The following is a 113,553-nucleotide window of genomic DNA, read 5'->3' as shown; positions in this document are numbered from 1 at the left end:
AGAGGGAGGGCATGATGATCGGCGCGACCGCACTCCGGGCGGCCTTCGCCCGGCGCCTGTCGGCGATGTACGGCACGGAGGTCCCCGCGTACAACGCCCTCGTCGACGTCGCCCAGGACGTGAACCGCGAGGTGCTGGCACGCATGGGGGCGGACGCCGAGCGGCTGGGCACCATCGACCGCGTCACCGCCGAGCGGCACGGCGCGATCCGCGTCGGCACCCCGGCCGAGATGCAGCAGGTCGCCCGGATCTTCGGCGCGATGGGCATGTACCCCGTCGGCTACTACGACCTGCGCGAGGCGGCCAGCAGCTCGGTGCCCGTCGTCTCCACGGCGTTCCGCCCCGTGGACGCGGCCGAGCTGGCCGCCAATCCCTTCCGCGTCTTCACGTCCATGCTCGTGATCGGCGACCGGCGGTTCTTCAGCGAGGACCTGGAGCGCAGGCTCGGCGAGTTCCTCGGGGCCCGCCGGCTGTTCCCGCCCCGGCTGCTCGACCTGGCCGACCGCGCCGAGGCCGAGGGCGGGCTGGACGAGGCGGACGCCGAGGAGTTCCTCACCCTCGCCACGCGGGCGTTCGAGCTGTCCAGGGAGCCGGTCTCGCGCAGCTGGTACGCCGAGCTGGAGCGCGTGTCCGCGGTGGCCGCCGACATCGGCGGCGTGGCGAGCACGCACGTCAACCACCTGACCCCACGCGTGCTCGACATCGACGCCCTCTACGCCCGCATGGGCGAGCGCGGCATCACGATGATCGACGCCATCCAGGGCCCGCCCCGCTGGGACGGCCCCGACCTGCTGCTGCGCCAGACCTCCTTCCGGGCGCTGGCCGAGCCGCGGCTGTTCAGGGAGGACGACGGCAGCGTCGTGCGCGACCACCTCCGCGTACGGTTCGGCGAGGTGGAGGCCCGGGGCATCGCGGTCACGCCGGCCGGCCGCGCGCTCTACGACGACCTGGCCGCCGAACTGGACGACGCGCTCGCCGGGCAGAGGGTGACCGCCGGCGAACGCAACGCCGTCGCAGCCAAGCTGTGGGAGGGCCGGGTGCCGCGTACCGAGGCCGAGCTGATCGCCCGCGACCTGGCCTACTTCACCTTCCACGCCGGCGACCCGCGCCCCGGCGCCGCGCCCCCGGCCGGCCTCGCCACCCTCCTGGCGGACGGGTGGGTCACGGCCCGCCCCATCGTGTACGAGGACTTCCTGCCGCGCTCGGCCGCCGGGATCTTCCAGTCCAACCTGACCTCCGACGGCGCCAAGGACGTGACCAGGGCCGGCGCGGACTTCGGCGCCGAGGCGCTGGCCGGGGTGCTCGGGCGGCCGCTGCACGACCCGTACGCGCTGTACGCGTCGATCCGGGCGGCGTCGCTGGCACGCGTGCGCGAGGAGCTCGGCCTGGGCCGGGAGATCGCCCTGCCGGCCTAGGGCTCGTCGACGATGGACGCCCACAACGCGTCCACGTCGACCGGCTCGCCCTGCGCCCGGGCCGCCTGCCTGGCCAGGATGAGGCCGGTGTTGGTCAGATGGGCGCGCATCGCCCGCACCGCGGCCCCGGCGTCGCCCGCCGCGACCGCCGCCACGATCGGCTCGTGCTCCTCGTGCACCTGCCGCAGCGTGCGGGACCGGTCGTCGGTGGACGTGCCGAGGATGCGCATGGTGTCGCGCAGCCCGCCGACGATCGCGCGGGCCCGGCCGTTGCCCGCCGCGGCCAGGATGTGGTCGTGCAGGGCCTGGTCCAGGTGGAAGAAGAGGATCTCGTCGCCCGCGGTGACGGCCGCCGCCATCTCCGCCATCGTCGCCCGCAGGGTCGCGCCGAGCGCGGCGGGATCGCGGCCGGCGGCCCGCCGGACCGCGGGCAGCTCGAGGGCCAGCCGCACCCCGAAGATCTCGACGATCTCGCGGGGGTGCGGCAGTACGACACGGAAGCCCCGGTTGCGTTCGACCTGCACCAGCCCGGCCTCCGCGAGCCGCAGCATGGCCTCGCGCACCGGGCTCCTCGACACGTTGAGCTGCTCGGCCACCTGGTAGACGGAATAGAGCCGGCCGGGGACCATCGCGCCCGTGTGGACCGCCCGGCGCACCTCGGAGATCACCTGCTCGGCCAGCGACCGGCCGCCCTGGGGCAGCGGCTGCAGCTTCAGCTCTGCGTGTGCGCGGGTCGGGGGCATGGTGGCATGTTACCCGTACGGGACCGGCCGCGATCATGCGAGCCGGATGAGCGATTCTTCACCAATTCTTTTCCGGTACCGGGAATCAATCTCCGGTGTGGCGCTGTGGCGTGATTCGCCGCAACTGTAAACATCGTGCTGATCTCGTTTGGGCTTCATATTCCGGAAGGAACCCGTACGTGTTCACGCCCGTTTCCCGGACAGAATCCACGGTCGCTCCCACCCGGCGGACGGCGCGTCGCGCGCTGCGGGCGGCCCTGGCCGGCTCCCTTTCGCTGGCGCTGGTCGCGACCATGACGCCCGCGGCACGGGCGGGCGACCACGACGGCGACCACCACGAGGACAAGGTGTGCCACCCCCGCCTGTTCTTCATGAAGCACCGCCTGTCGCCGCGGAACTTCTTCGTGCCCCGCACGCGCTTCATCGACGGCCCCGGCGGTTCGATGACGGTGTCGGTCACCAGGGAGCACGAGGTGCTCGCGTTCCTCCAGACCGAGAGCGAGAAGCGAAAGGAGTTCCGAGACGAGAAGGGATCCGAGGCCACCACCGAGAGGGGAGCCGAGACCACCGTTGAGAAGGGCGACGAGACCACCGTCGAGAAGGGCGAGGAGACCACCGTCGAGGCGGGCGCCGAGGCCACCACCGAGAAGTCCATCGAGAAGTCCACCGACAGGGCGGTCGAGATCCCCCGCGACCCGGAGGCCGAGACCGGGACCGAGACCACCACCGAGAGGGCGACCGGGACTCTCACGAAGAGTGAGACCGACAGCGCCGCCGTGAGTAAGACGGAGACCGCCGACAAGAGCGAAACCGAGAGCACCACTGAGAGCGAGACCGCGAGCACCACCGAGAGCGAAACGAAGTTCACCGTCGAGGAAGTGATCAAGGCGCTCCGTAAAATGGGCGTCCCCCACCTCGAAGAAAGGCACATGGTCTTCGCCGGGCACGAATACACCCAGGAGATCAGCGACGGAATGTACGGCAACATGTGGTACCGCGTCTTCGGCTACCGCATCGGCTGGTCGGCGTGGTCGGTGCTCCGCACCTGCAGGCACGTCAAGGTCGCCTCCGGCATCGCGAACGTGCCCGCCCGGGTGGAGGGCTGGCGCTACTGGGAGACCAAGTACCCGATGTTCAAGGGCCGCAGGCTGTCGATCAAGTAGATCCGCCGTTGGGACGGCGACGCCGCCGGCGGCGACTGGGGTTCCCGTCGTCCGGACCCGGGGTCGGGATGCGGAGCAGCGGCCGGAGGATCCGTGCGACCATGGGGTAGCGCTGTTTGGTCATGATGTTCACCTTCTCAGACGCGCATAAATACGGACATACCCCCAAATTACTCCGCTATCTCCGGAGTCAATCCGGCTGCTCCCGGACGCTGAAACCACCGCGGCCGTCGAAGGTCACGGCATGGACCGCGTCGAACCCGTCCGCCCGGCGCGGGCGGCGCAGGCGGGCGAAGGTGGCCCGGACGCCGACCTCGGGCACCTGCGCCCGGCCGGACCGCAGGGCGTTGCGGTCGAGGGACGCGACGAGGTCGGGAGGAAACCAGTAGGCCACCACGAGGGCGCCGTGCTCCCTGGCCGCCACGATGAGCGGGCTCCACTCCTCCGGTGAGGGATTGGTGTTGTCCACCGCCACGTCCCTTCCCTCGGCCAGCGCCTCGGCGATCATCCTGAGCTGGCGTCGCTGCCGGTGGCGGGCATTGGGGAAGGCGTCCTTGCTCACGTGCGCGTGCGTGGCCGCCAGACGCCGGCGGTAAAAAGCGGTCTTGCCCGACGCCTGTAGTCCTACGAGGACGGCGACCTCGCGATCCGTCATTTACCCCTTTCCCGCTGAACGACGGTCAGCTGTGGACGGCGGAGGTCCGGCGTAACGCCCACTCGACCCCGGGGCAGCGATCCATCACGACGTCGAGACCGGCGTCCAGGGCACGCTGGGCGGCGGCCTCGTCGATCACCCCGAGGGGGAGCCAGACCGCCCCCGCGCCCGCCGCGATCGCCTCGTCCACCGCCTGTCCCGCGGACGCGGAACGCCGGTACACGGCGACCACGTCCGCCTTGACCGGCACGTCGGCCAGCGACGCGTACCCGGGCTCGCCCAGGACGGTCTCGGCGGCGGGATGGACGGGGATGATCTTCTTGCCGCGCATCCGGAGCAGGGAGGCCTGCTCGTAGGCGGTGCGACCCGGATTGTCCTTGAGACCCACGAAAGCCCACGTCTGCGTCTCGGCGAGCAGGCGCTGGATGACCTTCACATCCGCGAAACGGTTCCCCATGGTGGAGGAAACACGGGAGGCGCGCCGAAAACTTCCCGGCGCCGGTGTCCGGCGAGAATTCTCACCGGAGGTCCGTCCGGGGCGTCACGGGGTCAGCCCGTCGGCCGGTCCAGGAGGGCCGCGAGGCCGGCGCGGTCGTTGACGCCGGTCTTGTCGTAAATCGCGTACAGCGTGTTGGCGACGGTGCGGATGGAGACGACGAGCCGCTCGGCGATCTCGCGGTTGGTCAGCCCCTGGGCGGCCAGCACCGCGATCTCGCGCTGACGCGGGGTCAGGCCGGGGACGTCGAGGTCCACCAGCGCCGGTGTGCGGGCTCCCTGGCAGCGCTGCGAGAGCCGCCAGGCCCGGGTCTCGGCCGCCCGCGCCCCGCGCGTCAGCCCGGACTCGCGGTAGCGGGCGGCCGCCTGCGCCGCCGCCTCGGCCGCGTACAACAGCAGGCCGAGCCGCTCGAAGCCGGCCGACACCGCGTCGAGCTCCGCGCCGTCGCGGGCGGCCGCGTGCCGCGCGAACAGCGCCACCAGCGGGCCCTCCACGTCGAGCGCGGCGAGCCTGGGGGAGACGAGCCCGGGACGGCCGAGCCGGACGACGTCGTGCAACGCGAACGGCACGTCGCAGGGCAGCGCGCTCTCGGCGGTCTCCAGGCAGAGCTCGACCGCGCCCGCCACGTCGCCCCGGCCGGCGAGGGTCCACGCGCGGGCCGAGCGGAGCGGCACGACGACGGACGGCCCGACCGGCACACCGGTCGCCTCCGCCCGCGCCAGCGCCTCCTCGGCCGCGGCGACGTCGCCGAGCAGCGCGTACGCGTGGGCGAGCTCGCCCAGGCACGACCCTGCGAAAACGCTGCGGGCGGGCAGCCGCGCGACAGTGTCGCGGGCCCGGGCGAGGGCGTCGCCGAGCCGGCCGCGCATCCGCAGCACGCGGGCCCTCAACGTGCCGAACTGCAGGATCGCCCGGGTCCACGTGCCGAACTCGCCGTCCAGCCCGTATCCCTCGCCGGCGAGCCGCTCGGCGGTGTCCAGGTCGCCGAGCAGCAGCGCGGCGTTGGTCCCGTGCTCGGTCATGGCGGCGGCGAGGCTGCGCATGGCGACCGGCTCCTTCGCCAGCCCGGCGCGGATGTCCTCCGCCCGGGACAGGCATTCCGCGGCCTGTCCCCGTGCCACCATGACGGCCGCCTCGGCCCCGGTCATCATGCGTTCGCCGTGCGTGCTGAGCGGCCCTGAGCGCCGCGCCCGCGCCAGCAGCTCCTCGGCGGCGGCGATGTCGCCGGCGAGGACGGCGAGGACGGCCCGCATGATGGAGGTGCCCTGCCTGGCATGGACATCGCGCACGAGCCGTGTCGTCTCGTCCAGGACGGCGTGCGCCCGCGCGACGTCACCGAGCCCCACGGCCAGGTTCAGCGCCCGCTGCACGCCGAGGTCGGTCCGGGCCATATCGTCCATCTCTGCTTCCCAGATGGTGGCGAACACCTCCTCGGCCTCGGCGTTCCTGTCGCTGTAGTAGAGCACCGTGGCCAGCGCGGCGAGCGCGGACGTCCCGCCGCCCGCGGCAACGGCGGCGCGTCCCAGGCGTACGGCGAGGTCCAGGTCGCGGACGACCCTGGCCCGCTCGCAGCCGGCCAGAAGTAACTCCGGATCGCCGGTCATGCCGCCGTCCAGCCGCCACACGGCGACCCTCAGCACGTCCTCGCGCCGGCGCAGCCCCGCTTCGGAGACCGCCTCGGCCAGCCGGCGCATCATCGTCCGGGCGCGCAGCACCCCGCAGCCGTCCCTGATGACCTCCCCATGAAGGGGGTGGGCGAGCCGCACCTGCAACCGCCGACCGTCCGGCTGCACCGTGACCAGCTGCCGGTCCTCCAGCCGCTGGACGGTGTCGAGGGAGCCGAGCGCGGCCAGCAGGTCCACGCCCAGCGGCTCGCCGTACGCCAGGAGCTCCAGCGCCTTCCGCTCCTGGGCGGTCAGGTCGCCGATGCGGCCGGCGATCGTCTCGCGCAGCGTGGGGGTGATCGTCAGCGGCCCGTGCCAGCGCCATAAGCCGTCGTCCTCCGTGAGCACCCCGGACAACACGAGCTCGCGCAGGTAGAGGGCGTTGCCCTGGCTGACCCGCCACAGGCGGGCCACGGTGGCCGACTCCACCTGGCCGCCCAGGGCCGCCTCCAGCACGGCTGCGGTCTCCTCCGGCGAGAACGGCTCCAGCTCCAGCCGCGGCACCAGGTCGTCCTTCCACAGCGCGAGCACCGCGTCCGGCACGGGCGTCCCGCTGCGGAGCGTCGCGATCACCCGCGTGCCGCCCCGCGTCACGAGGTGGTGGACGAGCGCGGCCGAGGCCGAGTCGAGCAGGTGGGCGTCGTCCACCACCAGCACCGGTGCGCGGAGTGCGGCGGCCGCCCAGCCCAGCGGGTTGCCGGCGGGCGGCGTGGAGGGGAGCAACGGGGCGAAGGCGCCGAGGGGGATCTCCGCGGCGGCCGCGGTGGCCCGCGCCCAGGCGACCCCGTCGACACCGTGGACGGCCTGCGCCACGAGGCGGCTCTTGCCCGTCCCCGGCGGACCGGCGACGACCACGCCCCTGGAGGCGGACCGGATCTCCGCGAGTTGCGCTGCACGGCCGGTGAACGGCCAGGAACCCGGTGTCACGACGAAAGCGTATTTGAGTAGGCCATGCTCATGCGAGCGAGTTATTTCGCCCGCCATGCTTTGCGCATGAGCATGGCGTTGACCATCGACCTGACGGACCTCGTCCGCGAGAGCCTCGGCGACCCGCTGGCCGAGATCGCCGACCAGCATGCCGAACTCCTCGACCACGGTCCCGGGATGTTGTCGACGGCCTCGCTCCACCGCGTGCACGGCACCACGACCAGCGGTGCGACCTGGTCGTTCTTCGTCAAGTCGATCCACGCGATCAGACACTGGGCCGGGTACGCGACCGTTCCCGAGCACCTGCGGCCCGCCATCGAGGCGCACTTCCCCTGGCGGGCCGACGCCGACGTCTACCTCGCCCGCCCCGAGCTGCCCGCCGGGCTGCGGCTGCCGCGGATGTACCGGCTGGACGACCTGGGGGACGACCGGCTGGTCATGTGGCTGGAGTACGTGCACGTCGCAGCCGCCGCGTGGGACCTGGACCGCTACCGTCGCGCCGCCCGCCTGCTCGGCGACCTGGCCGTCGCACGGCCCGTGGCGGGACGGTCGTCCGGGCCGCGCGAGCCGCTCAACCGCGGCCTCCACTACTACCGCTCGGGACCGCTGGCCAACGTGTTCCTGCCCGCCATGCGGGACCCGGCGACGTGGCGGAACCCGCTGGTCGCCGAGAACGCCGACCCTTTGCTCCGGGCCGACCTGCTGGCCCTCGCCGAGCGGATCGACCCGCTGCTGGAGGCCCTGGACCGCCTGCCGCACACCCTCGTCCACGGCGACGCCGGCCCGGGGAACCTGCTGATCCCGGCCGACGGCTCGGCGGAGTTCGTGGCCATCGACTGGAGCTGGCCGTATCCGGCCGCCGTGGGCTTCGACCTCGGCCAGCTGCTCGTCGGCCGGGCGCACACCGGCGAGCTCCACCCCGAGGACCTGCCCGCCGTGCACGAGGCCATCGAGGTCGCGTACGCCGCCCCGGCGAGCTCCCTGGCGGACCCCGGCGAGATCTCCTTCGGCTACGTCGCCTCGCTCGTGCTGCGCAGCGCGTGGACCGCGATCCCTTTCGAGATGCTGGGCCAGGAGCCCACCCCCGAGCTGCACGAGCTGTTCCGCAAGCGGGCCGGGCTCGCCCGCTTCATCGTCGACCTGGGACGGTCCCTGCCCTGATCAGACCCCTTCCACCGCGTACGTGACCAGCGTGGTGAGCACGTTCTTGACCGACTCGCGCTCGCGCACGTCGCACAGCACGATCGGGATGGTCTCGCTCAGCCCGAGCGCCCGCCGCACCTTCGCCGGATCGTACCGGCGGGCGCCGTCGAAGCAGTTCACGCCCACCACGAACGGGATGCCGCGCTGCTCGAAGTAGTCCACCGCCGGGAAGCAGTCCTGCAGGCGGCGGGTGTCGGCGAGCACGACGGCGCCCAGCGCGCCGAGGGCGAGCTCGTCCCACATGAACCAGAACCGGTCCTGCCCGGGGGTGCCGAACAGGTACAGCCACAGCCCCTGGCGGATGGTGATCCGGCCGAAATCCAGCGCCACCGTGGTCGTGACCTTGGCCTCCACGCCCGAGGTGTCGTCCACCCCGATGCCCCGCTCGCTCAGCAGCTCCTCGGTGTGCAGCGGCCGGATCTCGCTGATCGTGCCGACCATGGTCGTCTTCCCGACGCCGAAGCCGCCCGCGATGAGGATCTTGATGGCCAAGGCCGAGGCGACCGCGGTCGTCCCCGGCTCAGAGGCTGCGTAGTCCATGCAGCACTTCCCTGTAGATGCGTTCGTCGATCGTCTGCGCCACGGGGCGCGGGCGCTCGATGGTGACAAGGCCCTCGCGCCGCAGGTCGCCCAGGATCACCCGGGTGATGTTGATCGGCAGCTTGAGGTGCGCCGCGACGTCCGCCACCGGCGTGGGGCGGCGGCACAGCCACAGCACGGCGCGATGCTCCGGGATCAGATCCGCAGGTTCGTAGGAGCCGCCGACCGTCGTGACGATGGCCACCAGGTCGAACATCTCGCCCTGCGGGCGCGCCCGTCCCCCGGTCAGCCCGAACAGCCGGATCAGCGGCCCGGGATCGTCCCCGGTCACGGTCTCGCGCCGTTCCAGGCGGGTGCCGGCGCAGCTCCTCTCGGCTGCGCGGATAGATGCTCACCGACCCGCTTGACCATGAGCGCCATCTCGTACGTGACCATGCCCAGCTCGGCGTCGGCCGAGGCGAGCACGGCCAGCCGGGCGCCCTGGCCGGCCGCGGTCACGAAGAGGAACCCGCCCTCCATCTCGATGATCGTCTGCCGGACGCCGCCCAGCCCGAAGTGCCGTCCCGCGCCCATGGCGAGGCTGTGGCTGCCTGCGGAGATGGCGGACAGGTGCTCGGCGTCCTCCCGGGTCAGCTCGCGGGAGCCGCCCATGGCCAGCCCGTCGGCCGACAGCACGATGGCGTGCCGGATGCCGGGGACCCGCTGGGTGAGGTCGTCCAGCAGCCAGCTCAGTTCACTTCTGGGGTCGGGCATCGGGGTTGTCGTCCTTTCCGTTCCACGCGTCTTGTCCCTGCTCGGCCTGGCGGCGACCCTGCTGCCAGCCCTGTTGCATGGACGACATGAGCTGTGCGAGCTCCTCCGGCGAGCGCACCGACACCTGGCGCGGTTGCGCGCGCCGGGCGGCACGTAGCTGGGGAGCCATGCTGGCCTGCGGTATCCGCATCGGCAGTCCGTCGAGGTCCTCGTCGGCCTCCTGGGGCGGTACCGTGACGCTCCACGCGGAGGCCGGGCCGCCGGACGGCGTGGCCGAGGCGGGGACAGGCCCGTTCCCCGGCCGGGCCGCGGGCCCGCTTCGCGGCGGGTGCACCGGTCCGGGCAGCGGCTCGGTCGCCGGCCCCGGCCCGTTCGCCGAGCCCTGCCGCGGCACGGGGCGGGCCTCGAACCAGGCCACCCGCTCAGGCTCAGCAGCACGACCGGGCGCATCCGCCCCGCCGCCCGCGTCGGCGAGGCCGTCCGGGCCGGCAGGGGCGGTCGGGGCCGCAGAGGCGTTCGGGCTGGAGCCGTTCGGGCTGGGCTCGGCCAGGCCGCTGGGGCGGGCCAGGCCCGTCGGGTTGGCCAGGCCGCTGGGGCGGGCCAGGCCGGTGCGATCGGTGAGCTCCCGGCCGTCCAGGGTCTCCGGCCTGGCGGTGGGGAAGGGCTCCGAGACGACGCCCACCCCGCGGGCCCGGCCCTCGGCGCTGGTCGTGCCGATCGCGCGTATGGGCCGGCCCGATCGGGCGGCGGCGGGCTGCTCCGCCGGCCGCGTCCCCGCCGCGACGGCCGGGACGTCGGTGCTGGAGAGCAGCGAGGAGGGCAGCAGCACGATCGCGGTGGTCCCGTCGTACGGCGACCGACGCAGATTGATCTTGACGCCGTGCCGGGCCGCCAGCCGGGAGACCACGAACAGTCCGAGCCGGTCACTGTCGGCCAGGTCGAACTCCGGCGGGTCGGCCAGCCGCGCGTTGAGCTCGTCGAGGGTGGCCTGGTTCAGCCCCAGCCCGCGGTCCTCGACCTCCAGCGCGAAGCCGTTGGCCGCCGTCATGCTGCGGATGTGCACGTTCGTGTCGGGCGGGGAGAAGACGGTGGCGTTCTCCACCAGCTCGGCGACCAGGTGGATCACGTCGGTGACGGCGGCGCCGATCAGCATCGGCGCGTTCGGCATCGGTGCGACGGTGACGCGGGTGTAGTCCTCGACCTCCAGCACCGCCGCGCGCACGACGTCGAACAGCGGCACCGGGTCGCGCCAGCGCCGCGCGGGCGCGGAGTCGGACAGGATGATCAGGTTCTCCGCGTGCCGCCGCATGCGGGTGGTCAGGTGGTCGAGCTTGAACAGGTCCTCCAGGACCTCCGGCTCCTCGACCCGCCGCTCCATCGTGTCGAGCAGCGAGAGCTGGCGGTGGAGCAGTGCCTGGTTGCGCCAGGCCAGGTTGAGGAAGACCTGGCTGACGCCCTTGCGCAGCGTCGCCTGCCCCACGGCGGCCTCGACGGCCGTGCGGCGTACCGCGGAGAAGGCGTCCACCACGCGGTCGACCTCCGCGGTGTCGGCCGGGGCGAGGCCGGGGGCCTCGCTGGCCGGGTCCACGTCGTCGCCGCGGCGCAGCCGCTCGACCAGCCGGGGCAGCCGCTCCTCGGCCAGCTCCACCGCCGACGCCTGGAGCCGCCGGAGCTCGGTGATCAGCGAGCGGCCGAACCGGTACGACAGCGCCAGGGACACGAGCACCGCGGCCAGTCCCAGGAGCAGGAGCAGCGCGCTTCGCCAGTAGGCCGCGGTCTTCTGCGACGCCGCCTCCTCCGCGGCGCGGTCGAGCTCCTGCCGCGTGTCGAGGTAGATCATGCCGAGCATGGCGTCGGCGTCGCTCTTCCACTGGGCGGGGTCGACGGGCGGCGGGCCACCGGTGGTGTCCCAGTTGAACAGCTCGTCCTCGGCCTCCAGCAGCCGCTTGTACGGGGCGCCGTTGACCAGCTTGTCGACGCTCGCCCGCAGCTCGGGGCCCACGTCGCGCTCGGCGTTGGCGAAGACGATCCTGCGGCTGCTGAACGCGGCGACGAACGCGGCCCGGTCGGTGGGGGTCATTCTGCGTTGCGCGATCGTGCTGCTGATCACGGCATGCTCCCGGCCCAGGTACTCCGCCGTGGCGCTGTAGGCCGCCATGCCGCGCACCGAGCGGAAGGCCGAGACGCCGCTCAGCGCGTCGCGGTCGTTGAACTGCTTGTTCGCGGCGTCGATGAGGTTGTCGTACGCCTGGATGACCTTCAGCGGCGGGGACAACATCCCCGCGTCGGCGGACTCGCGCAGCGACCGCAGCCCGTCGAGCGCCTGCAGCAGCGCCCGCACCTGGGCCGGCGTCTCCTCGCCCTCCGCCGCGACGTCGACGGAGCCGATGACCTTGCGCAGCTGCTCGGCCTTGCCGTCGGTGACCCGCCGCTGGTGGGCGAGCGGCACGGACGACCCGGTGCTGCGCGGGGCCTCAGCGGAGAGCTGCCGCTCCCTCTGTAACTCGACGATCAGCTGCAGCACGGGTGAGCCGATGGCCTCCCAGCGGTCCTGTGCCTGAGAGACCGTGACGATCTCCTCGACACTGGAATACGCGACGAACCCCCACAAGGCGACCATGGAGACCAGCGGAAGCAGGAGGATCCTGAGCAGCTTGGTACGGATCGGCGGGGGGGAGCTCATCCATCTTGTCCAATTCGGGGCGTCGGTGAACATGGGTGCCACGGAGTCGTCAACCGTGCCGCCCCCGGATGCCCGCCACGACTGTGGCCCGTCCACTATGCCGATGGGGCACATGTACTTCAAGGTACGGATGCGAAGAATCATCGCTATTGGGGCATTGACAGATTGTCAGCACACGGTTCGTGACCGTAACCGGTGATCCATCACTCTTTGTAATCATTTCCGTACATTCTTGGTCGGACTCTCGGGTGTTTCGGGCGCTCCTGACGGGGGCTGGTCAGGTCGAACGGGCGCCGCTGAGCGAAAAGACCCGATCTAAGAGCTGGCCAGGCGGCGGCCTCCGCGTTACGATCCGGAAACACATCCGATGAATGTGGCCCGCAGGAGCCCCCATGCCGAACGCCACACCGATGCGCCTGTTCACCGCCCTCCTCCTGACCTTCTGCCTCCTCCCCGCGCTCCCCGCCCGGGCCGCCGCGCAGAGCTGGACGATCTCCGGCTTACCCGGCGGCCCTGCGGCGGAGCTCGCGCTCGACCCCGAGACGGGCGCCCTCACCCTCGCCGTGACCCGCCGCGGCGCCCGGGTCCTCGAACCCAGCCCCGTCGGCATCGTCACCGAAGGCGCGGACCTGTCCCAGGGACTGCGCCTGCTCCACCGCCGCGACCGCGTCGTGGCCGAGCACTACACGACCACCGCCGGCAAGCGGCTCAAGCGGTCGGCGCTCGTGCGCGAGGCCGTCCTGTCCTTCGCCGGCGCCGCCGGCGCCCGCCTCGACCTGGTCGTGAGGGTCGCCCGCGACGGCGTCGCCTACCGCTACCGGCTGCCCGGCGACCACGGCGCCGTCCTCCGGGAGACCTCCGCGTTCACGCTCGCGCAGGACGCCACCGCCTGGCTGGCCCGGCACCGCCGCGACTACGAGAACCCGTTCGTCCAGTACCCGGCCACGACCGCGCCCGCGGCCGACTACATGGTGCCCGCGCTGTTCGAGACCCCCGGCGGTCACCTCCTGATCACCGAGTCCGCCCTGGACGGCCGCTACTCCGGGCCGCGGCTGGAGCACGAGGCGGGCACCCCCACCTACCGCCTGCGCCTGTGGGACGAGCGGGTCCAGGTCGCCGGCCCGCTGGAGACGCCGTGGCGCGTGCTGATCGCCGGCGACCTGGCCACGGTCACCGAGTCCACGCTGGTGGACGACCTCGCCCCCGCCTCCCGGGTCCGCGACACCTCGTGGATCCGGCCGGACCAGGTGCTGTGGACCTGGCTCGCGGGCGGCAGAGAAGCCGGGCAGAGCCTGGAGATCCAGAAGGGGTACGTCGACTACGCCGCCGAGCGCGCCTGGCCGTACGTGGCGGTGGACGCCGGCTGGTACTTCCTGCCGGACCAGTGGGACGTCACGGATCCCGACTGGCCGGCCACGAGCTGGATCCCGCGGCTCGTCGAGTACGGGCGGGCGAAGGACGTGGGGATCCTCGTCTGGATCCACTTCCGCGACCTGGACACGCCTGAGGAACGCGCCCTGTGGCTGCCCACCCTCAGCCGCTGGGGCGTGCGCGGCGTCAAGATCGACTTCATGGACGCCGAGTCGCAGGAGCGGCTGCGCTGGTACGACGAGATACTTCCGGCGACCGCCGCGAACAAGCTCATGGTCAACTTCCACGGCTCGACCATCCCCAAGGGCGTCCACCGCACCTGGCCGCACGTGATGACCATGGAGGGCGTGCACGGCGGCGAGAAGCGCACGCTCACCACCGCCCACCTGACCACCCTCCCGTTCACCAGGAACGTCGTCGGCTCGATGGACTACACGCCGATGGCCTTGCACCGCCCGTCCCGGCCCACGTCCGACGCCCACGAGCTGGGCCTGGCGGTGACGTACGAGTCCGGCCTGCAGAATCTGGCCGGCACCGTCGAGTCCTATCGGGCCAGGCCGGAGGCTGAACGGTTCCTGGAGCAGGTCCCCACCGCCTGGGACGAGACCCGGCTGCTGTCCGGCCGCCCCGCCGACCACGTGGTGCTGGCCCGGCGCGACGGCGACCGCTGGTTCATCGGGGCCGGGATCGCGGGTGCGGCCCGCACCCTGGACGTCCCGCTCAGCATGCTGCGCGGCCGGTGGCTGGTCGAGGTCGTCCGCGACGGCCAGTCCGGCCTGGTACGCGAGAGCCATGTGATCGACGGGCCCCGCGGCCGGCTGGCGGTGCCCGTGCCCGACGAGGGCGGCTACGCCGCGATCGCCTGCCGATGGCGCCCCGGGATCACGACCTGCGATCGATAGACCTCCGACCAACGCCCCTCAACACCTCCGATGTATAGGTGCACCCTCATGAAGAAACGGTTGCTGGCAGGGCCGATCGCGCTGCTCCTCGGCACGGCGCTGACCGTGGCCCCGGCCGCACAGGCCCAGACCGGGCCGGCGGAGCCGTACACGCTCTGGTACGACGAACCGGCCCCCGACACGAACGAAGGCTGGGAGACCCGGTCGCTGCCGATCGGCAACGGCGCCATGGGCGCCGCGGTGTTCGGCGGCGTGCGGGACGAGCGGCTGCAGTTCAACGACAAGACCCTGTGGACCGGCGGACCCGGCGTCTCCGACTACACCTTCGGCAACTGGGACGCCCCACGCCCCGGCGCGCTGGAGGCCATCAGGGAGCGGATCTGGAAGGAGGGCGGCATCTCGCCCAACGACGTCCTGGCCGCGCTGGGGCACAAGTCGGACACACCGCGGCACCGCAGGTTCGGCGCCTACCAGAGCTTCGGCGACCTGCGCCTGGCCTTCCCCGGCCTGCAGGAGCAGGCCGCGGACTACCGCAGGCAGCTGGACGTCGCGCGCGGCGTGGCGGGCGTGTCGTTCACGGCGGGCGGCGTGCGCCACACGCGCGAGTACTTCGCCTCCGCGCCCGCGGGCGTGATCGTGGCCAGGCTCGCCGCCGACCGGCCCGGCGCGGTGTCCTTCACCGCGCGGATCGCCGTGCCCGCCAACCGCTCGGCCACGGCGACCGCCGAAGGAGGCCGGATCACCGTCAAGGGGGCGCTGACGAGCAACGGGATGGCGTACGAGGCCCAGCTCCAGGTGCTCGCCCAAGGCGGGACCAGAGCCGACAACGCCGACGGCACCGTCACCGTGACCGGCGCGGACTCGGTGGTCCTCATCCTCGGCACGGGCACCGACTACGCCGCCGACTACCCCACCTACAAGGGTGAGGACCCGCACGCCAAACTCACGGCGCGGGTCGACGCCGCCGCGCGCAAGGGATACGCCAGGTTGCTGGCCGCCCACCGCGCCGACCACGCCGCGCTCTTCGACCGGGTGAAGCTGGACCTCGGCGGCGCCCTGCCCGCGATCCCCACCGACGACCTGCTCGCCCGGTACGGCGCTGACCCGGCCGCCGACCGGGCGCTGGAGCAGCTCTTCTACCAGTACGGGCGCTATCTGCTCATCGCCTCCTCCCGCCCCGGCTCGCTGCCGGCCAACCTCCAGGGCGTGTGGAACGTCCACGAGGCCCCGCCGTGGCAGTCGGACTACCACCTCAACATCAACCTGCAGATGAACTACTGGCCCGCCGAGACGACCAACCTGGCGGAGCTCGCCCGCCCGCTGCACGACTACGTCGACGGCCTTCGCGAGCCGGGCAGGGTCACGGCACGGCAGATGTTCGGGGCCGACGGCTGGGTGGCCCACCACGCCTCGAACATCTTCGGCCACACCGGCGCCTGGGACCACCCGGCCTACTTCTTCCCCGAGTCGGGGGCCTGGCTGTCCCTGCAGCTCTACGACCACTACCGCTTCACGCAGGACAAGCGCTTCCTCAAGCGGACCGCGTACCCGATCATGAAGGAGGCCGCGGAGTTCTGGCTCGACTTCCTGCAGACCGACCCGAGGGACGGCAAGCTCGTCGCCATCCCCAGCCGCTCGCCCGAGATCGGCCCGTCCACGGCGGGGGCGGCGATGTCGCAGCAGATCCTCTGGCACCTGTTCACCGACCTGCGGGAGGCCGCGGAGCTGACGGGCGACCGGCGGCAGGCGGCCGCGGCCGCCGAGGTGCTGGCCAAGCTCGACCCGGGCCTGCGGATCGGCCGCTGGGGGCAGCTCCAGGAGTGGAAGGAGGACATCGACGACCCGGCGGAGACGCACCGGCACGTCTCCCACCTGTTCTCGGTGCATCCGGGGCGGCAGGTCTCGCCGCGTACGACGCCGGAGCTCGCCGCCGCGGCCAAGGTCTCGCTCGACGCCCGCACCGACGCGGGCACCGGCTGGAGCAAGGCCTGGAAGATCAACTTCTGGGCGCGGCTGCTCGACGGCGACCGCGCGCACAAGCTGCTGCGCGACCAGCTCCAGACCAGCACGCTGGCCAACCTCTGGGACACCCACCCGCCGTTCCAGATCGACGGCAACTTCGGCGCGACCTCCGGCATGACCGAGATGCTGCTGCAGAGCCACCTCGGGGCGATCGACCTGCTCCCGGCCCTGCCCGCCGCCTGGCCGTCCGGCCGGGTGGACGGGCTGCGGGCCCGCGGCGCCTGCACGGTGGGCCTGTCCTGGGCGTCGGGGCGGCTGTCCGAGGCCCGGCTGACCTCCGAGCGCGGCGGCGAGGTGCGGCTGAGCAACGACGCGTTCCGCGGCGGGGTCCGGGTCACGACGGATCACGGCCGCACGGTGGCGCACAGCACGGACGGCGCCACCGTGACGTTCCGGACCCGCCCGGGCGGGGACTACCGGATCGTCGTCACCGGCGGGCGATGATCCAGGTGAGCGGGGCGTCGAGCCTGGACGGGGGCGACCCGCCAGGCTCGACGCAGGGTGATGCTCAGAACCGGAGCTTCCGCAGGTAGCGGTAGCCGACCTCCGCCGTCTGCCGGGGGGTCACGTCCGGGGTGTCGTTCTCCACGATGTACTCCCTCACCCGGTGCCGATCGAAGATCCGCCGGAAGTCGATCGTCCCGGTGCCGAGATCGGCCATGTCACCGTCGAGATGCCGGTCCTTGACGTGGAACTGCAGCACCCGCTGCGGCGCCTCGCGGATGACGTCGAGCGCGAAGCCCACCGGGTCGGCGGCGCCGCGCCCGACGCCGCCCGTGACCGCCCAGTAGATGTCGATCTCCAGGTGGACCAGGCGCGGGTCGAGCTCGGCGGTGAGCACGTCCCAGGGCGTCTTCCCGCCGCCGAGGTCGATCGTGAACTCGTGGGCGTGGTTGTGGTAGCCGTACCGCAGCCCCGCCTTGCGGGCGGCGGCCGCCTCGACGTTCATGCGCTCCGCCCACGCCTTCCACTGGTCCTCGCTGGTGGAGTTCAGGTAGGGCACCACCATGTAGGTCTGGCCGAGGGTGAGCGCGTTGGCGATCTTCGTTTCGAGCGCGGCGTCGTCGGGGCTGATGCCGTCGTGGCTGGAGGTGGCGCGGATGCCGAGCCCGTCGAGGAACGCGCGCAGCTGCTTCGCCGTACGGCCGAAGTAGCCGAGCGCGACCTCGATCTTCGGGTAGCCGATCTCGGCCAGGTAGGCGAGGGTGGCGTCGTAGTTCTTGGCGAGGTCGTCGCGTACCGTCCAGAGCTGGATGCTGATCTGGCCGGGCGGGACGCGGTCCCGGCCGGAAGGGTGGTGCGGCGTGGCCGCGGCGGCGGGTGACGCGGCGGCGAAGGCGGCCGCGCCGAGTCCGAGGCCGGCGGCGAGCAGGGACCGCCTGCTGGGACCGTAGCCGTAGCACATGGGGGGATCCTCCTAACGGGTGGGCTCGAGTACGACCTCGTCGGTTCCGGTCAGCGGGGGCAGGTCCGCGCCGCCGGGGTCGGTGTAGCCGGCGACGAAGACGCCGGTGAGCTCGTCGGTCTCCGGGTCGTGCCCGCTCGGCTCGGTGGTCTGGATCGAGCCGGTGCAGCCGCGGGCCGTGGTCTGCGGATGGCCGTGGTCGTCGTGGCCGAGGATGTAGTCCACGGTCACGTTGGCGCAGTCCACCGGCTGGTCGTCGGTGATCCGCACCTCGAACTCGACCACGTCGCCGAAGGAGAAGCTCTGCCCTTCGGCGGGCCGGACCAGCTCCACGACGGGCGCCGCGTTGCCGACCACGATCCGCACCGACGTCGCCGCGGACATGCCGTGCTCGTCGGTGACCCGCAGCGTCGCGTTGTAGAGGCCGTTCGCCGTGTACGTGTACGACGCCTCGGGGCTGCGGGAGTCCACCCTGCCGTCGGCGTTGAAGTCCCACGCGTAGCGGAGCCGGTCGCCGTCGGCGTCGGTCGTGCCGGCACTGGTGAAGGCGACGGTGAGCGGCGCGTGGCCGGAGGTCGCCGACGCCGCGGCGACCGGGACGGGGGTGTGGTTGCCGGTGTAGCCGATGTAGTCGATGCGGGAGAGCTGGGCGTCCGGGTTCTCCTGGAAGAAGCCGTCGCCGTACTCCAGCACGTAGAGCGCGCCCTCGGGGCCGAACTCCAGGTCCATCGGGTTGTCGAAGACGAACGAGGGCAGCACGTCCTCGATCCGCCGCCCGTCACGGTGGAACGCCTTGACGTAGTCGCGGGTCCACTCGTAGAAGAGCGGGACGCCGTCGTAGTACTTCGGCCAGGCCACCGGGCCCCGGCCGCGCGTGTCGGCCGGGTCGAAGTCGTACGCCGGGCCGCCCATCGGGCCGATGCCCCCGGTGCCCAGCTGCGGGAACTCCGGCGACTGCCCGTAGGAGTACCACACCTCCGGCTGGACCACCGGCGGCAGCCTGCGCAGACCGGTGTTGCGCGGCGACTCGTTGACGGGCGCGGCGCAGTCGAACGCCGCGCCCGACGCGCCGGTCGCGAAGTCGTAGTCCACGTACGGCAGCCGCGCGGTCGCGCAGTAGGGCCAGCCGTAGTTGCCGGGCTTGCGGATCTTCGCCCATTTGCCCGTCCCGGCCGGGCCGCGCCGGGGATCGGCCGCCCGCGCGTCCGGTGAGTAGTCGCCGACGTAGAGATCCCCGGTGGACCGGTTGATCTCGATGCGGAACGGATTGCGCAGGCCCATCGCGTAGATCTCGGGCCGGGTGCGCGGCGTGCCGGGCGGGAAGAGGTTGCCTCGGGGGATCGTGTAGGACCCGTCCTCGCGTACCTTGATGCGCAGGATCTTGCCGCGCAGGTCGTTGGTGTTGGCGGAGCTGCGCTGGGCGTCGAACGCCGGGTTCCGATCGGCCCGTTCGTCGATCGGGGCGAAGCCGTCGGACTGGAACGGGTTGGTGTCGTCGCCGGTCGACAGGTAGAGGTTGCCGTCGGCGTCGAAGACGATGTCACCGCCGACGTGGCAGCAGATGCCGCGGTCCACCGGCACGTCCAGGACGCGCTGCTCGGTGCGGAGGTCGATCGTCGCGCCGGTGAAACGGAACCTGGACAGGCGGATCAGCCCCTTGAAGGGCGCGAAGTCCGCGGGTGTGCCGGTGAACGGGGCGTCGCCCTCGTTGACGTCGGGCGTCGCGGGGTCGTCGACGGGGGTGTCGAGCGGCGGGGAGTAGTAGAGGTAGACCCAGTCGTCCTTCCTGGAGCCCTTGCCGAAGCCGGGGGCGAGGGCGATGCTCTGCAGCCCCTCCTCGTCGTGCTGGTAGACGTCGAGCCGGGCGGCCAGCGTGTTGAGGCCGGTCTTCGGGTCGTGTAACCAGACCTCGCCGCGCCGCGTGGTGTGCAGGACCCTGGAGTCCGGTAACACCGCCAGATCCATCGGCTCGCCCGGGCTGTCGTTGAGCGTCACCTTCTGGAACTGGTCGTCGGGTGGCGGTGCCGCGGCGCCGGTGCTTCCGGAGGCCTGGGCGGCGGCGGCCGGCATGAGGATCGCCGCGGCAGCCATGACCGCGATTGCGGTTCTCGCTCTCATTGCCTCTCCCTTCGGTCTACTCGGGGGATAAGAGAGGGCAAAGTAACGTGAATGTAACCCGACTTACGCCGATCGAGGAGGGGCTAATCGCGAGAAATCGAACATCTTTCGCGTTCGGTCGGACTAAGTGGGGGTCGCAGGGCCTGGCAGGAGGACGGAGATGAGGGTTACCGGGCGTCCTCCAAGGTGGTGAGGCGGAGCTCGGTGCCGCCGCGGCCCACCCGCAGGTCGACCCGGCCCGCGGGGGCGTCGGAGTCGATCTCCGGGTGGTCGTCGCTCGACACGGTGACGCGCAGGCTGTGCCCGGTGCTCAGCCGGTAGTGGGTCGGCCAGGTGCGGATCTCCAGGTCGTACGTCTTGCCCGGGCGTACGGGGACGGCGCGGTCGTGGCCGAAGCGATGGCTCGCCTTGAGCCAGCCCTGGGTGATGCGGGTGGCCGTGCCGTCGGGGGCGACGTCCTCGGCCACCACCGCGATGTTGCCGTCGGCGGCCGTGAACGCGGCGCGGACCTTCGCCGTGATGTCGCCGGCCAGGACGACGTCGCGCGGGTAGGGCCGGGTCTGGAAGGACAGCCGCTCGTCCGGGGTGGCGGGGGCCGGGTCGGTGTTGACGGTGAAGCGGCGGGTGGCGGGCACGCCGGGGTCGGGCGTGAGCGTGCCGTCGGCGCTCAGGCCGAGCCGCGTCTGCCGGGCGCCGGGAGGGGGCCAGGTGGGGAACCGCTTCCAGCCGGTGCCCGCGCCGGGGCCCGGGATCTCGTACGAGGTCACCTTGGCGGCGGGCAGGGGCGCGTCCCGGCGCCCGGCCAGCCAGCGGTCCCACCAGGCGAGATACGGGCCGTTGCCGAGGTCGGCGTACTGGCCGTTGCGCCACCCGTGCTGCCAGGGGCCGGCGACCAGCCAGACGTTGCGGGGCCGGGCCTGGAAGTTCTCCACCATGCCGGCCCGGTAGCGGTCGTACCAGCCGGCGATCTCCAGGACGGGGATGTCGAGGTCTTTCCAGCGGGCCTTGACGCTGCGCTCGCGCCAGAAGTCGTCGTAGAGCGGATGCTGTGCGTAGGTCACCAGGGTGTCGGGGGCGACCGTGCGCTGCCAGTCGCGGATCCTGGCCGAGTAGATGCCGCCGCGGTAGATCGTGTTCTCGTACCAGTCGCTGATCCCGTCGGTGGGGATGATCGCGGCCAGGTGGGGCGGCTTGTTCACCGCGACGAGCAGGGAGGAGTGGCCGCCGTAGCTGACACCCATCTGCCCGACCTTGCCGGTGGACCAGGGCTGCGCGGCCAGCCACTCGATGAGGTCGTAGTTGTCGCGTTGCTCCTGCGCGCCGAACGGGTCGAGCCGGCCGGGGGAGTCGCCCGAGCCGCGGGCGTTGCAGACGGCGACGTTGTAGCCGCGGGTGACGAAGTACGCGGCCGCCCGGCCCAGGAGCTCCAGCTGGTCGTAGGCGGTGTAGTCGTACACGATCACCGGGAAGCGGCCGTCGGCGGCGGGGCGGTGCAGGTCGCAGGCCAGGCGGGCGCCGTCGCGCAGCGGCACCGAGACCCGCTCGGTGCGGACCTCGTACGTGGCGGGCCGGTCGTAGGAGAAGAAGGGGTCGGTGTCGGCGCGGGCGGGGGTGTGGACGACGAGCGGAAGCATCAAGATGGCGGCGATCCAGCCGTACTTCATGGGTGGGACTCCTCAGAGTGAGATGGCGCCGGTCAGGAGCGCGGCCACCGTCATGACCGCCGTGGTGCCGAACGCCCAGCCGAAGACGAAGCGCTGGTGGCGGCCGAGATCGACGCCGCTCATGCCGACCAGGATGAAGGTCGCGGCGGTGAGCGGGCTGAGCGGGAAGCCCGTGGTCATCTGGCCGAGGATGGCCGCCCTGGCGATCTCGGCGGATTCCACGCCGAAGCCGCCGGCGGTCTGCGCCAGCACGGGCAGCACGCCGAAGTAGTAGGCGTCGGGGGTGAAGACCAGGCTCAGCGGCATGCTCGTGATCGCCACCAGCACCGGCAGATGGCCGCCGAACGAGTCGGGGATGACGCCGGCGAACGCCGCCGCCATCTCGTTGATCATCTTGGTGCCGGTGAGGATCCCGGTGAAGACGCCCGCCGCGAAGATCATCGTGGTGACCAGCACCACGCTCTTGCCGTGCTTCTCGAGCAGCTCCTGCTGTTTCTCCCAGGTGGGGCGGTTGACCAGCAGGGCGAGTGCGAAGCCCACCACGAACAGCACCGGCAGCGGCATCGCCTCCAGCACCAGCCCGGCCAGCAGCGCGAGGGTCAGCACGAGGTTGAAGGCGGTCAGGGCCGGGTGCGTGCGCTCGGGCGCGCGCGGCGTCCCCGGTCCGTCCCCGACGACCAGCGGTTCCGGGGGCAGGGAGACGGTGCCGAGGCGGCGGCGTTCCCGCAGCCCGATCAGGTACGCGGCCACCAGCACCCAGGCGATGCCCGCCGCCATCGCCGGCAGGACCGGCGTGAACACCTGCGAGCTGTCCAGCTTCAGCACCGCCATCGCCCGGGCGGTGGGACCGCCCCAGGGGATCATGTTCATGACGCCCGCGCCCAGGCAGACGACGCCGGTGAGCACCAGAGGGCTCATGCCGAGCCGCTTGTAGACGGGCAGCAGGGCGGAGACGGTGATGAGGAACGTGGAGGCGCCGTCGCCGTCCAGGGCCACGCACATCGTGAGGACGGCCGTGCCCACGGCGATCCGCAGCGGGTCGTCCTTGGCCACGCGCAGGATGCCGCGGATCAGCGGATCGAACAATCCCGTGTCGATCATCAGGCTGAAGTACAGGACCGCGAAAGCGATCATGATGCCGGTGGGCGCCACCTTGGTCAGGCCGTTGAGGATCATCGGGCCCATCTCGGCGGCGAAGCCGCCGGCCACCGCCGCGAGCACCGGGACCAGCACCAGCGCGGTGAGTACTGAGGCACGCCTGGTCATGGTGAGCACCAGGAACAGGCCGATGGTGAGGAAGCCAAGGAGCGCGATCATCCGGGCGGCCCTTCTCTCGGGAGGTTACGGAGAAGTTTCCGAGCGCCGACGTTTCACGTCCACCATCAAAAGTGGATTTATCCATGCGTTCTGCGCAACAGTAAGGAGTCATGGACGCCAATCTCCGGCAGCTGTCCGCCTACGTCGCCGTGGCGAAGGCGGCCAGCTTCACCACCGCCGCGGCGCGGCTGCGCGTCTCGCAGTCGACGCTGAGCCGCGCCGTGGCCGACCTCGAGCGCGTGCTCGGCGTTCGCCTGCTGGAGCGCGACACCCGCAACGTGCAGCTCACGGCGGCGGGCGTGGAGACGCTGCGCGTCGCCGAGCAGATCGTCGGCGCGCACGAGTCCGGGATGAAGGAGCTGAGGCGCTACCTGCTCGGCGAGTCCGGCGTGGTCGCCGTGGCCACCATGCCCTCGGTCGCGGCGGTGCTGCTGCCGCGCCTGATCTCCGCGTTCCGGCGGCAGCGCCCGCGCGTGACCGTCCGCATCATGGACGGGCTGGAACGGGCCGTGCTCGGCAAGGTGCTCTCCGGCGACGCCGACTTCGCCATCACCACGGTCGGCGCGCAGCAGGACCGGCTCGAACACCGCCCGCTGATCCGCGACCGCTTCCACGCCGTGCTGCCTGCGGGACACCCGCTCGCCGAGCGGGAGGAGGTCGCCTGGGAGGACCTGGCCCCCGAGCCCTTCCTGGCCGTCGGGCCGGAGTCCAGCGTGCGCCGGCTCACCGACGCGGCCTTCGCCCAGGCGGGGTGCGGCGCGACGCTCGCCGCCGAGGCGAGCAACGTGGCGACGGTCGGCGGGCTGGTCGCCGCGGGCCTCGGCGTGTCGGCGATGCCCGCCCTCGTGCTGCCCCTGCTGGGTCCCGGGCACATCGTGCACCGGCCGCTGGCCGAGCCCGTGGTCGAGCGGCGCCTGGACGTCGTGGTCCGGGCGCGGCGGACCCTGCCGTCCGCCGCGGCCGCGTTCCTCGTGCTGTTGGAGGAGTCTCGTACGCAGGGGCTGGAGGTGCCGGCGGGGGCGTCCTGGGTCACGCGTTAATGCGTAAATAGCATGAATATATCGACTTCTCGTGCTGGACCCGCATTTCTCCGCTTGGGCAGGATGACATGACCGGACAGGACGAAGGAGCTCATGCGTGGCCTCTGAACAGCGCGGGCAACTGCGCGGACTGAAGGTTGTCGAGTTCGCCCACGTGGTCGCCGGGCCGCTGGCCGGGTCTCTGCTCGCCGACCAGGGCGCGGACGTGGTCCATGTGGAGCCGCCCGGCGCCGGCGACGCCGCCCGCGCCATGGGGCCCTCGCGTGACGGCGTGCCGCTGTGGTTCAAGGTCGCGGGGCGCAACAAGCGCTCTGTCACCCTGGACCTGCACGACCCCGGCGGCCGGCACGTCGCGCACCGGCTCGTGGCCTGGGCCGACGTCGTGATCGTCACGTTGCGCGCCGGCCGTCTGCGCGAATGGGAGCTGGACTGGGAGGCCGTGCACCGGATCAACCCCAAGGCGGTCCTGCTGCAGATCTCCGGATTCGGCGCGACCTCGTCCCAGGCCGACGCGCCGGGCTTCGGCAAGGTCGGGGAGGCCAGGAGCGGAGTGGTGCACCTGACCGGGTTCCCCGACGGGCCGCCGGTGCACACCGGGTTCTCCCACGGCGACGCCGTGACCGGGCTGATGGGCGCCTACGCGGTGCTCGCCGCCCTGCACCGCCGGGCGCACGACCCCGGCTTCGACGGCGAATGGATCGACCTCGCCCTCTTCGAGCCGCTGTTCCGGCTGGTGGAGTGGCAGGTCATCACATACGACCAGCTCGGCGTCGTGCCCGGCAGATCCGGCAACCAGCTGGCCGTCGCGCCCGCCGCCGTGATCAACACCTACCTGTCACGTGACGGCGACTGGATCACCGTGACCTCCGCGACCCTCCGCTCCGTGCTGAACGTCGTCCGCCTCCTGGGCCTGCCCGAGGAGGAGTTCGCCACGACGCGGCAGCAGCTCGCCGGACGGGAACGGCTGGACCGGGAGCTGCGTGCCTGGGTGGCCGCCCGGGGGACCGGCGAGTGCCTGCGGGCCTTCGCCGAGGCCGAAGTGGTCGCCTCACGCGTCTTGACCGTCGCGGACATCGCCGCCGACCCCGTCTACGCCGAGCGCGGCGACATCGTCACCGTCGACGACCCCGACCTCGGCCCCGTCCGCATGCAGGCCGCGCTCCCGCACTTCCACCGGGAGCCCGGCCGCGTCTGGCGCACCGGACCCGCACTCGGGCAGGACAACGACCTCGTCTACCGCGAGTGGCTCGGGCTCGGCTCGGAGGAGATCGCGGACCTGGAGAAGCGCGGTGTCATCTGACCGGCCCCGGCTGCGCTCGCTGCTCTTCGTCCCCGGGACCAGGACCGACTGGCTGGCCAAGGCCGAGGCCGCCGGGGCCGACGCGGCCATCCTCGACCTGGAGGACGCCGTCCCGCCCGCCGAGAAGCCCGCCGCCCGCATCCGGGTGGCCGAGGCCGTCGCCGCCTTCACCGGCGACATGGCGCTCCTCGTCCGGATCAACCCCCTCGACGGCTGGGCGGCCGCCGAGGACCTGCGGGCCGTCACGCACGCCCGCCTCGCCGGGGTGGTCGTCCCCAAGATCGGCGGCCCGGCGGACGTGCGGCTCGCCGACCGGCTCCTGACCTGGTGCGAACGCGAACACGGCCTGCCCGAGGGCCGCATCGCGCTGGTGCCGCTGCTGGAGAGCGCCGCCGCGCTGCGGGAGGCGTACGACGTCGCCCGGGCCGCCGCCCGCGTCGCCTACGTAGGGGCGGTCACCGGTCCGGCCGGCGACGTGGAGCGGGCCATCGGCTACCGCTGGAGCCCTTCCGGCATCGAGACCCTGGCCCTGCGCTCCCGCGTCCTGCTGGACGTCCGCGCGGCCGGCACGCCGTGCCCCGTCGCCGGCCTGTGGACGGCCATCGCCGACCTCGACGGGCTGCGTGCCTTCGCCGAGCAGAACCGCGCGCTCGGCTACGAGGGCATGATGGCCGTCCACCCCTCCCACGTCCCCTTGATCAACGAGGTGTTCTCGCCCAGCCCGGAGGAACTCGCACGTTACGAGCGGCTGATCGCCGCGGTGGAGGAGGCGCAGGCGCGCGGCGCCGGGGCGATCGCCTTCGAAGGGGAGATGGTGGACGAGGCCATGGCGGCCAGGGCACGGGCCGCGCTCGGCCGGGCCGAAGGCGGAAAGGACGTCTTCTAGAGCAGCTCGATCGCTCTTTCCGGGCAGTTGGCCACCGCCAGGCGCGCCGCGCGTTCCTCGTCCTGCGGCACGCTGCCGTCGCCGGCGACCTGCCCGTAGCCCTCGTCGTCCTCGTCGAACAGGCCGGGGGCGAGGTCGTAGCAGCGGCCATGTCCCTGGCAGCGCTCGGGGTCGATGCGTACCTTCATGTCGGTGCTCCGTTCTGTGTGCCCCGTCGAAATCCCAGTCTGCCCCTGTTGCCCGGCTTGAGGCGGATGTCTTCCTCAGTCGTTCCGTGTGGTCTTCCGTGACGTGTGGGTAGGGGCCGGGTTCGCCCGCCTGCACGGGAACCGAGGAGGAGGAGAAGCGGGGGAACGGTATGAGTCATCACACACCAGAGCACGATCCCCACTCGCGGTTCGAGGACGAGGGGATCCCGGACCTGCAGGACGGCACGCCCGAACAGCAGTGGGCGGTGGACCCGCAGGAGGCGCCGCTGCCGGCCGACGAGCCGGTCGCCGTGGACGACTACGGCACCACGAACGAGGAGCAGATCCAGGGCGAGTCGCTGAGCGGCCGCCTCGACCGGGAGGTCCCCGAGGAGCAGCCGGTGTACGCGGTGGACGGATCCGCCACGGCTGCCCGGCCGCCCACTGACGAGAGCGACGCGCCGGCCGTCGAGAAGGTGACCGAGGAGAGCGGGCTGGGCATGGGCTCGGACCTGGACACGGGCTACGAACCGGACAGCGGCGTCGACCCGGCGTGGGAGGCACAGCCCGAGGAGCCTTCGGGCCAGGTCTGGGACGAGCCCCGCCGCGCGGGCCGCCTGGTCGCCCCCGACGAGGGAGCCCGCGAGGACGCCGAGCCCGACGAGGTCGCCACGGAGGCCGGGCCGGACGCCGGCGGCTATTCCGCCGAGGAGGCGGCCATGCGAGTGGAGCCCGAGTGAGGAGACGCATGCCGAACGAGCACCGCGAAGACCGCGACAAACGGCGCGAGCAGGACAAAGGCACCACGTTCGATCCCGATCTGCACAACATGGGCGGCGATGTGGGGCCCGCCTCGATCCGCGGCTCCAACGTCCCTCCGCGGGCCCGGCCGGGTGACGACGCCGAGCCGAAGAGCGGGTACGCCGAGCCCATGGGGTACGTGGCCGGCCGGGACGACGAGTGGCCGGTGACGGCGGGATCCGACGAGAAGGCCGTGGCGGCCCGTACCGACGAGATCGACGACCACGTCGCCACCTACGGCCCGAGCCCCCATCCCATGCCCCCGGAGACGCTGGAACAGCAGGGCGAGGGCGGGGACCCGGGCTTCCGCGTCCGGGGCCCGGTCGACGAGGCCGAGCACGGGATGGTGATCGACGAAGGCGGCGGCGAGCCGGAGGAACCGGCGGGCGCCCTGCGCGACGGGGAGCACATCAGCGCGGACGTCGAGTGGGTGCCTTCGGACGAGGAGGACGACCCGGACGGCGGCTCCGGCCGCACGGACGCCGATGACGGCGGCTACCTGCCAGGAGAGGGCACCGGCCGCCCGTACTGAGGCCCCGCCGTCAGCGGTTCTTCCGGAGGAAGGCGGTGAGGCGGTCCAGGGGCCAGGTGTTGATCACATCGTCGGCGGTGAGCCAGCCTCGCTGGGCCGTGCCGATGCCGTAACGCAGGTTGGCCAGGTGGCCGACCGCGTGGGAGTCGCTGTCCACGGCGAACTTCACGCCGTACGGCCGCGCCCGCCGGATGAGCTCGGCGGCCAGGTCGAGCCGGTCGGGGAAGGCGTTGATCTCCAGCGCGGTCCCGGAGCGCGCGCACGCCCGGAAGACCTCGTCCCAGTCCGCGTCGATGGGCGGGCGGCGGCCGATCAGCCGGGCGCTGGGATGGCCGATGATGCTGACGTGCGGGTTCTTCGCGGCTCGCACCAGCCGCCCGGTCATCCTGTCGCGCGGCAGGTCGAAGTGGGAGTGCACCGAGGCGACGCACACGTCGAAGCCCGCCAGCACGTCGGGCGGCCAGTCCACCTCGCCGTCGGGGTCGATGTTGAGCTCGATGCCGTGCAGCAGGCGCGGGCCGTACGCGCCGTCCAGCTCGCGCAGCCGCTCGCGTTGCGCGACGGCCTTCCCCAGGGTCATCTGCTGCATGTACAGGTTGGGCCCGTGGTCGGTGACGGCGTAGTACGCGTACCCGCGCGCGGCCGCGGCGGCGACCATGTCCTCGAGCGAGGCGTGGCCGTCGGTGAGGTCGGTGTGGGTGTGCAGGTCGCCGCGCACGTCGGCCTCGGTGACCAGGTCGGGGAGCGCCCCGGCCAGCGCGGCCTCGATCTCGCCGGTGTCCTCGCGCAGCGTCGGCGGGATCCACGGCAGGCCGAGCCGCTGGTAGACCTCCTCCTCGGTCCTGGAGACGATCTTCTCTTCGGTGACGGCGTCGAACAGGCCGTACTCCGACAGCTTGAGCTTGTGGTGCTGGGCGATCTCGCGGGTGCGGATGTTGTGCGCCTTGGACCCGGTGAAGTACTGCACGGCCGCGCCCCACGCGTCCGGCGGCACCACCCGGAGGTCCACCTGCAGCCCTTGGCCGGTTCGCAGCGAGGTCTTCTTGTCGCCGCGGACGATGACCTCCGTCACCTGGGAGAGCCCGACGAAGGCGTCCATCAGCACCCTCGGGCGGTCCGACGTGGCCAGGACGTCGATGTCGCCGATGGTGTCCTTCATGCGGCGCAGCGACCCGGCGTACCCGCATCGCCGGCAGCCCCGCACCGCCTCCAGCGCCGCCACGATGTCCTCGGCCAGCGGCATGGCCACGCCCAGGTGGACCCGCTGCCCGGAGTCGCGCAGCAGGGCGATGCCGTGCAGCAAATTCTCCTCGGTCTTGGGGCCGAAGCCCGGCAGGCCGCGCAGGGCGCCGGCGGCGATCGCCGACTCCAGGCTTGCCGGGGAGTCCACGCCCAGGCGCTCGTGCAGCACCATCGCCCGTTTGGGCCCCAGGGCGGGAATGTGGGTGAGCGCGCGGACCCCGGCGGGGATGCGGCCACGCAGCTCCTCCAGCTTCGCCATCGTGCCGGATCGTAGGTATTCGGCGACCTTGGCGGCGATCGACTCGCCCACGTTGGGGATCCGTCTCAGCGCGGCGGCGTCGTAGCCGGCGATGTCGTCCGGGTAGGCGCCGATCGACCGGGCGGCCTTCTGGTAGACGCGGATCTTGAAATCCTCGTGACCGGTGATGGCGAGGAGGTCGGCGTACTCCTCCAGCACGGCGGCCACGTCGTCGTTGGTGCGTGCCATCTCGCATCATCCCCTTAAAGCGCATCTATCCCGAAATCGCGGCAACTATCGGGGGATGGCCGATGCCGCCGGGCCTGCCCGGACCGGCGGGACTGAGTGCGAAGCCTTGGGGCAAGGGAAGTGCGATTGTGAATATTCGCACGCCAGAGGACAGATCAGCATGGCTAAGATCCGTGAATCCCGCCGGGGCGGACGCGGCCACGCCGTGCGGCGGCAAGAGGCGCTGATGGCCGAGATCGAGCAGGTGCAGGAGCCCGCACACCTCATACGGGTGGGCACCATGGTGCACCAGCTGCTCACCGAGGCACGTGGGATGCCGCTGGACGAGAGCGCGCGCGAGCGGCTCCTCCGGATCCACAGCCTGGCCATCGAGGAGATCGCCCGCTCCGTCGCCCCGGAGCTCCGCGACGAGCTGGCGCGGCTGCGTCCCGACATCCCCGGCGACCGGCCGCCGACGCAGGCGGAGATCCGCATCCTGCACGGGCAGCTCGTCGGCTGGCTGGAGGGGGTCTTCCAGGGCATCCAGGCCGGGCTCTCGCTGCAGCAGGCCGCGGCCCGCCAGGAACTCCTCGGGCTCCGCCGCGCCGGCCACCGCGAGAGCGGCCGCGCCCCTCACCACTGACCCGGGGCCGTCTCACCGCCGGCGGTGCCATTGTGCGGGCCGCCGACGCCCTCGCCGACCAGGGCGCCACCCACGGGGGTGTTGCCCGCCCCGCCGGTGCCTGTCGAGGCGACGGACCGGCCTGTGTGCCCGGGCACGGGCGACCTGCGGCCGAAGGACAGGACGCCCACCCCGAAGCCGACGGCAGCCGGGGCCCGGAGCGCCGGTGCCTTAGCGGACGGCGGCGGACCGGTCAGGAGCCGGTGTTCCTGACCTGGGAGATCCATCCGCCGGCCAGGACCATGGCGCGCTGACGGGCGGACAGGCGGTGCCGGAGCACGACGCCGTCGGCCGTGATCTCGCCGCCGGTCTCCACCGCCTTGCGCAGCCCGTCCAGGCGCAGCTCGTCGCCCTGGGCGAGCCGGTCGTAGCCGGACTCGTCGGCGAACTCCAGCGCCAGCACGCCGAAGTTGGCCAGGTTCTGCCAGTGGATGCGGGCGAACGACTTGGCGATCACGACGCGGAGTCCCAGATGACGGGGGACGATCGCGGCGTGCTCGCGGGAGGAGCCCTGCCCGTAGTTGCGCCCGCCCACGATGGCGTGCGGCCCCGCGGCGCGGGCCCGCTCCGGGTACGTGTCGTCGATCTGCCCGAAGGCGAAGTCCGCCAGCGCCGCGATGTTGCTCCGGTACGGCAGCGCCCGGGCGCCCGCGGGCATGATCTCGTCGGTGGAGACGTCGTCGCCGACCTTGAGCACGACCGGCAGGGTGAGCGAGTCGGGCAGCGGGTCCAGCTCGGGCAGCGAGCCGATGCTCTCCGCCTTGACCAGGGCGACCTCGCGGGCCTCCTCGATCGGCAGGGGCCGCTGCAGCGGGGCGGTGATCGTGCTGACCCGGCGCGGCTCCCGTACCTCCGGATGGTCCAGGCCGAGGTCGCGCGGGTCGGTGATGGCGCCGGTGAGCGCCGACGCGGCGGCGGTCTCCGGCGAGCAGAGCCACACGGCGTCGTCATGGGTGCCGGAGCGGCCGGGGAAGTTGCGGGGGAACGTACGCAGGCTGTTGCGGCCGACCGCGGGGGCCTGGCCCATGCCGATGCAGCCCAGGCAGCCGGTCTGGTGGATGCGGGCGCCGGCTTCGAGCAGCGCGGTGACGGCGCCGGACTTCGTGAGGTCGGCCAGGATCTGCCGCGACGTCGGGTTGATCTCCAGCGACACCTGCGGGTGCACCTGCCTGCCGCGCAGCATCTCCGCCACCACCGCGAAGTCGCGCAGCCCCGGATTCGCCGACGAGCCCACCACCACCTGGTGGACCGGCTCGCCCGCCGCCTGCCGCACCGGGACCACGTTCCCCGGCGAGCTCGGCCGCGCGATCAGCGGCTCCAGCGCCGACAGGTCGATCTCGTCCTCGACGTCGTATCCCGCGTCCGGGTCGGCGACCAGCTCGGTGTAGTCGTCCGCGCGGCCCTGGGATTCCAGGAACTCCAGCACCCGCCCATCGGAGGGGAAGACCGAGGTAGTGGCGCCCAGCTCGGCGCCCATGTTGGCGATCACGTGCCGGTCCATCGCGCTCAGCGTGCCGAGTGCCGGGCCGTGGTATTCGACCATCCTGTTCACGCCGCCCGACACCCCGTGGCGGCGCAGCAGCTCCAGGATGACGTCCTTGGCGCTCACCCAGTCCGGCAGCGCGCCGGTCAGGCGGACTCCCCAGACGTGGGGCATGGTCACGTACAGCGGCTGCCCGGCCATGGCCATCGCCACCTCCAGACCGCCCACGCCGATCGCCAGCATGCCGAGCGAGCCGGCCGCGCAGGTGTGGGAGTCGGCGCCGGCCAGCGTCCTGCCCGGCACGCCGAAGTGCTGCATGTGCGTGGGGTGGGAGACGCCGTTGCCGGGCGGCGAGTACCAGATCCCGTACCGACGGCAGGCCGAGCGCAGGAACAGGTGGTCGGCCATGTTGCGCTCGTCGGACTGCAGGAGGTTGTGGTCGACGTATTGCGCCGCCACCTCGGTGCGGACCCGCTCCAGGCCGAGCGCCTCCAGCTCCAGCATCACCATCGTGCCGGTGGCGTCCTGGATCAGCGCCTGGTCGACGCGCAGCCCGATCTCCCCGCCCGGCCGCATGTCCCCCTCGGCCAGGTGCGAGCTGATCAGCTTCTCGGCCAGGTTCACGGTGCTCGCCCCTCGACGCCTCGTGGCGAGCCACCCGGCTACCCGGGCGGGGCCGCGGCCAAACCCCGTGAGCTGCCAGTTAGCCGTCCACGGGTCGGGGTAGCCGCGCTCGTACGGGAGGAAGAGGGGGAAGATCGTGCGTACTCGTGATCTCGATTCGGCAGTGGCCGGAGAACCAGGACGCCCGTGGGCGAAGACCGCGGCCATGCTCGGCGCGAGCGCCGCCGCCGGCGCCACCATGGAGTATCTGTTCGATCCCGACCGCGGCCGAAGCCGCCGGGCCAAGATGCGCGACCAGGCCTCGCACGCCGTTCACGAGCTGTCGTACGGTCTCGGCCGCGTGAGCCGCGATCTGGGCAACCGCTCGCGCGGCCTCGCCGCGGGCACCCGCTTCCGGCTGACCGGCCGCTCGGCTGACGACCGGATCCTGCACGAGCGCGTACGAGCGGAGCTCGGCCGCTATCTGACCCATCCGCACGCCGTCCATGTGAGCGTCCAGGACCGCGTGGCGCGCCTGGAGGGCGACGTGCTCAGGGGCGAGGAGCGGAGGGCGGCGCGGGCGGTCCGCCGCATTCCCGGCGTGAAGGCCGTCGACGCGCAGTGGAGGGTGCACCGCGACCCGTCGCAGGTGCCGCAGCTCCAGGGCGGGGGCCGGATCCGGCCACCCGTGCCCGAGCTGCTCCAGCAGCACTGGGCGCCCTCGGCGAGGTTCCTCGCCGGCACGGCGGCCGCCGTGATGTGGGGGCTCTCCCGCCGGTTCCCCCGTCCGGTCGCCTGGAGCGTACGCTGCGCCGCGACCGCGCTGGGCGCCCGCGCCGCCACGAACCTCCCCCTGCGCCGGCTGACGGGCATCAACGCCGGCCGTCGGGCCGTCGACGTCAACCGCGCCGTCTCGATCGCCGCGCCTCCGGAGGAGATCTGGCCGCTGGTGAGCGACTACTCCGTCTTCGCGACGTTCATGCCCGATGTCCGGGAGGTCCGGCGATCCGCCGACGGCGTCCGTTCCCACTGGGAGATCAGCGGCCCCGCGGGCCGGCCCATCAGGTTCGACGCCGTCGAGACCAGCCGCGAGGAGGGCAAGCACATCACGTGGAAGTCCACCGAGGGCCAGTTGATCGCGCACACGGGCGCGGTGCGGCTGGCGCCCGAGGAGGGCGGTCGGACGCGGGTGCAGGTGGAGCTGACCTACAACCCGGTCATGGGGGCCGCCGGTCACGCCGTCGCGCGGCTGCTGGGCGCGGACCCGGCGACCAGGCTCAGGGACGACCTGATGCGGCTGAAGTCGTACGTCGAGGAACGCCGGCAGCCCGCGATGGGCCGGTAGCGGTGCGTTTCCGCGCTCAAGCGCGCCTCGGCGCGGCGCATCACCGTCGTGGCGCCGTTCTCCGGCTACGCCCGCCAGGAAAAAAAGCACCGCGGCCGCGAGCCCATCTCGGCCCGGCGGATGGCCGACCTGTTCGCCGCCGCCGGGGGCCGACCGGCTCATGGTCGTCGATCTCCACACGGCGCAGGTGCAGGGGTTCTCCGACGGCCCGGTGGACCATCTGCACGCGCTCCCGCTGCTGGCCGAGCACGTCACCCGGCACGTGGACACCGCGCGCCGAGGCGCTCGCCGACCGGGGCGCCACCCACGTCATCGCGGCCGCCACCCACGAGGTGTTCTCCGGCGACGCGGGCGAGCGGCTGGAGAAGGCCGGCCTGGCGCAGCTGGTCACCACCAACACGCCGCCCCTGCCCGAAGGCTTCCCGCCGACAGGCCGGCCGTACTGTCCATCGCGCCGCTGCCGGCGCGCGCCATCTGCGAGTTGTTCCTCGAAGGCTCCGTGACCGGCCTGTTCGAGGGTGAGAGCCAGAGGTCCTCTTGGGAAGAGGGGCGCGGCCGGCGGCTCCCTTGGCGCCGGCCTGCGATGGGGCGGCACATGGGGAAACCGGGCAAGGAGGCGCGGTTCCTGGCGTGGGAGTCGGCCTGCTCATGAGGAGGTGTGGTTTCCGGGCGCCGGGGGAGTGGTCGGTCATGGCGAAGACGCTGGTGGAGGCCGCCCGGCGGATGGGGGTGACCGACCCGCGCCTGCTGGCCGCCATCGCCGCCACACCGCGCGACCGGTTCGTGCCGCCGCGCTCGGTCGCGCGCGCCGAGCGGGACGAGCCGATCCCCATCGGCCACGGGCAGCCCACCTCGCAGCCGTCCCTGGTCGCCCAGATGATCGAGGCACTCCTCCTGACGGAAACGGACGTCGTCCTGGAGGTCGGCACCGGGTACGGCTACCAGACCGCCCTGCTGGCGCACCTGGCCGACCGCGTGTATTCGGTGGAGCGCTACGCCGACCTGGCCGAGCACGCACGGGCCAACCTGGCGGCCATGGGCGTGGCCAACGTCGAGGTCGTGGTCGGCGACGGCACCGCCGGCCTGCCCGAGCACGCCCCCTTCGACGCGGTCATCGTGTCCGCGGCGGCCGCCACGGTCCCCGCGCCGCTGGCCGAGCAGCTCGCGGAGGGCGGCCGGCTCGTCATCCCCATCGCGTCGGTCGTGGCCGACGTCGTCACGCTGTACGCCAAGCGGCGAGGACGCCTGGAACGGCGGCGGGCGCTGACGCCCGCCCAGTTCGTCCCCCTTGTGGGCAAGTACGCGTGAACGTTACGGGGTCAGCGGCGGCACCGCGTTCCGCGCCCGCTCCAGAGCCTGGTCGGGCCACCACTGGCCGGCGGCCGGAGTGACGATGCCGTACGCCGGATCCGCCGGTCCCGACGTGCCCCGGGTGCATTGACCGTTGGAGAACCCCGGGCTGTTGAGCCACAACAACGCGTCGGCCAGCGAGTTCCGGGTGTCGGTGGTCGGCCGCGCCCCCGCGCCCCTGCCGGGAGGATTACACCACTCGTCCGGCGCCGGGAACCGCCCGGCCGGCGGTTGCCACTCGCCCGTCCCGTTCCGGCTCGTGTCGACGACGAAGTGCGGCAGGCCTGGCGCGTCGTCCGGCACGGCGGCGAGGTTCCCGGCGGCGCACGAGGCCGTCCGCGCGGCTGCTCTGAGGTAGACGCACTTGGACAGCTGGGAGGCGTACGTGAGCGACTGCTCGGTGGTGCGGTAGCCGACGACGTTGACGTAGAAGCCGTCGGCGCGGACCGCCCCCGCGTTGACCAGCCGGTCGGCCATCTGCGTGAATCCCGGCCACCCCGCCAGCCCGCCGTCGAGATAGACGGCGGTGCTCCCGAGCCCCGTGAGGGCCTCCACGGCGTAGGACAGATCGCTGTAGCGCTGGGTGGCGGCCGCCTGCCCGCCCTGCGGGCACTCCGGGCTGCCCGGCATCCGGGCCAGGCCGCTGGGCTCCAGGGCGACGACCGCTGACCGGTTCCCGATGCCCTCGGCCACCGCGTCGATCCACGCCCGGTACGCCTCGGCGTTCGGGGCGCCGCCGTTCCAGCAGTCACGGGCCGGGATGTTGTTGGTGACGAACACCGGGACCGTCCGTTGCCGGGCCGCCCGGGTGACCGCCTCGCGTACCGTGCGGGAGACGTCGGCGGGCTCGCCGCCGGCCAGCCAGATGGCCGCCGGGACCTCCGACAGGGCCCGCATGAGGGCGGCGTCGGCCGTCCTGCCCTGCACCGACCAGGTCCGTGCCTGCTGTGCCGCCTCGGTGTCGGGCTGCACGTAGAAGCGCACGTCGTCGCCGGCGCGGAGCGGGTTCTGGCCGGGGAGCTCCCGCCACCGCGCGCCGGCCTTCTCCGTGAGGGCGGAGATCCCGGAGGGCCGCTCGGACAGGCCGGGGACCAGGGGGCCGCCGTCGGTGACGGCTTGGGAGACGAGGACCGTGGCCACCGCCACGAGGGCGAGCGCCGCGCCGCCCAGCACCCGGCGCCCGTACGCGGGGCGACGGCGTCTGCGCCGCCTGCCCGTCCCGGTGCTCGGCTCGGGGGCGATCGGCTGCGCCTGCCTGGGATCGGCGCCCGGGAAGCCGCGGCGGGACGCGCCTCGAGCGGGAGCCCCGGCGAGGGCCGGCGCCGTCGCGGGCCCGCGCCGCACAGGACCCCTGGCCGGGTCGGGGCTGATCGCGGGCACGTCTCCAGGAGCGCTCCAACGCAGGACACCGGGCGCGTCTCCTGCGGCCTCCCAGGGACGGGAGCGGGGTGCGTCTCCTGCGCCGTCCCAGGGGCGGGAGGCGGGTTCGTCTCCTGCGGCGTCCCAGAGAAGCGCGCCCGGCGGGTCTCCTGCCGCGCTCCAAGGGAGGGAGCCGGTCCCGTTCTCCTCGGCGGCCCAGGGGGTCAAGCCGGTCGTGTCCTGAGGAGCGCTTCGGTGCGCCTCGTGTGAGGCGCTCCGGGGAGGGGCGTAGGCCGCGTCGTGCCGGACGCTCCGGAGCGGGGCGTAGGTCGCCTCCCGATCGGCGTTCCCCGGAAGGGTCAAAGGGGTGTCGCCAGAAGCGCTCCCGGGCCGAGCGCCGGGCCCGGGCGGGACGACGAGCGGCGGCAGTCTTGTCGTGATGCCCCCGGACAGGGCGTCCACGAGCTCCGCGGCCGTCGGCCGCGCCGCCGGGTCCTTGCTCAGCGCCCGCCACACCAGCTCACCGAGCACGCCGTCCAGCGCGGGGACCACCGGATCGTCGTGGATCACCCGGTACAGCACGTCGTGCCCCTGTCCCGACCCGAACGGCGGCCGCCCGCTGGCGGCGAAGACCATGACGCCGCCCCACGCGAAGACGTCCGAGGCCGGCGACAGCGGCAGGCCCCGCACCTGCTCCGGAGACATGTACGCGGGCGTGCCCATCCGGGTGACCGACAGCGTGGTGGAGTCGGCCGCGAAGGCCAGCCCGAAGTCGATGACCTTCGGCCCCACGGGCGACAGCAGCACGTTCGACGGCTTGAGGTCCCGGTGGACGACCCCAGCCGCGTGGATCGCCCCCAGCGCGACCGCCGTGCTCATGGCGAGCCCGTCGAGCTCCGAGCCCGACATCGGCCCCCACTCCTTGACCGCGCGGTACAACGTCGGCCCCGGCACGTACTCGGTGATGACGTACGCCGTGTCCCCGTCGAGATCCGCGTCGAGAACCGGAGCCGTGGAGAACCGGGCGACCCGCCGCGCGGTCGCGACCTCCCGCCGGAACCGCCGCCGGAACTCCGGATCGCCGGCGAGGTGCCGGTGAATGACCTTGATCGCCACCAGTCTGCGCGAACGGTTCTGCGCCAGGTAAACGACGCCCATCCCGCCCGCGCCGAGCCGGCGGATGACGCGATGGCCGGCGATCTGCGGAGGATCGCCGCTCGTTCTCGTGTCCACCGCGTCGCCGTGCTTGGTGCCCTGTGCCATCGCCCGCCCATCTGGAAAGACGCCGGGGTCCTCCTGAGACCTGAACGCAAGTCGTCAGGAGGTACGGCTGCCGCCGCGCCGCGGTTCAGGCGCCGTCATGTGGTGGAGGACAGCGTGGGCCGCCATGGGACGTCCGGCCTCGTCGCGGCCGGAGCCGCCGCCTGGCCGCTGCCCGAGCCGCCGCTCGAGACCGCGTCGGCCCACTCGAGCAGGCGGCGCAGACGGGAGTCCTGCGCGTCGGCGAGGACGCGGGCGCACCGACGACGGCCAGAGCCGACGAAGCAGGGGTCGAAGGTCGCCGAATGCCCACCCGAGCGGCGGCTTGCCTCGATCGAGCAGCCAGTACGTATCCGCGGCGTCGGGGGACTACGCCGACGCGGGCATGATCGCACAGCGCTACCATCAGGTGCCCCCTTGGGTATCGGGTTGCAGGTCGAGCGTGAGCTGATCGTCCGGCTCGGGTTGGTGGGGCAGCCCGGCTACGCGGGTGAGCGTGGCCAGGCTGGTGCTGGTTCTGTCGGGGCGCTAATCCCTCCCAGCGATCCGACGGGATGCACTGCCTTCACTCAACCCGGCCATATGGGAGTCCGTAGAGTCCGATTCCACTAAAGTGCTTTAAAACGGCGTCGACAGCTGCTAAACGCCCAGGTCAATGAGAGTGCTCCCCGCGCACGCGGGGATGGTCGCGGCTGGCCCGCGCGTTTCAACCAGGGGAGCGCGTCAAAGCCGTTCGAAACCGCGGACGCGCTCCCAGTCCGTGACCGCCGTCTCGAAGGCCGCCAGCTCCGCCCGCGCCGCCTGCGCGTAGTGGCCGACCACCGCGTCGCCGAACGACTTGGCCGCGATCTCGCTGCTCTCCCAGCGGCGCAGCGCCTCGGTCAGCGTCGTGGGCAGCCGCGGCACCGAGGGGTCGGCCAGCGCGTTGGCGGTGTGCGGCGCGGGCAGGGGCAGCCGGTTCTCGATGCCGTACAGGCCCGCGGCCAGCACGGCGGCGACGGCCAGGTAGGGGTTGGCGTCCCCGCCGGGCACGCGGTGCTCGATGCGCAGCGACGCGCCCGAGCCCACCACGCGGATGGGGCAGGTGCGGTTGTCCCTGCCCCAGGTGATGCCGGTGGGGGCGAACGCGCCCGGCTGGAGCCGCTTGTAGGAGTTGACGTTCGGGGCCATGAGCAGCGCGAGGTCGGGCAGGCAGGCGAGCTGCCCGGCGACGAAGTGGCGCATCAGCTCCGACATCCCGTCGTCGCCGTCCCCGGCGAAGACGATCGAGCCGTCCGCGCCGCGCAACGACAGGTGGACGTGGCAGGAGTTGCCCTCGCCCTCGTCGAACTTGGGCATGAACGTGAGCGCGACGCCTTCCTGGGCGGCGATCTGCTTGGCGCCGTTCTTGAAGAACACGTGCTTGTCGCAGGTCGCCATGGCCTCGTCGTAGCGGAAGACGATCTCGTACTGGCCGGCGTGGCACTCGGCGCGGGCGGTCTCCATGGTGAGCCCGGCGCGGACCATCTCCCGGCGGATGCGGCGCACCACGGGCTCGATCTCGGCCAGGCCCTGGAGCGAGTAGTCCACGTTGTAGCGGGTGCCGGTACGCAGGCCGTGGTAGCGGCGCTCCCAGGCGTCCCGGTAGCTGTCGCCGAACACCAGGAACTCCAGCTCGGTCCCGGCGTACGCGGCCAGCCCGCGCTCGGCCAGCCGGTCGAGCTGTGTGCGCAGCACGCGGCGCGGGGCCACCTCGACCGGCTGCCCTCCCGGCCACACGGCGTCGGCGATGACGAGCGCGGTGCCCGGGTCCCAGGGGAGCGCGCGCAGCGTGGCGGGGTCGGGGCGCAGGACGAAGTCGCCGAAACCGGTGTTCCACGCGTCGATGGCGTAGCCGGGCCCGGTGTCCATCTCGACGTCGGTGGCCAGCAGGTACACGCAGGCGCCGAAGCCCTGCCGGGCCGCCTCGTCCAGGAAGTACGGCACGGCAAGGCGGCTGCCCTGCAGTCGGCCCTGCAGGTCGGGAAGGCTGACGATCACCTCCTCGACCCGGCCCGCCTCGGCCTCGGCACGCAGCCATTCATAGGTCATATCAGCTCCCGCTGTGTTCATTGGTCTCACTCTGTGAGGCCGACTCGGTCGCCACATGCCGCCGCCTTCTCAGGGCCCACGCCGTGCGGCGGCGCTCCCTCGCGAGCCAGCGGGTTGGGGACGGTGCCGTGGACGACGTCGAAGCCCTCGTCGCGCTCGGCGCGGTCGTGGAAGCCGCCGCCGAGCAGCTGCTCCCGGTTGAGCGCCACCCGGTCGAATTCTGGCGCGAACAGGCCGAACGCCTCGAACCTGTCCTTCAGCTCGGGGAAGCGGGCGTGGTAGCGCTCGATCTCGGCGCGGACCAGGCCCCAGAACTCCTCCTCCGGCACGCCGAGGTGCTCCTCGGCCAAGGGGGCGAAGAACCGGAAGTGGCCGGCGAAGACGGCGCTGAGCAGTGAGTGCGCCAGCTCGCCCGCCGGCCAGCGCAGCAGCACCGCGTCGGCGCGCGGCGACAGGCCCGCGTACTCGGGGCGGCGCTCGGGCAGCAGGTTGACGTCCTCGGCGAAGTCCTTGAGCGCGACGCCCACGGGGACGTCGGCGGCGTCGTACAGGATCACGGTGTTCTCGCCGTGCGGGCAGTACGCCACGCCGTACCGGTAGAGGTAGTGCAGCAGGCCGGGCAGCAGCGCCGCCAGGAACCGGGTCAGCCACGCCCGGGCGTCGAGCCCGGAGCGTGCCACGAGCTCGGCCGCCAGTGCGCGCCCGTCCGAGCCGACCTTCAGCAGGGCCGCCATGGTCCTGGCCCGCTCGCCCTCGCGGAGCAGCGCCGTCACCGGCTCGCGCCACACCGCGCCGAGCAGCTCGTGGTAGCGGTAGGGCGCGTCGCCCACCGCGTCGTACAGGGGGTGGCGCACGGCGACGGCGGCCACCTCGCCCAGCGGGTGGAAGCGCAGCTCGTCCCGCAGGTACGGGTCACCGTCGCGGAGCGCGTGCAGCCAGGCGGTCACGTCGGGCGCGGCCCGCGTCGGCTCGGTGGACAACCCCCGCCACACCAGTGTGTTGCGGATGGCGAGCGGCATCTTGACGTTCCTGCGGTGCGGATGGTCCAGATTGGCCAGGGTGCGGATGGACTGCAGCGGCCGGTAGCGGTCCGGGCCCTCGCCGAGAAGCACGATCCGGCCGTCGGCGAGGTAGGGGGCGAAGAGGGTCTCGACGGCCTCGTCCCAGTGGAAGGGGTGGACGGGCAGCCAGACGTACGCGGCAGGGTTCGCCAACGCGTCGTCCAGCAGGTCGGCGAACCGCTTGCGGGTCTCGTCGTCCAGCTCCTCGGCCAGCAGCGTCTCCGCGTCGAGCCCGGGGACGCCGGAGTAGTCGGCCAGCGAGGTGTGCACGGCCGCCCACAGCAGCCGGACGGCGCCGGCCGACTCGGGGGCGTAGGCCGCCGCGTCGGAGGCGGCGAACCCAAGCCGGCCCTTGTTGAGCAGCATGCAGGGATGGCCGTCCTGGTACGCCTCCAGCTCCAGGTGGTCCAGCTCCGCCAGCTCGGCGGCGGTCACGGCACGGGAGATCAGCTCAGCCTCCGCCCGCCGGGTCGCGATGAGCTCGCGCAGCACCTCGGCGGTGGTCGGGCCGTCCCAGCCGAGGAGCGCCCTGGCGTCGAGCAGCAGCCGTTCGGGCCCGGCCTCGCTGTCCTCGGGATGCCGCCGCAGCGTGCCGTCCACCAGCCGCCAGGTCCCGAACGTGCCGCGGGCCGCGCGGAACGTCCAGCGGACGCCCTCGCCCAGCTCCAGCCGGTAGGCGTCGGGGCCGGAGCCGGGGTCGGGCTCCGGGCGGAGCAGCTCCTCGTAGGCGAACTCCTCGACCGCCTTGGTGAGCAGGCGGCGGCCGGCCTGCCGCCAGGCGTCGCGGGTGGGGCGGGTCATCAGGAGGTCTCCTTCGAGTAGGCGAGGGCGGGTTCCGGCAGGGGGACGGGGACGCGCCGCAGCGACAGGCCGGTGGCGATCAGGTGCACGGCCGCCGCGACGGCGAGGGGCAGCGCGAGGTCGTACGAGACCGCGGCCGCGGCGGCCACCGGCGCGGCGAGCAGGCCCGCCGACCGGGCGGTCTCCACGACGGTGAACGCGGGCCCCGCCGTGCCGGTGGCCCGGAACACCCACAGCTCCACCGCGACCTGCCCGAGGCCGAGGCCGACGCCGAACAGCAACCGCCCCCCGGCCAGCCCGGCCAACGACGGCGACAGCGCCTGCCAGGCGAGCCCGGCGGCGGCCACGGCCAGGGCCAGCGGCAGCAGCCGGTCCCCGAGCAGGTCGTGGCAGCGGCGCACGAAGGGCAGCACGGCCAGCGCGGCCACGCTGGGCAGGAAGAACAGCACCGCGGACCCGGCGGAGCCGCTCCCCAGGTCGTCGGCGAACTCGGTGAAGAAGGGCCGCGCCACGTTGACCGCGAAGTCGAACGCCACCCCGATCAGCGCCGCCTGGGCCAGCGCCGCCAGCCCCACGCCCCGCCTGCGCACCCCGGCGTCCGGGGCCGCTTCCGTCACGCCGGCGGGAGCGCGTTTGCCCAGCACACGGTAGGTGAGCACGGCGAGGAGCACGTCGAGCACGGCGAACGCGGAGATGCCGACCCGCGGCTCGGGCAGCGCGAGCACCCCGGCCCCGACCATCGTCGCCACCACGACGGACACGTGGAAGACCACCACGATCGAGCAGATCCCGGCCAGCCTGGCGCGCTCCCCGCCCGCCGGGCCGGCATCGTGCTCGGCGATGAACGCCGGGTACGCCAGCAGCAACGCGCTGTTGGTGGTCACCACGGCTGCCGACAGCGCCGTGTAGGCGGCGTAGCTGGGGGCGAGCCCGAGCAGCAGGTCGAGCACGGCCGAGCCGCACAGCCCGGCCAGGACCAGCCGGTGCAGCGGCCACCGCCGGGCCGCCAGCCCCCACAGCGGCAGCGCGGCCAGCCCGACGATGCGGCAGATCCACAGATAGAGCCCGGTCGCGCCGGGCTCGTCGACGGCGTACAGCCGGTCGAACAGCTGGGGCAGGAAAGGGGTGAGCGCGGTCTCGGCGACCAGATGCAGCCCGATCACCGAGATGAGCACGAGCTTGGCGCGGCTCACCGCAGTGAGCCCACCGAACGAGGCTCCTCCACGCCGGCGGCCTCGGGGACGCGCGGCGCGCCGAAGGTCGTCCAGGCCACCCGGTCCGGGACGGGCAGCACGGTGCGGCCGGCGACCGCGTTGAGTATGGTCGCGGCCCGCCACGCGCCGAGCGTCAGGTCGGGCTCGCCGACGCCGTGGGTGTGGAGGGAGGCGTTCTGCACGTAGATCCCCCCGGACACGCGCGGGTCGAGTGCCACCCGGTAGGAGCCGTCGACCTGGTAGCGGCCCTTGTCGTCCCAGTCGATCAGGTCGGACAGCGGCTCCAGGAACGCGGGGCGGCGGGCGGCGTACCCGGTCGCGGAGACCACGGCCGAGGTGCGGATCTGGAAGACCGCCTCCTGCGGGCTGTGGCGGCAGGTCAGCGTGTAGCCGTCGGCGTCGGCGGAGACCGCCGTGACCTCCACCCCCGGGTGCAGCGCGGCGGGCGGCTCGGCGCCGCCGATGGTGCGCTCGTACAGCTCGTCGTGGATGTCGGCCAGCGTCTCCGCGCTGACCCCCTTGTACAGCTGCCACTGCTCGCGGACCAGCCGTTCCCGCTCGGCCTCCGGGAGCCCGCGGAAGTAGCTGATGTAGTCGGGCGTGAAGTGCTCGAGGCCGATCTTCGAGTACTCCATGGGCGCGAAGGCCGGGGTGCGGGCCAGCCATCGGACGAACGGCCCGCCCTCCCGCAGCAGGTCGAGCACCACCTCCGCCCCCGACTGGCCGGCGCCGATCACCGTGACGTCCGGCGCGGCGGCGAGCCGGTCCCGGTGGACCCGGTAGTCGGCGCTGTGCAGCACGCGGCCGGCGTGCGCCTGCGTCATCAGCGGGCGCAGCGGCTCGGGGACGACCGGCTGCGTCCCGACGCCCAGCACCACCTGCCGGGCCAGGACCCGCGCGGTCTCCCCGGCGGAGGACCGGTACGTCACCGCGAACGCCGCGGCCGTCTCGTCCCACTCCAGGGCGGTCACCTCGGCGTCGAACCGGCACGACGGCAGCCGCTCGGCGACCCAGCGGCAGTAGTGGTCGTACTCGCGGCGCGGGATGTGGAACCGCTCGGAGAAGAAGAACGGGAACATCCGGTCGTGGCTGCGCAGATAGTTCAGGTACGACCAGGGGCTGGTCGGATCCGCCATGGTGACCAGGTCGGCGAGGAACGGCACCTGCAGCACCGTCCCCTCCAGCAGCAGGCCGGGGTGCCAGGAGAAGGCCCGCTTGCCGTCCAGGAAGAGCGTGCGCAGCCCCGGCACGCCGTCACTGAGCGCGGCCAGGGACAGGTTGAACGGGCCTATGCCCACTCCCACCAGGTCGTACGTGGTCACCGCTGCACCTCCGTGAGAGGGTTGGGAAGATCGATGTAGACGGACTGGGTGTGCACGTCGCCGACGAGCTCGTCGCGGCCGTCCACGCAGGTCAGGAAGTTGCCCTTGCAACGCAGCGACGGCGCGTCGAGCAGCAGGTCGAGCAGGCCCTTCGCGCCGGGCTCCGCCGCCCGGAGCCGCTCCAGCCCGGCCCGCAGCACGCGCAGCAGGTCGCCCTCGTCGGCGAGCCCCAGCGCCCCGAACGCGCCCACCAGGCCGAACAGGTTGTTGACCCCCAGGTAGTAGGCCACCCGCTCGTCCACGAAGTCGTCGTCGAAGACCAGCTCCAGGCCGTCGGCCAGGTCGGGCAGCAGGCGCTCCAGCTCGCCCGCCCTGGAGGCGGCCACGTAGTAGCCCTGGCTGTCCCGGTACCAGCCCGCCCGGGGCAGGCCGTCGGCGTCCAGCGCCACGAGGGTGTTCTGGTGGTGGGGCTCCAGCGCGACGCCGTACCGGGCCTGCAGCGTGATCAGCGGCACGGCCAGCACGTCGAGATAGCGGGCCAGCCAGCGGGCCGACGCCTCCGCCGGGGACACGCCGAGTGCCCGGGAGGCGTGCTCCACGGCGGCGGCCAGCAGCGCGCGGTGCCGGGGCGGTGTGCCGTCGCCCGGGCCCGTGCGCTCCGCCAGCAGCCCGGCCACGCACTGCCCGTCGCCGGGGCCGCCGCGGAACGGGTTGTCGCGGATCGCGGTTTCCAACCCGGTCTCCGGACCGTCGGCGCCCGCCGAGATCCAGGCGAAGTCGCGCAGGATCGCGAACTCCGGGTGCTCGGCGCGCAGCCAGTCGCCCGGTCCGGCGGCCAGCAGGCGGGCGGCCCGGACGCCGAGGCGCAGCTCGCCGCGCAGGTTGTTCCTGCGGGAGTTGGTGATCCGCATGCCGAGGGAGAGCTTGAGCATCACCTCCGCCTCTGGCCGGTGGACGGTGCGCAGCGAGGAGGTCGGATGCCAGGCGGGTCCCGCCTCGCCGAGCGGGCGCAGCAGCCCCGCCTCCACCAGCGCGGCGACCTCGGGACGGCGCAGCACCTCGCGGGCCTGCCACGGATGGACGGGGACGGGGACCGCGCCGGCGGGCGGTTCCACGCCGGCGGCGAGGCTCCGCAGCAGCTCGGCCGGGGACCGCCCGCCCGCGCTCTCTCCCACGACGATGGCGGGATCGGCGGCGAACCAGTGCAGCCGGAACGAGCCGCGCAACTCGGGCGAGTACGCGTCGAGCTCGCCGTCGGACGCCTCCTGCCGGCTCTTGGGCGCGGGATGGAACGGATGCCCCAGCAACAGCGCCTGCTCGGCCTCCAGGAACGGCGTCACCTCCGCCTCCCGGCCCTCGGCGCGCCGTCGCGCGAGATGGGTCCCGGTACGGCGAGCAGAGTCCAGCACCCGGGCGACGGCATCGGACCCGAGATACCCCGGCAACCGCCGCCCGGCGACGGCTTCACCGATCGCGGCCGCGGCCACGAGCGCGGCACCGGCGGGCTGGCCGGCCTCGGCAGGTCCGGCGGGTTCGGCCGCACCGGTCGGCTCAGTGGCGCCGGCGGGCTCCGTGATGATGCGTGGCTCGCCGAAGCGGTGCCAGCCGGTCGCCGACCGGTACCGCACCGGGACCCGCAGCCGGACGCCGCTCGCGGGGAAAGCGAGCACCAGGTCCTCACCGGCGGCCGGGACCGGGGCCGCCGTCTCGCGCACGTACGCGCGGAGGAGCGTCTCCGTCGCCGCGGCCTCACCCGCCCTGAAGGGATCGGGATGGTCGAGGGGGTCGTTCACGGCGCCTCCTCCTCGGCCTGGCCCGCGGCGGCGACCAGATGGACGAGCCGCTCCACCTCGGCCGCGGTCGTGTGCGGGTTGAGCAGGGTGAGCTTGAGCCGGACCCGGCCCGGCCCCTCACCGGGGAGCTCGGTGCGGCCGACGACGGCGCGTGCCTCGCGGAGCAGGCGGCGCCGCAGCCCGGCGTTCACCCGGTCCGCCCGCGCGGGGTCCGCGGGGACGTACCGGAAGAGGAACGCCGTCAGCACCGGATCGGCGTGCAGCTCCAGCCGGGGATGGGCGCGGACGGCCGCCGCCCCGGCGCGCGCCAGGGCGTGGCAGGCGTCCACGAGGCGGCCCAGGCCGTCCCTGCCGAGCACGCCGAGCGTGACGGCGATCTTGAAGGCGTCGGGGCGGCGCGTGGTGCGCAGGGAGAGTCCCAGCAGGCTGGTGTAGCCGGCCTCCTCGTCGTCGGCCGGGTTGAGGTAGGCCGCGCGGCGGGCCAGCGACGCGTACGACTCGGCCTGCCGTACCAGGAAGACGCCCGCGGCGGCGGGCTGCCAGCCCAGCTTGTGCCAGTCCAGGGACACCGAGTCGGCCCGGCCGAGGCCCGCCAGCAGCGGCGCCAGCCGGTCGGACAGCAGGGCGCCGCCGCCGTAGGCGGCGTCCACGTGGCACCAGGCGCCGTGCTCGGCGGCCAGGCTCGCGCAGGCCTCCAGCGGGTCGATCGCCCCGGTGTCGGTGGTGCCGGCCGTGGCGACCACGGCCATCGGCAGCTCGCCCCGCCGTACGCATTCGCGCAGCACGCCCGCCAGTGCTTCCGGTTTCATCCGCAGCTCGCGGTCCACGGGGACGGTCACGACCGCGTCCTCGCCCAGGCCGAGCAGGGCGGCGGCGCGGCGTACCGAGAAGTGGGCGGCGGCGGAGGCGAAGATCCGCGCCTGCGGCGGGCTCGCGGGCAGGCCGTGGTGTTCGATCCTGCGTCCGGTCGCGCGCCCCAGGACCCGGTCCCTGGCCAGCATCAGGCCCATGAGGTTGGACTCGGTGCCGCCGGAGGTGAGCACCCCCGCGGCCGTGGACGGGTATCCCGCCATCGCGGCCAGCTCGCCAAGGACGAGGGTCTCCAGGGCGGTGGTGGCGGGGGCCTGGTCCCAGGAGTCCTGGGACGGGTTGAGCGCGGAGATCGCCAGGTCGGCGGCCACGGCCACGGCGAGCGGCGGGCAGTGCAGGTGCGCGGCGCAGGCCGGGTCGGCCGGGTCGGCGCTGCCGGCGGCCACCAGCGCGGTCAGCCGGTGGAGGGCGTCTTCACCGCCCGGCTCGGCGAAGACCCGGGCCACCCGGGCGGCGAGCTCCTGGGGCGTGCCGGCGGGGATCGGCCCGCCGCGCCGTGCCGCGCCCTCGGCGAGGGCGTCCAGCACGGCACGCACCAGAGGCTCCAGAGCGGCCGCGCCGGAGACGCCCCCGGACAGGGCGGACGCAGACGCACTCATACCGGTCACCCCGTCGGTCGGGACGGCGGTGATGCCGGTCGTGCGGTGGGGTGGGGCGTCGTTCGCCGTCATGCCGGTCGTCCTGTGAGGCGGGGAGCCGTCACCTCGGCGATCGCGTCGGACAGGCGGTCCAGCACGGCCTCCGCCTGCTCGTCCGTGATGATCAACGGGGGCAGCAGCCGGACGGTCGAGTCGTGGCGGCCGCCCAGCTCCACGATGAGGCCGCGGTCCAGGCACGCGGCGCGGACCGCGGCCGCCGTCCGCGGGGCCGCCGGCCGAGCGCCGCAGGAGTCGCGCTCGCCCTCGGGATCGACGAGCTCGACCCCGATCATCAGACCGCGCCCGCGCACGTCGCCGATGGCGGGCAGCTCGCGGCGCAGCCCGTCGAGCCGGGCCGTGATCCGGGCGCCGACCGCGGCGGCCCGCTCGGCCAGCCCCTCGCGGGCGACGTACCGCAGGGTCGCGGTCCCGGCCGCCATGGCCAGCGTGTTGCCCCGGAACGTGCCGGTGTGCGCGCCGGGCCGCCAGCCGTCGTAGTCCTCGTGGTAGACCACCACCGCCAGGGGCAGGCTGCCGCCGACGGCCTTGGACAGCACCATCGCGTCGGGGATGACCCCGCTGTGCTCGATCGCCCAGAACGCGCCGGTCCGCCCCACGCCGGTCTGCACCTCGTCCACGATCAGCGGGATGCCGCGCTCGGCGGTGATCCGGCGCATCTGCCGCATCCAGGAGTCGGGCGCGGGCACCGCGCCGCCCTCGCCCTGCACCGCCTCCAGGATCATCGCGGCCGGCGGCACCACGCCGCCGGAGGGGTCGTCGAGCAGCCGCTCGGTGTACGCGGCCGACAGCTCCGCGCCCCACTCCCCGCCGATGCCGAACGGGCAGCGGTAGGAGTAGGGGTACGGCAGGCGGGTGACGTCCGCGGCGATCCCGGCCACCGGCTCCTTGACCGCGACGCTGCCGGTGGCGGCCAGGGCGCCCGCGGTCATGCCGTGGTAGGCGCCGGTGAAGGCGAGCAGCCCGCGCCGGCCGGTGGCGGTCTGCATGAGCTTCAGCGCCGCCTCCACCGCGTCGGTCCCGGCGGGCCCGCAGAAGTGCACGCGTGCGCGTTCGGCGAAGGCCGGCGGCAGGGTGGCGAACAGCGCCTCGGTGAACTCGTCCTTCTCCGGCGTGGCCAGGTCGAGCACGTGCAGCGGGGCCCCGCTGTCCACGGTGCGCCTGATGGCCTCGATCACCACCGGGTGGTTGTGGCCGAGCGCGAGGGTGCCCGCGCCGGAGAGGCAGTCGAGGTAGCGGCGGCCGTCGGCGCCCTCGATCGTCATGCCCTGCGCGCGTACCGGGACGACCGGGAACGAACGGGCATAGGTCCGCGCCGAGGACTCCCGGTCACGTTGCCGCCGCAGCACGGCGTCGATGCGGAGGGCGGGGTCGAGGTCGGTCGGATGCAGAGTCATCAAGGCTCCGGATGGCAGAGAAGGACGACGACGATACGGCCCGGCGGGCCGGTAGGGCTCAGAGCAGGTGACGTTCGGCGATCGGGTGACCGAGAAAGGAATGCATGGCGAACTCCCACCCGTAGGAGCCCGCGTTGGGGAAGACGACCAGGTCCCCGGCGCGTACGCGGGCGACCCGGACGTCTCGCAGCAGGGTGTCCTCCGGCGTGCACAGCTCGCCGACGACCGTCACCTCGGCGTCCTCGGCGGCGGGCCGGGGGCAGCCCTCGGGCCAGCGCTCGACCGGGAGCACCGCGATGTTGTGCACGATGTCCCAGGACGTGGGGAGCTGGAAGTGGTTGATGCCGCCGCGCAGGACGACGAACCGCTGCCCGTACGAGGTCTTGACGTCCGTCACCTCGGCGGCGTACCAGCCGCAGTCGGCGACCAGGAACCGGCCGGGCTCCAGCACCACCCGCACACCCGGCGGCGGCTCGGCCTGCGCGGCCAGCTCGCCGAAGCGGGCGACGTCGAAGGGCTTCTCGTCCTCGAACGCGACGCCGATGCCGCCGCCGATGTCGACGTGGCGCAGTTCGACGCCGCCCGCCGCGGCGGTCCGCACACTCCAGTCCAGGCACCAGCGCAGGTACGCGGCGTGGGCCTCGGCGTCCAGGTTGCCGGAGGCGGCGTGGACGTGGAAGCCGACCAGGTCCAGGCCGGGCAGCCGGGCGGCCGCGCGCAGCACCTCGGGCACGTCGGGCTCGGCAACGCCGAACTGGGAGGGCACGCCGCCCATGTGCAGGGACCCCGTGACGGGGATCGCGGCCGGGTTCACCCGCAGCGCCACCTTGGCCGTGACGCCCTGGGCGACCGCGATCCGGCTGATCCGGTGGAGCTCCAGAAGGCTCTCGGCGTTGATCGCCTCCACACCGGCGCCGACCAGGGCGGTCAGGAGCGGGACGGACTTGGCGGGTCCCGCGGCCACGACGCGTGGCGTGCCGGCGAGGCTCAGGGCGAGGTCCAGCTCGGACCTGGAGGCGACCTCGAACCCGTCCACGTGCGGGGCCAGGGCCGCGACGACGCCGGGGAAGGAGTTGGCCTTGACCGCGTAGTAGACGGCCGCCCACTCCGGCAGCGCCGCGCGGAGTTCGCGGGCCCGCTCGGCGGCCACCGCGCCGTCGTACAGGTAGGCGGAGACCGGCGTCTCGCCCTGTGCCATTTCGAGGAGGCGGTCACGGACGGGCATGGGCAGCATCTCCACCGGGTAGGCAGATCGCGGCGCGGCGGACGGCGGTAACTGAATGGACATGGCTTCTTTCGCTGACGTGACAGGGAAAAGGGGCATGCCCTCAGGACCTGCGTTTACTTAGGTAAGGCTAACCTAAAACGACTCTCCGTCTCACGCAAGACGTCCGCGGGTGTGATGTGGGGCACTGGCGAAGGCGCGAGCGCCGCGGTCGGTCACCGGTGGGAAACGCCACGCCCGCGGCGTACCGGCTGGTACACCGCGGGCGTGTTCTCGTACGACGGCTTACTGGACGATCTCGCGGAGCGCCTTCTTGTCGATCTTCCCGATCTTGGTGAGGGGCAGCTCGTCGAGCAGGACGAGGTGTTCGGGGAGCTTGTAGCGGGCGACCTCCATCGCCATGAGGGCCTGCCGGAGCTCCTCCAGCGTCAGCTGGTGCCCGGCCTCCGGCACGATCACGGCGCAGACGCGCTCCCCGAGGTCGGGGTCGGGCTTGGCGACGGCGGCGACGCGGGAGACGCCGGGGAGGCGGTAGATGAGGTTCTCCACCTCCTCCGCGGAGATCTTCTCCCCGCCGCGGTTGATGAGGTCCTTGTCGCGGCCCTCGACGACGAGGTTGCCGGACGGGTGGAGGCGCACGACGTCGCCGGTGCGGTACCAGCCGTCGGGGGTGAAGGAACGGGCGTTGTGGTCGTCGGCCCGGTAGTAGCCGCGCGGGGTGTACGGGCCGCGGGTCAGCAGGGCGCCCATCTCGCCCGGGGCCACGGGGTCGCCTGCCGAGTCGGTGATGAGGATCTCGTCGTCGGGGCACATGGGACGGCCCTGAGTGTGGATCTTGACGTCGTCGGGGTCGTCCAGGCGGGTGTAGTTGAGCAGTCCTTCCGCCATGCCGAACACCTGCTGGAGGGTGCAGCCGAGCACCGGCTCCACCCGGCGGGCCACCTCGGGGGCGAGGCGGGCGCCGCCGACCTGGAGCAGCCGCAGCGACGCGGGGGCCGGATGGCGGCCGGAGGCGACGGCGTCGATCCAGCGCTGGGCGACCGCCGGGACGGCGGCGGTGACCGTCACGCCTTCGGCCGCCATCAACGGGAGCGCCTTGCCGGGGTCCGGGGTGCGGGCCAGGACGATCCGGCCGCCGTTCATGAAGGTGCCCAGGATGCCCGGACAGGCCAGCGGGAAGTTGTGCGCGGCGGGGAGCGCCACCAGATAGACGGTGTCGCGGCCGAGGCCGCAGAGCTCTGCGCTGCGGCGGGCGTTGTACTCGTAGTCGTCGTGGGTGCGGGTGATGAGCTTGGGCAGTCCGGTCGTGCCGCCGGACAGGAGGAAGACGGCGATGTCCCCGCTGTCGGGCGCGAGCCGGTCGAGCCGGGCGCGGGCGGCGGCCGGGTCGTCGGCGGGCCGGGCGAGCGCACGCAGATCGGCGGAGTCCCCGGTGACGTCATCGCCCGCGACGAGGAGCAGGCGCACGGTCGGCGTGGCGTCGGCGATCTCCCGGCCGAGCGCCTGGTGGTCGAAGTCGCCGATGCGGTCGGGGACCGCGATGGCCGTCACGCCGGCGTGCGCGGCGAGATAGCGCAGCTCGTGGCCGCGGTGCGCGGGCAGCGCCATCACCGGGGCGATGCCCGCGCGCAGGCAGGCCAGGGTGAGCGCGACGAACTCCCAGCCGTTGGGCAGCTGGACGAGCATCGCGTCGCCGGGGGCGAGCCCCGCCGCCAGCAGCCGGTCGGCCAGCCCGTCGGCGCGTTCGGCCAGCTCGCGGTAGGTCAGGCGGGTGTCGCCGTCGACGACGGCCACCGCGTCGCCGTACGCCTCGGCCCACTCGTGCACGTACGCGCCGAGCGGCCGGCCACGCCAGTATCCGGCCTCGCGGTAGCGGTCGGCCGCCTCCTTGGGCCAGGGGACGAAGCCCTCACGCATCGTCGGATCCTCCTTGATTCCTCACGTCACGCGGCAACAGCACGGCGTCGAGCGCGACGACGTCGCCGTCGGGCAGGACCCGCAGGGGATTGATCTCGCACTCGGCCACGGCCGGGTCCGCGCCCAGGGCGGAGAGCGCGAGCAGGACGCGGGCGAGCCGCTCCCGGTCCACCGGCGCCGCGCCCCGGGCGCCGCGGAACAGGTCGCGGGTGGCGAGGTCGTCGAGCATGGCCGCGGCCTCGCCGGCCGGCAGAGGGGCCAGCCGCAGGGAGACGTCGCCGAGGACCTCGGCCGCCGTACCGCCCGCGCCCAGGGCCACGACCGGGCCGAAGACCGGGTCCCGGCGCACGCCGGCGATCAGCTCGGGGCCCGCCGGCGCCATCCGCTCGACCAGCAGCGCCGGGCAGGCGGGCATGCGGGCGAGCGCGGCGTCGAGCTCGTCGGGCGTGCGGATGCCGACCTGGACGCCGCCCACCTCGGTCTTGTGCAGGACGCCGGCGTCGAGGATCTTCACCACGACGGGCGCACCGAGCTCGTCGAGCGCGGCGTGCGCGGCGTCCCGGTCGGCGCAGACGCGGCGCTCGGGCGTGCGGACACCGAGTGCGGACAGGACGTTCTTCGCGGTGTGCTCGTCGACCGGCCCGGACAACGAGAGCGCCACGCCGGCGCCGACGTCCCCAGGGGCGGCGCTGTCCTCCAGGCGGCTGCGGCCCGCCGCGTCCTCCGCCAGGGCCCGCACCATGGTGGCACCCGCGGCCGGCGTGGTGGCGCAGGGGATCCCGGCCTCGCCGAGGTCCCGGCGGGTCCGGCGGACCTCGTCCGGCGGGCCGCCCACGACGGCGATCAGCGGTGTGGCGGGGCGGGCGCCGGTCAGGGCGGCCGGGAGGTCGACGGCGGCGGGCTCCAAGAGCGCGTACACGGCGGTGACGTCGACGTCCGGGTCCTCGGACACCCGCTCGATCACGTGGGCCAGCGCGGGGGAGGGACGGCCGGTGTCGACGGGGTTGCGCTGGTAGGTCAGGCCGGGCAGGAGCGCGCCGACCTCCTTGACCGTGCGCTCCGCCAGCGGCGGCACCCGCACACCGGCCGTGCGCAGGGCGTCGGCGATCAGCAGCCCGGGGCCGGCCTGGGCGGTCACCAGGGCGACGCCGGGACTGGGGCGGGCGGGCAGGCGGACCCGGCTCAGCGCGCAGACCGCGTCCACGAGCTCCCGCTCGTCCTCGACCAGGACCGCGCCCGCCTGCCGGAGTGCCGCGCGGGCGACGCGCCACGAGGTGGCCAGGGCGCCCGTGTGCGAACGGGCGAAGTCGCCGACGTCGCTGCGCCCCACGACCAGGGCCACCACCGGGACCCGGTCCACCAGGCGGCGTACGGCGTCGGTCAGGCGGCGTCCGTCGGCGGCGGTCTCGACGTGCAGCGCGACCGCGCCGAGCGCGTCGTCCCCGGCCAGGTGGTCCAGGACGTCCGCCTGGGTGACGTCCAGGCTGTTGCCGAGCCCGACGCCGAGGCGGAGCCCGGCTCCGGCGTCGGCGAGGGCGAACGCGAGGGCGTGGTTGACGCCGCCGCTGGCGGCCACCACGGCGACCCGGCCCGGCGGCAGGTCGGCGACGCCAGGGACGAAGCTCGCCGCCAGCGAGGCGTGCGGGGCGAGGAAACCGGAGGTGTTGGGGCCGAGAACCCGCAGGCCGGTGTCCCGCACGACCTCGCGCAGGGCCTCCTGGTGGGCCGCGCCTTCGGGCCCGGACTCGGCGAAGCCGCCCGCGCACACCAGCGCCGCGCGGGCTCCGGCGGCCGCGGCCTCGCGCACCGCGTCCGCGGTCACGGCGGCAGGGATGCAGGAGATCACCAGGTCGGGGGCGGTGCCGTGGGCGGCGACGGCCGCGGCCACGCTCGGGTGGAACTCTCCCGGCCGGCCTGCGTTGATCTTCATGACGGTGCCGGGGAACCCCGCCAGGGAGGCGGTCATGGCCGTGCCGAGCTTGCCTGGCGCGTTCGAGGCGCCGAGGACGGCCACGGACCGCGGCGCGAACAGCGGGTCGAGGCCGGTCACTCGGCCCGTCCCACCAGGTCGGCGCGGCCGGACAGCAGCAACGTGGCCGCCGGGTCGTCGTCGTACGGGCCGATGATCGCGGCGGGCAGGCCGTGGGCGAGCCGGGCCTCCTCGGCGACCAGCACCCGGGTCAGGGGCGTTCCCCCGCGTACGCCGACGAGCGGCGCGCCCGCCCGCGCGGCGTCACGGACCTGGCCGAGGGCCCGCGGCAGGTCCGGCTCGGCCGCCGGCGCGTCGATCCACGAGCCGTCCATCGGGATCTCGGCGCCGTCCTCCCCGACGAGCGCGGTGGCGGTGGCGGTGACCCGGCGGCTCGGCAGGCGGAAGGGCCCGGCCTGGAAAGGGGTGTCCAGCGGGGCCGCGCCGTGCCGCTCGCGCCACCATCCGTCGACCTTCCCGGTGTACTCCGGGTCGCGCAGGGCGAGCTTGGCGCGCGGGATGGAGCGGGTGAGGAAGTGGAAGGCGAACTGCACGGGGTCGTCGAAGGCGCGGACGTACCGGCCGAAGTGCTCCCACCAGGACAGGCTGGGCCGCGCGGAGTTCTGGATCTTCTCGACCTGGGGGCGGCGGCGCCGCTCGTAGAGGTCCAGGGCGGCGGGCACGTCCTGCGGTGACTCACCGAGGGCCGCGACGAGGGCGACGGCGTCCTCCATCGCCATCTTGGTGCCGGAGCCGACCGAGAAGTGCGCCGTGTGCGCGGCGTCGCCGAGCAGCACCCAGGTGCCGCGCCGCCATGAGCGCGCCCGGCGGGTGGCGAAGTTCGCCCAGCGGGAGTTGTTGCCGACCAGGGGGTGGCCGTCGATCTGGTCGTGGAAGAGCTTCTCCAGGTACGCCTTCGTCGTCTCGTCGCTGGCCCCGGGCGGCGTGGCGGGGTCGAACGCGTCGAGCCCGGCCGCGGCCCACGACTCGGCGTCGGTCTCCACGATGAACGTACTGAGGGAGTCGCTGATGGGGTACGCGTGTGCGGCGAAAACCCCATGCGGCCCGTCTTGGTGGACGAAGGTGAGCCCGTCGAACATGTACGTCGTCCCGAACCAGACGAACTTCGCACTTGCCACCTCCGCCGAGGGCCCGAAGTCGTCGGCGAACATCGTCCGGAACCGGCTGTTGGCGCCGTCGCAGACGACGACCAGGTCGAAGCCGTCCAGCTCGGCCGGGTCACCGATCTCGTGCTGGAAGCGCATGGTGACGCCCTCGGCCCTGGCCCGCTCCTGCAGCAGCGTGAGCAGGGTCCTGCGCACCACGGCGGCCATGCCCATGCCGCCGACGCGCTCCCGCGCGCCGTGCACCCGCACCTCGATCTCGTCCCAGTGCCGGCCGTGCTTCTCCAGCGCCTCGCTGAGCACCGGGTCGGCGGCGTCGATCGCGCCCAGGGTGGCGTCGGAGAAGACCACCCCGAAGCCGAACGTGTCGTCGGGGCGGTTGCGCTCGAAGACCACGACCTCCGACTCGGGCCGGTCCCGCTTGAACAACGTGGCGAAGAACAGGCCGCCCGGCCCGCCGCCGACGCAGGCGACTCTCATCGCACCTCCCTGCGGCAGGTGTTGCGGCACTCGCCGACGCCCTCGATCCGGGTGACGAGGACGGTGCCGTCCTCCAGGTAGCGGGCGGGCTTGCGGGCATGCCCGACGCCGCCCGGGGTGCCGGTGGCGATGACGTCGCCGGGCGCGAGCGTGACGATCTCGGACACGTACGAGACGAGCGCGGCCGGGTCGAAGACCAGGTCGCCGGTGTCGGCCTTCTGCACCGTGTCCCCGTCCACCTCGCACACCAGGTCCAGGCCGGGCCGGGTGACGGCAGGACCGACGGCGGGGTCGTCGGCGGTCACCAGCCACGGCCCGATCGGCGTGCTGGCCTCGAACGTCTTGCCCTGGTGCCACTGCGGGGTGCGGTACTGCCAGTCGCGGGCCGTCACGTCGTTGAGCACTGTGTATCCGGCGATGGCGTCGCGGGCCTGCGCCGGGGTCGCGTGGCGGGTCTCGGCGCCGATGACGACGGCCAGCTCGGCCTCCCAGTCCATCTGCGTGGCCGACGCCGGCAGGATCACCTCGTCGTACGCGCCGACCAGGGCCCGCGCGTACTTGGCGAACAGCGTCGGATATTCGGGCAGCTCGCGGCCCATCTCCAGGATGTGGGTGCGGTAGTTCAGCCCGACGCACACGACCTTCTCCGGCGCGACGACGACCGGGGCGTAGTCGAGGCCGGTCACGTCGTATCGTGCGCCGTCGGCGGCCGCGGCGCGGGCGGGCCAGTCGGCGTGGCGCAGGAAGGCCACGAGGTCGCTCTCGCCCAGGTCCACCGCCGCGTCCCGGTCGACGCGGACGGCCCGGGTGGCGCCGTTGACCCGGACGGTGGCGAGCCTCATCGCCGCCCCGTGCGGGTGGTGGTCAGCGCGGTCATGGTTCCTCCGGAGCTCACGCGGACGTGCGCACTGTCGATGTGCCGACGACGACGTTACGCGGTTGTTCCGGTGAGGAAAATCCTGTGAGGTTAGGATTCCTCCATGTGGAATCCATGTTTGATGGTCGCGCTCACTCGGCCCTCGCTGGTCACGCAAGCTACCGCTCTCGGGCCTGAGCGTTCGCCGCTCCTTCGTATCCGGTGAGCGCGGCTGGAAATGCCCTGCGAACCGTCCAGCTCCTGCACGAGCACGGTGAGCTGCGGGTGATGGACGTCGCCGACCAGCTCGGGGTCGCGCGCTCGACCGCCCACCGGGTCCTGGCGATGCTCGTCTTCCACGGCTTCGCCGAGCAGGACCGTCACAAGGTCTACCGGCCTGGCCCGGTCCTGCGGGAGATCCGGGGCGGTCAGGCGCCCCCGCCGGACCTGATCACGGTCGCCCATCCGCATCTGCGGCGCCTGGCCGAGGACGTGCGTGAGACCACCCACCTGATGGTGCTGGAGGGGAATGCGGCCCGGTTCCTGGACGGCGTGGAGGGCCCGCAGGCGCTGCGCGTCAGCTTCCGCACCGGAAGTCTGCTCCCGGCCCACGTGACGTCGGGCGGGAAGGCGCTGCTGGCCGAGCTGCCGGCGGAGCAGCTGCACGCGCTCTACCCGAAGGGGCTCCCGGACCTCGATCGGCTGGACAGGGAGCTGGCGGCCGTCAGGCGGCTCGGCTACGCCTGCAACCTGCAGGAGAGCGAGCGCGGCGTGAACGCCGTGGGCACGTGTGTCCGCGACCGGGCCGGGCGCGCCGTCGCGGCCATCGCCGTGGCCGCCCCGTCGCTGCGGTGCCCGCGGGCCCGGCTGGTGGAGCTGGCCGCCTCGCTGCGCGCCACGGCCGAGGAGATCGGCAGGTCGTTGTAACGGCACGTCAGGGGCGGTTCTTCGCGGGACGGGCGGCCCGCCGGCCGGTTTTCGCCCGGCCGCCCGAAGCGGGGGCGGACTGGTGCCCGAGCTCGGCGGAGATCGCCTGCGTGGTCTTCAGCAGCTCGGCGGACACATCGCGCAGCACGGCCTCGGTGGCCTGCCGCGCGGGCAGGGCGATGGCGACCGCCAGCGGGAGCGAGTCGCCGGAGGTGAAGACGGGAGCGGCCACGGAGGTGACCCCGGGGATCACGCCGCCGGAGGTGATCGCGACGCCGTCGTGGCGCACCTCGGCCGTGATGCGCTCGATCTCCTCGTCGGTGAAACGCCGGTCGGCCGTCGCGTCCTGGGCGCGGATGACCGGGTCGGTCAGCGTCCTGGGCAGATGGGTGAGGTAGACGCGGCCGACCGAGGAGGCCAGCATGGGGAGCGTCGCGCCCACCCGCACGGTGATCGGCAGCGCGTACGAGCCGTAGTCCCAGCGGACGATCACGGGCCCGTGGTCGCCCCACACCGCCAGGTTGACCGCGTGCCTGGTCCGGTCGCGCAGGCCCGGCAGGTATTCCGAGGCCACGCCGACCTCGTCCATCCGGCGCAGGGCCTCCGCGCCGAGCCGCCGCATGGCCGGGCCCAGGTCGTACAGGCCGGAGCTCGGCGACTGGGAGACCAGCCCGACCCGGCCCAGGCTCACGAGGTAGCGGTGGGCCTTGCTGGGCTGCATGCCGCTGAGCGCCGCGATCTGCGTCAGGCTCGCCGGCCCCGCGCTCTGCTCCAGGGCCAGCAGCACCGTCATCGCGATCTCGACCGACTGTATGCCCTGACGGGACGGAGACGTGGACCTGCCCCCGCTCTCCTCGTCACCGACATGCTCTAGGTCGCTCACCATGCCCTGCCCCACCTGAATCAGGTCCCCGTAACGCTGCAAAGCTACGCCGAAAACTATACGGAGTCGGCGTCCAGGACGAAGTCGAACTCCATGGTGCAGAAGGGGACGTCGAGCACCCGCCCGTCGGGGGCGGGGCCGGGATCGTGCCGGACGAAGGTCCGCACCAGCGACTCCTTCTCACCGAAGACCGCGTCGCAGCCGAGGTAGGGGTCTCCGGCCGCGAAGACATGCGTCGTGAGGGTGGCGTACCCCGGTGCGCTCACCCTGAAGTGCACGTGCGCCGGCCGCATCGAGTCGCGGGCGGCGGCGGCGAGCAGCTCGCCGACCGGGCCGTCGTGCGGGATCGGGTACGGCACCGGCAGCACCGAGGAGAACCAGTAGCGGCCGTCGGCCGCGGAACGCAGGCGGCCGCGCCCCTGGGCCCCATCGAGGTCGGCGTACTGCACGTCGTAGTTGCCCGCCTCGTCGGAGTGCCAGACGTCGATGGCGGCCCCGGGGATCGGCTCGCCCGCCGCCGAGAGGATCCGCCCCGAGTAGAAGCACCGCTGCCCGCCCGCGCCGCCGGAGATGTCGTCGCCGTTGGCGAACGCGGGCGCGTCCTCGACGAAGAACGGGCCGACCACGGTCGAGGCGGTCGCGGCCGCGCTCACGGGATGGTTGATCCCGACGACCAGCATCGACAGCCCCAGCACGTCGGAGAGCAGGATCAGCTCCTGGCGCTTGTCGTCGCTGATCTGTCCCGCCCGCGTGAGGAACGAGACCGCGGCGGCCCACTCCTCCTCGGTGAGCCGCACGTCGGAGGCGAAGGCGTGCAGGTGGCCCACCAGGCTTTGCATGACCTCGCGGAGCCTGGGGGACGGGGCCGCGTCGAAGCTCCGCAGCACCCGATCGGTGAGCGTGCGGTCGGCCGTGGGCATCGCGGCCGGGTCACTCGTGGTCATGGCGGTCGTCCTCACGTGGCTGTCGAGACGGGGAGACGTCCGTGCAGGGCGCCGGTCAGGATCCGGCGCACCTCGGGCTCTCCCACCGGTCGTGGGTTGTCGCGGAGGTCCTTGTCCAGGACGAGCTTGACGGCCAGGTCCAGATCGGACCTGGCCAGCCCGATCCCGGCCAGCGAGACCGGGGCGCCGATCCGGGCGATGAGCCGGGTCAGCCCGTCGGCGACGTTGACGTCACCGAGGGCCGGGGCCGCCCGGGTGCGCAGGGCGGGCACCGCCGGCTCGTTGAACGCGGCCACGTGGGGAAGCAGCACCGTGTGCGTCTCGGCGTGCGGCAGGCCGAAGGCGCCGCCCAGCACGTGGCAGATCTTGTGGTGCAGCCCGGAGCCGGCGGCGGCGAACGCCGAACCGGCCAGGTAGGCGCCGTACAGCAGCCCGGCACGCCCCGCCTCGTCCCCCGGGCCGGCCACGACGGCGGGCAGCGCGCCGGCGATCACCCGGACGCCCTCGGCCGCCACCAGGTCGGTGATCGGATTCGCGCCGGGCGCGTAGAACGCCTCGACGCAGTGCGCCATCGCGTTCATCGCGCTGACGGCGGTCAGCCTCGCCGGAAGCGCCATGGTCAACGCCGGGTCGTAGAGCACGGCCTTCGGCACGACCAGGGAGGACCGGCCCGTGGTCTTGCGTGCGCCCTCGGTCGTGCCCCAGACGGGCGTCACCTCTGAGCCGGCGTACGTGGTGGGCACGGCCACGACGGGCAGCGACGTACGCAGCGCGACCGCCTTGGCCGTGCCGGTCGTGGAGCCGCCCCCGACGCTCAGCACCGCGTCCGCGCCCGACCGCTCCGCCAGCTCGACCGCCCGGTCCACCGTCTCCACGGGCACGTGCTCCCGCACCCCGTCGAAGACGGCCACCACGTTCAGCCCCTCGGCCAGGGCGGCGGCGAGCGCGGCGGTGCGGGGCGTGGCCACGATCAGGAGCCGGCCCGCGCCGAGGCGTTCGACCTCCGCGGCCAGCGCGCGACCGGCGCATCCGGCGCCGAAGACCACGCGGGTGGCGGGCGTCTCGTACGTGAAGTCCCTCATCCCGTGCCCTCCGCGGCGACCGGGGCGGTGGCGCGGGCGGCGCGCACCACGGGCACGAGGGCGGCCGCCGTCGCGCCGATCAGGCCGGGGATCGCGAACAGGTAGAAGTTCCACTCCACGTCGACCTGCGAGGACAGGATCCAGCCGCCCATGGACGGGCCGAGGATGGCGCCGAGCCGCCCGACCGACAGCGCCCAGCCGATGCCGGCGCCGCGGACGTCCTCCGGGTAGCGGTTGACGATGAAGGCGTTGGTCATCACCTGCGATCCTATGAACCCCAGCCCGCTGACGAACATGAGCAGGAAGAGCAGCACGAGCGCGGGCCGCGTGCTCATCGCGATCAGGCTGACCGACCCCACGAGGAAGGCGGTCGACACGACCGGCTTGATCCCGATCCCGTCGGCGATCCGCCCTCCGGCGATCATGCCCAGCCCGGCGCCCACCCACATCGCGGCGGTCTGCAGGAGCGCGGAGCCGAGCGAGTAGCCGCTGTTCCGCATGATCGTGGGCAGCCACGTGCTGATGCCGAAGACCAGCAGCAGCCCGCAGAACGACGCCACCCAGAACAGCAGGGTCACCGTGCGCGTGCCGGGGGCGAGCAGCGGCCGTAGGCCGAACAGGTCGTTGCGGCGCGCGGCGGGCCGGGCGGCGCGGTCGGCGTGCACGGGGCTCTCCGGCAGGATCCGCGCGGCGACCGGGAGCAGCACCAGCGCGGGCGCCGCGCCGATGACGTAGATCCAGTGCCACGACGCGTTCGGCAGCACCACCGCGCCGAGCAGCGGGGCGAGCAGGGCGCCGAGGGCGTAACCGGACATCATGAGCCCGACGTTGCGGCTGCGCCGCCCCGGCTCGGACAGGTCGGCCACGTACGCGGTCAGGGTCGGCAGCACCACCCCGAGCCCGACCCCCACGAGCAGCCGCGCCGCCCCGAACACGGCGAAGCCGGGCGCCACGGCGCAGGCGAGCATGCCGGCGGAGAACGCTCCGGCCCCGGTCAGCAGCAGCCGGCGCGGGCCGAGGCGGCCGATCGCCGCGCCGGCGAGGCCGGCGCCGATCATCATGCCGACGGCGACGAGGGACCCGACCGTGCCCGCCGTCGCGGGGTCGGCGCCGAGGCTCCGGTCGGCGAGCATCGAGGGCACCGTGACGCCGTAACAGGCGAGGTCGTACCCCTCCAGGGCAGCGAAGATCGCGACCACGACGAGCATGGTCTTCTCGGAGAGCGGTCGTTGGGCGGTTGCGGAGTTCGGCATGGCTGCTCCAGGTGGGGGGGTGAACGGGGTCAGACGGCCGGTACGGTGGTGACGACGCCCAGGGCGTCGAGGAGCTCGCGGGCGAGGGTCCGGCACCCGGTCGCGTCGCGGGCGGTGCCGTAGACGTAGAAGTCGGGGCGGACGGCGACGGCGGAGCAGCCGTGTTCGGCGAACCACTCACGGTAGGTGCCGTCCACGTCGCACACGCCCTCGCCGTCGGCGGAAGATCTCCAGGTCAGGGCCACGACGCGGACGCCGGCCGCCTCCAGCGCGGCGACGTCGCCGTCGAGCTCCCGGCGCAGCGACTCGGTCACCAGCAGGTGGAAGCCGCGGCCGGCGATCTCGTCGAAGCGTCCGCGGCGGGCCCCGTCGTCGACCACGCCCTGCACCGACAGCTCGCCCCGCCCGGCCGCCGAGGCCCGTGACAGGAAGCCGGACGCCAGGCCGGGGAAGCGGATCTTCTCCTGCTGCCGCCCCTGGGCGCGCCGGGCGAGCAGCTCCCGGTTGCGCGCGGCGGCCCGCTCCGGGTCGCGGATGGTCTGCAGCCGGCCGAGCTCGATGCCCTTCTCGACGACGGCGCGCACGTGCGGCTCCCGCTCGGCCTGGTAGCTGTCGAGCAGCTCGTCGCCGGCCCGCCCGGTGAGGAGCAGGTCCAGCTTGAAGGCGAGGTTCTGGGCGTCCCGGATGCCCGAGCACATGCCCTGCCCGAGGAAGGGCGGCATCTGGTGCGCGGCGTCCCCGGCGAGCAGGATCCGCCCGGTCCGCCACCGGTGCGCGATGAGTGAGCGGAAGGTGTAGGTGGCCACCCTGATGAGGTCGGCGTCCTCCGGACCGAGGTAACGCGCGACCCGGGCCCAGACCAGCTCGGGACTGCGCTGGACGGCGAAGTCCGCCTCCGAGTCGAGCATGAAGCTGAAGCGGTGGTGCGCGGGGCCGAGCGAGATGATCGAGGTGGGCTGCCGGGGGTCGCCGACCTGCCGCGCCATCGGCAGCTCGACCGCCCGCTTCAGCCGGAAGTCGCAGACCATCCACGGCTCGGAGAAGCCGTAGTCGTCCTGCCCGATGCCGAGCGTCCGGCGGACGAAGCTGTTGCCGCCGTCGCAGGCCACGACATAGCGGGCCGTCAGGGGGCCGCCGCCGCCGTCCAGGGCGAGGGTCACGCCGGACTCGGTCTGCTCCAGCCCGGTCACCGGCGCCCCGTGCCTGACCTCCACGTGCGGGAAGCCGCGGCAGACGCGGTCGAGCGCGTCCTCCAGGTCGGGCTGGTACATCATGTACCACTCCGCCCAGCCGCTGCGGCCGACCTCGGCGTAGTCGACGTCGATGAGCAGCTCGCCGTCGGCGTCGCACCACTGGTAGCTGCGCTGCACGTGCACCTTGGGCAGCAGCCGCTCGGCGATGCCGAGCTTGTCGAACGTGCGCATGGTCTCGTCGTCGAAGATCGCGGCGCGGGGCAGGTTGTACAGCCCGGCGTACCGCTCCAGCACCACGACCCGGTGCCCGGCCTGCGCCAGCAGGGCGGCCGTGGCCATCCCCACCGGCCCGTACCCCACCACCGCAACGTCGGTGGCCTGGCCTTGTGAGCTTGACATGCGGTCAAGGTACTTTCCATCATTGATGAAGTCAATGCACAATGATGAAAACCGAACCGAGCGGCCAGGAGGCACGCGACATGCGCAAGATCGGCCTGGAGGAGCACTTCGTCACCGAGGAACTGGTCGCCTACGGGGCAGGGACCTCCACGGTCGCCCGCCCCGAAGCGTGGCGGGAGGCCTCGCGTCGGCTGCTTGACCTCACCTACGAACGCCTGCCGGAGATGGACGCCGCGGGCGTCGACGTCCAGGTGTTGTCGCTCAACTCGCCCGGCATCCAGGCCGAGGCCGACCCGGCCGTCGCCGTGTCACGGGCGGCGGCGGTGAACGACTTCCTCGCCGGCGTCATCGCCGAGCACCCCACGCGCTTCGCCGGATTCGCGGCCCTGCCGCTGCAGGACCCGCAGGCCGCCGCCAAGGAGCTGGAGCGTGCCGTCACGCAGCTCGGCCTGCGCGGCGCGCTGGTCAACGCCCACACCCAGGGCCGCTACCTGGACGACCCCGCCCTGCGCGTGGTGTGGGAGTACGCCGAAGGGCTCGACGTGCCCCTCTACCTGCACCCCGCCAACGGCTACGACGTGCCGCACGTGCTGTCGGGCCACCCCGAGCTCATCGGCCCCATGTGGAGCTGGGGCTCCGACACCGCCGCGCACGCGTTGCGGCTGATCTTCGGCGGCGTCTTCGACGACTTCCCGAACGCCAAGCTCCTCCTGGGGCACATGGGGGAGGGGCTGCCGTACGTGCTGTGGCGGCTCGACTCGCGCTGGCGCTTCCACAACCATCACGGCATCGAGCTGGCCCTCGGCGACCCGTCGGCGTACCTGCGCCGCAACCTCTACATCACCACCAGCGGCGTCTGCTCGGCGCCGCCCCTGCTGTGCGCCCTGCTGGCGCTCGGCGCCGACCACATCCTGTTCGGCACCGACTACCCCTTCGAGGACATCGCCGAGGCCGCGGCCTTCCTCGACAACGCCCCGATCAGCGAGGCGGACCGGGCCAAGATCGCCCACCAGAACGCCGAGCGCCTGCTCAAGCTCTGAGCCGATCCGGCCTCAGTGGTCCACGGTGACCACGATCTTGCCGAACCGGACGCCGGACTCCATGTGCCGATGCGCCTGGACGATCTCCTCCAACGGGAACAAGCGGTCCACCACGGGACGGAAGGCTCCGTCCCGCAGCCCCGAGGACACGAACGCGGCGGCGCGGCGCAGCCGCCGCGGATCGTCGGTGAGCTCCCTGGTCACCGTGTACGTCCGCATGTTGAGCGCGGGCATGCCGAGGTCGAAGCCGGGATAGGGCGTCGGGAGCCCGCTCAGCATGCCGTACAGGAACAGCGTCCCGCCGGGGGCCACGGCCCTGGCCAGGTCCGCCACGCCCGGTCCGGCGACGGCGTCGAAGACGTACTCGGCGCCTTTGCCCCCGGTGATCGCCAGCACCCGGCCGGCGACGTCTTCCTCGCCGGAGACGATCACCTCGGCGGCGCCCTCCTCGAGCAGCCGCTCCTTCTTGGCGCCGGTGCGCGTGACCGCGACCGGGGTCGCGCCCACCCGGTTGGCGAGGTGGATCGCGGCCAGGCCGACGCCGCTGGAGGCCGCGTTCAGCACCACCGTGTCGCCCGGCCGCATCCCGCCCACGTCCACCAGCGCGCCGTAGGCCGTGAGGTACGGCATCCAGACCGCCGCGCCGGAGACCGCGTCCACGCCGTCGGGGCGGGGCAGGAGCGCGGACACCGGCACGATCGCCCGCTCGGCGTACACGCCGTAGTCGTTCTGCGAGAAGGCCGGCAGGACGCTGACCGCCTGCCCCTCCTCGAACCCGGCCACCTCCGGCCCGACCGCCTCGATCACCCCGGCGCCCTCGGTGCCGAGCGTGGCGGGCAGGTGCTTGACCGGTTCGATGTACTGGTCGCTCCGGAACAACGCCTCCGCCCGGTTGATCCCGATCGCCTCCACCCGGATCCGCACCTCGCCGGGCCCCGGCTCGCCCGGCTCCACGTCCTCCACCCGCATCACCTCGGGCCCGCCGAACTCGTGGAAGCGCACAGTCCTCGCCATGTCACCGTCACCGTCTTTCGATCGCCGTCGAACACGGCCACTGTGACGCAGAAGTACGATGGCTGTCAAACTTTGATGAGGGTCGTACTATGAGGCGCATGGGACGTACGCCGCCGCACCCCGAGGTGTCGCAGTTCGACCTCCAGCAGGTGCTGGAGGCCCTCGTCGATCCGGTGCGCCGGAGCATCGTCACGCAGCTCGACGACGCCGCCGAGGACCTCGCCTGCGGCACGTTCGACATCCCGGTCAGCAAGTCGACCGCCACCCACCACTTCAAGGTGCTGCGCGAGGCCGGCCTGATCAGGCAGTACTACGTCGGGACCTCGCGGATGAACGCCCTGCGCCGCGCCGACATGGACAAGGCGTTCCCCGGCCTGCTCGACGCGCTGACCACCCCCCAGGCCAAGGGGGCACGGTGATCACCAGGTGACCGGCAGCGCGGTCAGCCCGCCGGTCAGCACGTTGGGGTTGAAGGTCAGCTCCTCCACCGCGCAGCCCGGCTTCAGGGTGGGGAAGCGGGCGGCGAGCTGGGAGAAGACCGCCTTCAGCTCGATGCGGGCCAGCGGCGCGCCGATGCAGTAGCGCGCGCCGTGCCCGAAGGTCAGGTGCGCCACGGCCGGGCGGCCGAGGTCGAACCGGTCGGGGTCGGCGAACACGGCCGCGTCGTGGTTGGCGGCGCCTGTGTCGAGCAGCACCAGGTCGCCGGCCCGCACGTGAACGCCGGCGATCTCCAGGTCGGTCCGGGCGTAGCGGGGGATGCCGCCGCCGCCCAGACTCGGCGCGCGCAGGATCTCCTCCACCGCCCCGTCGATCCGCGACGGGTCGTCCACCAGTGCCTGCCACTGCCCTGGGGTGTTGAGCAGCCACAGCGCGCCCATGCCGATGGCGGTGACCGTCGTCTCGTGCCCGGCGAACAGCAGGGTCATGCCCATCGCGGCCGCGTCGTCGTCGCTGACGCCGTCGGTGGCGGCCAGCCGGGAGATCACGCCGTCGTCCGGCCGGGCCCGTTTGCGGGCCACCAACTGCTGCCCGTAGGTGAACAGCTCGGCCAGGCCCTGCTCGGAGCGGGCCCGGTCGGTGATGTCCGCGGCGGCCTGCGTCCAGGCCCGGAACTGCGCGCGATCCTCGTACGGGACGCCCAGCAACTCGCAGATGACCGCGATGGGCAGCGGCAGCGCAAGCTCGGCGTGCAGGTCGGCGGGCGGCCCGGCGGCGGCGAGCCCGTCCAGCAGGTCCGCGGTGAGCGCCTCGACGCGGCCGCGGAGCGCGCGCATCCGCTTGGGAGAGAAGTGCGGTTGCAGCAGCGAGCGCATCCTGCGGTGGTCGGCCTGCTCGGTGTCGAAGTCGCCGAGCGGGCCGCCGAACAGCGCGGACTCGCCGGTACGGGAGGCGCGCTCGGGCTCGCGGTGGGCGCGGCCGAGCCGGGCGTCGTCCAGCAGGCGGCGCACCTGCTCATAGCCGGTCACCAGCCAGGCCGGGTCGCCGACGGCGGTGCGGATGGCGTGGATGGGGCCTCGGGCCTGCAGGGCGCGCAGCAGCGGCGCGGGCCGCATCGGACCGGCCTGCTCGAACGGCAGCTGAACGAGATCGGACACGGCTCCTCCAGATGTAGACGAAAATTTGTATACTCGCTTGTATAGAACGCTACTTGTATACTTCGAGTTCTACAAGTGGAGGAGCGCGAATGAGTAACCCCGGCCCCGATCGTGGCCCTGCGAGCGCCCGCCGACCGGAGGCCGCCCCGGGAGAGCAGGGGCCGGTGCGCCGGCTGCGTCGCGCCGAGCGGCGTGAGCAGATCCTGGACGCGGCCACCCGCGCCTTCGCCCGCGCCGGCTACACCGCCACCGGCCTGGACGAGGTCGCCGCCGAAGCCGGCCTGACCCGGGCCATGCTCTATCGGCACTTCGAGTCCAAAGCCGACCTCTACCGGGCGGTGCTGGATCGCGCCTGCACGCGGCTGGCGGAGGCCACCGGCACCGACGACTTCGACGAGGACTCCATCCCGGCGCTCCTGCGCGCGGCCGCCGCCGACCCCGACGGGTTCAAGCTGCTGTTCCGCTACGCCGCCCGCGAGCCGGAGTTCCGCGACCTGATCGACTCCATCACCACCGCGTCCCGCGAGATCGCCCACCGCAACCTGGCCACACGGATCGCGGCCGGTCCGTGGCTGGACTGGGCGGCGAACCTGATTCCCACGCTCACCATCGAGGCCGTCATCGCCTGGCTCGACGCCGGCCGGCCCGACCCCGGCCAGGCCGCAGACCGCATCTCGCAAGCCGTGCACGGCGTCATGGCCGCCGCCCGGCCCGCCCCTTCCTAGAGACCCGCCCCACGTGCCCGAAGTCGTGTGACGGCCCATGGGACGGCGACTCACGCACCGCCTTGCCCAGGGCATTCGCGCGGCATGCGCGGCGCTGGACAGCACCGCTGAGCTCCGCGACCGGCCGTCGCAGCAGGCGTTCGGGCGGCCCTCGCCTCGCGAAGACAATCGGCCCATGCCGCCTGCGACAGGTGGCATGGGCCGCGGAGCCGATCGCCGGCGGTCAATGGGGAGACCGCCGGCAGGCGATCAGGAGGTCGTCGGTGGGGACGACGGCGTGGGCGTGGAGGGCTGCGTGGGGGCGGAGGTCGGCGGCTGGCCGGGCTGGTGGTCGCGGTTCCAGCGCTCGCCCTTGCCGCGCCAGCCCCGCTCACCCCGCATGGCCGTGTCGTGGATCGCGACGGCGGTCGCCGTGCCGCCCTCGACCTTCGCCATGACCCTGACCTTCTGCCCGGTCTTCACCGCGTCGATGCCGTCGCCGCCGCGGTTGATCCGGGTGTCGCCGTTGACCACGTACTCCTTGGTGTAGCCGTCCTCGCTCTTGACCGTGATCGAGTCCTGGTCGACGGCCGTGACGTCACCGTACTGGGTGGCGACGGTCACGTAGGCGCCCTCGCCGTCGGGGACGACGAACTCGCCGTGGAGGGCGGGGCCGCCGAAGCCCATGCGGTGGCCCCAGCCGCGGCCGTATCCGGGGGTCTTGTCGGACGGCGTACCGGACGGGCTCGCGGACGGTGTCGCGCTGCCGGTGGCCGTGGGGGTGGGGGACGGCGTCGGCGAGAGCGCCGAGGCGGCGGCGACGCCGGCACCGGTGACCACGACGAGCGCGGTGGTGGCGACGAGCAGCATGGAACGCGGGATGCGGCGCCTGGGAGGTTCGTTCTCCAGCGTTTCGGCGGTGCTGAATCCATCCGGCCCAGGGGTCATGTTGTGGTCCTCCCCGATAGGTGTGCGACGGAACAACAGTGCCCTGCGCCACTTAAAACTGCCGTAAATGCCGTTCGTGTCCCGATGTGCACCCTCTGTACGGAATGTCAGGGGCGGATGGCGCCGAGCAGGCGGTTGCGCCAGTAGCCGTCCAGATCGCTGATCTTGATGACGTCTCCGGTCTGCGGGGCGTGGACCATCTTCCCGTTGCCGATGTACATCCCCATGTGGCCGAGACCCTTGCTGAAGATCAGGTCGCCGGGCCGCAGCGCGTTCAGGGGCACACGGCGGTCGGCGCCCCAGCTCCACTGGGTCCAGGTGGTGCGGGGCAGCTGCACTCCCGCGGCGCGCCAGGCCGCCTGGGTCAGGCCGGAGCAGTCGAAGGAGCCCGGGCCGGTGCCGCCGAACCGGTACGGCTTGCCGATCTGGGCGAAGGCGAACTTCAGGGCCGCGCGCGCGTTGCCGGAGGCCGGGCCGGTGTATTTGAGGCCGGTGCTCGTGGGGTTGCCGGTCTTGAATTCGCCCAGCCTTCGCAGGATCTTGGTCTGCTCCTCCACCATCTTGGCGACTTTCGCCTTCTCGTCCTTCACCTTGTCTCGCGCCGCGTCGGCCTGCCCCAGGACACGCTCGGCGTCGGCGCGCCGATCGCGCAGGTCCTTGGTCGCCGCCTCGAAGGCCCGCACCTTGGCGGCCCTGGCCTGAGCGATCTGGTCCAGGGAGGCCATGGTGCTCAAAGCCGTGTCGGGGGTGCCCTGGAAGCCGAATCGTTGCCAGCCGGTGAGCGGGCCGGTCTGGTAGTCGCCGACCGCGGCCGTGACGAGATCCCGGCGGAGGGTGGCGGCTTCGGCGTCCTTGCGGGCGACCTCGGCGTTGAGGGTGTCGTATTTCTTCTTGGCCGCCTTGTAGGTCTCCGTGGCCTGGTTGTAGCGCTCGACCAGCTGGTCGGCCTCCTCGTTGAGCTTGACCAGTTTGGCGCGGGCCTGGGCCGGCGAGGGGTCGGCGTGGGCGGCGCCGGCGGGGTGGGAGATCGCCACGGCTAAGGTCAGTGCCGCGGCCAGTGCTGTTTGTCCGAGCCTTGCCGGGACGGCCACTACGATGCCTCCTCGTAAATCTCCACACCTGGGGCGCAATCGTACAGCGGCGACAGGACTGCGTTTCCTGTTCGCCGCATTCGCCCCGAGGAATGCGAACGTACTATCCGACATAGCGGACGTGCCGCAGCACCCATGGAGAGGTACGCACGCCGGCTCCCGCGCGTTCAGCGGACGATGGGGAGTCCGGCGGAGGCCGCCTCGCCGAACTCGTCGTCGATCACCACGACGGTGCGTCCGGCCCGCGCGAGCAGCGAGGCCGCGGCGGTGGCGCGGTAGCCGCTGCCGCAGTGCACCCAGATCGCGCCCGGCGGGATCTGCTCCATGCGTCGTTCGAGGTCGGGGAGCGGCAGGTGCGTCGCCCCGTCGATGTGGCCGGCCGTCCACTCGCCGCCCAGGCGTACGTCGAGGATCACCTCGGGCGCCGGCAGGCCGGCAGGCGGGCTGGAGAGGTCCGCGAAGGTCGCGGTGGGCAGGCTGCGAAGCTGCGACGGATCGGCGGCGAGGTCCTCCTGAGGGCCCGCCGCGGCCGCGGCGATCCGGTCGATGCCGATGCGTACCAGCTCACGCTGGGCGGCGGCGATCTGCTCGGGCGTCTCGCCGATCACCGTGACGGGGGCGCCCCAGTCGATGAGCCAGCCCAGCCACGTGGCCATCGACCCGTCCAGGCCGAGGCCGACCGTCCCGGCCAGGTGGGAGGCCGCGTACGCGGTGCGGTGCCGCAGGTCGACCACCCACTCGCCGGCCTCGAGACGTTTCCGCAGGGCTCGCGCGCCGGCCTGCGCGGGAGGCCGCAGATCGACGGGGTCCGGGCCGGTCGCGTTGATGGCGCCGATGTGGGCGTAGTAGGCGGGGTAGGCGTCCAGCCCGGCCAGGGTCTCGGTGACGAACTCGTCCTCGGCCAGGCGCAGCGCCGGATTGATCCGGCGTTCCCTGTCGATGGTGGAGGCCTCCCCCGAGGCTTGGGTCGCCGAGCAGAAGCTGCCGAAACCGTGCGTGGGCCAGATCGCCGCGCCGCCGGGCAGCAGGTCGGCGAGTTTGCGGGCGGAGGCGTGCTGCGCCCTGGCGAGTGCTTGCGTGTGCCGATCGCCGAGCAGGTCGGTGCGGCCGGTCGTGCCGATCAGCAGCGACCCGCCGGTGAAGACGCCTTCGGGCCCGGCGTGGCCCTCCAGGACGTAGGAGAGGTGGTGGAACGTGTGCCCGGGAGTGGCCAGCGCCCGCAGCCGGAGGCCGGGGGAGACCTCGACCACGTCGCCGTCGGCGAGCGGCGTGTGGTCGAACGCCACCTCGTCGGCGGCGGCGATCCCGTAGCGGGCTCCGGTGAGCCTGGTCAGCTCCAGCCCGCCGGACACGTAGTCGTTGTGCAGGTGCGTCTCCACGACGTGCGTGATCCGGACCCCTGCGCCCCCTCGGGCCCCCAGCCGGCCGGCCAGGGCCAGGATCCGGTCGACGTCACGCTGTGGATCCACCACGACGGCCACCCGCCCGTCGGTGGCCAGGTAACCGCGGTCCCCCAGCGACGAGGTCTCGATGACATGCACGGCGATGCCGTTGTCGCTCAACACTGCCTCACTCACTTCCGCGACCGCTTTCCGGGTACTCGAAGGTTCCGCTGCCCTGTCCGCCGTACTATCAGACATCGTCGTACGGGAACCGCGATGACCAGGCGTATGACCCGGATGCCGGTTCCCGAGTCCTAGCCGCATGTCATCGGGAGGGGCGCACGGCCCGACCGGCCCCCATGCCGCCCGACCGGCCTGCCCGACTGCCCGACGCCGCCTTGAGCGGCGCATCCTACCGGCCTGATCTGACCGCCGGGCCGCACTGCCGTCGGCGCCTTGCCTGCGGTTGGCTCACGCGTGCCGCGGCGGGGTGCGGCAGGGGACCGTGCACGCCGTGCCGGGGATGCCCTCCCTCGATCTCGCCGTCCACCGCCTCCCTCCCGGGACAACGCGCCGGTGATCAACCTTCCGGGCGGGCGGGTTTGCGGGCGGCGAGCCGTTCCACGATGCCGATCTTGAATCGGTCATGGCGTTCGAGGTCGAGGCCGTGCTCGCGGACCAGCGTGATGGGCCGGCGCAGGAAGTGCTCCCCGCCCACGGGGACGGTCACGAGTTCGAGGAGCCGCTGCAGGGCACGGACCGGCCAGGACGTGGCGGGGACATGGTCGGCGAGCAGGAGCAGCCCGCCGGGCCGCAGCACGCGTACCATCTCGGCGACGGCCCGGCGGTGGTCCGGGATCGAGCACAGCGAGAAGGTGCAGACGACCGTGTCGAAGGAGGCGTCGGCGAAGCCGAGCGCCTGGGCGTCGCCTTCGCGCAGGTCGGCCCCCAGCCCCAGCCCGGACGCCCGCCGCCGGGCCTGGTCGAGCATGGCCGGGCTCCACTCGATCCCGGTCAGCCGGATCCCCGCCGGATACCAGGGCAGGTTGAGCCCGGTGCCGATGGCCACCTCGAGCACGTCGCCGGTGGCCTGGGAGCAGATCCAGGCGCGGGTGTCGCCGAACAGGCGCCGCTCGAAGAAGCCCATCTGCCGGTCGTAGGAGCCCGCGTGCTTGTCCCAGTAGCGGCGCAGGCGTTCGGGGCGGGCTGCTCTGGAGCTCACGACTCTGTCCTACCCGCTCAAGCGTCGCCGCGCTGCTCGCTCACGCGGGGGAGGACACGAGGAGCCGCTCGGCCACCATGGACTGGAAGTGCGGGCAACTGGTGAAGTCCTCGTGATCGCAGTTCAGCGCGCAGTCGATGAGGTCGAGGGAGGCCTGCGCCTCGGCGATGCGCCGGGCGAGCTCGGCCCGGCGGCGCAGCAGGAGCGCGCGTCGATCCGCCGCGTCCGAAGTGGCCATCATCTCGCGGATCTCGTCCAGGCTGAATCCCGCTTCCTTGCCGCGCAGGATAACGGCCACCCGGTAGAGATCGTCCGGCCCGTAGCGGCGGCGCTCCCCGCCGATGCGGGCCGGGCTGAGCAGGCCCATCGCCTCCCAGTGCCGCAGCACGTGCGTGGCCAGCCCGAACCGCTGCGCGACATCACCGATGCTCATGGTCGCGGTTGACTTCATGTCGACATTAAGTCGCATGCTGACTCCCATGTCCAGAACGAAGGAACACGTGGAAGCTCTCGTCCGCATGCTCGACGTCGTCGACGCGTTGCCGGAGGCGGTCGCGTCGCGCGCGTGGTCGTACGACCTGCTCGCCCTCCCGGACGGCGCGGCGGTGGTGGACGTCGGCTGCGGCGCCGGCCGCGCGGTCGCCGAGCTTGGGGAGCGCGGGAAGAAGGCGATCGGGGTGGACGTCAGCGAGGAGATGATCGCCATCGCCCGCCGACGCCGGCCGCGGTGCGACTTCCGGATCGGCGACGCCTACGACCTGCCGCTCGACGACGGGGAGGTCGCCGGTTACCGGGCCGAGAAGCTCTTCCATGAGCTCGCCGACGCGGCGAAGGCGCTGGAGGAGGCCAAGCGGGTGCTCGCTCCCGGCGGGCGGATCGTGCTCGTCGGGCAGGACTGGGACGCCTTCGTCATCGATTCCGACGACCCGGAGCTCACCCGGACCATCGTGCACGCCCGCGCCGACATGATCTCCAATCCGCGGGCGGCCCGCCGCTATCGCAACCTGCTGCTCGACACCGGGTTCGAGGACGTCGTGGTGAAGGGGCACCTGGCCGTCTTCACCGACGCGACGATGTCGCCGCTGCTCACCGGCCTCGCGGAGCGCGCCCGCGAGGCCGGAGCCATCACCGCCGAGCAGGAGGCGGCGTGGGTGAGCGAGCAGGAGGAGCGAGTCCGGGCGGGACGGATGTTCCTGGCGCTCCCGCTCTTCATGGCCGCCGCCCGCCGCCCCGGAGGTACACGACAGGTCCGTTCGAGGGGAAGTAGGTAAAGAATTCGTGCACGGAACCCCTGTGCCGCAGGGGTTTCCGTTGAATGACCGCGGACCTGACTTGCCCTTTCCTATACGCGTCGCTTACGTTAATGACATCCCAAGGCGCGCCCATGTGCCGAAGTCGGCCGGGCAGCGCCTTTACGTTTACCGAGACCGCGTCTACCAGTACGAACGTCCTTGTTCCTGGGTGACGCGGCCGCCGAGTCCGCGATATCGCGGAGCCGGGGACCCAATTTCGCAGGGGTGAATCGGAACGCTCACGCATGCCGTTCCGTAGGGCACTTCCACGCCCGAATCCGTCAGCTAACCCGGTAGGCGGCATGGAAGCAAGGAGTAAAACCCAGCATGACCAAGACCTTTATTTCGCGTGCTCTCAAGCAGGTCGACATCGCCCGGCTCGCGGTCGGAATGACCGTCGCCGCCGGCGCCGTCCTCGCCGGGGCCGCAACCCCCGCCGCCGCCGCGGACCCCCAGAACGACCGCGTGTCGGCTGCGCAGGCCGTCCCGCAGCGCCCCCGCCAGGTCACCGCCGACACGATGATCAAGATCGCCGAGTCCCAGGTGGGCGTGACCGAGAACGCGGCCGGCGGCGGTACGCCGTTCCACCAGTGGTACATGTCCTCGCAGCGCGCCAAGGAGACCGCGGCCCGCGACGGCGGTTCCATCCAGGCCTACGCGAACGCGCCGTGGTGCGCCATGTTCGTCTCCTGGGTCGGCGAGAAGGCCGGCGCCAGGCCGACCGTGGGCTGGGACGCCTACACCATCACGTGGGCCAAGTGGTTCGACGCCAACGGGCACTGGGGCACCCAGGCCAAGCCCGGCGCCGTCGTCTTCTTCTCGTGGGACGGCGGGAGCTTCGACAGCATCGACCACGTGGGCCTGGTCAAGAAGGACAACCAGGACGGCACCCTCACCACGGTCGAGGGCAACACCGGCAACGGCAAGGTGGAGCAGCGGATCCGGCCCAAGTCCCAGGTCGTGGGCTACGGGTACCCCGAATACAAGGCCTGACGCACAAGGACACAGCCTGTCTCGATCGCCGATTCGAGACAGGCTGTGTTGTTTTGCGTGGCTGCCCCGGTTCGCACGCGGTCCTTGAACGGCTTCCGGACATTTCGCTATCTTGCTCATATGAACACCTCTTCAGATGTCGGTGTGTTGGCGTTGGACGGTTGCACCGTCCGGGTGGTCGACGCCGACCGGGTCACCGCCGTACGCGAGCGGATGCCGTCCGCCGAGGATCTGACCGACACGGCCGACGTCTTCGGCCTGCTGTCCGACCCCAACCGGCTGCGGCTGCTGGTCGCCCTGCTGGACGGCGAGCTGTGCGTGTGCGACCTGGCGGCGGTGACCGGCCAGAGCGAGTCGGCCGTCTCCCACGCCCTGCGCCTGCTGCGCGCGCACCGCATCGTCGCCGCCCGCCGCTCCGGTCGCATGGCGTACTACCGGCTGGAGGACCCGCACGTGCGGATGCTGCTCGACCTGGCGCTGGCCCACACCGAGCACACCGAGGCCCTGCACCCCGAACGCGACGGGACCACCTGATGGGCGCCGGTCACGGGCATGGTCACGGGCACGGTCACGGGCACGCGGGCAGCCGTCACCGCTGGCGCCTGGCGGTCTCCTTCGCCCTGATCGGCGCCTTCTTCGTGGTCGAGCTGGTGTTCGGCCTGCTGTCCGGCTCGCTGTCGCTGTTGTCGGACGCCGGGCACATGGCCGCCGACGTGGTCACCCTCGGCGCGGCGCTGGTCGCCACGCGCATCGCCATCCGCCCCGACACCACCGGCCGCCGCAGTTACGGCTCCTACCGGGCCGAGGTGTTCGCCTCCCTGCTGGCCGTGGTGCTCATGCTCGCCGTCGCGCTGTACGTGGTGGCCGAGGCGATCGGCCGCCTCGGCGGCGCCGCCGAGGTCTCCTCCGGGCCGATGCTGATCGTGGGCGCCGTCGGACTGGCCGTCAATCTGGTCGCGCTGCTCCTGCTGCGCTCCGGCGCCGGCGAGAGCCTCAACGTCAAGGGCGCCTATCTCGAGGTCGTGGCCGACACCGCGGGGTCGGTGGGCGTCATCGTGGCCGGCTGGCTGGTGGCCGTCACCGGACAGACGTACTGGGACACGCTCATCGCCCTGGGCATCGGCGCGTTCGTGGCCGTGCGCGCGATCTCGCTCGGCCGCCAGGTCTTCGCCGTCCTGGGCCAGCACGTCCCCGAAGGCGTCGACGCCGCCGCCGTGGCGACCGACCTGGCCGCCATCGACGGCGTGCGCGACGTTCACGACCTGCACCTGTGGACCCTGACCTCCGGCATGAACGTGGCGACCGCCCACCTCGTGACCGGCGAGCAGAGCGACAACCACGCCGTCCTGGACCAGGCCCGCGACGTGCTCCGGCATCGCCACGGCGTCGCCCACGCGACCCTCCAGGTCGAGCCGGCCGACCACCGGGGATGCGACGAACTCGGCTGGTGAACCGCTCCCCGCCTGCCGCTCGTCGTAGGGGAATGACACTCCGGTTGCTCGCTCTCCTCGCGCTCGTCGCCTCCGTCCTGGTGAGCACCTCCACCGCGGCCCACGCCTGCAGTTGCTCGGATCTGACGCCCGCGAAGGCGATGGGGTACGCGGATGCGGTGTTCACGGGCACCGTCGCCGAGGTCCGTGCACGTGCCGCCGACGCCTTCGGCGCGAGCCGGCCGATCGTCTACACCTTCCGGGCGGACACCGTCTACAAGGGCGCGGCCGCCGCCGAGTTCACGGTCGCCACCAATCCCGACAGCGCCTCGTGCGAGTACGCGTTCGAGAAGGGCGCGCGCTATCTCGTGTTCGCGGACTCCGACCTTTCGGGCCTGGTCGAGAAGGTGCCGGGAGTGAGTCTGGCCTCCTCCTTGTGCGCCGGGAACGTGCCGGTCGATCCGGGCTCGGGGCCGCTCGAGCCCGGTGACGAGCGGACCGCCGGCCACGAGAGCCTGGCGGGCCCGGTCGACGCCGAGCTGGTCGAGGCGCTCGGCGCGCCCAGGAGCGTCCGTGAGCTCCCTGCCGGCACCGGCTCCGCCACGACCCGGCCGGGCGCCGCGGCACGTGAAACGGGCTCCGGCTGGAGCTGGCCCGTCGGGGGCGCGGTCGTCGTGCTCACGCTCGCCCTGACCACCGGGCTCGCGCTGATCGCCGGCCGGCGCCGGGCGGCCGCACGGCGCGGCTGATGGAGATGTCTACGGTTCGAGGCCGACGAGCACCCAGGACTCCCCTTGGGCCAGGCCGGCCAGCTCGCGGCCGCACTCCCGCAGCGCCTGCGGGCCCGAGGTGATGTGCGCCGTGCCCGTGTGGACGTCCCTGAACAGCCGCTGCATCAGCCCGTCGCGCAGCGCCGAGGTGCCCCCGGAGGCGTGGACGAACCCGGCCACCTCGGCGACCGTCCACGTGATGTGGTTGAGCGCCAGCCGCGCCATCGTCTCCTGGCGCACGTCGAGCTTGCGGCCCGCGTCCAGGGTGCGCTCCACGTCGTCCCAGGTCTCGTGCACCAGGGCCGTGGCGGCGCGGAGCTTGGCCTCGGCGCGGGCGAAGTCGGCGTGGAAGGCGTGGCTGTCGGCGATCTGGCCGGGCCGCCCGGCCCGTGCACCGACGTGGCGGATCAGCTCGTCGAGCACGCGGCGGCCGACGCCGAGCGCCCAGCCGGAGTGGCAGATCAGCGCCTGGTCGACCAGGCCGAGCCGGTAGAGCGCGCCGCCGCGCAACGGCTCGTCCATCGAGAAGACGTGCGTGTGCGACTCCGGCACGAAAGCGCCGTCGATGGCGTAGTCGATGCTGCCCGTCGCGCGCAGGCCCAGCACCTCCCAGTTGCCGAGCATCTTGACGTCCTCGATGGGGGTGATGAAGATCCGGACCTCGTCGGTGCCCTCGATGGCGCCCAGGCTGTGGGCGTACTGGGCGTGCAGCATGCCCGAGGCGAAGCTCCATTGCCCGCTGAGGCGGAAGCCCCCGTCCTCGCGTACGGCGACGCCCGGCCGGGTGCCCTGACCGGCGATGATCGGCATGCGCGGGCCTTTGAAGATGCGCTCCACCGCCTCGTCGCCCAGGTAGGCGCCGGCCGTGCCGTTCTCCAGCGAACTCGCCATCACCACCCAGCCCGTCGAGGGGTCGGCGTAGGAGAGCTCTTCGAGAACGTCGAGCAGCTCCCTCGGGGACAGCTCGGCGCCGCCGAGCGGCGCGGGCACCCATATGCCGAAAAGTCCTGCCTCGTGCAGGGCGTCCACGACGGGGGTGGTGAGTTTGCCCTGCGCCTCGGCCGCGGCCGCCTCGCTCTCGATCAGCGGGCGCAGCTCGCGGGCTCGCTCCAGCAGGGTGGTGGTGCCGGCCCGGTGCAGTCGGGGCGTATCGCTCATGTCCAGGTGCTCCTGTTCGTGATCGTCGGCGCCTCTCCACTCCGTCAGATCACGTATGGGCCGCCTTGTCCAGAGCCGGTGACCTTCAGATGGCGGTGACGACCGCCGTCACGAACGACCACGGCGGAAGGTCGAGCTCGACCCCGCCGCCCTGGCCGGCGATCGTCGTGACGGCCGGTGTCACGGGCGATCCGGCGAAGGGCGCACCGTCGTCGGGGCCCGCGCCGGCGAGCGTCGTCACCACCGCGGTGGCCGGGCGGCCGGGGGCCTCGGGGAGGGTCACGGACGCCACCCGGGCGACGTCGTGCGCGTTGACCACGCGCACGACGTACTCGGGAGCGCCGCCGGAGCCTGTCCGCGAGGCCGCGCCGGCGACCACCCGGTGCTCGGGCCGCAGGTCCTGCTCGAAGTCGTGCCGGAGCTCGCCGTCCACCCACACGCGCACGCGCGCGCCCTCCAGACGCACCGTCACCCGCACGGGTACGCCGGTCCGCACCCCGTGCCAGGGCAGCGGCCCGTGGTCCTCGTCAGTGATGCCGTCGTCGCCGCGCACGACACAGGTGGACTTGTTCCGCCAGGCGCCGATCTGCACGTCCAGGAAGCTTCCCGGCGCCTTCTCGCCCAGACGGACCACGAAGCCCTCGCCGCCGTCCCGCCGGATGGCGGTGAACTCCAGCGTCGCCGCCGCCGGGTCGATGCCGCCCAGCTCGACGGCCTCCCCCTCCGGGCCCGTGCCGGCGGCCGGCAGCGGGCGCCCGTCGAGGGTGATGCCGGTGTAGTCGATGGCCGCGCCGGGGGAGCGCAGCAGCGCCGAACCGGACTCGGGCAGCGCCACCGGCTCCGGCTCGACGCCGCCGAGCGTGACCGGGTGGAGCCGGGTGCCGCGTTCGCCGGAGAACATCCGCTGCACGTGGTAGGACGCCGAGGTCAGCACCTCGGTGGCGGTGAAGTAGATCAGGTCGGGGACCCACTGGGTGTGCCCGGTCCGGGCCAGCAGCGGCGCGTAGGAGGCCAGCCGGACCACGCCGGGGTGGCGTTCCAGGCCGATCATGTAGGCGGCCTCGGCCAGCGCCGACCGGACGGTGCTGGAACGGGCCGCGTACTCGCCCACGTAGACCTGCGGGCCGGGCGCGTAGCCGCCGTAGCGGTCGACGTTCTGGTGGAACCAGCGGGGGTTGCGGTAGCCGTGCTCGTCCACCATGGCGGTGCCGCGTGCGCGGGCGAACGCCCAGCCGGCCTCGAAGTCGGGACCGAACGGCTGCGGGCCGGCCGTGCCGATCACACAGATGCCGGGGTGGCGGGCGCGGACGGCGTCCTCGATGCGGGCGTAGCGGTCGCGGAAGTCGTCGGTGATCTCGTCCTCGTTGCCGACCCCCAGGTAGCGCAGCCCGAACGGCTCCGGATGCCCCAGCTCTGCCCGCCGCGCCCCCCAGCGGGTGGTGGCCGGGCCGTTGGCGAATTCGACGAGGTCGAGCACATCCTGGATGTAGTCGTCCATGTCGGCGTCGTCGATCGCCCGCGGCCCGCCGGGAGTGTTCTGGCAGCACACTCCGGCCGCCACCACCGGCAGCGGGGTGGCGCCGGTGGCCTGGCACAGCTCGAAGTACTCCAGGTAGCCGATCTGCCGCGACTGGTGGTATCCCCACAAGTTGGGGATCTGGGCGCGCTCGTGGCGGGGGCCGATGGTGGTCTTCCAGTGGTACATGTTGTCCAGGCCGTTGCCGTGCGCGACGCACCCGCCGGGGAAGCGGATGAAGCTGGGCCGCAGGTCCTTCAGGGCCTGGAGCAGGTCGGGGCGGAAGGTCAGCGGTCGCCCGTCCGGGCCGGCCGGCCGGAGTGAGACGTGGTCGAGATCGACGGTGAGCCCCGGCGGCACCTCGATGCGCAGCTCGCCGCGGCCGTCCGCGACCGCTGCGAGCCGCGCCTCGCAGCGCCGCCAGCCGCCCCGCGGCACGGCGACCTGCGCCCGGGCGAGGTCGCCTCCGCCGGTGCCGATGGCGGCCGTCAGGGTCGCCACCGATCCGTCTTCGGCGCGGGCGAAGAAGCTGAGCAGGAACTCCTGCCCGGCAGTGGCGCCGACGCCGTCCCAGCCCTCGTTGGCCAGAGCCGCCGGCCCGGCCACCCGTATGTAGTGGGCGTTGTTCGGGTGGATGGGGGCGTCGGTGCGGACCTCGACCCGGTCGGGGTCGTCGGCGCTCCACGCGGTCAGCGGGCCCCAGCCGGCCCGGTCGGCGGCGCTGAACTCGAAGTCGCCGTTGCGGACGCGTTCGGCGTTGAGGCCGCCGTCGAGCGCGTCGTTGAGGTCCTCGATGAACAGGCCCCACAGGTCCGGAGCCAGGTCGACACCCTGGTAGGCGCCGACGTCGATGGTGATGCGCTCGCGGGCGGTCATGCGCCGTCGTCCTCCACGGTGACACGGATGCGGGCGGGCAGGTGCGCCCGCGGCCTCACCGGCGCCGGCGCGCCGGCCAGGTGCGCCCGCGGCCCCAGCCCCGGTGAGAATACGGGAGCCGCCCCGCCCACGCGATGCCGGGTCAGCAGCTGGGGGGCTGCAACCGGGCGGGCGCGCGATGATCCTTGGCGTCGCCGTGCGTACGGGCCGACGGCGTCTCCTGGGAGCCGAGGAGGGCGCGCGTGAGCGCCTGGCTGTCGCCCGACATGGCCTGCAGGGCCGTGTCGAAGTGGTCGTCGGTGAGGGCGGGCGCGTCCGAGCGCAGCGCGACCAGGATGACGCGGCGCAGCAGCTCCTTGATGTAGGACGCGGTGACGCCCTCGGTGGCGGCGACCACCTTGGCGGTGTCGGCCGCGATGGGCCGGTTCCGGGCGTACAGCCGGATCAGCCGCTCCCGCGCCACCGCGTCGGGAGGCGGCACCTCCACCGCCAGGTCCACCCGGCCAGGGCGCTGGACCAGGGCGTGCTCCAGGGCCTCCACCCGGTTGGTCGTCAGGACGAACGTCACGTCCACGTCGCCGCTGATGCCGTCCATGGCGTCCAGCAGGGAGAACAGCAGCGGGCTGGTCTCGTGATGGCTGCGGTCCTCGGCGATCAGGTCGACGTCCTCCACGACCACGATGGACGGTTGCAGCTTGCGGGCCAGGGCCACCGCGTAGTCGATCTTCCCCATGGCGGGCCCCGTCATCAGCACCGCCGTGTGGTCGCGTAACCGCCCGATGAGGTATCGCGTGGTGTGGGTCTTGCCGGTGCCCGGCGGGCCGTACAGCAGCAGCCCCCGGCGCAGGTGCTGGCCGGCCTCCGTCAGCCGGTCGGCCTGCTCGGCGATGCCCACGATGTGATCCTCGATGGCCTCCAGCCGCCCCTCCGGCAGGACGACCTCCTCGGCGCCCAGCTCCGGGCGGGGCAGGAAGGTGAGCAGCTCGTTGTCCCTGTGCTCGCTGAAGCCGAAGCTGAGCACCTGGCCGCGGAACGGATCGTGCTCCCTCTTGAGCCGGTCCACCTCGTCGCGTACGGCGGTCGCCGCCTCGCGGCCGGCCGACAGCACGGTGAGCAGGCTGTAGGAGTCGTAGTCGTCCCTGTTGCTGAGCCCGACGACGACCGGCGTGCCGTCGGGCGCCGTCGTGGCGACCAGGCCGAGCTGCACGACCTCGATCGTGGCCTCGGGGCCGATCGGGGCCGTGCCGTAGTCGGGGCGGCCCAGCATGCGGCTGCCCTCGCGCATCGCCGACAGCAGCATGTTGATGATGCTCTCCCAGCGCCGCTCCCCGCCGACGATGCCGAACCACTGCGCCCCGGGGGAGTGCGCGCCCAGGTAGAGGTCGGCGGCGGTCTGCAGCGCGGCGTGCTCGTACAGCCGGTATTTCTCCTCCACCACGACGACGTCGCTGAGCGGGCAGCCGAGGTGGTCGGTCACCTTGGCGACCAGCGGGGAGGCGGCGTTGTCCTCGCCGATCCTCGTGGCGACGGCGGTGTACACCTGTCGCAGGCTTTCGGCGAGCGCCCGCGCACCCGCGAGATCGATGTCGGTCACGCCTACCATCATCGCCGCCGGACGGGCTCCGCGGGATGACTGCGCCGATTCCGGACACGAGACCCGTCGTAGCGACCCCTGTGCGTCCGGACAGCTGCGACGATCCGGACACGCTCCGCATTTTGTCTTTCCGCTTCCGCTGCGCTTGATCGGCGCTGGGCCGGCGCTTTCCCGCTGCTCGCCATCGTGAAAGCGAACATTTCCCCCGATTCACACCAGTGTGAAGGAGTTCATGGTGAAACTGTGGGTCAGCGCCATGGCCGCGGGAGCAGCGCTCCTCGTGGTGACCGCCGGCGGCCAGGCCGTCGCCAACGCCCAGCCCGGCCAGTCCGCCGCCGCCCAGCCGGCCCTGTCCGCCGTCGCCGCCAAGCCGTCGAAGGCGCAGATCGCGGCGCTCTTCGACACCTGGAACGCGGCCCTGGTCACCGGCGACCCCCGCAAGGTCGCCGCCCTCTACGCGCCGGACGCCGTCCTCCTGCCCACCGCCTCGCCCAAGATCCGCACCAACCGCGCGCAGATCGTGGACTACTTCGAGCACTTCCTGAAGAACAAGCCGTCGGGCAAGAAGATCCGTACCGTCGTCGACGTCCTGGACGCCGACTCGGCGATCGACACCGGCCTGTACCGCTTCACGCTCACCAAGGACGGCAAGAAGCAGGCGGTCGACGCCCGCTACACCTACGTCTACGAGAAGCGCGGCGGCAAGTGGCTGATCGTCAACCACCACTCCTCGGTGCTGCCGCCCGAAGGGTGATCCGTACGCAGAGTCCGCCGCCGGGAGCGTCGCGCAGGGCGACGCTCCCGCCGTCGTCGGTCAGCAGCTGTTTGACGATGGCCAGGCCCAGGCCGGAGCCCGACCGTCCGGTGAGCCCCCGGCCGCGCCAGAACCGGTCGAAGGCCCGGGCCTTCTCGGCAGGCGGCATGCCGGGGCCCTCGTCGAGCACGTCGAGCACGACTTCGTCGCCGCGCGACCCGACGCGTACGGTGATCGTGCCGCCGTCCGGAGAGACCTCCAGGGCGTTGGACAGAACGTTGTCCAGAACCTGGTCGAGATGGCCCGGGCTGGCCATGACCACGGGGCCGGGGCCGGGCGGCCACTCGGTCGTGAAGCGGATGCCCCGCTCCTCGCCCGCCACCAGCCAGACGCCGAGCCGCCCCTCGACGATCTCCGTCAGATGCAGCGGCTCGGCCGCGGTGACCTCGCCCTCCGCCCTGGCCAGCACCAGCAGGCCGTTGACCAGGCGGCTCATGCGGACGACCTCCGCGGTCGCCTGCTCCACGTCCTCCCGTACGAACTCGTCGTCGACCCCGTCGGCGATGTTGTCCAGGGACAGGCGGAGCGCGGTGAGCGGGGTGCGCAGCTGGTGGGAGGCGTCGGCGACGAAGATCCGCTGGGCGTCGATCAGGGTCTCCAGCCGCTCGGCGCCGGAGTTCAGGGTCCTGGCGAGCGTCTGCGTCTCGGGCGGGCCCGTGACGGGGGAGCGGGCGGTCAGATCTCCGTCGCTGAACCTGCTGGCCATCTCGTGCAGCTCGCGCAGCGGCCGGGTGAGCCGCCGGGCCGTGAGCGCCCCCAGCGCGGCCGCCACCGCCACCACGGCGACGGCCAGCACCGCGCGGAAGCCCCAGATCTCCCACAGGCGGGTCGTGAGCTCGCCGGGCGGGTAGACGATCCGCACGGCGCCGACGATCCGCTGGTCGGAGGCGCGCGCCGGTACCGTGACGAAGAGCGAGGAGTCCCAGCGTTCGGTCACCTTTCCCTCGAGGGCGCTGGTGAAGTCCCCGCTGCCGGCGTCCGCGGGCGCCGGCAGCGGAGGCACCGCCCCCCGGCTGGAGGAGATCACCTCGACCTTGCCGGGCGTCTCCGTCCCGTACGCCTCCGCCATGCGGGCCAGCGCCTGCCGGGAGGGCGCGTCGTCGTTGGCCAGCAGCAACGCCATCGTGGTGGCCTCGCGGCGCACGGCCAGCTGGATGTCCCCGCGCAGCTGCTGAGTGAGCGTGACGGCCACCGGGACCGTGAACGCCGCGAGCGCGACGGCGACCAGCAGCACGTAGCTGACGACCAGCTGGCGGATCATGACGGATCGGGCTCGAGGACGAGCCGGAAGCCGACGCCGCGCACCGTCTCGATGGAGAGGACGCCCGCGAACTTGCGGCGCAGCGCCGCGACGTGCACGTCAAGGGTCTTGGTGGGGCCGAACCAGTTGGCGTCCCACACCGCTTCCATGATCTGCTCCCGGGTCATCAGCGCGCCCGGCTCCTCGGTGAGGAAGGCCAGCAGCTCGTACTCCTTGGGGGTGAGCGGCACCTCCTCGTCGTCCACATGCACGCGCGCGGCTCTGCGGTCGACGGTCAGCCGCCCGTATCGGTCGGGTACGAGGGCGGCCTTCCCCTGCGGCGGCTTCACCCGTCGCATCACCGCCCTGATGCGCGCGATCACCTCACGCACCCCGAACGGCTTCGACACGTAGTCGTCGGCGCCGATCTCGAGCCCCACCACCCGGTCGGTCTCGTCGCTGCGGGCGCTGATCACGATGATCGGCACCTCGCTCCGGGCCCGCAGCTCGCGGCACACGTCCAGCCCGTCGGCGTCCGGCAGCCCGAGGTCCAGCAGCACCAGGTCGGCCGGGGCGGCCTTCAGCGCCGCCGCGCCCGTCGTGACCCACGCCACCTCGAACCCGTAGCGGGTCAGGCCGCGCCGCAACGATTCGGCGACGGGCTCGTCGTCTTCCACCAGCAGCACGCGCACGCGAGCACCCCAGCATTCCAGTCGCGATGCAGATTGAGAGGGGAGTCTACGGCCCGTCCGAGCAGGCACGGACCGCCGGCCGCGCGGTCTGCCTCCGGCGTTCCGCGGCGCCGTCGAGGAGGACGCCCGCGGCCCGCGTCACGGCAGATCGGCCCACGTGACCAGGCCGTGCCGGTGGGCGTAGACCGCCGCCTGCACGCGGGTGCGCAGCCCGAGCTTGGCCAGGATCCGCTCGATGTGGACCTTCACCGTGCCGGGCGCGATGACCAGCGCCTCGGCGATCTCGGCGTTGCTGCTGCCGGCGGCCAGGTGCCGCAGCACGTCGGTCTCGCGCGGCGTCAGCGTGGCCAGCTCGCTGGTGGGCGGGCGGGGCGACGTGGCCGCGAACCGGTGCAGGAGCCGCGGGGTCACCTGCGGGTCGACCAGGCCCTGCCCCTCGTGGGCGACCCGCACCGCGTCGATGATCAGCCCGGGGTCGCTCTCCTTCAGCAGGAACCCGACCGCGCCCGCCTGGAGGGCGCCGAACAGGTATTCGTCCAGATTGAACGTGGTCAGCGCCACCACGGCCGGCGCGGGGTCGAGGGCCACGAGGTCGCGGATGGCCGCCAGGCCGTCCATGCGCGGCATGCGGATGTCGGTGAGCACCACGTCGGGCCGGTGCCGCCGGGCCATCGCGACGACCTCGTACCCGTCCGACGCCGTCGCCACCACCTCGACGCCGGGTTCGGACGCCAGCAGCAGGCGCAGGCCCTCCCTGGTCGGCGCCTGGTCGTCGGCCACGATCACGCGAATGGTCACCGCTCTGCTCCGTTCTCGTCGAGGGGGAAACGGGCGGTCACGCGCCAGCCGGATGGCTCTCGCGGCCCCGCCGTGAGCGTGCCGCCGAGCAGGGCCGCGCGCTCGCGCATCCCCCGCAGCCCGCCGCCCTTGGGCGCCTCGGGGCCGCCGGGGACCGCCCGCCCGTTGTCCTCCACCGTCGCCTCCACGAGCCGGGGCCGGCGGCGGATGCGTACGACCGCGCGCGAGGCCCCGGAGTGGCGCATGACGTTCGTCAGCGACTCCTGAACGATCCGGTACACCGCGTACCGGACCCGGGACGGCACCTCGTCGCGCAGCGGGTCACCGTCCAGCCGGACGCGGAGCCCCTGACGGGACAGACCGGCCAGCAGCGAGCCGAGGTCGGTGTCCATGTCCTCCTGGTCGCGGAGCAGGCCGAGCAAACGCCGGGTCTCGCCGAGCGCGGTGCCGGAGATCTCGGCGATCAAGTCGAGGGCCTTCTGGGCGTCCGCGGGCGTGCCCCGCCGCGCCCCCACGGCCTGCAGCCGGATCGCGCTGAGGTGGTGGCCCACCACGTCGTGCACCTCGCGGGCGAGCTGGGCGCGCTCCTGGGCGCGCTGGACGAGCTCTGCCTGCCGGACCTCGTCGTGGCGCAAGCGCAGGATGTGGCCCAGCGCCATCGGCGCGAGCCCGGCGGCCACCGGCGTGACCAGCCCGAACGGATCCGGCGGGAGGCCGAAGGACACGACCTCGAGCCCGACCAGCCAGCCGGTCGCGGCGGCCATCGGCAGCCACCGGTGCCGCTCGGCGTGGTAGGCGGCCGACATGAACGCGCCCACCGCCACCCACGTCCCGGCCCCCGGCTGGTGGAGCACCTGGGCGAGCACCACGGCCGCGCCCGAGGCGAGCGCGGCCGTCATCGGCAGGCGCCGGCGTACGGCCAGCGGCGCGCACACCGCGCAGACCAGCGCCGCCCACAGTGGTGTGTGCAGGCCGGAGGGGGCGCTCAGCAGCGGAACCCCCAGGACCACCAGCGTCGCGAGCACCGCCCAGACGGTGTCCCGCGCGAGCGCGGGCAGCTTCCGCCAGGCTGCGATCACGCGACGTTCACCCCCGGGGAATCCTGGCCACCAGATCGCCGGGGCACCTCGCTCCGTCGGGAGGCAGGGCCCCTGCGGTCAGGTAGTCGTGCACGTACCGGCGCAGGCAGGTCTTCCCCAGCCCGGACGCGCTCTGCATGAGGTAGGCGGCGTGCCCGTCGCCGTGCCGGACCACGCGTGCCCCGGGGACCTGCGCGGCCAGGTGCTCGGCGGCGAGATGCGGCGTGTTGTCGTCCGTGTCGCCGATGGAGATCAGCACCGGGGGCACGCCCTTGGCCCGCAGCGGGTGCGGCGGGTACGCGGGGCCCTTGCTCATGCCGACGCAGCGGGCGAGCTGGTAGCGGCCGTGGACCCACCCGATGCGCGGGGCCGCCGCGCGCAGCCGCGACTCGATGGCCTGGAACTCGCGGTAACCGGGCACGTCGGGCATGAAGTCGTGGCAGAGCATCACCCCGTGGGGATACCCGGGTTCGTCCGCCGGAGGCTTCTCGGGCCTCAACGTCAGCAGATCGGACGCGTCGCCGTCGGCGGCCTTGCGCAGCGCGGCGGCCAGGCGTGGCCACAGAGGCGGGGTGAGCCCGCTCATCACCCCGAGGAGGAACTCCTGCTCGCCCACCGTCCGCTCGCCCGCCGGGAGCGGGGCGCGGTCGCGCAATTCGTCGAACACCGCGATCGCGTCGTCGTCGCCGAGCGCGCACCCCGCCTTGCACCAGTCGCGGAAGCGTTCGAGCTGCCGCTCCTCGGTGCGCGCGTAGTCCAGCAGCCAGCGCTCCAGCGAGGGCCGGGTGTGGTCGGGGGCGCCGTCGAGCACCATCCGGCCGACCTTGGCGGGGAAGAGCTCCAGGTACGCCTGGCCGTACACGGTCCCGTACGAGTTGCCGAAATATCGCAATCGGGGCTCGCCGAGGGCGGCACGCAACGCCTCGATGTCGTGGGCCACCTGCCAGGACGTCAGGCCCGCGTACGCGGCTCCCATGGCCTTGCGGCAGGAGGCGTCGTAGGCGGCGATCGCCTTGGCGTGGGCGCGCCAGCCCGCTTCGTCCGGCGCCAGGATCAGCCCGGCGAGGCCCGGCGGCTGCTCCTCGCACTCGACGAGCGTGGGGCTGCCCTTGTCGCCCATGCCTCTGGGGTCGATCAGGACCACGTCGTACCAGGTGGTCAGCTCGGAGACGACCCCGGGCATCGCCCGTACGGGTTGGATGGTCCCGCCGCCGCCGGTGTTGACGACGAGTGATCCGAGCTTGCGCGCGGGGTCGCGGGCGGGCATCCGCGCGAGGTCGACCTGGGTCTTCGGTCCGTACGGGCGCTTCCAGTCGATCGGCACGGTCAGCTTGGCGCACTCCATGCTGTCGCCGCACTCCGTCCACCGCAGGGCCTGCGGCGCGGCGGCAGCCGCCGGAGCGGGGACACCGGTCACCAGTGCCGCCCCGAGGAGGAGCCCGGCAAGCGCTCTGCTCATGAATCTCATGCCACCAACCTCGCCCGAGGCCCCCGCCCCGGCATCTGCCGTCCGGCATATCCGTCACGGCCGCACGCTCACCGCCAGCGCGACCACGAACGCGGCACCGACCAGCCCCAGCATCGTCCAGGCCTGGACCCGCAGGCGCCGCTGGTAGCCGGGCAGTTCCTCGGGCAGCGCGAAGAGCCGGGACGGCCAATGGCGCCACGAGACGTTGACGAAGACCACCCCGGCGGCCAGGTAGAGCACGGCGGGTACGGCGAGGCCGAGCGCGAGGCCGCTGAGCGCGAGGAAGCCGATGAGCGGCGCGACCTTCCAGCGGTTGCCCTGGGCGAGCAGGAGCAGGAAGTCCTCGCGGGCCCGCGGAGTGGGGAAGAAGCGGGTGATCCTGGGCTGGACCACGGCGAGGCTGTAGGCCATCGCGCCGAACCAGACGGCCGCGGCGGTGAGGTGCAGGATCAGCAAGATCACCACATCCGCCACCGTATCAGCTGGCGCCCGCGGCAGCGGGAGCGATTCCTTTCCGGCCCCCGGTGGTCCACATGCTCGAAGGGGCCTTGCGCCGCACATCGCACCGGAAAGAGAGCACACCATGCCGAGCGGAGTCAGAGGCGGTCAGGAAGCACTGGGCCGCGGCTACCTCCGCGATGGCGGCGGGATCCACCGCGCGTACGGACTCGGCGTCCTCACCGTGACCGCCGCGGGCATCGCCGTCTTCGGCGGCGGCCCCGGCCTGGTGGCCGCGTTCGGGCTTCCGGCGGTCCACCCGGGCGTGCCTAACTATACAACCGATCGGTCGTTAATATAGTGTGGCCGCCATGACACAAGATGGTCGGCGGCTGCGCGGCATGCGGAGTCGCGAGGCGATCCTTCAGCAGGCCGTGGGGCTGGCGTCCGTCGAAGGGCTGGACGGGCTCTCCCTCGGCCGGCTGGCGGCGGCCACCGGCGTCAGCAAGTCCGGATTCTTCGCCCACTGGCGGGACAAGGAGCAGCTGCAGCTGGACGCCGTCGAATGGGCCGCCCGCCAGTGGGCCGAGCAGGTGGCGCAGCCCGCCCTTCGCGCTCCCGCGGGGGTGCGGCGGCTGTTCGCGCTGCACGAGGCGCGGCTGAGGTTCTACGGCGAGGGCGTGCTGCCCGGCGGGTGTTTCTTCTTCGCCGTGCAGGCCGAGTTCGACGACCGGCCGGGGCCGGTGCGCGACCGGCTCGCGCGGGCCATGCGCGACTGGCAGGAGTTCATCCGCCGGCTGGTGGCCGAGGCCGTCACGATGGGTGAGCTGGCCGAGGACGTCGACCCGGCGCAGCTCGCCTACGAGATCGACGCGCTGGGGGAGATGGTCATCATCCACTCCCGGCTGCTGGACGGCGCGGCGGCCCTCGTCCGCTCCCGGCGCGCCGTGTTGCAGCGGCTCCGCGCGCTCTGCCCCGACCCTGCGCTTCTCCCGGAGGATTGACATGACTGAAGGCGGCGTTCTCGAACCGGTCGAGGTGCATTTCGACGACCTGGACGCGATGGGCCTGTTGCACAACTCCCGCTACGCCGTGCTGGTGGAGCGGGCGATCGGGGCGTTCTGGCATCGGCTCGGCTGGGCGGCCGACCCGGCCAGGTCGGCGTTCAAGGACGTGTTTTTGGCCGTGCGGGAGTTCAAGGTGACCTACCACGTGCCCATCACGGGGGTGGGCCGGCCGGTGGTGCACTTCTGGCTCGACCGCATGGGGCGCACCAGCGGGGTGTACGGCTTCCGCGTGCTGTCGGAGGATCGGGAGGTGGTGCACGCCGAGGGCTACCGGGTCAACGTCAACCTCGATCCGGCGACCCTGCGGCCGGCGCCGTTCAGCGACGAGCTCCGGGCCGCCGCCGCGCCTCTCATGCTCGCGGCGACGGCGCCGTGCTGAGGTCGCGCTGGATCGCCGGACCGGCGGCACCGCAGCCCGGCCCGCTGGTCGCCGCATGGACCGACTACCGGATGAACCGGATCCTCGACCTGCCCGGCATCGCCCTGCGCGGCTTCTCACTGAGCCGGCTATGGCCTTCGCTGCCGGGCGCGGTGGGCATGTGGCTGTGGACGGACCCGGCCACCCGGCGGGTGGGTTCGCTGTCGGTGTGGCGCGGGGAGAGCGATCTCCAGGAGTTCGTACGGCTGCGCGTGCACGTACAGATCATGCGCGACTACCGGCACCGCGGCACCCTCCGCTCCCGCACGTGGCAGATCGACCGGCTGGACGAACGCGCCCTGTGGCATGCCGTGGTCGGTCACGTGGTGGAAGGCCGTTGGCCGTGCTCCCAGTAGGCCAGGTCCGGGGGTGAGCCGCTGCCCCCCAGGCGGGTGGTGATGGCGATGCGGTTGTGCGCGTTGGTCACGGTCGCGGCCCAGATCAGCGCCGCCAACTGGGTCTCCTCGAACAGGCTCGCCGCCTCGGCGTACACCGAGTTCGGCACCTGACCCGCGAACACCAGGGTGATCGCCTCCGTCAGGGCCAGCGCGGCCCGCTCTCGGTGGGTGTACACCTTGCTGTTCCGCCACGTCCGCACCTCACGGATGCGCTGCTCGCTCATGCCCATGGCCCGCGCGTCCTGGGTGTGCTGGTCGAGCGAGAGTGAGCAGCCGTTGATCTGGGACGCGCGGATCTTGATCAGCTGGAGCAGCCCCGGCTCGATGTCCGCCGCCTCCGCCGCGGCCCGGGCGGCCTCCTGCAGGGCGCTCATCGCGGTGGAGACAGCCGGGGTCACATTCTTGATCGCAATCCGCGTGGCAACCGTGGCTACAGACATGTCCTGCCTCTCGTCTCGCTCGTCGAAGCGCGCCGCCGGAATCAGGCCCCACGCATCTTCGTACGGCATGGGATACGCGCGACCACGCACGCCGGTTCGACGGCCGGGCGGCCGGCGGGCTGCTTGATCGACTTCGGGGCGGCGGGTCGCTAAGGTGGCGTTCGATCTTCTCCGCCCCCAGGAAGTGTCACGTGGCCCGTCGTCACCGTTCCGGCATCCCCGCCCTGCTCGTCACGGCTGTGTACGTCGTCGCGCTGGCGGTCGCCGCCGTGATCGCGCTGACCTCCGGCGACCTCGGCGCGTTGTGGCGGTTGACGATGTTCACGGAGGAGGCCGAAGGCGTCCCGGTGACGGGGCTGAACCTGCTCGTCCTGGTCCTGGCCGGCCTGCCGTGGGCCTGGGCGCTGTGGCAGATCCTGCGCGGCCCTTTGGCCGGGCCATCGCCTGAGCTGGACCGTGACACGCGCCGGCTGCGGGTGGCGCTGTACGCCGCGGTGGCGTTCGGGTGCTCTACCCCGTCCTGCCGGTCTGGCCGTGGCGGCCCTGGTCTGGATGGTGCTGGTCCTGCGGGCGCAGCGGCACGACGACCGGTGGCAGCGGGCCACCGTCATGTACGGCATCGCCGCCCTGGCGGTGCCGTTCCTGCTCCCGCTGGCGGGCCTGCTACTCGTGAGCGTGGGAAACGTTCCCGCGGACGCCATACCGGCCGCCGAGACCCTGATGGTGATCTGGCTGGCCGGCTCCGCCCACGAACTCGCCGACCCCCGCCACCAGTCCACGCCTCTCCCCACGCGACCGCCGGCGTCGTGATCGGGAATCCGACCGAATGTCCTCTTGGACAGGCCGCACTCCGGCGGAGGTCTTCTCGGGGAAAGAGCGGGCGTGCCGGCGGCTCCACAGGCGTCGGCCTGTGACGGGACGGCTCGTGCGGAACGAGGCTAGTGCTCATGGTTCGCGACGTGTTCGTCGAAGAAGGCGAACGCGCGCCGCCACGCGTCGTCCGCCGCCGGACGGACGAGCCCGTGACGGAGCGGGAACAACGCGAGCTTCGCGATGGGGTGATGGCCGTCGGTCATGAAGGAGTGCCCGGCGTCAGGGTAGATCTCGACGTCGTGCTCGACGCCCAGCGCCCGCAGGTGCTCCCGCAGCCGCGTGCCGTGCGACCGGAAACCCCGGTCGCGCCCGCCGTAGGAACCCACGACCGGGCACACCGACCGCAGCTCCTCCTTTTCCCGGGGTACCAGGCCGTAGTTCACCGACGCGGCTCGCACTCCGGGCGGCGCGCCGGCCGCGTAGGCGAGGGCGAACCCGCCGCCCATGCAGAATCCGATCACTCCGAGCCGGTCGCCGTCGACGTCCTCGCGGCCGGCCAGCCATTGCCGGGTGGCGTCGATGTCGGCGGTCGGCCGCTCCGGCTTGCCGGTCACGAGCTGGTGCATGACCCGCGCCAGGCACGCGATCCTGGTGCCGTGGCTGTACAGGTCGGGTAAGACCGCCGCGTACCCGTGTTCGGCGAACAGGTCCACCACATCGAGCATGTCCGGTTCGACGCCGTAGATCTCGTGCACGACCACCACCCCCGGCCATCCGCCCGCGGGAGCCGTCCCCTCCGGCAGTGCCACGGTCGCCGTCAGCGCGTCGCCGTCCGGCAGCGGAATGTGCACCTCTTGTCTCACCAGCGCTCCTCAACGCCGACCGATAGGACGAAACGCAACGTAGCGGAGTTGAGGGCGCCGTGCTCGGCCAGGGCCCGCCGGTAGACGTCAGGCCCGCCTTCGTAGGGCTCGATCGGGAAGCCCGGATACAGGTTTCTCAGGGATCCCTGGTGTTGCGAACGCATACTTATGTGCGTGAAGTTGCTGCGGTTGTCCAAGGCGGCCAAGCCTGGGGGTGGCACCCGGTGACGCTTCGACAGTGGACGGTCGACGGCAAGGTCCCCTTCGGCATCGCCGCGCAGGAAAAGGAACTGCGGGGCACGGCCACCGGCGAGATCGTGAAGGTCGCCCGGGATCGCGCGTCCGGGCTACGGGACAACCGGCCGGGGCTGAACCGGGTGCTGACGCCGGTCACGGACGGGTCGGTGACGGTGGTGGGGGTGACGCATGAGGACCGTCTGGCTCGGTTCGGGGTGGGCTGGGCTCAAGCGGTTGTTCGCGGTGTACGGCGTCGAGGCGGAGGTGCTGCACCTCACCAGGCCCGGCGGTCGGGACGAACTGCTGGAGGACTTTGTATCCCTGGTCACGACCTTTGCAGGCCGGCTGTACGGCATGCGGTCGGCGGAAGCTTGCGGGCGATTGCTGCCGAGACCCGCCGGTTCCCTGGGGATCATGTCGTATGAGCCACCGCAAACTCCCGCTGGCCGACGGCCAGAGCGCCCGCACCGCGACCGCCCGCGCGCTGCTGCGCGGCGGCATGGACGAGAAAACCGGCGAGGCGCTGTCGGCGCGGGCCGTGGCCGAGCGGGTGGGCTGGGGTGCGGACCTGGCCGCCGCAGGCTCGGCTGGGACGTGCCCGCCCCGGCGGGGGTACAGGTCAATGACCGGCTCGTGCGGATGGTTCAGGAGCAGGCCGGGCGGCTGTTGCGGTCTGCGCAGTGGCGGGTGGAACTGACCGCCGGGGTCCTGCAAACCTGGCCTGCCGACCCGGCCAAGCGCACGGCGGCCGAGTGGGACGCGGTGCGTGAAGCGATCCCGGGTGGCCGGTCCCTGCCCGGCAGCGCGATCAAGGCGCGGACGCGGCAAATCACCGCCTTCGTCTCCACTCATGGGCGGCTGCCGGATCCGCGCCGACCTGTCGTTCTCCCACGCCGTCCCCAAAGCCGAGCGGACCGGGCATACCGTGGCGCTAGGCGTGGACTGGGGGTTGAACACCCTGCTCAGCGCGGGCGCCGTACGCCGCCACGGCGACGGGACCATCACCGCGCTGGGGGCTGGTGCCCAGTTCCGGGCCGCCGGGGTGATGGCCCGCCAGCACCGTCTGCGTCGCCTGGGCGAACGCCTGCACGGCAAGACCGACGCCTACGAACACCTCATCGGTGAGGACGAGGATCACCACCTGGTCGCCAAGCACGCCGTGCTGGAAGGCTGAGCGTCAGCGTGTGGCCGGTCGGCGCACAGGCCTGAACGACGCGCTGGCCTGGTCGGCCGCCCGGTGGGCCGTGGATCAGGCCATCGCCGCTCGCGCGACGGTGATCTATGTGGAGGATCTGCGGTCCATGGAGGCCAAGGGCATGGGCCGCACCCTCAACACGCGACTGTCCCAGGCCGTGCGCGGACAGATCGTCGACAACATGCGGCACCTGGCCGCCGAGCAGGGGATCGCGGTGGTCACCGTCCCAGCGCGCGATACCTCCCGGCACTGCCCGCAGTGTCTGGTGCCGTTGCGCCACTGCAAGGCTCCCGACCGGCCCACCACACCCGGGTGGAAGTGGGCGGCCGTGCCACCGGCCAGATGGCCATCCCTCGCGTCATCGATGAGCTCGAAGCCGACGCGGTCGTCAGGTCGTCCACATTCATGACCACACCCGAGACTCGCCGGGCCGACCGGTCCAAGACCGGCCCCACCCGGCACCGCACCACCTCACGCTCCGTGCCCAGGCGACGCGGAGCACCCTCCATCCCCGGCCCCACCCGGTCGGCGGGCCAGCGTCCGGAGGGACACGCTCACACGGACCGCAGGCTGCCCCGCGCAGTCCGCCGGTACCAGGGCGTGCGCACAACCGATGGAGACGATCAGCTCAGGCACACTCCACCACCCGGGATCGACCACGGCACCGGCCGCGGGGGGCGGCGCTGGGTGCGGGCTTCCACCTGCACGCCCACGCCACCCCACCTCGGTGGGAAACACATCCCGTGTCCGCAACCAGAACCGGACTAAGGATCGATTAGCTATTCAGAGCCGCTGACCCGGCTCAGCTCCCACGACAGCCTCGTGGAAGGCGATGTCCGCATCATGCATGCTCCTCCTTTAGGGATCGCGCGGAATCGTACCGGTCCAGGGCTCGAATATCCGCGCCACGTCGGCACGCTCCCGCCGCTCGGCGGCCGCCCGCGCGGCCATGTCGTCGGCCAGGCAGCGCATTTCCGCGCATCCACGACGGCACGGCCCCGCGCCGCGAGCGCATCGTCCTGGCGGGCGACGTGCCCAGCCCGGTCGCCAAGCCCTCCGGCTGCGCCTTCCACCCGCGCTGTCCCCATGCCCGCGACCTGTGCAAGCTGGAACGGCCCCGCCTGCGGGAGATCGCTCCGGCCCGGCAGGCGGCCTGCCATTTCCCGCAGACGTAGCCGGGCAAACCGCCGCAATGTAGATCTTTTGCCGCAAATCTTTTCCTGACGCGGGAGAAGGACATAGCCTCCTTTAATGCGCTTTGTCGCTTTTGTCCTGATTGTTTTGACATGGATTGCGTGTGCCGCCACACCGGCATCGGCCATCACCAACGGCACCGCCGACGAGAATGCCCACCCGGAAGTGGGCGCCCTCATCGGTGACGCGCCCAACGCCGACGGCACGTGGAGCTACTGCACCGGCACGCTCATCTCGCCCACGGTCTTCCTGACCGCCGCCCACTGCGGCGAGAAGGGGCAGAAGACGGCCCGGGTCTCCTTCGCCGAGCGCTACGAGCCCGGCGCAGCGACATACACGGGACGCTACGTGCCCGATCCACGGTATAAGAAGTCCGGCGAGCTGCATGACATGGCGGTCGTGGTGTTCGACGCGCCCGTCCCCGGCATCAAACCCGCCGTGTTGCCCGAACCGGGTCTCCTCGACCGCATCGAAGAGGCCGGCGGGATGAAGAAGGCCCTTTTCACCTCGGTCGGGTACGGCTCGCAGGCCTCGATCAAGAAGGCCCGCGGCTGGCGCTACCGCAACACCGACACGCGTCACCAGGCGCGCATCTCCTTCAAGGATCTCTCCGCCCGCTGGCTGGACCTGGCGCCGAAGGGCCCGGGCGACGGCAGCACCTGCTTCGGCGACTCGGGAGGCCCGAACTTCCTGGGCGGGCCCGACTCGCACCTCCTCGTGGCCACCACGATCGGCGGCGTCGACGACGCCTGCAAGCTGACCAACTTCGACTACCGCCTGGACACCGCCACGGCCAGGCGCTTCCTGAGCAGGTTCGTCACCCTCCCGGGTCCGTCGCCCCTCTGATCGTCCGGCGGCCCTGTGATGTGAGGGGCAGCGGCCGGCGGGGCGGGGTCATCCCCCGTCCCGCCGGCCGTTTTCGTATGCGTCGACGCGATAGAGGGCGTTCAGGAGCGGCCAGGTCACAGCGGCCATCTCGGCCGGGGGCTCGGGGCATCCGCGCAGGAGCCAGTCGGTGGCCACGCCGATGACCGCGCCGGCGGTGAACGCGGCGGGAACGTCGTTCGCCGCGTCCGCGAGGGCGCGGGCGGTCCCCGGCCGGTCCCCGGCGGTGGCCTGCTGCTGGCGGTCGTGGATGGACGCCACGATGCGACGGCGGATGTGGTCGATGACGCGGGCGCTGCCCTGCGGCCCCAGCAGGGCGCGGAAGAGCCCGGCGTGCTCGGCCAGGGTGGAGTAGAACACCTCCAGCGACTCGATCGCCTCCCGCGCCAGGTCCGGCGAGTCGGGGCCGGGAGACGGCAAGGACTCGATCAGGCCGTCGATCAGCGCGGTGCAGGCGGCCTCGGCCAGCTCGTGGACGTCCCGGTAGTGGTCGTAGAAGGCCGAGCGGCTCACTCCGGCGCCTTCGGCGACGTCGGAGACGCTGATCCGGGACAGGTCCTGCTCCTCGACCAGGTGAATCAGCGCGCGTGCCAGGGCCGCGCGGGTGCGGCGCACGCGCCGGTCGCCGGAGGAGGTGTTGCTCGCTTTCGTGTTGGCCACACCCACAGTTTACGGTATGGCTACATGTGTCGGTTATCTTGCACATGTAGGCTAGTCTGTGGCCGGGACGACGAAAGGACCTGACATATGTGGAATCGTGTGGTCGAGGCCGCCCCACACCCGAGTGACGCGTCGTGACCTCGCCCGGGAGCGTTCTGATCGTCGGCGCGTCGGCGGCCGGGCTGAGCACGGCTGAGGCGCTGCGGCGGCACGGCTACCGCGGCCGGTTGACGCTGCTGGACGCCGAGCCCCATCTCCCCTACGACCGGCCGCCGCTGTCGAAGCAGGTCCTGGCCGGCGCCTGGGAGCCGGACCGGGCCCGGCTCCGCGGCCAGCCGCAGCTCGACGCCCTGGACGCCGCGTTCGTGCTGGGCGAGGCCGCCGTCGCGCTGGACGCGGCCGAGTGCGCCGTCACCACCGCCTCCGGCCGGGTGCTGCGGGCCGACGCGGTGGTCATCGCCACCGGCCTGTCGCCCTGCCGGCTCCCGGGCCAGGACGGGCCGGCGGGCGTGCACGTGCTGCGCTCCCTGGACGACGCGCTCGCCCTGCGCCGCGACCTGACCGCCGCCGAGCGGCTCGTGGTCGTGGGCGAGGGGGTGCTGGGCGCGGAGATCGCCGCCACCGCCCGCACCATGGGCCTGGACGTCACCCTCGCCGGAATGGGGCACACCCTGCTGGGCGACCAGCTCGGCGAAGTGATCGGCGCGATGCTCGGCCGGCTGCACGCCGAACGCGGGGTCAGGCTGCGGCTCGGCGCCGCGGTCGACGGGCTGGCGGAGACCGGCGGCCGCGTCACGGGGGTACGCCTGGCCACCGGCGAGCTCCTGCCCGCTGACACGGTCGCCGTGGCCATCGGCTCCCGCCCGGCGACCGGCTGGCTGGAGGGCAGCGGGCTCACCGTGGGCGACGGCGTGGAGTGTGACGCGCACGGCCGCGCCGCCGAGGGCGTCTACGCCGTCGGGGACGTGGCCTCCTTCGAGCACGAGGGGCTCGGCAGACGGCTGCGCCTGGAGAACCGCACCAACGCCACCGAACAGGCCCAGACGGTGGCGGCCGCCGTCCTCGGCGCCGACCGCCCGTACACGCCCATCCCGTACTTCTGGACCGACCAGTACGACGCCAAGATCCAGGCCCACGGCGTGCCGTCGCCGGCGGCGGAGGTGACCATCGCCGAAGGCGACGTCGCACAGCGCCGCTTCACCGCCCTCTACCGCCAGGACGGCCGGGTCACCGGCGTACTCGGCTGGAACATGCCCAAGCAGGCCCGACTGCTGAGGCAGCAGCTGCTCGGCACCGCCGCCCCTCTCGCGCCCGCGTGAGGGCGGCCACACGATCGGCCCACACGATCGGCCCACACGATCAGCGACGACCGACCATTCATTTCGAGGAGATGCCGAATGACGACCGACGAGCAGGTCCTGACCTATCCGATCCCCAGCGACGCCGCGCTCGAGCCGCCCGCGGAGTGGGCGGAGCTGCGCGGCAAGTGCCCGGTGGCGCACGTGAAGCTGCTCAGCGGCGACCAGGCGACGCTGCTGACCCGCTACGACGATGTCAAGGAGGTGCTCGCCGACCCGCGCTTCACCCGCCAGCTCACCGCCCCGGACGCGGCCCGCATCTCGGCCGACGGCGAGGGGGTGTTCAGCAGCGAGATGGCGTCCATCATCCCCGACGGCGGTGAGGAGCACCTGCACTGGCGGCGCCTGGTCGGCAAGTGGTTCACCGCCAAGCGGATGTCCGCCCTGCGGCCGGCGATGACCGAGATGGCCGAGCAGCTCATCGACGACATGGTCGAGCGCGGCCAGCCGGGCGACCTCAAGGCGTCCCTGGGATTCCCGCTGCCGGTGTACGTCATCTGCGACATGCTGGGGGTGCCGGCCGAGGACCGGGACCGGTTCTCGTACTGGTCCGACACCCTGCTCAACCTGACCCGCTACCGCAAAGAGGAGATCGAGGCCGCCCAGGCCGCGTTCTTCCAGTACATGTCCGACCACATCGCCGCCAAGCGGGAGCAACCAGGCGAGGACATCCTGAGTGAGCTGATCGCGGCCGGCAGCCCCGAGGAGGGCGGGCTGTCCGACATCCAGTTGATCGTCACCGGCATGGGGCTGCTGGTCGCCGGCCATGAGACCACCGCCAACATGATCGGCAAGATGGTGGTCATGTTGCTGGCCGACCGCACCCGCTGGCAGCGCCTGGTCGCCGACCCGTCGCTGATCCGCACGGCGGTGGAGGAGTCGCTGCGCTTCGACGCCAACTCCGGCTTCGGCCTGCCGCGCTACCTCAACGAGGAGACCGAGGTCAGCGGCACGATCCTGCCCCGCGGCACCACCGTGATCTGCAGCATGGCCGCGGCCAACCGCGACGAGGACGCCTTCGAGGCCGCCGCCGAGATGGACCTGACCCGCAGCCCCAACCCGCACCTGGCCTTCGGCTCCGGCGCGCACTCCTGCCTGGGCCAGGCGCTGGCGCGTACCGAGCTGCAGGTCGTGCTCGAGGTGCTGCTGCGCAAGCTCCCCACCCTGGAGCTGGCCGTGCCGGTGGAGGAACTGGAACGCGTGGAAGGGCTGGCCGTCGGCGGCCTGCGCACGGTCCCGGTCCGTTGGTAAGGAGGAACCCCGCATGAAAATCACCGTGGACGAGGTCAAATGCTGCGGCGCCGGCCAGTGCGTGCTGATCGCGCCGGAGGTGTTCGACCAGCGCGACGAGGACGGCATCGTCATCCTGCTGGAGCCTGAGCCCGGCGAGGACCAGCACGCCCTGGTCCGCGAGGCCGCCGCCGTCTGCCCCGCCGCCGCCATCGAGGTGAGCGACCAGGCCTGAGCCTGAAACGCGCCCCACCTGCGCGGATGGCATCACCGCGGTTCCCGTGCCGGCCCCGGCGAGACAGCGAATCCCGCCGGGGCCCGCAGCACCCTTGGCGCCCGCTCGGGGTTTCCAGTTAATCTGCTCTGGATGAACCGAGTCGTCCTCGTGGCCGGCGCGTCGTCCGGGGTGGGCAGGGACGCGGCCGCGTCGCTCGCCGCGCGCGGGCACACGGTCTACGGCACGAGCCGCGACGTCACGCGGGTGGACGCGCCCGGCGTCACCCCGGTCGCCCTGGAGGTCACCGACGACCGGTCCGTGCGGGCGTGCGTGGAAGAGGTCGTCGAGCGCGCGGGAGGGATCGACGCCGTCGTCTACAGCGCCGGGTTCTACGTCGCGGGCTCGGCGGAGGAGACGGACCCGGAGCTGGCGATCGCGCAGCTGGACGCGTACCTCGTCGGAGCGCATCGGCTGGTGCGCGCGGTGCTCCCGCACATGCGCCGGCGAGGCGGCGGCCGGCTGCTCCTGATGAGCTCGACCGCCGCCGTGGCGGCGATCCCGTTCCACTCGGTGTACTCCGCCAGCAAGGCCGCGCTGAACCACTACGCCGAGGCCCTGCGCTATGAGGTCGAGCCGTTCGGCGTCCGGGTCGCCTGCGTCGAGGCCACGAGCGTGCGGACCGGCGCCGCGACGGCGCTGCGGACCGGTGCGCCGCTCCCCGTCTACCAGCCGGTTCGGGACAAGGTGCTGGACCGCTTCCGCCGCCTCCAGCTGGAGGGTCCCGAGCCGACGGCAGTGTCGCGGGAGATCGTCCGGGCGGTGGAGGCGCGGCGCATGCGTCCGCTGTACCGTGTCGGCCTGCAGGCCAAGACCCTGCCCGTGCTGCGGGCCGTCCTTCCCCGGCGGCTGTTCGCGCACCTCTACGGCCGCTTCTTCGGCCTCGGGCGGCCGCCTGGCGACTAGCCCGTCCCTACCTCTGCACGCCGCGTACCACGACGCCGAGCAGCCGCTCGCCGGGCACGTATCCGCAGTGGCGGGAGTCGTAGGAGTGGTCGGCGTTGTCGCCCCGCACGACCAGGTGTCCGACGGGCACGGTGGCCTCGGGCGACCAGGCCGGCACGCCGGCAGGGGGCACGGGGTCGCCGGGCACCGCCGTCACGCGCTTGATGCTCCACGGCTCCTTCTCCGCGCGGTCCCAGTCGTCCGGGTAGTCCAGCCGGACCACCACCACGTCACCGGGGTGCACCCGCTGGACCGGGACGCGCCGCACCCACACCCGGTCGCCGGAGCGGTAGGCGGGCTCCATGCTGGGTCCGTACACCGAGACCAGGACGTACCGGCGGCGCAGCCAGGCCACCGCCGCCGCGGCGGCGGCCCCCAGGAGGGCCGGCGCGACCACGACCCGCACACGCGTGCCCGCCGGCCTCACCGCAGCGAACCCTTCGACGCCGACGCCGACGCCGACGCCGACGCCACCGAAGCCACCGACTCCGTCGTGGCCGCGGATTCCATGGAGGCCGTCGAGTCCGCCGAGCCCTCGGCGTACCCCTGGGCCTGGAGCCGGAACAGCCGGGCGTACGTGCCGTCGGCCGTCATGAGCTCGTCGTGGCTGCCCTGCTCGGCCACCACGCCGTCCTCGATCAGCGCGATGACGTCGGCGTCCCGGACGGCGCCCAGCCGGTGCGAGATGAGCAGGCTGGTGCGCCCTGACCGGATGTGGCGAAGCCGGGTGTGGATCTCGTGCTCCGCCTCGGCGTCCAGGCCCGCGCTGGGCTCGTCCAGGATCATGAGGTCCCGCGACCGGCGCAGGAAGGCACGCGCCAGGGCCACCCGCTGCCACTGCCCTCCCGACAGCACCACCCCCGTACGCGTGTCGGCCCGGTCCGACTCGCTGAGGAACATCCGGGTCAGCAGCGTGTCGTAGCCGAGGGGCAGGCCGGCCAGCGCCTCGTGGACGCCCGCCGTCCTGGCCGCCGCCTCGACGCGCTCGCGGTCACCGAGCGCCGTCAGGTCTCCCAGCGCGATGTTGTCGGAGGCGCTGAAGTCGTACGCCATGAAGTCCTGGAAGACCGCGCCGATGCGCTCGCGCAGCCGTTCGGGGGAGAGCTCGCGGAGGTCGACGCCGTCCCAGAGGATCGCGCCCCTGGTCGGGTCGTAGAAGCGGCACAGCAGCTTGACGATCGTGCTCTTGCCGGAGCCGTTGTGGCCGACCAGCGCCATGGTCCGGCCCGCGGGCAGGAACAGGTCGACCCCGCGCAGCACCCACGGATGCTCGTCGCTGTAGCGGAACCACACGTCGCGCAGCTCGATGCCGTGGCGCAGTGCGGGCGGCTCCCGCGGGGTCGCGGGGGCGGGCAGATCGGGCCCGGCGTCCACCACGGCCGTGTAGTGGCCGAACAGCAGGAGCTCCTGGTGGGCGCCGGCGATGGCCTGCACCAGGGTGTCCAGCGCGCCCTGCACACCCGCCACGGCCGCGACGAACATCGCCACGTCGCCCACCGTCAGCTGCCCCCGCACGGCGGCGAACACCGTCCAGGCCAGTCCCGCGCCGGACACGCCGGCGGCGAGCACCGCCAGCGTGGCCTGGACGGCGAGCTCGCGGCGGTCCAGGCGGCGGCGGGCGGCGTTGGCGGCCGAACGGTCGGCGAGCATGCGGCCGCGCAGGAACGTCCCCAGCCCGAACAGCCGCACCTCCCTGGCGGCGTCCACGCTGGACAGCAGGTCGGCGTAGAAGAACTCGCGGCGCTCGGTCGGGCCGATGGCCAGCAGCATGTCGGCGCGGCGCCGCGACAGGCGCACCGCCATCAGGACCGCGGGCACCGCCGCGGCCAGCACCACCGCCGTGACGTACAGGTTGATCAGCGCCAGGGACCCGACGAAACCGGCCAGAGTGAGCGCGCCGCGGGCGAGCCCGAACGCGGAGTCCACGAGCTGTCCGGGCGAACCGGCGCTCTGCTGGGCGAGCCGGAGGCGGTCGAGGTACGCGGGGTCCTCCAGCCGGCCGATGCCGATCGAGCGGTCCAGGGCGGTGAACAGCCCGTCCTGGGCCGACAGGCCGACCCTGCGGTCGATCTCCGCCCGGAGGTACTGTCCCGCCTGCGGCAGGACCGCGTTCGCCAGGCCAGCCGCCGCCAGGCCGAGCACCGGCACGGCGACGGCCGCCATCGAGGCGGAGGAGACCAGTGAGTCGAGGGTGGCCTTCGTGAGCCAGGCGATCGTGATCGGGAAGGCCGTGGCCAGCAGGGTGACGGCCAGATAGCAGGTCGTCGCCGCGGGCGCCGCGCGCCAGGCCAGGCCGGTCGCGCGCACCACACCGGCCAGGGGCCTCATCGGTCGGCGGGCAGGGCGAGCCGGACGACGTCGCCCTCGGCCGCGACGATCGTCCCGTCGCTGTCCACCAGGCAGAAGGCGGGATATTCACTGACCCCGAACGCCTGGGCGACCGGCCCGTCGTAGCCGTCCTCCACGATCACCCTCGCCACCTGCCGCAAGGTCTCCGTCATCTCGGCCGCGGCCGCGTCGCCACCGGCGACGATCGCCAGGATCAGGCGGCGTCCGCCGATGCGCCGGCGCGCGTGTTCGAGGAAGCCGGGCAGCTTCTCCAGGCACGGCTTGCACCCCGGGCTGAAGAAGGCCACCAGCGTCTCTCCCGACAGGGAGCGCCTGGAGACCTCCTCCCCGTCGAGGGTCCGCGCGGCGAACTCGCCGACCGTGCCGCCCACGGCGGGCAGCCCCGGCGCGGCGAGGGCGCCCGTGCCGGCCCGGAGCAGCGTCTCCAGATGCGTGGTGTGCTCCCGCAGCCGGCGGATCACCCCGAGGGTGAGGATCAGGTCGAGTACGCAGATCGCGCCCACCAGGATGAGGGCGGCCCAGACCACGGCCATCACATGCTCCCTTCACGCGGCCGGTCGGTCGCCGGCAACCCCGGACCGAACAGCTCTGCCAGGTCGTCGAGCCGGACGACCAGCAGGCCCAGTACGAGGGCGGCGGTCGCGGCCACCACCAGCCCGGCCGGGTCGGCGGTGCCGGGCCCGCCGGGTTCGAGCGCCAGCCCCACGGCGACCGCGGCGAGCAGCAGCGCGTTGCGTACGAGGTGCCAGGGCCCCAGCTGCGCCGACCCGCCGAAGCACCGGCAGGCCGTCGCGACCCCGCGCCGCAGCGCCAGCGCGATGGCCACGCCGAAGACCGACACCAGGACGGCCGCCAGTGCCAGCGCGGCGACGCGGGCGGGCACCAGCAGGAGCACGACGGACGCCTCGGCCGCCACCACCACGGGGGCGACCAGGCGCGCGAGCGACGCCGGCGCGGAGCGTGACGGAAGGAATGCCCCGAGGAGTTTCCGCGTCGATTCGATGAATTCACGCCACTGGGTGGCGCGCAGCTTGCTCAGCGCGGAAACAGCGAATACGAGACCGACGAGACAATTGACTCCGAAAACGAGGTATTGCACGCGCGCCCCCAGCGCAGAAAACGCCTGGTCTTTCTCCGGTTCTGGGAGCCACCGTGCCCACGGGGAGCACGGCGGCCCGTCGTGCGTCTCACTCAGCAGTCACGGCCCGTGAGCTGGCACCCCGTGCACGCGGAACCCGCGAAGCAGTGCTCGATGTAGTAGCCCTCCACCGCGCGGGCCCCCATGACGCGGCAGCAGCGCCGCCGGCACTGGCAAGGGCTCGCGGCCAGTGCGGTGGCCTTGGGGACGATTCTCGCGAGCAATCTGTCCCCGAATCTCATGATGGCATCGGTCATTGACATCTACCTCCCCTCGAGACCGTCTCGGCCCAGACAACCACGGGAGTCGCGCCGGGTAAAGATGATCGAAAGGAGAATATGATGTGATTTCTTTGCGCTGCGCCACCGTCTTGTTTTATGGACGGCCCGAATTCGGAAACGATTTAGGAGAACGGCTCGCACGCCGTGAACGACACACTCCTGGTCGCCCTCGAGGGGGTCAGCAGGTGGAAGACGATGGTGTGGCGGCCCGGCTCGAAGGCGCCGAAGGGGTTGCGCCGTTCCTCGGTCGTGCCGGTCACCCAGCCCGTCTTCCGTCCCTCGTCCTGGCCGTCCACGACCCAGCGGTAGGTGTACTCCACCTGCCGTCCCGACGGGCCCTTGATCACGGCTTCGGGGAAGAGGCTCCTGCTCCAGCAGCCCTGCGCGGTCTGCTGCCCCTGCAGCGTCAACGACGCCAGGCGTACGGTCCCGGCAATCGTGGTCTTGGGTTTCGGTGAGACGGTGGTGGGTTCGGGTGAGGCGGTCGTGGGTTTGGGTGAGGCGGTCGTCGTCGGCCTGCGGGAGGCGGTGGGGGAGTTCGAGGCGGCGGTCCTGGTGGGGCGCGTCTTCTTCTTGGCCGGTGAGCTGGGTGTCTTGCTGGCGCCCCGTTTCCTGGGCGGCGCACTGGGGGTCGTGGTCGCGCCCGGTGTCGTGCTCGCGCCCTGCTCCGTGGTCGCCGACGCGATGGGCGCGGCCGTCGTCACGGAGGCAGGCATCCACGTGATCGCCCCGGCCACCAGGGCGCCGGACACCGCCAGCGCCCCGACGCCGGCCAGCATCGCCTTCCACCGCGGGCGGCGGCCCACGGCATGACCCGCCGTACCGCCCTGATGCCCGGCCGGGCCGGTGGGCGGGGCGCCGATCAACCGGAGCAGCACGTCCTGCATGGAAGGCCGGGCGGCGGGATCCTTGGCCAGGCAGGCCAGCACGATCGGGCGCAGCGGAGCCGGCAGGTCACCCAGGTACGGCTCGTCGTGGAGGATGCGGCGGATCACCGCGGGCAGCGAGTCGTTGCCGAACGGCGGTCTTCCCGTCGCGGCGAACACCATCACCGACGCCCACGCGAACACGTCCACCGCGGGGCCGATCGCGGCGCCGGCGAGCTGCTCGGGCGCCATGTAGGCAGGCGTGCCGACGATGCTGCTCGTCACGGTCAGCGAATGGCCGGACGAGCGGGCGATGCCGAAGTCGATGACACGCGGCCCGTCCCTGCCGAGCAGCACGTTGGCGGGCTTGAAGTCGCGATGCACCACCCCGGCCCGGTGGATCGCCGCCAGCGCGGTCGCGGTCGCCACGGCGAGCCGCTGCAGGTCGGCGCCGGTGTGGCGGCCGGCCTGCTGGAGCGAGGGGCCTTCGACGTACTCGGTCACGATGTACGGCCGGCCGCTCAGTGACGCGTCGAGCACCTGGGCGATGCAGAACGGCTCCACCCGCCGCGCCGCGTCGATCTCCTTGGCGAAACGGTGATCCACGGGCAGGCCGTCGCTCAGCACCTTGACCGCGACCGGCCTGCCGTCCGGAGCCTGGCCCAGGTAGACGACCCCTTGGCCGCCCGAGCCCAGACGCCCGAGCAGCCGGTAGGGGCCGACGGCGGGAGGATCTTCCGGCAGGAGCGGGTCCATCACTCGGTCCCGCAGATCGTGAACGAGAGAGACTTCGACACCGCCGCGGGCGAGGTCAGGCGGAGGGTCACGCGATGCGGGCCTTCCGACTGCACGAGCGGGCCGCTGAGCTGCTGCGTGTAGTCGTCGTACACGCCGCCCTCAGTGCGCTGCACCACCCGCCCGTCCAGGACCCACTCGTAGCGGAAATCGGTGCCCTTCTTGGTGGCTTCGACCATGCCGGAGATACTGCCGTTGTTGATCACGTCGCACTCCGGCCTGGCCTCGTGCGAGCTGCCGATGACCCGCACCCATACGATGCGGACCGAACCGCCGCCCGACGCGGGTCTCGCCGATGAGGTCGCGGGTCTGGGAGCGGACTGCGTCGGTTTCGCGGTCGGTTTCGCGGTCGGCTTCGGGGTCTGTCTCATGGTCGGCTCGGTCGTGGTCACCGGTTTCGACGGGGACGGGCTCTTGGTCTTCTTCGGGCGCGAGCGTGTCTTCGTCGGTGCCGGCGTCGTCGCGGCAGAGGTGAACGCCAGCTGCTGTGTGCTCGGTTGCGGATCCAGAAGTGTCCAGACGTTCGTGAGCGCCAAGGCGACGGCGGTCGCCACCGCCAGCGCCCCCACACCGGAGACGCCCACGACCACCGCCGTCCCGCTCCGGCGCCGCCCGGGAACCGTGGACGGACCGCGGGCGTCGGCGGCGTCCGGACGCATGGGGGCCTGTCCGCCCAGGAGTTGCAGCAACACGTCCCGCATGGCCGGCCGCCGCGCCGGATCCTTGGCCAGGCACGCCAGCACGATCGAGCGCAACGGCTGCGGCAGGTCGCCGAGCTGCGGCTCGTTGTGCAGGATCCGATTGATCACCGCGGGCAGCGAGTCCTCGCCGAACGGGGGCGACCCGGTGGCGGCGAACACCATCACCGACGCCCACGCGAACACGTCCACCGCCGGCCCGATCCGCTCGCCGGCGAGCTGCTCCGGCGCCATGTACGCGGGCGTCCCCACGATGCTGCTGGTGGCCGTCAGCCCCGATTCGACCGACCGGGCGATGCCGAAGTCGATCACGCGGGGCCCGCCCTGCCCGAGCAGCACGTTGGCGGGCTTGAAGTCGCGATGGACGATGCCCGCCTGGTGAATGGCCGCCAGCGCGGTCGCGGTCGCCACGGCGAGCCGCTGCAGGTCGGCGCCGGTGTGGCGGCCGGCCTGCTGGAGCGAGGGGCCTTCGACGTACTCGGTCACGATGTACGGCCGGCCGCCCAGCGAGGCGTCGAGCACCTGGGCGATGCAGAACGGCTCCACCCGGCGGGCCGCCTCGATCTCCTTGGCGAAGCGCTCGTCGGCGAGCCCCTCACGCAGCACTTTGACCGCGACCGGCCGGCCGTCGGGCCCCTGGCCCAGGTAGACCACCCCTTGGCCGCCCGCACCCAGACGTCCGAACAGCCGGTAGGGCCCCACGGCTGGGGGATCGCCTTCCCGGAGTGGTTCGACGTGCGACATGGGACTCCTGTGACGAGCGTACGGGATCTTCGGCACCATAGCGGGAAATGTCAGGCCTAGTGAGCCACTCCCGTAAAACCGGGGCCTTGCGTTCACCGAGAGCTGTCGGACGTTCAGCTCGGTGCGAGCCGCAGAACGGCGCGGTCCTCGGAGAGCTGGGTCAGTTCCAGCCGCATGCCATTGATGCGGCCGGGTTCGCCGGGAGCCAGGGACAGCGTGCCCTCGTCGCGGCAGCGGCCGTTGACACAGCTGCCGCTGGTGCTGACGTTCATGCCCTCCACCTGCAAACCGCCGGAGAATCCCAGGAGTGCGATCTCGACCATGTCCGGGTGGAGCGAGTTGACGGTGAGCCGCCGCACACCGAAGCGCTCGTCGATCAGGAGCCGGTCACCGGCCTGGATCTCGACCTCGCAGTCGGCGTCCTCGCACGACGTCAGGTCGCGCCCCTCGGCTGCCTGCGGCCCGGCAGCCGTGGTCTGGGCGGACGCCGTCGGCGTGGGAAGCGGCGTGTGCGTCACCGACGCGAGAGGTGGCGCCGGCGGATGCGGTGTCGCCGGTGCGAGAGGCGTCGCCGCCGGGAGAGACGCCGACGGCGCGGTGCGTGAGTCGGCGCAGGCGGTCATCGTGACCAGCAGGGCGGCGGCAACGAGCCGGGCCAGGACCGGCATGAGGCTCCTCGTATCGGGACGCTCCTGACGTTGCGCCCTTATATCGGATAGACGGCTCTTCCTTTGAGGAAATAACCATGTGGAGCTGAACGCAAACAGAGCGTGAGCATGGTCACGTGAACAGCTGGCCGCCGTTGACGTCGATGGTGGCGCCGGTGACGGCCTTGGCGTGGTCGGAGGCGAGGTAGAGGACGGCGCGGGCCACGTCCTCCTCCGTGGCGATGCGGCGCAGCGCCATCGCCGAGACGTCGCGCGTCCGGATCTCCTCGAACGTCACGCCTTCCGCCGCGGCCCGGGCGCGCATCCACTCGTCGAGCACCTCGCTGGCGATCCAGCCGGGCGCGACGCAGTTCACCCGCACCCCGTACGGCCCGAGCTCGTCGGCGAGGCAGTGGGACAGCAGGTGCGCGGCGGCCTTGCCCGCGGCGTAGTCGCTGCGCCCCGCGTAGCCCTTGCGGGACGACATGGAGGTGATGTTCACGATCGAGCCGGAGCGCCGGGCCACCATGTGCGGCGCGATGAACCTGCAGGCCAGCAGTGTGCCGTAGCCGCCCGTCTCGACGGCCCTGCGCCACGTCTCCAGGTCGTCGGCCGACATGTCGAGCACGTTCCTGCGGTGCGATCCGGGGAAAGCGGCGTTGACCAGCACGTCCACCCGGCCGAACCGTTCGATCACGGTGTCGGCGAGCCGCCGCACGTCGTCGATCCTGACCACGTCGGCGGGCACGGCCAGCACGCCGGGGACCTCGGCGGCGATCTTCTCAAGGGTGGCGGCGGTGCGGGCCGCCACGACGACGCCGGCGCCCTCCTCGCTCAGCAGCCCCGCCAGAGTCCGCCCCAGCCCCGGGCCCGCCCCGGTGACGATCGCGATCTTGTCATCCAGCAGCACGCACTGACCTTACCAAGCGTTTGCTCAGCAACGGGGACGGATCACGTCAGAGCGTCGGCGGCCCGCTGCCGGAGCGGGACCTCATGGCCGGGATCCGTGTGCAGCGCCACGGTCAGCCCGTACTCGGCCGCCTCGGCGAAGATGGCCAGCAAGGTGTCGAGCTGCTCCGGAGGCTCGGCGCTGAGCAGCTCCTCGGCGTGCGCGACGATCAGGGCGACGGCGCCCGTGTCGCGCAGGCAGTCGGCGAGCGCGTCCCAGTTGCGGCCGAAGTAGCCGGGGAAGCGCAGAGCCCGCGCCACCTCATCGAAGAAGGCGGCGCGGGTGCGGCAGGCCCGCCCATCCACGACCGCCGGCGCCGGGCCGGTGGACACCGTCAGCCAGGACGGCAGCGGACGTGCGGCGGAGGTCATCGGTGTTCCTAGAGTCGGTAGAAGTCGGTGTAGTGGTTGGGCGAGAACCACACCACACCGGTGCTGCGGTTGACGACGATCCGGTAGGCGTCACGCGCGGCACCGTACGACCGGGAGTACACGTCGTACTCATAGTAGGTGGCGCCGCTGGGCAGCTGGCCCTCGCGGTTGTAGAAGCGCCCGCCGGCGAAGTTGTATCTGCCGTCCGGCCAGGAGTACCAGCCTCTGGTGGTGGGGTAGCCCTTGGAAGCCCAGATCGCATTGGCGGTGCGGGCGTCGGCGCAGCGCGAGATGGTGCAGGAGCTGTAGACGGCGGCGTTGGCGGGGGTGGTGATGCCGGTCAGGCCGACGAGGGAGGTGATGGCGGCGAGGATGACGGTGAGCCTCACCGCCCAGGAAGGTCCGAAGCGTTGCGGGGTCTGCACGAAGCCTCCTTGTGGGGTGCGACGGACACCGCAATGATCACCGCTTTACTTGGGCAATAAAGACAAAGGTCGCTAAAGGCATGGTGAACTCTTGACGGAGAGCGGCCTTTCATCCCTTCAGCCCGCCGGCCAGGAGGTCGGCGCGCCAGAAGCGCTGTAGCACCAGGACCAGGACAATCAAGGGGATGACGGACACGGCCGAGCCGATGATGACCAGCGGATAAAGGTCGGTGTCGCCCGCGCCCTTGGACAGGAACGTGTACAGGCCGAGGGTGATGGGATATTTGTCCTGGTCGGACAGCATGATGAAGGGCAGCAGGAAGTTGTTCCAGATGCCGACGAACTGCAGCAGGAACACCGTCACGAGCCCTTGCGTCATCATGGGCAGCACGATGTGGCCGAAGATGCGCACCTCTCCGGCGCCGTCCAGGCGCGCCGCCTCCAGGGTGCTCTGCGGGACCGCGGCGGCGGCGAACACCCGGCACAGGAAGATGCCGAACGGGTTGATGATCACCGGCAGGAGCACCGACCAGTAGGTCCCGGCCAGGCCGACCGAGGCGAGCAGCAGGTACTGCGGGACGGCGAGCACGATGCCGGGCACGAGCACGCCGGCGAGGATCACGGAGAACAGGACCTCGCGCCCGCGGAAGCGGAATTTGGCCAGCGCGTAGCCGGCCATGGCCGACACGAAGGTCGACAGGATCGCGCCGAGGCCGGCGTACAGCAGCGAGTTGAGCCCCCACTGCCAGAACTGGCCGGCGTCATAGCCGCTGAGGTTGGCCAGGTTGTCGACGAGTCCGCTGCCGGGCGCGAAGGAGAAGGTGGTGAACAGCTCGCGCGGGGTCTTGGAGGCGGCGATGACCACCCACGCCACGGGGGTCAGGCAGTACAGCGCGCCGAGCAGCAGCACGATCATCGCCAGCCGGGGCCGCCGCTGCGCGGCAGGCCGGTGGCGGTGGCCGAACTGGCGGTCGCCGGTGCGGGGCGAGGCTTGGAGGGTGGCGCTCATACGTTGTCTCCGAAGGTCCGGCGCTGGAAGAGACGCAGCAGCAGCAGCGAGATGACGAGGATGCCCAGGGCCAGCACGACGGAGGCGGCGGCCGCCCCGCCGAGGTTGTCGTTCTTGAACGCCTCCTCGTAGATCTTCATCAGCGGCACCCAGGTGGTGGTGACCGTGGCGGTCATCGGGTGCAGCGTGGCCGGCTCGCTGTAGAGCTGCAGGGTGCCGATGACGGAGAACAGCCCGGTGAGCACGAGCGCCGGGGCGACCAGCGGGATCTTGATCCGCCAGGCGATCTGCAGTTCGCTCGCCCCGTCGATGCGGGCCGCCTCGTAGATGGAGGTGGGGATGGCGCGCAGCGACGTGAAGATGATGATCATGTTGAAACCGACGCCGGACCACAACGCGATGTTGGCCAGCGAGAAGTACAGGGCGGGATAGCCGAAGAAGTCCAGCGGTCCGGTGTGCAGTCGTTCGGCGAGGTAGGTGATCGGGCTGGTGCTCGGCAGGTAGAGGAAGCCCCACAGGAGACTCGCGATCACGCCGGGCACCGCGTACGGGAGGAAGATCGCGGTGCGGCTGAAGCCTTGTGCGCGCACCCTGGGGATGTCGAGCAGCAGCGCGAACAGCAGGGCCAGGCCCAGCACGCTCGGGATGGCGATGACGCCGTAGATCAGCACCCGGCCGAGCCCAGCGACGTACTCGGGGTCGGTGAGCGCGGCGAGGTAGTTGTCGAACCCGACGAAGGCCTGCACGCGCCGGCCGAACGCGCCGCCGCCGTGGATACGGAAGCCGCGGAAGCTCAGGTAGATCGCGTAGCCGATCGGGATGATCAGGAACAGGGTAAAGAAGACGATCGCGGGTGTGGCGAACAGCCAGGGAGTGGCGGCGGCGCGAATGCGCCGGCCGGTGGAGGTGGGCATGAGACGTCCATGAAGGGGTCGGGCGGTGGGCCCGGCCGGATCGCCGGGCCCGTTGCGCCTACTTGATGACGGTGTAGCCGGACTTCTGCAGGTCGGCGACGACGGCCTGCTGCGTGGCCCGGTACACCTCGCGGAAGGAGCTCTTGTTGAGCGCGGCGGTGTTGAGCGCGTTCTCGAAGGCGCTCTGCGCCACGTTCACGTTGGGCCCCCAGGTGGCCGGGATGGTGGTGTTCTTGATCACCTGGTCGGCGACCTGGTAGAAGTCCTTCTGCTGCGGCATCAGCTGCGGCGGCTCACTGCTCAGGGTCGCCTGCCGGCCGGCGTTGCCGCCGGGGTAGATGTCGAGGGTGAGCATGAGCTTGGAGCCCTCGTCCGAGGCGCCCAGCCAGGCGGCGAAGGCCGCGGCCTCCTTGGCGTGCTTGGACTTGGCCGGCACCAGGTAGGTGGACCCGCCCTGGAAAGGGACGGCGGGGTTGCCAGGCGTCCACTGGGGGAGCGGCGCCGATTCCCACTTGCCCGCGGTGTCGGGCGCCACCGAGTGGATCACGCTGGGCGCCCAGGCGGCGGCCGCCCAGCTGAGGAGCTTGCCGTCGTTGACCTGGGCGTTCCATTCCGGCGTGAGCAGCGGCTCGACCTTGACCAGGTCCCGCTTCACGAGGTCCTCCCAGAAGTCGGCGGTCTTCAGCGACGCCTCGCTGTCGATGCCGACCTTCCACGCGTTGCCGTCGTTGCTCCACCATTGGGCGCCGGCCTGGGCGGCGTGGGCGGCGAAGAACTCGAGCTGGCTGGGGGAGAAGCTGGCGATGTAGACGCTGGGGTCCTTCTTGCGGATCTGCTCGGCCGCCTCGGCGTACTCGGCCCAGGTGGTGGGGACCTTGACGCCGTACTTGTCGAACAGGTCCTTGCGGTAGGTGAGCATCATCGGCCCGATGTCCTGGGGCACGCCGTAGACCTGGTTGTTGAAGGTGGTCAGGGCCCAGATGTTGGGCTCGATGCCGGACTTGAGCGCGGCCACGTCGGCGGTGATGTCCTTGACGACTCCGGCCACCACCAGGGCGGGCAGGCCGCGGTACTCCACCTGCACCACGTCGGGGGTGTCGCCGGCCTGGTCGGCGGCCAGCAGCTTGGCGGCGGTGTCGGCCGTCCCGCCGACCTCTGACAGCTTGATGGTGACGTTCGGGTGTTCCTGCTGGTACTTGTCGATGATCGCCTTGGCCGCCGGGTTGCCGTTCTTGAGGTTCCAGGTCCAGACCTGGAGCGTGACCGGCCCACCAGTGGTCGCGTTGCCCGAGGAGGAGGTGCCGGCGGACGAGCAGGCGGCCAGCGACGCCGCGAGGGCGACGGCCAGCATGGCGCGCACCGTCGTCCGCAGGCGTCGGGGTCCGGGCGGGGGGAGGGTCGGTGGGGTCATGACGATCTCCTGGGACAGGTGGTGCATCGCGGCGGGATGCCGGGTCGTGCGTTGGGATCTAACCTGATGTTAACGTTGTCATTCTGTCAAGCCCCTCTTGCGAAACGTTTCGGAGCCCACCCCGTGCCCACCTTCCGCAACCCGGTGCTGCCCGGCTGCCATCCGGACCCGTCGATCTGCCGGGCCGGCGCGGACTTCTACCTGGTCACCTCGTCGTTCGCCTACTATCCGGGCATCCCCGTGTTCCACAGCCGTGACCTGGTCCGATGGCGCCGGCTCACGCACGTGCTCAACCGGCCGGGCCAGCTCCCCCTGGAGGGCCTGGACGTCTCCGACGGCATCTGGGCGCCGACCATCCGCCACCACGACGGCACCTTCTACGTGGTCTCCACCCTGGCCAGGAACCGGCAGGGCAGCCTCACGTTCATCGCCACCGCCGACGACCCGGCCGGGCCGTGGTCGGACCCGGTCCCGCTGGACGCCGAGGGCATCGACCCCTCGCTGTTCTTCGACGACGACGGCCGGTGCTGGCTCACCGCCTGCCGCGACGCGGCCGAAGGCGGCCCCGGCGAGTTGTGGATGCGCGAGCTCGACCTGGAGCTCCTCAAGCTCATCGGCCCCACCCACGTGCTCTGGCACGGCGCCGTACGCGGGGCGTGGGTGGAGGCGCCGCACCTGTACAAGCGCGACGGCGTGTACCACCTGATCGCCGCCGAAGGCGGCACCGAGAGCAACCACAGCGTGACGGCGGCGCGTTCCGACGTCGTCACCGGCCCGTACGTGACCGATCCGCGCAGCCCCCTGCTGACGC

Annotated in this window: 105 protein-coding genes, 1 pseudogene and 1 riboswitch (1 of these 107 only partly in view); of the genes and pseudogenes, 40 read left to right on the top strand and 66 right to left on the bottom strand. The window is 72.6% G+C overall.

The genetic code is table 11. The annotated features are described in order from the left end of the window. Positions 1–11: 11 nt before the first annotated feature. Positions 12–1,415: a 2-oxoadipate dioxygenase/decarboxylase gene (hglS, locus tag ID574_RS17025; RefSeq protein WP_223166776.1), complete on the top strand. Its 1,404-nt coding sequence runs from the start codon at positions 12–14 to the stop codon at positions 1,413–1,415. On the opposite strand, the gene ID574_RS17020 is transcribed toward hglS, so the two are convergent. Then, on the bottom strand, positions 1,412–2,158 hold the full coding sequence (locus ID574_RS17020; protein ID WP_188189869.1) for a GntR family transcriptional regulator: 747 nt from the start codon (positions 2,156–2,158) through the stop codon (positions 1,412–1,414). The two genes, hglS and ID574_RS17020, sit on opposite strands and share 4 nt — an antisense overlap. Positions 2,159–2,337: 179 nt before the next feature. Here ID574_RS17020 and ID574_RS17015 point away from each other — a divergent pair, with 179 nt between their 5' ends. Beyond that, positions 2,338–3,321 (top strand): hypothetical protein, encoded by a 984-nt coding sequence (locus tag ID574_RS17015; protein ID WP_188189868.1) that lies wholly within the window; start codon positions 2,338–2,340, stop codon positions 3,319–3,321. A 190-nt stretch (positions 3,322–3,511) separates the two neighbouring features. On the opposite strand, the gene ID574_RS17010 is transcribed toward ID574_RS17015, so the two are convergent. The 3 genes from ID574_RS17010 to ID574_RS17000 all read right to left on the bottom strand — a co-directional run bounded on the left by ID574_RS17010 (position 3,512) and on the right by ID574_RS17000 (position 7,063). Continuing rightward, positions 3,512–3,976 carry an ATP-binding protein gene (locus ID574_RS17010; RefSeq protein ID WP_188189867.1) on the bottom strand — a complete coding sequence of 155 codons (465 nt, stop codon included), beginning with the start codon at positions 3,974–3,976 and terminating at the stop codon, positions 3,512–3,514. 25 nt (positions 3,977–4,001) lie between these two features. Continuing rightward, a complete protein-coding gene (locus ID574_RS17005; protein WP_188189866.1) occupies positions 4,002–4,433 on the bottom strand; it encodes a CoA-binding protein in 432 nt (143 codons plus the stop codon). 92 nt (positions 4,434–4,525) lie between these two features. Beyond that, a complete protein-coding gene (locus tag ID574_RS17000; protein ID WP_188189865.1) occupies positions 4,526–7,063 on the bottom strand; it encodes a helix-turn-helix transcriptional regulator in 2,538 nt (845 codons plus the stop codon). Between the two features lie 66 nt (positions 7,064–7,129). On the opposite strand from ID574_RS17000, the gene ID574_RS16995 reads away from it, so the two are divergent. Then, entirely contained in the window at positions 7,130–8,224 is a 1,095-nt protein-coding gene (locus ID574_RS16995; protein ID WP_188189864.1) for a phosphotransferase, read from the top strand. Here the strand turns inward: ID574_RS16995 and ID574_RS16990 are convergent, their stop codons facing one another. The 4 genes from ID574_RS16990 to ID574_RS16975 are packed head-to-tail and all read right to left on the bottom strand — an operon-like array spanning position 8,225 to position 12,242. Beyond that, a complete protein-coding gene (locus ID574_RS16990) occupies positions 8,225–8,806 on the bottom strand; it encodes a GTP-binding protein (RefSeq protein WP_188189863.1) in 582 nt (193 codons plus the stop codon). It lies immediately after the preceding gene. Then, a complete protein-coding gene (locus ID574_RS16985) occupies positions 8,787–9,137 on the bottom strand; it encodes a DUF742 domain-containing protein (protein ID WP_223166775.1) in 351 nt (116 codons plus the stop codon). The genes ID574_RS16990 and ID574_RS16985 overlap by 20 nt, the downstream gene beginning before the upstream one ends. Next, positions 9,134–9,559, bottom strand: a complete 426-nt coding sequence (locus tag ID574_RS16980; RefSeq protein WP_185052022.1) for a roadblock/LC7 domain-containing protein — start codon at positions 9,557–9,559, stop codon at positions 9,134–9,136. The genes ID574_RS16985 and ID574_RS16980 overlap by 4 nt, the downstream gene beginning before the upstream one ends. Further along, positions 9,540–12,242 carry a sensor histidine kinase gene (locus tag ID574_RS16975; protein WP_188189862.1) on the bottom strand — a complete coding sequence of 901 codons (2,703 nt, stop codon included), beginning with the start codon at positions 12,240–12,242 and terminating at the stop codon, positions 9,540–9,542. Before ID574_RS16975 ends, ID574_RS16980 begins: the two co-directional genes overlap by 20 nt. 392 nt (positions 12,243–12,634) lie before the next feature. Here ID574_RS16975 and ID574_RS16970 point away from each other — a divergent pair, with 392 nt between their 5' ends. Both ID574_RS16970 and ID574_RS16965 read left to right on the top strand, forming a co-directional pair. After that, positions 12,635–14,515: a glycoside hydrolase family 97 protein gene (locus ID574_RS16970; protein WP_188189861.1), complete on the top strand. Its 1,881-nt coding sequence runs from the start codon at positions 12,635–12,637 to the stop codon at positions 14,513–14,515. A 48-nt stretch (positions 14,516–14,563) separates the two neighbouring features. After that, the gene (locus ID574_RS16965; RefSeq protein ID WP_188189860.1) at positions 14,564–16,981 is read left to right on the top strand and encodes a glycoside hydrolase family 95 protein; all 2,418 of its coding nucleotides are present in this window, start codon (positions 14,564–14,566) and stop codon (positions 16,979–16,981) included. Positions 16,982–17,045: 64 nt separating this feature from the next. Here ID574_RS16965 and ID574_RS16960 read toward each other — a convergent pair whose 3' ends face one another. The 4 genes from ID574_RS16960 to ID574_RS16945 form a co-directional block, all read right to left on the bottom strand. After that, entirely contained in the window at positions 17,046–17,942 is an 897-nt protein-coding gene (locus tag ID574_RS16960) for a sugar phosphate isomerase/epimerase family protein (RefSeq protein WP_188189859.1), read from the bottom strand. Positions 17,943–17,954: 12 nt separating this feature from the next. Beyond that, entirely contained in the window at positions 17,955–20,060 is a 2,106-nt protein-coding gene (locus ID574_RS16955; RefSeq protein ID WP_188189858.1) for a PQQ-dependent sugar dehydrogenase, read from the bottom strand. Positions 20,061–20,227: 167 nt separating this feature from the next. Beyond that, positions 20,228–21,724 carry a CocE/NonD family hydrolase gene (locus tag ID574_RS16950; RefSeq protein WP_188189857.1) on the bottom strand — a complete coding sequence of 499 codons (1,497 nt, stop codon included), beginning with the start codon at positions 21,722–21,724 and terminating at the stop codon, positions 20,228–20,230. Positions 21,725–21,736: 12 nt separating this feature from the next. Next, entirely contained in the window at positions 21,737–23,041 is a 1,305-nt protein-coding gene (locus tag ID574_RS16945; RefSeq protein WP_188189856.1) for a CitMHS family transporter, read from the bottom strand. Positions 23,042–23,151: 110 nt separating this feature from the next. Between ID574_RS16945 and ID574_RS16940 the strand changes: the two genes are divergently transcribed. The 3 genes from ID574_RS16940 (at position 23,152) to ID574_RS16930 (ending at position 26,267) form a co-directional block, all read left to right on the top strand. Beyond that, complete coding sequence (locus ID574_RS16940) at positions 23,152–24,081, top strand: LysR family transcriptional regulator (protein WP_188189855.1); 930 nt, start codon at positions 23,152–23,154, stop codon at positions 24,079–24,081. Positions 24,082–24,178: 97 nt separating this feature from the next. Further along, complete coding sequence (locus ID574_RS16935) at positions 24,179–25,381, top strand: CaiB/BaiF CoA transferase family protein (protein WP_188189854.1); 1,203 nt, start codon at positions 24,179–24,181, stop codon at positions 25,379–25,381. Next, the gene (locus tag ID574_RS16930) at positions 25,371–26,267 is read left to right on the top strand and encodes an HpcH/HpaI aldolase/citrate lyase family protein (RefSeq protein WP_188189853.1); all 897 of its coding nucleotides are present in this window, start codon (positions 25,371–25,373) and stop codon (positions 26,265–26,267) included. The genes ID574_RS16935 and ID574_RS16930 overlap by 11 nt, the downstream gene beginning before the upstream one ends. Here ID574_RS16930 and ID574_RS16925 read toward each other — a convergent pair. Next, complete coding sequence (locus ID574_RS16925) at positions 26,264–26,455, bottom strand: ferredoxin (RefSeq protein ID WP_188189852.1); 192 nt, start codon at positions 26,453–26,455, stop codon at positions 26,264–26,266. The two genes, ID574_RS16930 and ID574_RS16925, sit on opposite strands and share 4 nt — an antisense overlap. Positions 26,456–26,625: 170 nt before the next feature. Between ID574_RS16925 and ID574_RS16920 the strand changes: the two genes are divergently transcribed. Together ID574_RS16920 and ID574_RS16915 are read left to right on the top strand one after the other, a co-directional pair. After that, positions 26,626–27,195, top strand: a complete 570-nt coding sequence (locus ID574_RS16920) for a DUF5709 domain-containing protein (RefSeq protein WP_188189851.1) — start codon at positions 26,626–26,628, stop codon at positions 27,193–27,195. 8 nt (positions 27,196–27,203) lie between these two features. After that, complete coding sequence (locus ID574_RS16915; RefSeq protein ID WP_188189850.1) at positions 27,204–27,788, top strand: hypothetical protein; 585 nt, start codon at positions 27,204–27,206, stop codon at positions 27,786–27,788. Between the two features lie 10 nt (positions 27,789–27,798). On the opposite strand, the gene polX is transcribed toward ID574_RS16915, so the two are convergent. Further along, a complete protein-coding gene (gene polX, locus ID574_RS16910) occupies positions 27,799–29,517 on the bottom strand; it encodes a DNA polymerase/3'-5' exonuclease PolX (RefSeq protein WP_188189849.1) in 1,719 nt (572 codons plus the stop codon). A gap of 160 nt (positions 29,518–29,677) precedes the next feature. Between polX and ID574_RS16905 the strand changes: the two genes are divergently transcribed. Further along, complete coding sequence (locus ID574_RS16905; protein WP_188189848.1) at positions 29,678–30,139, top strand: proteasome activator; 462 nt, start codon at positions 29,678–29,680, stop codon at positions 30,137–30,139. A gap of 232 nt (positions 30,140–30,371) precedes the next feature. Here the strand turns inward: ID574_RS16905 and ID574_RS16900 are convergent, their stop codons facing one another. Then, positions 30,372–32,285, bottom strand: coding sequence for an aconitate hydratase (locus ID574_RS16900; protein WP_223166774.1), 1,914 nt, complete (start codon positions 32,283–32,285; stop codon positions 30,372–30,374). 136 nt (positions 32,286–32,421) lie between these two features. On the opposite strand from ID574_RS16900, the gene ID574_RS16895 reads away from it, so the two are divergent. The 3 genes and pseudogenes from ID574_RS16895 to ID574_RS16885 all read left to right on the top strand — a co-directional run bounded on the left by ID574_RS16895 (position 32,422) and on the right by ID574_RS16885 (position 34,917). Next, complete coding sequence (locus tag ID574_RS16895; protein ID WP_223166773.1) at positions 32,422–33,609, top strand: SRPBCC family protein; 1,188 nt, start codon at positions 32,422–32,424, stop codon at positions 33,607–33,609. A gap of 6 nt (positions 33,610–33,615) precedes the next feature. After that, a pseudogene (locus ID574_RS16890) lies at positions 33,616–34,126 on the top strand (ribose-phosphate pyrophosphokinase-like domain-containing protein); the annotation flags it as partial. A 173-nt stretch (positions 34,127–34,299) separates the two neighbouring features. Continuing rightward, entirely contained in the window at positions 34,300–34,917 is a 618-nt protein-coding gene (locus ID574_RS16885) for a protein-L-isoaspartate(D-aspartate) O-methyltransferase (RefSeq protein WP_188189846.1), read from the top strand. Between the two features lie 3 nt (positions 34,918–34,920). On the opposite strand, the gene ID574_RS16880 is transcribed toward ID574_RS16885, so the two are convergent. From ID574_RS16880 to ID574_RS16820, 13 genes are all read right to left on the bottom strand, one after another. Then, entirely contained in the window at positions 34,921–37,581 is a 2,661-nt protein-coding gene (locus ID574_RS16880) for a glycoside hydrolase family 6 protein (RefSeq protein ID WP_188189845.1), read from the bottom strand. Positions 37,582–38,301: 720 nt separating this feature from the next. Beyond that, positions 38,302–39,648: a glutamine synthetase family protein gene (locus ID574_RS16875; RefSeq protein ID WP_223166772.1), complete on the bottom strand. Its 1,347-nt coding sequence runs from the start codon at positions 39,646–39,648 to the stop codon at positions 38,302–38,304. 26 nt (positions 39,649–39,674) lie between these two features. After that, a complete protein-coding gene (locus ID574_RS16870; protein WP_188189843.1) occupies positions 39,675–41,510 on the bottom strand; it encodes an IucA/IucC family protein in 1,836 nt (611 codons plus the stop codon). After that, on the bottom strand, positions 41,510–42,703 hold the full coding sequence (locus tag ID574_RS16865; protein WP_188189842.1) for a hypothetical protein: 1,194 nt from the start codon (positions 42,701–42,703) through the stop codon (positions 41,510–41,512). The genes ID574_RS16870 and ID574_RS16865 overlap by 1 nt, the downstream gene beginning before the upstream one ends. Further along, positions 42,700–44,046, bottom strand: a complete 1,347-nt coding sequence (locus ID574_RS16860) for a lysine N(6)-hydroxylase/L-ornithine N(5)-oxygenase family protein (protein WP_188189841.1) — start codon at positions 44,044–44,046, stop codon at positions 42,700–42,702. The genes ID574_RS16865 and ID574_RS16860 overlap by 4 nt, the downstream gene beginning before the upstream one ends. Continuing rightward, on the bottom strand, positions 44,043–45,839 hold the full coding sequence (locus ID574_RS16855; protein ID WP_188189840.1) for an IucA/IucC family protein: 1,797 nt from the start codon (positions 45,837–45,839) through the stop codon (positions 44,043–44,045). Before ID574_RS16855 ends, ID574_RS16860 begins: the two co-directional genes overlap by 4 nt. Continuing rightward, on the bottom strand, positions 45,836–47,380 hold the full coding sequence (locus ID574_RS16850) for a pyridoxal phosphate-dependent decarboxylase family protein (RefSeq protein WP_223166771.1): 1,545 nt from the start codon (positions 47,378–47,380) through the stop codon (positions 45,836–45,838). Before ID574_RS16850 ends, ID574_RS16855 begins: the two co-directional genes overlap by 4 nt. Further along, positions 47,377–48,762, bottom strand: coding sequence for a diaminobutyrate--2-oxoglutarate transaminase (locus ID574_RS16845; RefSeq protein ID WP_188189839.1), 1,386 nt, complete (start codon positions 48,760–48,762; stop codon positions 47,377–47,379). The genes ID574_RS16850 and ID574_RS16845 overlap by 4 nt, the downstream gene beginning before the upstream one ends. Positions 48,763–48,820: 58 nt before the next feature. Next, positions 48,821–50,050 carry an alanine racemase gene (locus ID574_RS16840; RefSeq protein WP_188189838.1) on the bottom strand — a complete coding sequence of 410 codons (1,230 nt, stop codon included), beginning with the start codon at positions 50,048–50,050 and terminating at the stop codon, positions 48,821–48,823. 222 nt (positions 50,051–50,272) lie between these two features. Beyond that, positions 50,273–51,904 (bottom strand): (2,3-dihydroxybenzoyl)adenylate synthase, encoded by a 1,632-nt coding sequence (locus tag ID574_RS16835; RefSeq protein WP_188189837.1) that lies wholly within the window; start codon positions 51,902–51,904, stop codon positions 50,273–50,275. Further along, positions 51,897–53,954: an acetate--CoA ligase family protein gene (locus ID574_RS16830; protein WP_188189836.1), complete on the bottom strand. Its 2,058-nt coding sequence runs from the start codon at positions 53,952–53,954 to the stop codon at positions 51,897–51,899. The genes ID574_RS16835 and ID574_RS16830 overlap by 8 nt, the downstream gene beginning before the upstream one ends. Next, positions 53,951–55,477 (bottom strand): FAD-dependent monooxygenase, encoded by a 1,527-nt coding sequence (locus ID574_RS16825; protein WP_188189835.1) that lies wholly within the window; start codon positions 55,475–55,477, stop codon positions 53,951–53,953. The genes ID574_RS16830 and ID574_RS16825 overlap by 4 nt, the downstream gene beginning before the upstream one ends. Then, positions 55,474–56,319, bottom strand: a complete 846-nt coding sequence (locus ID574_RS16820; protein WP_188189834.1) for a fumarylacetoacetate hydrolase family protein — start codon at positions 56,317–56,319, stop codon at positions 55,474–55,476. The genes ID574_RS16825 and ID574_RS16820 overlap by 4 nt, the downstream gene beginning before the upstream one ends. A gap of 236 nt (positions 56,320–56,555) precedes the next feature. On the opposite strand from ID574_RS16820, the gene ID574_RS16815 reads away from it, so the two are divergent. Beyond that, a complete protein-coding gene (locus ID574_RS16815) occupies positions 56,556–57,260 on the top strand; it encodes an IclR family transcriptional regulator (protein WP_188189833.1) in 705 nt (234 codons plus the stop codon). 7 nt (positions 57,261–57,267) lie between these two features. Here the strand turns inward: ID574_RS16815 and ID574_RS16810 are convergent, their stop codons facing one another. Genes ID574_RS16810 through mhpA form a run of 5 tightly spaced genes read right to left on the bottom strand, consistent with a single transcriptional unit; the run spans position 57,268 to position 63,014 of the window. After that, positions 57,268–58,146 (bottom strand): IclR family transcriptional regulator, encoded by an 879-nt coding sequence (locus ID574_RS16810; RefSeq protein WP_188189832.1) that lies wholly within the window; start codon positions 58,144–58,146, stop codon positions 57,268–57,270. Positions 58,147–58,199: 53 nt separating this feature from the next. Further along, positions 58,200–59,087, bottom strand: a complete 888-nt coding sequence (locus ID574_RS16805; RefSeq protein ID WP_223166770.1) for an intradiol ring-cleavage dioxygenase — start codon at positions 59,085–59,087, stop codon at positions 58,200–58,202. Between the two features lie 11 nt (positions 59,088–59,098). After that, positions 59,099–60,169 (bottom strand): maleylacetate reductase, encoded by a 1,071-nt coding sequence (locus tag ID574_RS16800; protein WP_188189831.1) that lies wholly within the window; start codon positions 60,167–60,169, stop codon positions 59,099–59,101. Beyond that, entirely contained in the window at positions 60,166–61,422 is a 1,257-nt protein-coding gene (locus ID574_RS16795) for an MFS transporter (RefSeq protein WP_188189830.1), read from the bottom strand. The genes ID574_RS16800 and ID574_RS16795 overlap by 4 nt, the downstream gene beginning before the upstream one ends. A 29-nt stretch (positions 61,423–61,451) precedes the next feature. Then, a complete protein-coding gene (gene mhpA, locus ID574_RS16790) occupies positions 61,452–63,014 on the bottom strand; it encodes a bifunctional 3-(3-hydroxy-phenyl)propionate/3-hydroxycinnamic acid hydroxylase MhpA (protein WP_188189829.1) in 1,563 nt (520 codons plus the stop codon). A gap of 80 nt (positions 63,015–63,094) precedes the next feature. On the opposite strand from mhpA, the gene ID574_RS16785 reads away from it, so the two are divergent. Beyond that, positions 63,095–64,054, top strand: coding sequence for an amidohydrolase family protein (locus tag ID574_RS16785; RefSeq protein ID WP_188189828.1), 960 nt, complete (start codon positions 63,095–63,097; stop codon positions 64,052–64,054). Positions 64,055–64,066: 12 nt separating this feature from the next. Here ID574_RS16785 and ID574_RS16780 read toward each other — a convergent pair whose 3' ends face one another. After that, on the bottom strand, positions 64,067–65,068 hold the full coding sequence (locus ID574_RS16780; RefSeq protein ID WP_188189827.1) for a zinc-dependent alcohol dehydrogenase family protein: 1,002 nt from the start codon (positions 65,066–65,068) through the stop codon (positions 64,067–64,069). 98 nt (positions 65,069–65,166) lie between these two features. Between ID574_RS16780 and ID574_RS16775 the strand changes: the two genes are divergently transcribed. Further along, the gene (locus ID574_RS16775; RefSeq protein ID WP_188189826.1) at positions 65,167–65,487 is read left to right on the top strand and encodes an ArsR/SmtB family transcription factor; all 321 of its coding nucleotides are present in this window, start codon (positions 65,167–65,169) and stop codon (positions 65,485–65,487) included. Here the strand turns inward: ID574_RS16775 and ID574_RS16770 are convergent, their stop codons facing one another. Further along, complete coding sequence (locus ID574_RS16770) at positions 65,488–66,663, bottom strand: cytochrome P450 (protein WP_223166769.1); 1,176 nt, start codon at positions 66,661–66,663, stop codon at positions 65,488–65,490. It lies immediately after the preceding gene. Positions 66,664–66,752: 89 nt separating this feature from the next. Between ID574_RS16770 and ID574_RS16765 the strand changes: the two genes are divergently transcribed. Further along, complete coding sequence (locus ID574_RS16765; protein ID WP_188189825.1) at positions 66,753–67,388, top strand: TetR/AcrR family transcriptional regulator; 636 nt, start codon at positions 66,753–66,755, stop codon at positions 67,386–67,388. A gap of 249 nt (positions 67,389–67,637) precedes the next feature. On the opposite strand, the gene ID574_RS16760 is transcribed toward ID574_RS16765, so the two are convergent. The 5 genes from ID574_RS16760 to ID574_RS16740 form a co-directional block, all read right to left on the bottom strand. Next, a complete protein-coding gene (locus ID574_RS16760) occupies positions 67,638–68,315 on the bottom strand; it encodes a hypothetical protein (protein WP_188189824.1) in 678 nt (225 codons plus the stop codon). 107 nt (positions 68,316–68,422) lie between these two features. After that, positions 68,423–69,406: a C40 family peptidase gene (locus ID574_RS16755; protein ID WP_223166768.1), complete on the bottom strand. Its 984-nt coding sequence runs from the start codon at positions 69,404–69,406 to the stop codon at positions 68,423–68,425. A gap of 167 nt (positions 69,407–69,573) precedes the next feature. Further along, positions 69,574–70,983 carry an MBL fold metallo-hydrolase gene (locus ID574_RS16750; protein WP_223166767.1) on the bottom strand — a complete coding sequence of 470 codons (1,410 nt, stop codon included), beginning with the start codon at positions 70,981–70,983 and terminating at the stop codon, positions 69,574–69,576. 385 nt (positions 70,984–71,368) lie between these two features. Further along, positions 71,369–72,010: a class I SAM-dependent methyltransferase gene (locus ID574_RS16745; protein ID WP_223166766.1), complete on the bottom strand. Its 642-nt coding sequence runs from the start codon at positions 72,008–72,010 to the stop codon at positions 71,369–71,371. 40 nt (positions 72,011–72,050) lie between these two features. After that, the gene (locus tag ID574_RS16740; protein ID WP_188189821.1) at positions 72,051–72,461 is read right to left on the bottom strand and encodes a MerR family transcriptional regulator; all 411 of its coding nucleotides are present in this window, start codon (positions 72,459–72,461) and stop codon (positions 72,051–72,053) included. Between the two features lie 28 nt (positions 72,462–72,489). Here ID574_RS16740 and ID574_RS16735 point away from each other — a divergent pair, with 28 nt between their 5' ends. From ID574_RS16735 to ID574_RS16715, 5 genes are all read left to right on the top strand, one after another. After that, entirely contained in the window at positions 72,490–73,281 is a 792-nt protein-coding gene (locus ID574_RS16735; RefSeq protein ID WP_188189820.1) for a methyltransferase domain-containing protein, read from the top strand. 190 nt (positions 73,282–73,471) lie between these two features. Next, a riboswitch (cyclic di-AMP (ydaO/yuaA leader) is annotated at positions 73,472–73,617 on the top strand. Positions 73,618–73,629: 12 nt separating this feature from the next. Next, positions 73,630–74,295 carry a CHAP domain-containing protein gene (locus tag ID574_RS16730; RefSeq protein WP_188189819.1) on the top strand — a complete coding sequence of 222 codons (666 nt, stop codon included), beginning with the start codon at positions 73,630–73,632 and terminating at the stop codon, positions 74,293–74,295. A 120-nt stretch (positions 74,296–74,415) separates the two neighbouring features. Beyond that, positions 74,416–74,829 carry an ArsR/SmtB family transcription factor gene (locus tag ID574_RS16725; RefSeq protein ID WP_188189818.1) on the top strand — a complete coding sequence of 138 codons (414 nt, stop codon included), beginning with the start codon at positions 74,416–74,418 and terminating at the stop codon, positions 74,827–74,829. Beyond that, positions 74,829–75,746, top strand: a complete 918-nt coding sequence (locus ID574_RS16720) for a cation diffusion facilitator family transporter (RefSeq protein WP_188189817.1) — start codon at positions 74,829–74,831, stop codon at positions 75,744–75,746. The genes ID574_RS16725 and ID574_RS16720 overlap by 1 nt, the downstream gene beginning before the upstream one ends. A gap of 32 nt (positions 75,747–75,778) precedes the next feature. Beyond that, complete coding sequence (locus tag ID574_RS16715) at positions 75,779–76,474, top strand: hypothetical protein (RefSeq protein ID WP_188189816.1); 696 nt, start codon at positions 75,779–75,781, stop codon at positions 76,472–76,474. A 9-nt stretch (positions 76,475–76,483) separates the two neighbouring features. Here the strand turns inward: ID574_RS16715 and ID574_RS16710 are convergent, their stop codons facing one another. The 3 genes from ID574_RS16710 to ID574_RS16700 form a co-directional block, all read right to left on the bottom strand. Further along, positions 76,484–77,653, bottom strand: a complete 1,170-nt coding sequence (locus ID574_RS16710) for an acyl-CoA dehydrogenase family protein (protein WP_188189815.1) — start codon at positions 77,651–77,653, stop codon at positions 76,484–76,486. 85 nt (positions 77,654–77,738) lie between these two features. After that, complete coding sequence (locus ID574_RS16705; protein WP_188189814.1) at positions 77,739–80,045, bottom strand: alpha-L-arabinofuranosidase C-terminal domain-containing protein; 2,307 nt, start codon at positions 80,043–80,045, stop codon at positions 77,739–77,741. A 142-nt stretch (positions 80,046–80,187) separates the two neighbouring features. Then, positions 80,188–81,639 carry an ATP-binding protein gene (locus ID574_RS16700; protein ID WP_223166765.1) on the bottom strand — a complete coding sequence of 484 codons (1,452 nt, stop codon included), beginning with the start codon at positions 81,637–81,639 and terminating at the stop codon, positions 80,188–80,190. A 232-nt stretch (positions 81,640–81,871) separates the two neighbouring features. On the opposite strand from ID574_RS16700, the gene ID574_RS16695 reads away from it, so the two are divergent. After that, positions 81,872–82,393 carry an SgcJ/EcaC family oxidoreductase gene (locus ID574_RS16695; RefSeq protein WP_188189813.1) on the top strand — a complete coding sequence of 174 codons (522 nt, stop codon included), beginning with the start codon at positions 81,872–81,874 and terminating at the stop codon, positions 82,391–82,393. Here the strand turns inward: ID574_RS16695 and ID574_RS16690 are convergent. The 6 genes from ID574_RS16690 to ID574_RS16665 all read right to left on the bottom strand — a co-directional run bounded on the left by ID574_RS16690 (position 82,356) and on the right by ID574_RS16665 (position 88,195). Then, the gene (locus ID574_RS16690) at positions 82,356–83,714 is read right to left on the bottom strand and encodes a sensor histidine kinase (protein ID WP_188189812.1); all 1,359 of its coding nucleotides are present in this window, start codon (positions 83,712–83,714) and stop codon (positions 82,356–82,358) included. The two genes, ID574_RS16695 and ID574_RS16690, sit on opposite strands and share 38 nt — an antisense overlap. After that, positions 83,711–84,385 carry a response regulator transcription factor gene (locus ID574_RS16685; RefSeq protein ID WP_188189811.1) on the bottom strand — a complete coding sequence of 225 codons (675 nt, stop codon included), beginning with the start codon at positions 84,383–84,385 and terminating at the stop codon, positions 83,711–83,713. The genes ID574_RS16690 and ID574_RS16685 overlap by 4 nt, the downstream gene beginning before the upstream one ends. A gap of 138 nt (positions 84,386–84,523) precedes the next feature. Continuing rightward, a complete protein-coding gene (locus ID574_RS16680) occupies positions 84,524–85,183 on the bottom strand; it encodes a response regulator (protein ID WP_223166764.1) in 660 nt (219 codons plus the stop codon). Further along, positions 85,180–86,262: a sensor histidine kinase gene (locus tag ID574_RS16675; RefSeq protein WP_188189810.1), complete on the bottom strand. Its 1,083-nt coding sequence runs from the start codon at positions 86,260–86,262 to the stop codon at positions 85,180–85,182. The genes ID574_RS16680 and ID574_RS16675 overlap by 4 nt, the downstream gene beginning before the upstream one ends. Positions 86,263–86,269: 7 nt before the next feature. Next, complete coding sequence (locus ID574_RS16670) at positions 86,270–87,721, bottom strand: alpha/beta fold hydrolase (RefSeq protein WP_188189809.1); 1,452 nt, start codon at positions 87,719–87,721, stop codon at positions 86,270–86,272. A 63-nt stretch (positions 87,722–87,784) separates the two neighbouring features. Then, positions 87,785–88,195 (bottom strand): hypothetical protein, encoded by a 411-nt coding sequence (locus ID574_RS16665; RefSeq protein ID WP_223166763.1) that lies wholly within the window; start codon positions 88,193–88,195, stop codon positions 87,785–87,787. A gap of 118 nt (positions 88,196–88,313) precedes the next feature. Here ID574_RS16665 and ID574_RS16660 point away from each other — a divergent pair, with 118 nt between their 5' ends. The 4 genes from ID574_RS16660 to ID574_RS16645 are packed head-to-tail and all read left to right on the top strand — an operon-like array spanning position 88,314 to position 90,009. Further along, positions 88,314–88,529, top strand: coding sequence for a hypothetical protein (locus ID574_RS16660; RefSeq protein WP_188189808.1), 216 nt, complete (start codon positions 88,314–88,316; stop codon positions 88,527–88,529). A gap of 10 nt (positions 88,530–88,539) precedes the next feature. Further along, entirely contained in the window at positions 88,540–89,172 is a 633-nt protein-coding gene (locus ID574_RS16655) for a TetR/AcrR family transcriptional regulator (protein WP_188189807.1), read from the top strand. A gap of 1 nt (position 89,173) precedes the next feature. After that, a complete protein-coding gene (locus ID574_RS16650; RefSeq protein ID WP_188189806.1) occupies positions 89,174–89,614 on the top strand; it encodes an acyl-CoA thioesterase in 441 nt (146 codons plus the stop codon). Further along, positions 89,608–90,009 carry a hypothetical protein gene (locus ID574_RS16645; protein WP_188189805.1) on the top strand — a complete coding sequence of 134 codons (402 nt, stop codon included), beginning with the start codon at positions 89,608–89,610 and terminating at the stop codon, positions 90,007–90,009. Before ID574_RS16650 ends, ID574_RS16645 begins: the two co-directional genes overlap by 7 nt. Here ID574_RS16645 and ID574_RS16640 read toward each other — a convergent pair. Beyond that, the gene (locus tag ID574_RS16640; protein WP_223166762.1) at positions 89,973–90,449 is read right to left on the bottom strand and encodes a carboxymuconolactone decarboxylase family protein; all 477 of its coding nucleotides are present in this window, start codon (positions 90,447–90,449) and stop codon (positions 89,973–89,975) included. The two genes, ID574_RS16645 and ID574_RS16640, sit on opposite strands and share 37 nt — an antisense overlap. Positions 90,450–91,025: 576 nt before the next feature. Between ID574_RS16640 and ID574_RS16635 the strand changes: the two genes are divergently transcribed. Next, on the top strand, positions 91,026–91,301 hold the full coding sequence (locus tag ID574_RS16635) for a hypothetical protein (protein ID WP_188189803.1): 276 nt from the start codon (positions 91,026–91,028) through the stop codon (positions 91,299–91,301). 128 nt (positions 91,302–91,429) lie between these two features. Here ID574_RS16635 and ID574_RS16630 read toward each other — a convergent pair whose 3' ends face one another. Together ID574_RS16630 and ID574_RS16625 are read right to left on the bottom strand one after the other, a co-directional pair. Further along, positions 91,430–92,167: a dienelactone hydrolase family protein gene (locus ID574_RS16630; RefSeq protein WP_223166761.1), complete on the bottom strand. Its 738-nt coding sequence runs from the start codon at positions 92,165–92,167 to the stop codon at positions 91,430–91,432. Then, positions 92,164–92,331 carry a hypothetical protein gene (locus ID574_RS16625; protein ID WP_188189802.1) on the bottom strand — a complete coding sequence of 56 codons (168 nt, stop codon included), beginning with the start codon at positions 92,329–92,331 and terminating at the stop codon, positions 92,164–92,166. The genes ID574_RS16630 and ID574_RS16625 overlap by 4 nt, the downstream gene beginning before the upstream one ends. Between ID574_RS16625 and ID574_RS62790 the strand changes: the two genes are divergently transcribed. The 6 genes from ID574_RS62790 (at position 92,317) to ID574_RS16605 (ending at position 95,639) form a co-directional block, all read left to right on the top strand. Further along, positions 92,317–92,829 carry a recombinase family protein gene (locus ID574_RS62790; RefSeq protein ID WP_442939307.1) on the top strand — a complete coding sequence of 171 codons (513 nt, stop codon included), beginning with the start codon at positions 92,317–92,319 and terminating at the stop codon, positions 92,827–92,829. The genes ID574_RS16625 and ID574_RS62790 overlap by 15 nt on opposite strands. Continuing rightward, positions 92,826–93,101: a hypothetical protein gene (locus ID574_RS59725; RefSeq protein WP_223166760.1), complete on the top strand. Its 276-nt coding sequence runs from the start codon at positions 92,826–92,828 to the stop codon at positions 93,099–93,101. The genes ID574_RS62790 and ID574_RS59725 overlap by 4 nt, the downstream gene beginning before the upstream one ends. A gap of 153 nt (positions 93,102–93,254) precedes the next feature. Then, on the top strand, positions 93,255–93,578 hold the full coding sequence (locus ID574_RS59720) for a hypothetical protein (RefSeq protein WP_223166759.1): 324 nt from the start codon (positions 93,255–93,257) through the stop codon (positions 93,576–93,578). 10 nt (positions 93,579–93,588) lie between these two features. Continuing rightward, positions 93,589–94,008 (top strand): hypothetical protein, encoded by a 420-nt coding sequence (locus ID574_RS59715; RefSeq protein ID WP_223166758.1) that lies wholly within the window; start codon positions 93,589–93,591, stop codon positions 94,006–94,008. A gap of 487 nt (positions 94,009–94,495) precedes the next feature. After that, positions 94,496–94,774, top strand: a complete 279-nt coding sequence (locus ID574_RS16610) for an oligopeptide/dipeptide ABC transporter ATP-binding protein (RefSeq protein WP_188190268.1) — start codon at positions 94,496–94,498, stop codon at positions 94,772–94,774. 106 nt (positions 94,775–94,880) lie between these two features. Beyond that, a complete protein-coding gene (locus tag ID574_RS16605; protein WP_188189800.1) occupies positions 94,881–95,639 on the top strand; it encodes a trypsin-like serine protease in 759 nt (252 codons plus the stop codon). 48 nt (positions 95,640–95,687) lie between these two features. Here ID574_RS16605 and ID574_RS16600 read toward each other — a convergent pair whose 3' ends face one another. Continuing rightward, the gene (locus ID574_RS16600; protein WP_188189799.1) at positions 95,688–96,338 is read right to left on the bottom strand and encodes a TetR/AcrR family transcriptional regulator; all 651 of its coding nucleotides are present in this window, start codon (positions 96,336–96,338) and stop codon (positions 95,688–95,690) included. Positions 96,339–96,472: 134 nt separating this feature from the next. Between ID574_RS16600 and ID574_RS16595 the strand changes: the two genes are divergently transcribed. From ID574_RS16595 to ID574_RS16580, 4 genes are all read left to right on the top strand, one after another. Continuing rightward, a complete protein-coding gene (locus ID574_RS16595; protein WP_188189798.1) occupies positions 96,473–97,657 on the top strand; it encodes an NAD(P)/FAD-dependent oxidoreductase in 1,185 nt (394 codons plus the stop codon). A 78-nt stretch (positions 97,658–97,735) separates the two neighbouring features. After that, positions 97,736–98,947 (top strand): cytochrome P450, encoded by a 1,212-nt coding sequence (locus ID574_RS16590; RefSeq protein ID WP_188189797.1) that lies wholly within the window; start codon positions 97,736–97,738, stop codon positions 98,945–98,947. A gap of 13 nt (positions 98,948–98,960) precedes the next feature. Further along, positions 98,961–99,161 carry a ferredoxin gene (locus ID574_RS16585; protein WP_188189796.1) on the top strand — a complete coding sequence of 67 codons (201 nt, stop codon included), beginning with the start codon at positions 98,961–98,963 and terminating at the stop codon, positions 99,159–99,161. 132 nt (positions 99,162–99,293) lie between these two features. Then, entirely contained in the window at positions 99,294–100,106 is an 813-nt protein-coding gene (locus ID574_RS16580; RefSeq protein WP_188189795.1) for an SDR family NAD(P)-dependent oxidoreductase, read from the top strand. Positions 100,107–100,113: 7 nt separating this feature from the next. Here the strand turns inward: ID574_RS16580 and ID574_RS16575 are convergent, their stop codons facing one another. The 13 genes from ID574_RS16575 to ID574_RS16515 all read right to left on the bottom strand — a co-directional run bounded on the left by ID574_RS16575 (position 100,114) and on the right by ID574_RS16515 (position 112,742). Then, positions 100,114–100,572 carry a S26 family signal peptidase gene (locus ID574_RS16575; RefSeq protein ID WP_223166757.1) on the bottom strand — a complete coding sequence of 153 codons (459 nt, stop codon included), beginning with the start codon at positions 100,570–100,572 and terminating at the stop codon, positions 100,114–100,116. Beyond that, on the bottom strand, positions 100,569–102,473 hold the full coding sequence (locus ID574_RS16570; RefSeq protein WP_188189794.1) for an ABC transporter ATP-binding protein: 1,905 nt from the start codon (positions 102,471–102,473) through the stop codon (positions 100,569–100,571). The genes ID574_RS16575 and ID574_RS16570 overlap by 4 nt, the downstream gene beginning before the upstream one ends. After that, positions 102,470–103,027 carry a TlpA family protein disulfide reductase gene (locus ID574_RS16565; RefSeq protein WP_188189793.1) on the bottom strand — a complete coding sequence of 186 codons (558 nt, stop codon included), beginning with the start codon at positions 103,025–103,027 and terminating at the stop codon, positions 102,470–102,472. The genes ID574_RS16570 and ID574_RS16565 overlap by 4 nt, the downstream gene beginning before the upstream one ends. Next, the gene (locus ID574_RS16560) at positions 103,027–103,593 is read right to left on the bottom strand and encodes a MauE/DoxX family redox-associated membrane protein (RefSeq protein WP_188189792.1); all 567 of its coding nucleotides are present in this window, start codon (positions 103,591–103,593) and stop codon (positions 103,027–103,029) included. The genes ID574_RS16565 and ID574_RS16560 overlap by 1 nt, the downstream gene beginning before the upstream one ends. Positions 103,594–104,035: 442 nt before the next feature. Next, positions 104,036–105,535: a serine/threonine-protein kinase gene (locus tag ID574_RS16555; RefSeq protein ID WP_223166756.1), complete on the bottom strand. Its 1,500-nt coding sequence runs from the start codon at positions 105,533–105,535 to the stop codon at positions 104,036–104,038. Then, positions 105,535–107,016: a serine/threonine-protein kinase gene (locus ID574_RS16550; RefSeq protein ID WP_188189790.1), complete on the bottom strand. Its 1,482-nt coding sequence runs from the start codon at positions 107,014–107,016 to the stop codon at positions 105,535–105,537. The genes ID574_RS16555 and ID574_RS16550 overlap by 1 nt, the downstream gene beginning before the upstream one ends. Before the next feature lie 113 nt (positions 107,017–107,129). Next, positions 107,130–107,684, bottom strand: a complete 555-nt coding sequence (locus ID574_RS16545; RefSeq protein ID WP_188189789.1) for a hypothetical protein — start codon at positions 107,682–107,684, stop codon at positions 107,130–107,132. Between the two features lie 112 nt (positions 107,685–107,796). Further along, a complete protein-coding gene (locus ID574_RS16540; RefSeq protein WP_188189788.1) occupies positions 107,797–108,573 on the bottom strand; it encodes an SDR family oxidoreductase in 777 nt (258 codons plus the stop codon). Between the two features lie 41 nt (positions 108,574–108,614). Further along, positions 108,615–108,983, bottom strand: a complete 369-nt coding sequence (locus ID574_RS16535) for a barstar family protein (RefSeq protein ID WP_188189787.1) — start codon at positions 108,981–108,983, stop codon at positions 108,615–108,617. A gap of 8 nt (positions 108,984–108,991) precedes the next feature. Further along, entirely contained in the window at positions 108,992–109,408 is a 417-nt protein-coding gene (locus tag ID574_RS16530; protein ID WP_188189786.1) for a ribonuclease domain-containing protein, read from the bottom strand. A gap of 109 nt (positions 109,409–109,517) precedes the next feature. Continuing rightward, a complete protein-coding gene (locus ID574_RS16525; protein ID WP_188189785.1) occupies positions 109,518–110,417 on the bottom strand; it encodes a carbohydrate ABC transporter permease in 900 nt (299 codons plus the stop codon). After that, the gene (locus ID574_RS16520; protein WP_188189784.1) at positions 110,414–111,331 is read right to left on the bottom strand and encodes a carbohydrate ABC transporter permease; all 918 of its coding nucleotides are present in this window, start codon (positions 111,329–111,331) and stop codon (positions 110,414–110,416) included. The genes ID574_RS16525 and ID574_RS16520 overlap by 4 nt, the downstream gene beginning before the upstream one ends. Positions 111,332–111,389: 58 nt before the next feature. Beyond that, on the bottom strand, positions 111,390–112,742 hold the full coding sequence (locus ID574_RS16515) for an ABC transporter substrate-binding protein (RefSeq protein WP_188189783.1): 1,353 nt from the start codon (positions 112,740–112,742) through the stop codon (positions 111,390–111,392). A 123-nt stretch (positions 112,743–112,865) separates the two neighbouring features. Between ID574_RS16515 and ID574_RS16510 the strand changes: the two genes are divergently transcribed. Continuing rightward, on the top strand, positions 112,866–113,553 hold the beginning of the coding sequence (locus ID574_RS16510) for a glycoside hydrolase family 43 protein (RefSeq protein ID WP_188189782.1). 866 nt of this gene lie beyond the right edge of the window; 688 of the gene's 1,554 nt are visible here — the first part of the coding sequence; its start codon is at positions 112,866–112,868; its stop codon lies off the right edge, out of view.

It is taken from the genome of Nonomuraea sp. SYSU D8015 (genome assembly GCF_008065375.1).
Lineage (GTDB): Bacteria > Actinomycetota > Actinomycetes > Streptosporangiales > Streptosporangiaceae > Nonomuraea.
Note: the sequence above shows the minus strand (reverse complement) of the source record. Positions and strands in the feature narration are given on the sequence as shown.

Bases quoted from the DNA above. Each gene is read 5' to 3' on its own strand.
- ID574_RS16940 (WP_188189855.1), top strand. From the start codon at position 23,152: ATGGACGCCAATCTCCGGCAGCTGTCCGCCTACGTCGCCGTGGCGAAG.
- ID574_RS16585 (WP_188189796.1), top strand. From the start codon at position 98,961: ATGAAAATCACCGTGGACGAGGTCAAATGCTGCGGCGCCGGCCAGTGC.
- ID574_RS16720 (WP_188189817.1), top strand. From the start codon at position 74,829: ATGGGCGCCGGTCACGGGCATGGTCACGGGCACGGTCACGGGCACGCG.
- ID574_RS16775 (WP_188189826.1), top strand. From the start codon at position 65,167: ATGGGACGTACGCCGCCGCACCCCGAGGTGTCGCAGTTCGACCTCCAG.
- ID574_RS16580 (WP_188189795.1), top strand. From the start codon at position 99,294: ATGAACCGAGTCGTCCTCGTGGCCGGCGCGTCGTCCGGGGTGGGCAGG.
- ID574_RS16800 (WP_188189831.1), bottom strand. From the start codon at position 60,169: ATGAGGGACTTCACGTACGAGACGCCCGCCACCCGCGTGGTCTTCGGC.
- ID574_RS17005 (WP_188189866.1), bottom strand. From the start codon at position 4,433: ATGGGGAACCGTTTCGCGGATGTGAAGGTCATCCAGCGCCTGCTCGCC.
- ID574_RS16730 (WP_188189819.1), top strand. From the start codon at position 73,630: ATGACCAAGACCTTTATTTCGCGTGCTCTCAAGCAGGTCGACATCGCC.
- ID574_RS16980 (WP_185052022.1), bottom strand. From the start codon at position 9,559: ATGCCCGACCCCAGAAGTGAACTGAGCTGGCTGCTGGACGACCTCACC.
- ID574_RS16960 (WP_188189859.1), bottom strand. From the start codon at position 17,942: ATGTGCTACGGCTACGGTCCCAGCAGGCGGTCCCTGCTCGCCGCCGGC.
- ID574_RS16780 (WP_188189827.1), bottom strand. From the start codon at position 65,068: ATGGCGAGGACTGTGCGCTTCCACGAGTTCGGCGGGCCCGAGGTGATG.
- hglS (WP_223166776.1), top strand. From the start codon at position 12: ATGATGATCGGCGCGACCGCACTCCGGGCGGCCTTCGCCCGGCGCCTG.
- ID574_RS16625 (WP_188189802.1), bottom strand. From the start codon at position 92,331: ATGCGTTCGCAACACCAGGGATCCCTGAGAAACCTGTATCCGGGCTTC.
- ID574_RS16670 (WP_188189809.1), bottom strand. From the start codon at position 87,721: ATGAGCAGAGCGCTTGCCGGGCTCCTCCTCGGGGCGGCACTGGTGACC.
- ID574_RS16840 (WP_188189838.1), bottom strand. From the start codon at position 50,050: ATGTCCATTCAGTTACCGCCGTCCGCCGCGCCGCGATCTGCCTACCCG.
- ID574_RS16795 (WP_188189830.1), bottom strand. From the start codon at position 61,422: ATGCCGAACTCCGCAACCGCCCAACGACCGCTCTCCGAGAAGACCATG.
- ID574_RS17020 (WP_188189869.1), bottom strand. From the start codon at position 2,158: ATGCCCCCGACCCGCGCACACGCAGAGCTGAAGCTGCAGCCGCTGCCC.
- ID574_RS16590 (WP_188189797.1), top strand. From the start codon at position 97,736: ATGACGACCGACGAGCAGGTCCTGACCTATCCGATCCCCAGCGACGCC.
- ID574_RS16990 (WP_188189863.1), bottom strand. From the start codon at position 8,806: ATGGACTACGCAGCCTCTGAGCCGGGGACGACCGCGGTCGCCTCGGCC.
- ID574_RS16555 (WP_223166756.1), bottom strand. From the start codon at position 105,535: ATGGACCCGCTCCTGCCGGAAGATCCTCCCGCCGTCGGCCCCTACCGG.
- ID574_RS16915 (WP_188189850.1), top strand. From the start codon at position 27,204: ATGCCGAACGAGCACCGCGAAGACCGCGACAAACGGCGCGAGCAGGAC.
- ID574_RS16740 (WP_188189821.1), bottom strand. From the start codon at position 72,461: ATGAAGTCAACCGCGACCATGAGCATCGGTGATGTCGCGCAGCGGTTC.
- ID574_RS16950 (WP_188189857.1), bottom strand. From the start codon at position 21,724: ATGAAGTACGGCTGGATCGCCGCCATCTTGATGCTTCCGCTCGTCGTC.
- ID574_RS16715 (WP_188189816.1), top strand. From the start codon at position 75,779: ATGACACTCCGGTTGCTCGCTCTCCTCGCGCTCGTCGCCTCCGTCCTG.
- ID574_RS16870 (WP_188189843.1), bottom strand. From the start codon at position 41,510: ATGACCCGCCCCACCCGCGACGCCTGGCGGCAGGCCGGCCGCCGCCTG.
- ID574_RS16845 (WP_188189839.1), bottom strand. From the start codon at position 48,762: ATGACTCTGCATCCGACCGACCTCGACCCCGCCCTCCGCATCGACGCC.
- ID574_RS16550 (WP_188189790.1), bottom strand. From the start codon at position 107,016: ATGTCGCACGTCGAACCACTCCGGGAAGGCGATCCCCCAGCCGTGGGG.
- ID574_RS16765 (WP_188189825.1), top strand. From the start codon at position 66,753: ATGAGTAACCCCGGCCCCGATCGTGGCCCTGCGAGCGCCCGCCGACCG.
- ID574_RS16995 (WP_188189864.1), top strand. From the start codon at position 7,130: ATGAGCATGGCGTTGACCATCGACCTGACGGACCTCGTCCGCGAGAGC.
- ID574_RS17010 (WP_188189867.1), bottom strand. From the start codon at position 3,976: ATGACGGATCGCGAGGTCGCCGTCCTCGTAGGACTACAGGCGTCGGGC.
- ID574_RS16875 (WP_223166772.1), bottom strand. From the start codon at position 39,648: ATGACCTATGAATGGCTGCGTGCCGAGGCCGAGGCGGGCCGGGTCGAG.
- ID574_RS16650 (WP_188189806.1), top strand. From the start codon at position 89,174: ATGACTGAAGGCGGCGTTCTCGAACCGGTCGAGGTGCATTTCGACGAC.
- ID574_RS16515 (WP_188189783.1), bottom strand. From the start codon at position 112,742: ATGACCCCACCGACCCTCCCCCCGCCCGGACCCCGACGCCTGCGGACG.
- ID574_RS16525 (WP_188189785.1), bottom strand. From the start codon at position 110,417: ATGAGCGCCACCCTCCAAGCCTCGCCCCGCACCGGCGACCGCCAGTTC.
- ID574_RS16705 (WP_188189814.1), bottom strand. From the start codon at position 80,045: ATGACCGCCCGCGAGCGCATCACCATCGACGTCGGCGCCTACCAGGGT.
- ID574_RS16810 (WP_188189832.1), bottom strand. From the start codon at position 58,146: ATGGTGAGCGACCTAGAGCATGTCGGTGACGAGGAGAGCGGGGGCAGG.
- ID574_RS16725 (WP_188189818.1), top strand. From the start codon at position 74,416: ATGAACACCTCTTCAGATGTCGGTGTGTTGGCGTTGGACGGTTGCACC.
- ID574_RS16570 (WP_188189794.1), bottom strand. From the start codon at position 102,473: ATGAGGCCCCTGGCCGGTGTGGTGCGCGCGACCGGCCTGGCCTGGCGC.
- ID574_RS16660 (WP_188189808.1), top strand. From the start codon at position 88,314: ATGCCGAGCGGAGTCAGAGGCGGTCAGGAAGCACTGGGCCGCGGCTAC.
- ID574_RS16945 (WP_188189856.1), bottom strand. From the start codon at position 23,041: ATGATCGCGCTCCTTGGCTTCCTCACCATCGGCCTGTTCCTGGTGCTC.
- ID574_RS16695 (WP_188189813.1), top strand. From the start codon at position 81,872: ATGGTGAAACTGTGGGTCAGCGCCATGGCCGCGGGAGCAGCGCTCCTC.
- ID574_RS16805 (WP_223166770.1), bottom strand. From the start codon at position 59,087: ATGACCACGAGTGACCCGGCCGCGATGCCCACGGCCGACCGCACGCTC.
- ID574_RS16820 (WP_188189834.1), bottom strand. From the start codon at position 56,319: ATGAGGCTCGCCACCGTCCGGGTCAACGGCGCCACCCGGGCCGTCCGC.
- ID574_RS16710 (WP_188189815.1), bottom strand. From the start codon at position 77,653: ATGAGCGATACGCCCCGACTGCACCGGGCCGGCACCACCACCCTGCTG.
- ID574_RS16785 (WP_188189828.1), top strand. From the start codon at position 63,095: ATGCGCAAGATCGGCCTGGAGGAGCACTTCGTCACCGAGGAACTGGTC.
- ID574_RS59725 (WP_223166760.1), top strand. From the start codon at position 92,826: ATGAGCCACCGCAAACTCCCGCTGGCCGACGGCCAGAGCGCCCGCACC.
- ID574_RS16970 (WP_188189861.1), top strand. From the start codon at position 12,635: ATGCCGAACGCCACACCGATGCGCCTGTTCACCGCCCTCCTCCTGACC.
- ID574_RS16655 (WP_188189807.1), top strand. From the start codon at position 88,540: ATGACACAAGATGGTCGGCGGCTGCGCGGCATGCGGAGTCGCGAGGCG.
- ID574_RS16885 (WP_188189846.1), top strand. From the start codon at position 34,300: ATGGCGAAGACGCTGGTGGAGGCCGCCCGGCGGATGGGGGTGACCGAC.
- ID574_RS59720 (WP_223166759.1), top strand. From the start codon at position 93,255: ATGGGCGGCTGCCGGATCCGCGCCGACCTGTCGTTCTCCCACGCCGTC.
- ID574_RS16520 (WP_188189784.1), bottom strand. From the start codon at position 111,331: ATGCCCACCTCCACCGGCCGGCGCATTCGCGCCGCCGCCACTCCCTGG.
- ID574_RS16850 (WP_223166771.1), bottom strand. From the start codon at position 47,380: ATGACGGCGAACGACGCCCCACCCCACCGCACGACCGGCATCACCGCC.
- ID574_RS16925 (WP_188189852.1), bottom strand. From the start codon at position 26,455: ATGAAGGTACGCATCGACCCCGAGCGCTGCCAGGGACATGGCCGCTGC.
- ID574_RS16535 (WP_188189787.1), bottom strand. From the start codon at position 108,983: ATGACCTCCGCCGCACGTCCGCTGCCGTCCTGGCTGACGGTGTCCACC.
- ID574_RS16920 (WP_188189851.1), top strand. From the start codon at position 26,626: ATGAGTCATCACACACCAGAGCACGATCCCCACTCGCGGTTCGAGGAC.
- ID574_RS16825 (WP_188189835.1), bottom strand. From the start codon at position 55,477: ATGAGAGTCGCCTGCGTCGGCGGCGGGCCGGGCGGCCTGTTCTTCGCC.
- ID574_RS16880 (WP_188189845.1), bottom strand. From the start codon at position 37,581: ATGGCACAGGGCACCAAGCACGGCGACGCGGTGGACACGAGAACGAGC.
- ID574_RS16690 (WP_188189812.1), bottom strand. From the start codon at position 83,714: ATGATCCGCCAGCTGGTCGTCAGCTACGTGCTGCTGGTCGCCGTCGCG.
- ID574_RS16955 (WP_188189858.1), bottom strand. From the start codon at position 20,060: ATGAGAGCGAGAACCGCAATCGCGGTCATGGCTGCCGCGGCGATCCTC.
- polX (WP_188189849.1), bottom strand. From the start codon at position 29,517: ATGGCACGCACCAACGACGACGTGGCCGCCGTGCTGGAGGAGTACGCC.
- ID574_RS16565 (WP_188189793.1), bottom strand. From the start codon at position 103,027: ATGGCCGTGGTCTGGGCCGCCCTCATCCTGGTGGGCGCGATCTGCGTA.
- ID574_RS16760 (WP_188189824.1), bottom strand. From the start codon at position 68,315: ATGACCCCTGGGCCGGATGGATTCAGCACCGCCGAAACGCTGGAGAAC.
- ID574_RS16975 (WP_188189862.1), bottom strand. From the start codon at position 12,242: ATGAGCTCCCCCCCGCCGATCCGTACCAAGCTGCTCAGGATCCTCCTG.
- ID574_RS16905 (WP_188189848.1), top strand. From the start codon at position 29,678: ATGGCTAAGATCCGTGAATCCCGCCGGGGCGGACGCGGCCACGCCGTG.
- mhpA (WP_188189829.1), bottom strand. From the start codon at position 63,014: ATGTCAAGCTCACAAGGCCAGGCCACCGACGTTGCGGTGGTGGGGTAC.
- ID574_RS16545 (WP_188189789.1), bottom strand. From the start codon at position 107,684: ATGCCGGTCCTGGCCCGGCTCGTTGCCGCCGCCCTGCTGGTCACGATG.
- ID574_RS16965 (WP_188189860.1), top strand. From the start codon at position 14,564: ATGAAGAAACGGTTGCTGGCAGGGCCGATCGCGCTGCTCCTCGGCACG.
- ID574_RS16835 (WP_188189837.1), bottom strand. From the start codon at position 51,904: ATGCGTGAGGGCTTCGTCCCCTGGCCCAAGGAGGCGGCCGACCGCTAC.
- ID574_RS16735 (WP_188189820.1), top strand. From the start codon at position 72,490: ATGTCCAGAACGAAGGAACACGTGGAAGCTCTCGTCCGCATGCTCGAC.